Source organism: Salinisphaera orenii subsp. orenii MK-B5 (assembly GCF_003788635.1).
In the GTDB taxonomy this organism is placed as follows: domain Bacteria; phylum Pseudomonadota; class Gammaproteobacteria; order Nevskiales; family Salinisphaeraceae; genus Salinisphaera; species Salinisphaera orenii.
Window position 1 is genome coordinate 56,776 of record NZ_AYKH01000023.1, and the last position, 113,461, is coordinate 170,236.

The window sequence follows — 113,461 nt, forward strand, 5'->3', positions numbered from 1 at the left end:
GTCGGCGAGCCGGGCGGCGTCCACGCGCTCCGGCTCGTGCGCCCAGGTGCCGGCCGCGATCGCCGGGCCGTCGAGCACGGCGATGACCGAGTCGACCGTGCAGTGCTGCTTGATCTCGGGCCAGTTGAAGGCCTGGACCAGCGGCTTGGGCAGCGCCAGACCGGAGGTTTCGATGACGATGTGGTCGATCGTATCGCGCTTTTCGATGAGCTTTTTCATCACCGGCACGAACTCCTCCTCGACCGTGCAGCAGATGCAGCCGTTGGCGAGTTCGAAGATGCCGTCTTCGCCCTCACCCTCGTCGTCACAGGCCAGCGGACAGCCGCGCAGCAGCTCGGCGTCGATATCCATTTCGCCGAACTCGTTGACGATCACGGCGATGCGCTTGTCCTGCGCGTTGCGGATCAGGTTCGACAGCAGCGTGGTCTTGCCGCTGCCGAGAAAACCGGTGACGACCGTGGCGTGGATCTTGTCGAGTTGCATGATCGGACTCCGAAGCGTCGGTTGGAGAATCAGGAGACGGCGGTCGTGGCGGTCTGCGCGCCGGCGGTCGATGACCGCGCGGCGCCGCCGACCAGGGCCGCCGTGGCCGCCGGATTCGAGGCGAAGAACAGATGCAGATAGGTCGCGGTGAGGCCGCGATCGCGCACGATCGCTTCACCGGGCGCGGGATGCCGCGGCCGACGCCCGTGCGCGATCGGCACCGCGCCGTCGTCAGTGGCCGAACGATGGTGGGCGTGACCGCGGATCTCGCCCTCGGGCAGTGGCGCGGTCTGCATGCCCTGGCAGCCGCCCTTCGCGCGCATGCGCCCGGCGCCGGGAATCAGACCGACCATCCGATGCGTCGGCCCGTCCAGCTCGGTGAGGCTGTCCTGCAGATAAAGCATGCCGCCGCATTCGGCGAGCATCGGCCGGCCCGAGCGATGAAACGCCTGCAGCGCGGCGTGCATCGCGGTGTTGGCGGCCAGATCGGCCGCGTGCAGCTCGGGATAGCCCCCGGGCAGCCAGAGCGCGTCCACGTCCGGCAGCGCGGTGTCGTCAAGTGGCGAGAAATACCGCAGTTCCGCACCCATGCTTTCCAGTAGCCGCTCGTTGGCGGCATAGGCGAAGCTGAATGCGGCGTCCCGGGCGACGCCGATGCGGTGGCCCGCGAGCCACGGCCCGGGCACGGCCGCCGGCTTTCGGGTGAAAGCGACCGGAAGCGGAGCGTCCGGCAGCGATGTTCTTTCGATGCGCTCGGCCGCGGCGTCGAGGGCCGCCTCCAGAGACGCCCCCTGCTCCTGCGCCTGGACCAGGCCGAGATGCCGATGCGGCAGGGCCACCGCCTCGTCCCGGGCCAGGCAGGCCAGCAGCGGCAGGTCCGCGGGCAGCGCCTCGGCGATCAGGTCGGCATGGCGCGCGCTGCCGACACCGTTGGCCACCAGGCCGGCGACCGCCAGTTCCTCGCGGGCGTGCTGCAGTCCGGCGGCCACGGCGGCCGCGGTCTGGGCCATGCCCCGGCAGTCCAGCACCAGAGCCACGGGCAGACCGAATTCGGCGGCGAAGTCCGCGCTTGACGGCTGGCCGTCGTGAAGGCCCATGGTGCCCTCGACCAGAATAAGATCGGCCGCTCCCGCGGCCTCGAACAGGCGCTGGCCGCAGTAGTCGGCGCCGGCCATCCACAGATCGAGTGGCTCGACCGCACTCCCGGCTGCCGCGGCCAGAATCTGAGGATCGAGATAATCCGGCCCCGCCTTGAATACCGCCACGCGCCGGCCGCCACGGCGGGCGGCACGTGCCAGCGCGGCCGTCACCGTGGTCTTGCCCTGCCCCGAGGCGGCCGCGCCGATAAGCAGCGCCGGACAGGCGCGTGTCTCGGTTTCGCGGCTCATGACGATACCGCCAGTGCCCGGGGGCTGGCGATGTAACCGCCGCCGAGTCGATTCGCCAGTCGGCGGGCGCGGCCGAGCGGCACGCGGGCGCGCTCGGTGTCGACCACGGCCAGCGCGCCGGGCCAGCACAGCTCCGGGATGTCGTCGCGACAGCGGCCGTCGGTGAACAGCAGCGTGCGCGTGCGCAGCCCGGGTTCCCGGCGTACCAGCCGTCGCAGCCGCTCTTCGGCGATGCGCAGCGCGGCGCGCAGCGGCGTGCCGCCGCCGGCGGGCCAGTCGGCGAGCGCGCGCTCGCACTGTTTCGGCGCCCTTTTAGGGGCGATCAGCCAGTCGATCCGGTCGCCGCCGAAGGCCAGTATCGCCAGCCGTTCGCGGGCGCGCCAGGCGTGCCGGGCGATGCCGGCGACCGCCGACCGGGCCTCGTCCTGGGCCGCCTGCCCCAGGGTCGAGGCCGAGGTGTCGAGGAGAATGCAGTTCAGTGTGGCCGGCCGGGTGCTGGCCGGACGGTGCACGAGCCGGCGCGGACGCCGATGCGCGGTGCGCGCCGCATCGCCCAGGGTGCGGAACCAGTCGACGCGCCGCCCGGCCGGGCCTGCGAGCGACGCGCCGCCGCGCGGGTCGCGTCCGGGCCCCGCGCCTCGCCCGGCGACGGCGGTCTGCGCGGCTCGACCGACCGGGTCGGCGTTCGGCAGTGCCGCGGGATCGGTCGTGACGGCGCGCTGCGGCGCGATTCGTCGGGGCGGCAGTCCGCCCCAGGTATCGCCCTGGCCGCTATCGGCCCGCTCGCTCGACCCCTCGGCCCCGCCCTGCCCGCCGGCGGCGCCACCGGAGCCCTCGCTGTCGTCGACGTTCCGCCGATGACAGAGCACGAACTCGGCGACCGCTTCGACGTCTTCCGCGGTCACGTGCTCGCGTGCCTGCCAGGCGGCGTGGGCGACGGCGGCCTGGCGCCAGTGGATGTCCGCGCGAACGCCCTCGACACCCGCGGCCAGGCAGCGCTCGGCGATCGCGTTCTTGATCTCGTCGTTACAGTCGATCTGCGGGAGCCGGGCGCGGGCGGCCTCGAGGCGTTCGGCGAGCGCGGCCTGGGCCGGGGCGTGCTCGGCGGCGAAGTCCTCGGGGTCGCGCGTGTAGGCCAGTCGCTGATCCACGATCCGACGACGCGTTTCGGCGTCGTAATCGGTATCGAGCACCACGCACAGCCCGAACCGGTCCGCGAACTGGGGCCGCAGGTCGCCCTCGTCCGGATTCATCGTGCCCATGAGCACGAATTCCGCGGCGTGCTCGTGGCTGATGCCGTCGCGCTCGATGCGATTGACCCCGGAGGCGGCCACGTCCAGCAGTACGTCCACCAGCGCATCGGCGAGCAGATTGACTTCGTCGATGTACAGATAGCCGCCATGGGCGCGGCCGATGACGCCGGGCTGGTGGGCGACTTCGCCGGTGCCCAGCGCGCGTTCCAGATCGAGCGTGCCGACGACCTGTTCTTCGGTCGCCCCCAGCGGCAGCGTCACGAAACGACCGTCGGCCCGCCGATCGATCGCGGCCAGCGCCCGGGCCAGCGTCGATTTAGCCGAGCCGCGCGGGCCGGAGATGAGCACCCCGGCCAGGCCCGGCTCGATCGCGGCAAGCAGCAGCGCGGTCTTCAGCCGCTCTTGGCCGACGACCGCCGCGAAGGGGAAATCAGCCCGCGGCATGCGCCCCGCCGATCACGTCGCGATCGAGCACCCAGCGTTGCATCGCCCAGCCGCAGGCCACGCCCAGCACCAGCCAGAACACGGCATTGGTCAGCCCGGCGGCCCAGACGAACTGGCCGTGAATCGTCTCCAGCGCGGCCGCGGTGGCGGCGTCGTGGCCGCCATAGGGCGAAGCGGGCATCTCCGGTGCGCCGAACAGATAGGGCAACGGCAGCAGCACGAGCGCCGGCAGCTTCCGCCAGCCCGGCGCGAAGACGGCGATGGCCAGGGCCGCCGCGGTCACCGCGGCCGTGAACAGCCACCAGAGCTGGCGCTCGGTCAGGCCGGCCGAGGCCGCGCCGGGCACCTCGGGCGGCAGCCCCAGCGAGGGCGCGACGAACACCACGGCGAAGCCGGCCAGCCCCCAGGCCGCGCCGGTGGCGGCGTTCACCGGTGCGCCGCGGCCGCGGGCGGCGATATACATGGCCACCATCAGCAACAGGCTGAAGCCGATGGCCACGCCCATGTTGGTGACGATCGTGAAGCCGATGCGCTGGGCGCCGTCGGCGGGCGCCCAGGCCGTGCCGTCACCGTGATGGCCGTGGCCAGCCTCGGCGCTGTGTTCGTGTTCGTGGCCATGGGCGTGCCCGTGGCCCTCGGCCTGGTGTTCGGCCGCGGCGATCAGCGGCGCGGTGGAGAACTGCTCGCCGAGACCGAGCAGCGCGCCCACGAGGGCGCCCACCAGCACGGCGCTGAGAATCAAGCGTCGAAAGAGCATCGCGTATCCCGTTGGCATGCACCGGAACGCCGCGGGTCGGCGGCCGGCGCGAATGATTCGGATGACTGGCAGCGCGCGCGGCGGGGCCGCGACGCGGGCGGGTCATCGGATCAGTGGCAGGGGAAGGTCGCGGAGTGCCGGGTGTCGTGCGCCGCGTTGTGCACCGGCATCAGGTGCGAGAAGCCGACGCCGTAGACGACGAACGCGCCGATGAGCGCCGCGCCGGCGAGCTGAACGATCTCACTGGAAATGGCCGTCGGCCGCGTCTGCGCGCTCCGGGCCGGATTCGACTGCTGGTTCTGCATGTACACACCCGTACGTCATGAGTTGTCGGCGATCGTGTGACCGCGTCGAGCCAGGGCCGGTCTCCGGGCTTGCGAGCGGGCGGATGCCCGGGTTCGCGCCTTCCCGCGCTGTGCGCAGTGGCCGTGTGCGAACCTGAATCGCTTACCGTTGCGGGGGCAGCAGTGGCCTGGTGCCCGTGGGCACGCACCACTTTCCCGATTATCCTTGTCCTGTCGGATCAAGGCACCCTGTCCGAGCGGAGTCTAGGCAGGCGCGCGCCCCCGGTCAAACCGCTGCCCGCGGATGGATCGGTGGGCATACGGGGTTCGATAACGCCTGTTCACGGTCCAGGGAGGCTCAGTGCCGTCGAATTCGTCATACGCTTCGGCACAACGAACACCGCTGTTCGTCGGCATCGGTTGTCGACACGGCTGTGGGTCGGACGTGCTTCGACAGCTGCTCGACGAGACCGCGGCGGCGCTTGCCTTCGACATCCGTGATGTCCGGATCATCGCGAGTATCGTCGACAAGCGCGAGGCGCCGGCGCTGCGCGAGCTGGCCGCAGTCCTGGGCTGCGAACTCTGGTTCGGAACGGCGGCCCAACTCGCGCGTTTCGATGCGCGGGTGGCACGCCCGTCCGCCGCGGCCCGGGCGCGTTTCGGCGTGGCCAGTGTGGCCGAATGCGCCGCTCTTGCGGCTGCCGCTGCCTGCGGCGGCGATCGCGCGAAGACGCGGCTCCTCGGACCGCGCCGGGCCAGCGCCCGTGCCACCGTGGCTGTCGCCACCGATGCGCCAGAGGACGTACAGTAACGCTTCGCCCGAGACCACAGGTGCCCATGGCGGGTCTGAACATCCAGCTCAACGCGGACGAGCGGCCGGCCGTGATCGGCGGCGGCGATCGTGCCGCGGCACGGCCGCTGGCGGCGCTCGCCCGCGCCGGGCTGACCGTGCGTCTGTGCTGCGCCAATCCCGAACCGTGGCTGCGTGATCTGATCGAGAGCCGGGCCATCGACTGGCGCCCACGGCCGGCGACGGCCGCCGACGTGGCCGCCGCGCGACTGGTGATCGCCGCCAGCGCCGAACCGGCATGCGTTCGCGATCTGCGCCGGCTGGCCACCGACGCCGGCCGGCTGTTCCACGACGCCGTCACCGGCGGCGGCGATTTCGTCTTCGAACCGCCGGAGTCGACGCCCGCCGCGCGCGACGATCCCTGGCAGCATGTCCAGGTCTGTCTGGTCGGCGCCGGCCCCGGCGATCCGGGCCTGCTGACGCTGGACGGCGAGCGCGCCCTGCGCGGCGCCGACGTCGTTCTCTACGACCGGCTGGTCTCGCCCCGGCTGCTGTCTTGGGCGCCGGCCCACGCGGAGCGTGTGTTCGTCGGCAAGCGCCGAGGTCATCACCATTACCGTCAGCCGGAGCTGAACCGCCACATGATCGCCCTGGCCCGCGCGGGCCGTCGCGTGCTGCGTCTCAAGGGCGGCGATCCGTTCGTGTTCGGGCGCGGCGGCGAGGAGCTGGTCGAACTGGCCGCGGCCGGGGTCGCCACCCGTGCGATCCCGGGCATCACCGCCGGTTCCGGCTGTGCGACCTACGCCGACATCCCGCTGACCCATCGCGATCACGCCGCCGGCTGCGAATTCCTCACCGCCCACGGCCAGGCCGGCGAGATGCGCCACGACTGGGCCGCGCTGGTGCGCAGCCGGCACACGCTGGTGATCTACATGGGGGTAATGGCGCTGACCAATCTCTGTCCGGCGCTGGTGGCGCACGGGATGGATCCAGATACGCCGGCCGCCCTCATCGAGCGCGGTACCACGCCGGAACAGCGGGTGCTCACGGGGTCCGTGACCAGCCTGCCTGCCACGGCGCGACGCCATACCGTCACCTCGCCGGCCGTGTTGATCGTGGGTTCGGTCGTGAGTCTGCGCGAGACGGTGCGCGCCGCGCGTCGCGGTCGCCTGCCCGACCCCGCCGTCGACCATCCGCCCGTACCCCGGGCTTGACGCCGCAACGACCATGGCGATCCCCATGCGCGAAGAGACCGCAGAGAACGGCGATCGGCCGCTGCGCACCGGCTGGACCACGGGCGCCACGGCCACGGCCGCGGCGATGGCCGCCGCCTACCAAGTGCTGGCGGATCGCACGCTGGAACGCGTGCATCTGTCGCTGCCGAAAAATCGCGAAGCGGATCTGGACGTTCACGACTGCCGCCTGATCACCCCGGGCGTCTGCGCCGAAGCCGGTCTGATCAAGGACGCCGGCGACGATCCGGACGCCACCCACGGCGCTCGGGTCTGGGTCCGGCTGACCCTGACCGAGGCCCCCGGCGTCGTCTTCCGGGCCGGCGCCGGTGTGGGCACGGTGACCCGCGCGGGGCTGGCGCTGGCGATCGGCGAGCCGGCGATCAATCCCGTGCCGCGGCGCATGATCGACGAGCATCTGGCCCGCGTGGCGGCGGAACTGGGCCACACGGGCGGCTTCGACGTGACGGTCGGCGTCGACGACGGCGAAGCGATCGCCCAGCGGACCATGAACGCGCGCCTCGGCATCCTCGGCGGGCTGTCGATCCTCGGCACGACGGGCATCGTGCGGCCGTTTTCCTGTGCCGCCTACATCGCCTCCATCCACCAGTCCATCGACGTCGCCCGCGCCAACGGCCGCGCCCACGTCGCGGCCTGTACCGGCGCGACCAGCGAAAACGCGATCCAGACCCACTACGGTCTGCCGGACATGGCGCTGATCGAGATGGGCGACTTCGCCGGCGCGGTGCTCAAGTATCTGCGCCGCAACCCACTCCCGCAGCTGTCGCTGGTCGGCGGCTTCGGCAAGTTCAGCAAGCTGGCGACCGGGCGGCTCGACCTGCACAGCCGCCGCGGCGGCGTGGACTTCGATTTCCTGGCCGAGCTCTGCGCGGACGGCGGCGCGACGCTGCAGGCCGCGGTGCGCGCCAGCAACACCAGCCTCGAGGCGCTGTCGCACGCGGGCGAGGCCGGCATCGACCTCGATCGCCGCGTGGCCGAGCGCGCCTGGGAGGTGGCTGCCGGCTATCTGCCCCCCTCGAGCGCGCTGGAGGTCTGGGTGATCGACAAGCCCGGCCGCCTGCTCGCCCGCGCGGGCCGGCTGGACGTGTCGCTGGCGGATCTCGTCCGCGGCTGAGCCGTTTACCGCGCGCGTCGGTCGTCAGTCCTCGCTGGCCCAGCGGTACTGGCTGACGTGTGCGGGGTCGTAGAGGGCGCTGTCGCGGAAGACGCCGCTGTCCAGCGCCCCCAACACCCGGCCGACGAAGATGATGGCGCTGCGGCGCGCGGGCAGGCCCGCCGCGGCTTCAACGAGCGCATCCAGCCGGGCGCGGACGACGCGCTCCTCGGCCCAGGAGGCACGCTGCACGATCGCCGCCGGACAGTCGTCGCCGTAATACGGTCGCAGCCGCGCGACCACATCCTCGACGGCCTGCAGCGACAGATGCACCGCCAGCGTCGCGCGACTGGCGGCAAACGCTTCGAGCGTCTCGCCCGGCGGCATGGCCGAGGCGCGGCCCTGGGTCCGGGTCAGAACCAGCGACTGCCCCACCTCGGGCACGGTCAGCTCCTGGCCGAGCGCCGCCGCGGCGGCGGCGAACGCCGGCACGCCGGGCGTCAGCGTGTAGTCGATGCCCGCCGCGCACAGACGCCGCAGCTGTTCGGCCAGGGCGCTGTAGACGGCCAGATCCCCCGAGTGCAGCCGGGCGACGTCGTGCCCGGCGGCGGTGGCCTCGCGAATACGGTCGATGATCTCGTCGAGCGCCATGCCGGCGGTGTTGATCGCCGCCACGCCGGTCGGCAGATGCGCCAGCACGCCGTCCGGAACCAGCGACCCGGCGTACAGGCACAGGCCGCAGGACGCGATGCGATCGCGCCCGCGCAGCGTGAGCAGATCGGCCGCGCCCGGACCGGCGCCGATGAAGTGCACGGTCATGCGTTGTCGTCCGTGTCGTCGATGTTGCACCAGAGCGTGATCGGGCGCAGCGCGCGCCAGCCGGCGAAACCGCCTAGCGGTTCGGCGCGGCTGACCGCGATGCGACGCAGGCTGCCGCCGCTGTCGGCGTGCAGCGCGGCGAGCGCGGCATCGCCCTCGACGGTCACGCTGCTGGCCACGATCCGCCCGCCCGGCGCCAGCGCGTCCCGACAGCGGGCCACCAGCCCCGGTTCGGTCAAGCCGCCGCCGATGAACACGGCGTTCGGCGTACTAAGCCCCGCGAGCGCATCCGGTGCGCGCCCGGCCACGGTATCGAGCGCGGGCACGCCGAGCGCCTCGGCGTTGGCCCGGACCCGGTCGAGGCGGTCGGCCCGGGCCTCGATCGCCACCGCGTGGTTGCTGCGGTCGCTAAGCATCCACTCGATAGCGATCGCACCCGAGCCCGCGCCGATATCCCACAGAGTCTCGTTCTGGCCGGGTGCGAGCAGTGCCAGGATCGCGGCGCGGACCTCGCGCTTGCTGATCTGGCCGTCGTGGGCGAACAGCCCCTCGGGCCGGCCGGGCGTCCGGCCGAGGGCCCGCGTACCGGGGGCGGCGACACAGCGCACCGCGATGGTGTTCAGGGCCTCGGTCTCGGCGGTGGCCCAGCTCTCGGCGTGGCCGTCGACACGCCGCTCGGCGTCGCCGCCCAGATGGGCGAGCACGCTCAGCTGCGACGGGCCGAAACCCTGCGCCGTGAGCCAGGCGGCCAGCCGGGCGGCGGTATGGCCGTCCCAGGACAGCAGCAGCAGGCGGGCGCCGTCATGCAGCGCCGGGCGCACGCGCGAGAGCCGGCGGCCGTGGACCGACAGGCAGGTGACGTCCTGCAGCGCCCAGCCCATGCGTGCCGCGGCCAGCGAGAACGCCGAAGGCTGCGGCCATACCCGCATGCGGTCGGCGGGCACGTGGCGTGCGAGCGTGGCACCGACGCCGTACCAGAAGGGATCGCCGCTGGCCAGCACCGCCACTGCAGTACCGCGCCGGGCGAGGATGGCATCGATGCCCTGGCTCAGCGGCGACGGCCAGACCATGCGCCGGCCGCGCACCGAGTTCGGGAGCAGGGCCAGATGGCGCGCACCGCCGACCACGAGTTCCGCCTCCTGCAGCGCGCGTCGGGCCGGCTCGGGCACGCCGGACCAGCCGTCGAGGCCGATGCCCACCACCGACAGCCACGGCGTCTGGACTTGATCGGCGTGGACGCTGCACATTAGCCGGCCCATCCGATATGACGAGCGTTGTCTCGATGAAACTGCTGCTGCTCGGCGGTACCCGCGAGGCCCGCCTGCTGGCCGAGCGTCTGGCGGTGCGGCCCGGCGTCGAGGCCACCCTGTCGCTGGCCGGCGCGACCCGCCGGCCGGCCGCTTCGCCGCTGGCCACGCGGGTGGGCGGCTTCGGCGGCATCGACGGGCTTGCCGCCTATCTGGAACGCCACGCGATCGACCGGGTGATCGATGCCACCCACCCGTTCGCGGCGGCCATGTCGCACCACGCCGCGATCGCCTGTCGCCGCTGCGGGGTCGCCCTCTGGCGCCTGGCGCGTCCGCCCTGGCGCCCGGGTGCGGAGGACGACTGGATTCACGTCGCCGACCTGACAGCGGCGTCCGCGTGCCTCGACGACCTCGGCCGTCGCGTGTTTCTGACCGTTGGGGCGCGCAGCCTCGGCCCGTTCGCCGATGCGCCCGGCCGCTTCTGGCTGGTGCGCAGCATCGACCCGCCCGAGCCGCCGCCGGCGTTCGATGACTGGCGCCTGATCACTGCCCGCGGCCCGTTCACTGTGGCTGACGAAAGCGCGCTGCTGGCCCGCCATGCCATCGACGTGCTGGTCACCAAGAACAGCGGCGCGCCGGCGATGCGGGCCAAGCTCGATGCGGCCCGACAGCGCGGCGTGCGCGTGGTGATGGTCGAGCGCCCCGCCCTGCCCGCGGCGGACGCGGTCTTCGCCACGGTCGATGCCGCCTGCGCGGCGCTTTCCGACCAGGCCGGGCATCAGTAGTCCGCCGGGTACAGGCGCGGTGTGTAGACGCGGGGTCGGCCGTCGGCCGCGGCGATCACCCGCGTGGTGCTGGCACCGACGATGACCAGCGTGCGCATGTCCGCCGCGGCCGGGTCGAAACGGGCCAGGTCGGTGATCGTCAGGGCCTCGTCGGCCCGGCCGACGGCGGTGCCGAGCACCACCGGGGTGGCCGGGGCGCGATGCGCGGCCACGGCCTCGATCGCCGCGCCGAGCTGCCACGGCCGGGCGCGCGATATCGGGTTGTAGAAGGCCAGCGCGAAATCGGCCTCGGCGGCCAGACGTACACGCCGCTCGATCACGGCCCAGGGCTTGAGGTTGTCGGACAGCGAGATCACGCAGAAGTCGTTGCCGAGCGGCGCGCCGGCGCGGGCGGCGACCGCCTGGATCGCCGATACCGCGGGGGTGACGCGGATCTCGACCGCGGCCCAGCGTTCGTGATCGGCCCGTTCGAGGGTCTCCCAGACCGCGGCGGCCATGGCGAAGATGCCCGGGTCGCCGCCGGAGATGACGGCGACGCGCGCGCCGCTCGCCGCCAGATCGAGCGCGTGGGCCGCGCGCGCGGTCTCCTCGCGATTGTCCGAGACGTGCCGGCGCTGGCCGCTGTCGGCGACGCGCTCGACATACCGCTCGTAGCCCACCAGATCGGTCGCGGCGGCGATCACCGCACTCGTTTCGGGCGTCATCCACGCCGAATCGCCGGGGCCGGTGCCCACGACCGCGAGCCAGCCGCCCTCGCCCACCACGGCGCTCATACCCGCTGGCCCGTGCCCGGCAGCAGGACCATGGAGAAATACGGCGCCGGCCCGTCCGGGGCCTCGGACAGCGGCATGACGCGTTCGCCGCCCTGGCTGGCGCGCTCGACGTACCAGGCGCGGTCCGTGGCGCCGAGGGCATCGAGTGCGGCGCGGATCCGCGGCAGGTTGCGGCCGACCTTCATCACCACCGCGGCCTGGGCCAGCGCGAGGCTGTCGCGCAGCGCCGCGTCTGGCAGCGTGCCGGGAATCACCGTGAGGATGTCGTCGCGCATGGCGATCGGCCGCGGCAGCCGGCCGGCGCCGGCGAGCATGGCCGGTACGCCCGGCACCACCTCGCAGGGCAGGCGCTCGCGCAGGCGCAGGAAGATATGCATGAACGAGCCGTAGAAGAACGGGTCGCCTTCGGAGAGCACGGCCACCGAGCGGCCCGCGGCCACATGGGCGGCGACCTGCTCGGCCGATTCATCGAAGAAGCCCTCGATCTGCTCGCGGTAGGCGTCGCAGTGATGCGACAGCTGCGTGGTCACCGGATAGACCATGGGCAGCATGACGTGATCGTCGCGCAGATAGTCCCGCGCGGCCGTCAGCGCGTTGCCCGCCCCTGCCCGCTTGCAGAAATAGGCGACGACGGTGCTGCGCCCGAGCGCGCGCACGGCCTTGACGGTCATCAGTTCCGGATCGCCGGGGCCCGTGCCGACGCCGTAGACCGTGGCTCGGCTCATAGCGCCTCGCTGGCCAGGGCATTGACCGCGGCGGCGGCCATGGCGCTGCCGCCGCGGCGCCCGAACAGCGTCAGGTAGTCCAGGCCGAGCGCCTGCGCGGCCAGCGCCTCCTTGCTCTCGATGGCGCCGACGAAACCCACTGGCAGGCCGATGACCGCGGCCGGCCGCGGCGCGCCCGCGGCGATGAGCTCGAGCAGATGAAACAGCGCCGTCGGCGCGTTGCCGATGGCGACCACGGCGCCGTCGAGATTGTCGCCCCAGAGTTCCAGCGCCGCGGCCGTGCGCGTGTTGCCGATCGAGCGCGCGAGCGTCGGCGTGTCGGGGTCGCGCAGCGTGCATACGACGGCGTTGTCGGCGGGCAGGCGCCGGCGGGTGACGCCGTGGGCGACCATCTCGCTGTCGCAGAGAATCGGCGCACCGGCCTGCAGCGCGGTGCGCGCCGCGGCGGCGACGCCCGCGGAATGGCGCAGGTCCGCCGCCAGGTCGGTCTGGCCGCAGGCGTGGATCATGCGAATGGCCACGTTGCGCAGGTCCGGGGCCAGCCCGTCCAGATCGGCCTCGGCCTCGATGATGGCGAAGGACTTTTCGTAAATGGCCCGCCCGTCGCGGATGTAGTCGTAGTCGACGTGTTGTTCACTCACCTGCGATTTCCGCCTCGCTCAGTTCAAGTAATCGTTGCCGGCCCAGGCGCCGGAACACGGCCAGCGGCGTCTCGCCGTCCTGCCGCTGGGCGACGTGGATGCGTTCCAGCGCCGCCAGGCGCGACCCGGCTGCCGCGACCGCCAGCTCTGTCCACAGCGGCGGCTCGTCCGGCGCTCCGGCGACCACCACATCGTAGCCGCCGGCGCGTCCCACGAGGGTGACCGCTGCCGGCCGGCGATGGGCGCAGCCCTTGGCACAGCCGGATACGTGCAGCCCGACCTCACCGGCGCCGGCCACGGTCGGCGCCCGTGCCGCCAGCGCCAGCGCGTCCGCGCGGGTGGCGGTCGTGGCCTGCGCGCAGCCGCCGCGACCGATGCAGGCCGCCAGCCCCAGGCGCGGATCGCCGGGGGTATCCAGGGCGCCGGCCGCGCGCAGAGCCGCGCTGTCGTTGGCGTCCGCGGCAGGCAGCAGCACCCGGCGGTCCGGCAGCAGCCGCAGATGCTCGCCGCGACGCGCCAGGCCGTCGGCGATCGTCTCCAGCGCGTCGGCGCCGATGCGCCCGAACGCAAAGGCGATCACGTGGCCCAGCCCGTCATGGTACCCCAGAATCGGCGGGCCGCCGGCCCGAGGCGCCGACCGAGACTCATTCGCCCGCGGCGGCGGGCAGGCCTCGGCCAGCCTTTGCGCGCCGTCGCGGGCGAGCAGATCACGCATGCGCCGGGGCGCCGGCGCCCCGGCGGTCTGCGCGGCGGCGAACCGATCGATGAGCGCGGTGACCGCGGCGGTGAGCGCGTTGGCCTGCCAGCAGCCCAGGCTCGTGGCCGAGGCGCGGCTGCCGGCCACCGCCAGCCGCCAGTGCGTGCCATCCAGCGCATCCAGGCGTATATCCGCATGCACCTCGGGAACGCCGAGGCGCCCGCCGCCGTCGATGGCGACGGCGAACTTGTCCGGCAGATCCAGCGTCGCATCGCGCCCGCTGAGTGCGGCATGCAGTCGCTGATGGACCGTCATCGCGTCCGCGATCGCCGCGGTGTCGATATCGGTGGCCGGCGAGATGATTTGATCGGGCAGCGCCGCGGTGGTCTCGTCCTCCATCCAGCCGGCTGCGCGCAGGGCCGCCGTGGTGGCGTCGGGATCGCGTATGCCGCGCAGTTCGAGCTTGGCCCGCCGGGTGAGCAGAACCGCGCCGTCCGCGTGACGCCGGGCGATGGCCGAGAGCCGGCGCAGCGCCGGCCCGTCCACACGCGCTTCCGGCGGCCGCAGACGCAACAGCCATCCGTCCGCCGCGGCCATCGGCCGCAGCGCGCTGGGACACCAGCCGCGACGCCGGTCGGCCGGGTCGGCGGCGGGCGATGTCGGTGGTAGTGTTCGCGTCATGGTCTCCATCCCGCAGCGGCTGCGCCTATCGCCCGAGGCGGCCGCGAGGCGCAGAGCCTTGCAAAGGCGGCCCGGCGAATTCAAACCGATGGGCTGGTGTAGCCTGTGCGCTTCGAGCCGTGAATTGCCAAGCGTGCCGCGACAACGCCCATGACCGAGACCCGCGATTCCCATCGTTACAGTCAGCCGGAGCTGGATGCCGTCTACCGCGTGATCGCCGAGCGGCGCGATATGCGTCATTTCATCGACGCTCCGGTCGATGCCGATGTGCTCCGGCGGCTGCTTGCCGCCGCCCACTACGCGCCCAGCGTCGGTTACATGCAACCCTGGCGTTTCATCCGTGTCTGCAGCCCAGCGCTGCGGCGGGCGCTGCACGACGAGGTCGAGGCCGAGCGTCTGCGCACCGCCGAGATCATGGGGCCACGCAAGCAGGCCTTCATGCAGCTCAAGGTCGAAGGTATCCGCGACTGCGGCGAGCTGCTCGTCGTCGCCCTGACCGACGGTCGCGAGCGGCATGTGTTCGGTCGCCGGACGCTGCCCGAGATGGATCTGGCCTCGGCGGCCTGTGCGATCCAGAATCTCTGGCTGGCGGCGCGCGCCGAGGGGCTCGGCGTGGGCTGGGTGTCGATGTTCGACCCGGCCGCGCTCGTCGATCTGCTGTCGATGCCCGACGGCGCGCACCCGATCGCCATCCTCTGCCTCGGCCATGTGCGCGAGTTCTACGACCGGCCGATGCTGGAAGCCGAGGGCTGGGCGGATCGTCTTTCGCTGGACGCGCTGATCGGCATCGACGGCTGGCCAAGCACGCCCGACGCGGAGTGACCGCTCACCCGGCTCGGGCAGCTAACGCGCCACCGCCCTGCTCAAGTCGTGCCAGTAGCCTCGTGAACGTTATGTTGCCGGTGGCGCGGCCGCGATCCGAGCCCATCGCGACGGTGTGATGCCTGCATGAGGCGCCGGCGTCAGTTCTCGGCCGTGTCGCCGGAATCCCGTTCGCGCTCGCCCGTGCCGTCCTCTTCGCCGCTGCCGTCATCGGTTTCCGGCTCGGCATCGGTGTCCCCGTTGTCGTCATCGACCTCGCTGGGCGACTGGTTCTCGACGACCCGGCAGTCGGTGTGTTCGGTGCCGTCGAGTACCAGCCGCACACCGCCCTCGCGAAAGGTCAGTGCATTGTCGTGCAGGTCGGTGTAGCGGTTGTCGCCGGCCGGCTGCAGCTCCAGGCGGCGATTGCCCAAGCGCAGGATCGCCCGCGTTCCGGCGGTTGCGGCCGCGAGATGGAAACCGTCCTCGCAGCGATACTGGGTGAAATCGGGTGTCTGCGGCTGCGGTGTCGCCTCGAGCTCGATCGTCACGGAGGTATCGGTGGATATGTCGTCGATGGCGAGCGGCTCGGGTGTCGTCCAGCGCACGTTGCCGTCGCCGTCGGTGATCTCCGCACGCAGTCCGTAGCGGCCCTCGCCCTCGAGCAGGCTCGGGTCCACGGAGATATCGAACTCGATCGGCTTGCTGCCCAGTTCGTGCAGCGAGCGTTCCGCGACGATGCGCTTGTCGGCGCCGGTCTCGCTGCGCTCGACCATGCTTACCCGCGCGTTCGAGCCGGCCGGGATCTTGGCGTTGCCTGCATAGGTCAACTCGCCCATGAGCTTGACGGGCTGGGGTTGGTCGGAACCGCAACCTCCGAGCAATACAAGGAGCAGTAATAGAACGGAGGCATACCGGGGCCCGCGGCCCCAACCCTTTTTTAAGTGCATTAAATACCGCGTCTAGTCAATTGAAAAAGCGAGAATCTGGCTGATCTGGCACAGCGGACGGTCGGATTCTGCCTGCCAGCCATTGAACAGGGCCTGAATCTCGGCGTGGGCGTTGCGGGTATGCGATTTGCCGATGTAGGCCTGCCACTGCGCCATCGCCTTGACGACCCAGTCGGTCAGCATGAACGTGTCCTTGCCCGCCATGCGCAGGAAAGCGGGTCCGGAACGACCGCCGAGCTGGGTGAAGCGCTGGCGCAGCTCGTGCCACAGATCCACGATCTCGTCTTCGGGCCATTCGGCCAGCCAGAATCCGAAGCTGCCGAACTCCGCGATGATCGCCTGCATCGCCACGGCGTTGTTGCGGACGGCGAATATCTTTCTCCGATGACGGATCAGCGTCTCGTCGGTGGCGAGTCTCTTGAGGTCGTCGTCATCGAGGGCAGCGACCGCGGCGGGGTCGAAGTCATCAAAGGCGATCTCGAATGCCGGCCAGCGCGCATCCACCAGCCGATGGGTCAGCCCGGCCCGGAAGATGCGGCGACACATGACGGACAGGTAGCGATCGTCGCCGATCATGGCGAGCGATTCGGGGGGCTCGGGGCGAATCAGACGGGATTCGAGCGCGTCGCCTCCGCCGAGGCGCTCGCGAGCCGATTGTTCTATGGCACTGAAAGCGGTCATGAAAGCGCGTCGTGGCCCAAACGCGCATCAGTCTAACCCATCGGCGCACACGGCATGGACGCGCCGCTGCGTCACGAACGCGGCGCCTGCACGGCACGCGCACAATCCGGCCACGGCGACGCTCGAGCCGCCGTGGCCTTTTATTTCATAGTTTTATAGTCATCAACTCAAGTGATGCGTGGGATGAAGACCGTAAACCGTTGTCTCGAAACCCTCCATACGCGCCTTGAGCTGAAGCGCGAGATAGTGCGAGTAATATCTTGATTGGGCGAGATTACCGCCGTGAAACCATAGTCCGGGCTGCTGGGTCGGCTTCCACATATTGCGCTCTTCGCCTTCCCAGGGGCCCGGGTCCTTGGGTGTGTCGGAACCGAGCCCCCAGACCTTGCCGACCTTGTCGGCGACGTCCTGGGAGATCAGGTCCGCGGCCCAGCCGTTCATCGAGCCGTAGCCTGTGGCGTAGATGATCACGTCCGCCGGGATCTCGCGTCCGTCCTCCAGCACGACGCTGTCCTCGGTGAGACGGGCCACTTCCGAGCCGCTGGCGAGCTTGATCCGGCCGTCGATGATCATCTGGGAGGCGCCGACGTCGATGTAGTAGCCGGAGGCGCGGCGCAGATACTTCATGAACAGGCCGGAATCGTCGGGGCCGAAATCGAGCATGAATCCGGCCTGCTCCAGGTCGCGGTAGAACTCGGCGTCGGCCTCGCGGATCTGGTCGAAGGCGGGCTTCTGAAAATCGGCCATGATGCCGTACGGGATCGAGGCGAACAGCAGATCCGCTTTTTCGGTGGTGATGCCGTTGGCCACGGCCTCCTCGGAATACAACGGGCCGAGCGCGTACTTCATCAGCGAATCGGACTTGGTGATGTGCGTCGACGAGCGCTGGATCATGGTCACGTCCACCCCGGCCTCGGCGAGCGCGGCGCAGATGTCGTGGGCGGAGTTGTTCGAGCCGACGACCGCGACCCGCTTGTCCTCCATGCCGTCCGGCCCCGGGTGTTCCGAGGAATGCTGCTGGATGCCGGCGAAGATGTCCTGGCCGGGAATCGACGGTGTGTTGGGCTTGGCCGACATGCCGGTGGCCAGCACGAGCTGCTTCGGCTGCAGGGTGATCTCGCGGCCCTCGCGTTCGACCACCACCGTCCAGGTTTCACTGGCCTCGTCGTAGCTGGCGCGCTTGGCTTCGGTGGAACCCCAGAAGTTGAGTTCCATGACCTTCGCGTACATCTCCAGCCAGTCGCCGATCTTGTCCTTGGGTGCGAACACCGGCCAGTTCTTCGGAAACTTGATGTAGGGCATGTGGTCGTACCAGACCGGATCGTGCAGGCAGAGCGACTTGTAGCGCTTGCGCCAGGAGTCGCCGGGGCGCTCGTTCTTCTCCACGATCAGCGCGGGCACGCCGTGCTGGCGGAGCCGCGCGCCGAGCGCGATGCCGCCCTGGCCGCCGCCGATGATCAGCACATAGGGCTGGGTGCTCACGCCGAGATTCGCCAGCTCCGCCTCGCGTTCCTCGGCCCAGGTCGGCTCGCCCTGCTCGTCGCCGTGCTTGGCACCCAGGGGACGCGAGTGGCCGCTGGGCTCCTCGTAGCCCTTGAGCTCGTGCATGGTGGTCAGCAGCGTCCAGATCAGGCCGTCCTTGAGACGGATATAGCCGTAGCCGCGGGCGACCTCGGTCTCGAATTCGATGAAACCCTCGGTGACGCCGTCGGCGTGGGCCGGTGTTTCGTTGTCGTCGACCGTCCAGTCGCGGGGCTTGACCTCGTCGAGCCGGGTCTCGAGCATGTCGCGCACCCCGGCCTTGCCCTCCACGGTCTTGATGTTCCAGGTGAAGGCCACGAGATCGCGCCAGTAGCAGTCCTCGGTGAACAGCGCGAGCGCATCCTCGATGTTGCGCTCGGCCAGCGCCCGGTCGAGCGCGGACAGCACGTTCTGAATCTTCGTGTCTGCTGCGGTGTCGAGCATATAGTCTCCTCCGTTGTGTTTTCGTGTTCGATCGCGGGCCCGTTGCGGGCCCGCCGCACCCGCCGGACCGGCGGGTGTTGTGCAGTCGCCGAGCAATGCCCGTGCCGGCGTTTTAGACCTTTGATTTTTATAGATCTATCGCCGAACTGCGAGGTTGTTAGTACTCGTGGTGCCACAGTCGATGCAACACCTGTGGCGTTACGCCATCGCCCTAGCCCGCGCCCCGTTTCAGCCGCCGGTGGATGGTGGATCGGTCAACGCCCATGCTGCGAGCCAGCGCCGAGACGTTGCCGCCGTGGTCGGCCAGACGGCGTGCCAACGCCGTGTCACGGTCCGCACTGTCGCGGACCGTCTCGGGCAGCTCGTCGGGGCCGATGAGCCCCTCGTCGGCGAGTGCGGCGGCGACGTCGAGGCTGTTCTGCAGTTCGCGCAGGTTGCCCGGCCAGTGGTGACGCGGCAGCGCCCGGCGGGCCGAGGGCGCGAGCCTGTAGCGCGCGTCGTAGCGCTCGGCGAGGCCCTCCAGCATGCGGTCGACCAGCGCGTCGAAGTCGCGGCGGTCGCGCAGCGCCGGCAACCGCAGCGTGGCTGCGTTCAAGCGGTAGTAGAGATCCTCGCGGAAACGGCCCGCGGCCACGTGGTCGGCCAGCGCGCGGTGGGTGGCGGAGATCAGGCGCAGGCGCACCGGTTTCGGCTCCAGGCCGCCGACCGGCGTGACCTCACCTTCCGAGAGCACGCGCAGCAGGCGCGTCTGCAAGGCCAGCGGCATGTCGCCGATTTCGTCCAGAAACAGCGTGCCACCGTCGGCTGCGGCGATCAGCCCGGTCTTGCCGCGACGATCGGCGCCGGTGAAGGCGTTGGGCACATAGCCGAACAGCTCCGACTCGATCAGCTGTTCGGGCAGGGCCGCGCAGTTCACGGCGACGAAGCGCCCCTCGGCCCGGCCGGTGTCGTGGATCGCCCGGGCCAGCCACTCCTTGCCAGTGCCGGTTTCGCCCTGGATGAGAATGGGAATATCGCGCACGGCGAGGCGGGCGGCGCGCCTCTGCAATGAGGCCATGGCCTCATCGCCGTGGCTGAGTGCGGCCAGCGCCGGTGACGGCTCGGCCGGCGGCGGTGTCCGCACGCCGCGGCGACGCGGTGCGGCCGGTGAGATCGCACTGGCGAACAGGGCCGGCTCGCCGCCGGCGTTGAGGACCCGCTCGCCCGCACTCTGGCCGCGCATGTACTGCGGCAGGTCGTCGATCCCGATATCGAAGAAGCGCGATATGGGCTGGCCGATGAGCGTGTCCGCGGTGTCGAAACGCAGCCCCGTCGCCCGCGCGAGCGCGCCGAGTCCGCCGTGGGTGACACCGCTGATGCGCCCGCGGGCGTCGAGCGATACGGCGGCATCGGGGTCGATGTCGATGAAGTCCGGGGACTGCGACAGGCGCAGCACCCACTCGCGACGGGCGCGGGCCACCAGGTTGGCCAGTTCGATGCGGCGGGCGGTGTTGCGTGTCAGATGCAGGGCGAGCTGCTGGCTGGTCTTGGACTCCGGCGAGCGCAGCTGGGATATATCGAGCACGGCGACCAGTTCACCCAGGGTGTCGAAGATCGGTGCGGCGGTGCAGGTCAGGCCGATGTGCGTGGGGTCGAAGTGATCGTCCTGGTGGATCGTCACCGGCTCGCCGCTGACCAGACAGGCGCCCATCGCCGACGTGCCCGCCCGGTTCTCGCTCCATTCCGCGCCCAGATACAGTCCGGCCTGCCGAAGCTGGCTGTCCAGTCGCGGATGCCCGAGATAGTCGACCGTCACGCCGCGGGCGTCGGCGAGCATGACGACATAGTTCTGTTCCGAGACCTGTTCGAACAGTGAGGCCACGCCGGAACGGCTGATGCGGATGATGTCCTCGGCCTGGGCCTGATGCTCGCGCAGCTTGGCCTCGGGCACGATATAGGCGTCCTGGGCGTCCGCGGGGTCGAGCTTGTAGTCGTTCACACAGCGCAGCCAGGACTGCACGACCGCCGGATCGCGACCACTGTCCGCACCCGCGGTGACGCGCTCGATCTCTCTGACGTGCGAGTCGATCGTGATCATGCGCCTCTCCTCCTTTTCTTATGATCTCGACATTGGCACAGCCCCGCCGGCGCGACAATCACGAACCGTCGGCGGCGCGGCGGGCGCGGTAATCCCGATCATCCGCTTGTGAAAGTTATACTTTTCCAATTGACCCGCCAGGCATCGCCATGACCCACCCGCATTACCCGAAACTCTTCGAACCGCTCGACCTGGGGTTCACGCAGCTCAGGAACCGGGTGCTGATGGGGTCCATGCATACCGGCATGGAGGATTTCTTCTGGCATTACGACGAGCTCGCCGCCTATTTCGCCGAGCGCGCGGCCGGCGGCGTGGAGCTGATCGTCACCGGCGGGATCGCCCCCAACGTGGCCGGTTGGGTGTCACCGATGGCAGGCCAGATGTCGCACCGCCTGCACGTCTGGCCGCACCGCAAGATCACCAGGGCGGTGCATGCCGAAGGCGGCAAGATCTGCATGCAGATCCTGCACGCGGGGCGCTACGGCTATCACCCGTTCATCGTGTCCGCCTCCGATCGCAAGTCGCCGATCACGCCCTACAAGCCGAAGCGCCTGACCACCGCCGGGGTGAAGAGCACGATCCGCGACTATATCCGCTGCGCGGAGCTGGCCCGCGAGGCCGGCTACGACGGCGTCGAGGTGATGGGCTCCGAGGGCTATCTGATCAACCAGTTTCTCGTGGAGCGCGTGAACGACCGCGACGACGAATACGGCGGTAGCGTCGAAAACCGCCAGCGGATCGCAGTCGAGATCGTCGAAGGCATCCGCAAGGCGCTGGGCCCGGATTTCATCCTCATCTATCGCCTGTCCATGCTCGATCTGGTGGAGAACGGCCAGCGCTGGGACGAAATCGTGCGCCTGGCCAAGGCCGTGGAAGCCGCCGGCGCGACGATCATCAACACCGGCATCGGCTGGCACGAGGCGCGCATTCCCACCATCGTCACGCGGGTGCCGCGTGCGGCTTTTGCCTGGGTCACGAAAAAGCTCAAGAGCGAAGTCGCCCTGCCCCTGTGTACCACCAACCGCATCAACATGCCGGACGTGGCTGAGTCGCTGCTCGCCGACGGCACGGCGGATATGGTCTCGATGGCGCGCCCGTTCCTCGCCGACCCCGAGTTCGTGAACAAGGCCGCGACCGAGCGCGCGGACGAAATCAACACCTGCATCGCCTGCAACCAGGCCTGTCTCGACCACACTTTCCAGTGGAAACGTGCGAGCTGTCTGGTCAACCCGCGTGCCGGGCATGAAACGACGCTCAACTTCCCGCCCGCCAAGACCGCGCGCGACGTCGCCGTGGTCGGCGCCGGCCCGGCCGGCCTGGAGGCGGCCACGCGTCTGGCAGAACGCGGGCACCGGGTCACGCTGTTCGACAGCGCCAGCGAGATCGGCGGCCAGTTCAACATGGCCAAGAAGATCCCCGGCAAGGAAGAGTTCTACGAAACGCTGCACTACTACGCGCGCAAGCTGGAACGGCTGAAGGTCGATGTGCGCCTCGACACGCTAATCGAGGCGGATGATCTCGTCGCCATGGGCTTCGACGACATCGTGATCGCCACCGGCGTCAATCCGCGTACACCGGCTATCGACGGCATCGAGCACGCCCGCGTCGCCTCCTATATCGACGTTATCCACGGCCGCGTCGAAGCCGGCCCCCGCGTGGCCGTGATCGGCGCCGGCGGGATCGGTTTCGACGTGAGCGAATTCCTCACCCACACCCGACCCTCGCCCGCCGAGGACAAGCAGAAATTCTTCGACGAATGGGGTGTGGACCCCACGCTGACCAATGAATCCGGCCTTGTGGAGCCGGACCCCGAGCCGTCACTGCGCGAGGTCTGGCTGCTGCAGCGCACCGACGCCAAGCCCGGCAAGGGCCTGGGCAAGACCAGCGGTTGGGCGCACCGCGCCTCGCTCCGACACAAGGGCGTACACATGCTCGGCGGCGTTGCCTACGAACGCATCGACGGGGCAGGCCTGCATATCCGCGTGAACGACGAGCCGAGACTGCTGGACGTGGATACCGTCGTCATCTGCGCCGGCCAGGAAACCCGCCGCGATCTCGCCGACGCGCTGGGCGCCCGCGGGATGAAGACGCATATCATCGGCGGCGCCAATCTGGCGGCGGAACTGGATGCCAAGCGGGCGATTCGGGAGGCGGCGGAGTTGGCTGCCGGATTCGGCTAGCCAGTTATATAGACGGGAACGTTGCCAATTTACTTCGGGCCCCAGTCTGCTATCGGCTCTGGATTCAACGTATCGATGCAACACACTGCTAACAGATGAAGCAGGAGTGTCTACCCGATGCAATATAGAACGCGAATTCAGTACACGGAGAGCCAGAAAGCTGAGATGTGGGATCGTTGGCAGCGAGGCGAGTCGCTCCATCAGATCGCCCAGCTGTTCAATCGGTACCACACGTCGGTACGAGGCATTATCGCAGCCTCGGGTGGAATTCGCCCGCCTAGCCGGAGTCGCGCTGCGCGCGCACTGAGTCTGGCCGAACGCGAAGAAATTTCACGCGGCATCGCGCTGAGCCATTCGATTCGCGCGATTGCCTGCGGATTGTCGCGAGCGCCATCGACGATCAGCCGCGAGATTCGACGCAACGGTGGGACAGCCCAGTATCGGGCAACGGTAGCCGATCAGGCCGCGTGGCGTCGGGCATCTCGTCCCAAGCCCTGTAAGCTGGGTATGCACGACCGATTAGCCCGTGAAGTTGCCGCAAAACTGCAGAAACAATGGTCTCCAGAGCAGATCGCAGGCTGGCTGAAGCGCACCTATCCCGACGACCCGAGCCGACAGGTGTCGCACGAAACAATCTATCGCACGTTGTTCATCCAATCCCGTGGCGCGCTCAAGAAGGAGTTGCTCGCCCATCTACGTCGTACCCGGGCGATGCGGCGTTCTCGTCACCATACGCAGAAAACGGATAATCACGGGCGGATCACCGGTACGGTCTCGATCAGCGAGCGACCGGCGTCGGTCGACGACCGAGCCGTACCTGGGCATTGGGAAGGCGACCTATTATTCGGCAGCAAGAACAGCCAGATCGCGACGCTCGTCGAGCGACACACACGTTACGTCATGCTCGTGAAGATCGATCGTAAGGATACTGCGACGGTCGTCGACGCCTTGATCGAAAATGCGCGTCGGCTACCCCAGCAACTGTATCGCTCGTTGACTTGGGATCGAGGCAAAGAGATGGCTGCCCATCAACGCTTCACGCTGGCGACCGATATTCAGGTTTGCTTTTGCGACCCACACCATCCTTGGCAGCGGGGATCAAACGAAAATACCAACGGGTTACTGCGCCAGTATTTCCCGAAAGGTATGTGCCTCACCGCATTTTCCCAGGCTGAGCTCGACACCGTCGCGAGAAACCTCAATGAGCGACCGCGTAAAACACTAGATTACGAAACGCCGGCCGAGCGGTATCAACGTGTCGTTGCGTCGATCCATTGAATCCAAGGCCAATAGCGGACTCTATAGGCCGTTACGGTCTCTCGTCCGGATGACAGAACTTAGGTCAGTTGAAAAGCTCATGATCTCGCTTTGTTGCACACGGGAGATCGTGACGCGAATCGCCTGATTATGCTTCTGAACGTCGTATGCGGTACTAGACCGAACAAGCCACCCGCGCTTGGCCATGGCGTTCACCACATATTCCGCATCGCAGGGCAGCGGTATCCACACGTTAAGGCCGTCGATGGTCACGGGGGCTTCGATCGCATGGCGTGAAAGCGCTGCCATCAATTCGTTGCGCCCGTGGGCGTACTGGGCTTTTGCTCGTTCAAGTGTCTGTTCTATCTCGCTCGAGTTCAGACAATGACTGGCCAGGGTCTGCAGGAAATGACTCACCCATGTCATGCCGGGCGCCAGCCGCGCCTGCAACCGCCCGGCCGTTGCGGCATCACAAGCCAGCAGTGCTAATCGAATATCTGGGCCCAGAGCCTTTGCCAAGGATCGAATCACGGCCCAGCGAGTGGTCGATTCGGGAATCGGCGACCGATAGGGCGTGGCCGCCAACAGCGCGAAGTGATCGTCCACGATCGCAAGCACGTCGGGATAATCCGCTAGAACCTGCGCGATCTCACGGGCGCGATCGCTCGTCAGGCTGGCTCCAGTCGGATTTTGTGCGCGCGCCGTGATAAGAACCGCGCGTGCCCCGTTTTCCAGAGCCGAACGCAGCGCATCGGGGCGGATCCCCGCCCCATCGATACTTACGCCCCTGGGATGCATGCCGGACAGGCGCAAAGCGTTGATCGTGCCCAAATAACAGGGATCTTCCACGGCGACTTGATCGCCGGGGAGCAATTGCGCGCGCGCGAGGCGCTCGATGGCATCAACACAACCATGCGTCACCAGATAACCGAAGTCTTCCGACGGGCAATCATTACAAAACCACGCGGTCGCATATCGACGCAGCTCGGCGTCGAGGGTGTCCTCGCCATAAAGCGCATGGACAAATTCACACTGGCGCGCGATCTGGTTCATATCCGGAAGACAGGCAGGATCCGGATTGCCATCAGCCCAGTCGATCAGCGTCGTGTGCGCGCTGAGGCCTTCCTGCTCACCGGCGCTGGGCGGCGCTGCGATCCGTGTACCGCGCCGGCCTTCGCTCACCACCAGCCCCGCTTCGGTCAAGCGTCGATAGGCCGCGGCCGCCGTGTTGCGATTCACGCCGAGTTCGATGGCCAGCTGTCGCACGACCGGCAGGCGATCGCCGGGCCGAAATACGCCGGTACCGATCGACGAGCGAATACTGGCAACAATTTCTTCTGTCGTGGAACCCTGGATTTTCATTTTGTCATAGGACAATATAGGGCCTGTTCCAGGACAGTCTAGTTCAACGCAGTATCGCCGTATCGATTCAGGCCACCCCACGCATTGCAGGATATTTATGTTTACCGGTCTAAGCGCTTTTCCATTGAGCCCGCTGGGGCGTGACGGCATCGATGAATCCGCTTTCATCCGGTTGATTAAGCGGCTGGTTTCGGCAGAGGTCGATTCGATCTGTGCGCTGGGATCGACCGGCAATTATGCGTATCTGCAGGCTGACCAGCGCGCGCGCATCACGCGGTTGGCTGTCGAGCACGCGGTCAACACCCCGGTCGTTATCGGCGTGGGCGCGCTGACGACCGACGAGGTGTTGGCATACGCCGAAGACGCGCAAGAAGCCGGGGCCGATGGTTTACTGCTGCCGCCCATGTCGTATCAGCCGCTGCGGGACGATGAAGTGCTCACGCTCTACGAAACAGTCGCGCGCTCGGTCGATGTCCCGATCTGTGTCTACGACAACCCGACGACGACGCGTTTTACGTTCTCGGACACGCTACATGCCGATATCGCCCAGTTGCCGCATATCGGCTCAATCAAGATTCCGGGCGTTCCCGACGACCCGGCCGAGGCGGCGGCGCGTGTCGAACGCTTGAAAGCAGGGATCCCGAAACACGTTACCGTCGGTGTGAGCGGCGACGCGTTCGCAGCGCGCGGGCTGAACGCCGGCTGCGACGCCTGGTATTCGGTTATCGGCGGTTTGTTTCCCGAGCCGGCCTTGGCGATCACGCGTGCCGCTCAGGCCGGCGACGGCGACAAGACGGCGCAACTTTGCGATGCGCTGGCGCCATTCTGGATGCTCTACAAGCAACACGGCGGTAGCCTGCGGGTCATTGCGACGGCGGCCGAACAGCTCGGCCTGGTTGGGCCCGACTGTCTTCCCCGACCACTGCAGACGCTCGATGACGCAGGGCGGCGTTCGCTCGACGATGTTCTGAACGCGCTGAACCTCGAATAGCTCGACAACGAATCGCAGCGTTCGTGACGAACCGGTACGCGACTCGCACCTCGAAATGCAGCTATCGAGCCTTATTTTCATTCTCACGTCGGCATTCATGGTCACGGCCAGCCCCGGCCCGGCGTCGCTGTCGATCGCCGATACGTCGCTCGGGTCGGGGCGACATGCGGGTCTGGCATTAGCAGCCGGCATCGTGACCGGCTCGTTGTTCTGGTCTGCCAGCGCGGCTTTCGGGCTTGGCGCGCTGATGAAAGCGTACCCATGGGTACTGGATATCGTGAGGTACCTCGGGGCGGGCTACTTGCTCTGGCTGGCTGTCAAATCGGCCCAGGTGGCAATATGGGACCTCGGCGTGTCGGCAAACGCTCGAACGGATCGTCTTGGTGGACTACAGGCGTACCAACGCGGACTACTGATCCATCTGACCAACCCCAAGACCATTCTGTTCTTCGCGTCGATCTACGCGATTGCGCTACCAGCCGACACGAGCCTACTCAGCCTCGCAATCGTCGTGTTGGCGTTGCTCATTCAAAGCAGCCTGATCTTCTTTGGTTACGCACTGCTGTTCTCGGATGCGCGAATCTCGTCGTTCTATAAACGAAGCCGTCGATTCTTTTCAGGCGTGTTCGCGCTGGGTTTCGGTGCGGCGGCCTTCAAGGTTTTGATCTCGGCTTAGGTCTGCTATGGGTCGCTAACCGCTGAAACCGAAGCCCATCATCATGGATTTGGAGAGCTGATACGGCCGTCAAGCGCGCTACCCGATAGGGGTATTGCCGCAGCTGTCCGGCAAGGCAGTTGCTCGCTTGCCGTGCCTGTAAGGTAGAGGCGCGGAGCATGCAACGGACGAGGAGCGCCATGCGAACAAGCCGCTGGGTCTGGGCCGTCTGGGCACTGGTCGTCGTTGCCTTTGTATTGCCCTACGGGCCGCTTCGCGACGTTCATGCGTGGTACGGCAGTTTTCTGGTCTGGACGCTTATTGGGATAGCCGTGTTAGCCGTCAACGTATTGATCACGCGCGATTTTAACGACGATCGAGAACTCCATGAGTAGTGGCCTGATCTGGCTCGCCATCGGCCTCTATCTACTGATCGCGCTCGTGACCGCCTGGGCCGCGCGCTCGGGTGCGGCCAGCGATATGAGCGCATATTTTCTGGGCGGTCGTCGCATGGGCGGTATAGTCTCCGCGCTCAGCTACAGTGCAACCACCTACAGCGCATTCATGCTGGTCGGTCTGGCCGGACTGACCTACGCCGGCGGCATCGGCGCATTCGGTTTCGAGATCGTTTATTTCGCCGGTGTGTCGCTGATTTCCGTATTCGGGCCGCGTTTCTGGGCGGTCGGGCGACGCTACGGCTTCGTCACGCCCAGCGAGATGCTGGGCTACCGGTATCAAAGCCGGGCGGTGTCGGTGGTGGTCACGCTCACCAGCTGCCTGTTTCTCATCCCCTACGCCGCAGTGCAGCTTGCGGGCGTGGGCTATCTCCTATCCGGCATGACCGATGGCGCGATTTCGTTTACCACCGGTACGGTGGTCGCGACCACGCTGGCAGTGGTGTTCACCTGGATTTCGGGCATCCGTTCGGTGATGTGGACCGACGCGCTGCAGGCAGCGTTCATGATCGTGGCGGCAACGCTGGTCGCGATCGTCGTCGTCGAAGCTCTCGGCGGATTCGGCGCGCTGTTTGCCTCGCTGGCGCGCGATCATCCCGAAATGCTGGCAGTGCCCGGCAACGGCCGGTTCACGCTGTTGACTTTTATCGGTCTGACCATGCCGTGGTTCTTCTTCAGTTTGTCGAATCCGCAGGTCAGCCAGCGGCTGTTCATGCCGGCCTCGCTGACTGCCATGCGACGCCTGATTCTGGGTTTCATGGTTTTCGGTCTGATTTACACACTGGTTGCAGTGATCTGGGGCTTGGCCGCGGTTGTGGCGTTTCCGGGGCTGGCCAACGCGGATCAGGCTACCCCGACGCTGCTGGCCTCGGACTACGTGCCGCCGGTGCTGGGCGTGATCGTGATGGTCGGCATTCTTGCCGCTGCAGTGTCGACCATCGACTCGATCATGCTGACGCTGTCCGCGATGCTGGCGCGCGACGTGTACGCCAACCGCCGAATCACCGTTTCCGAGAGCGCCCAGCTCAAGGTCGGTCAGCGGGTCATCCCGGTTATCGCGCTGGCCGCTTTCCTGTTTGCCGAACTTCAGCTTGATCTGATCGTGATTCTCTCGGTTGCGGCCTCAAGCGGGCTGGTGGTGGTCGTGCCCGCCATCATCGGCGCGTTTTTCTGGCGCCGCGGCACGGCTGCCGGGGTGCTCGCGAGTATGATAATCACCGGTCTCGGTGTGCTCGTCAGCGAACTCAGCGGCGTCGATTTTTTCGGTCTGCCCTCCGGGGTCTGGGGGCTGCCCATGAGCACCCTTATCTTTGTCGGCGTCAGCCTGGCGACGCGGGCGCCGACGAGCGTCACCGAGGCGTTCATGGCCTGCGCTAACGGGGACCAATCGACGCTTCCTGATTTCGACAGAGACGGCTGCCCCAGCGCTTGGCGCCGGTCAGACAACTCGACGCAAGCGCGTTAAGTTCACCTGAACACCAGAGTGATCCATCTGTTCATCAGCCACGATAGCGAGCGCGTCATCAGCCTTGAGCAAAGCGGAGTGCGATTTAAGAAACTGAACGGCCGCTTTGGGGCCGATAGCCGACTCAGGCACAGGGCGACAGCCAATGGTCGGCGGTAAGACTAAACCTCGTTGTCGGCGATCTATTTCGTCAAAAACGACGACGTTCTTGCTGGTGCGCAAACCCCAGGCTACGCCGCTCAAAAAGCGACTACTTTGAACGACTAAAAATCAACCTGTATTCATTCCGCGGGACAATGGGCCCCGGAATGCGCCCAGGCGGCGAACAGCTCGCCGAACTTCTCCTGCGTGCCGGGCACCGGCGTGCGGTCGCCGCCCGGGTTCCAGCCCCAGCCGACCAGGCTGTCTTCGGCCATGTGATGGATCAGTTCGTCCATGTCCATGCCGCCGTTGCGGTCCTGGTCCTTGATCTGGGTGCAGATCTCGGCGAGTGACTTGCCGTACCAGGCCATCGAGCGCGGTGCGAGATGCCAGTTCGGGTTGCCGGGCACGCCGTTGCCGGCCGAGTCGACGTTCTCGGGCTGGTGGCAGGTGCTGCAGACCATGCCCGGCGCGCCGTGGTTGTCGGGCCCGCGTACGACCGGCGGTTCGTGCGGGCGCATGTCCATGCCCTGGCGCGGGGTGTCGGATACCGGGTGGCAATTCACGCAGCGCGGATGCTGGATGACCTTGCCGGCCTCCTTGAACATGGCGCGGGAGCGTTCGGTTTCGTCTTCGATGTGCTCGAACGCCTCCGGGCCCTTGAGCTGCTGATCGGCGTCGATTTCGGTGGCCTGGGCGTTGCCCAGCAGAGCGACACCGAGCACGGCGGCGAGACTGGCGGTTCGGACGATATTCACGACGGCCGGCATCCTCATGAGATTTTCACGAACGGGAGATCACGGATGGCGTCGCCGGTGAGCCGGCGCCATGCGTTGGCGAGCGCGGGGGCGATGGGCGGCACGCCGGGCTCGCCCACGCCGGTCGGGTCTTCGTCCGACGTGACGATGGTCACCTCGACGTCCGGCATCTCGTGGATACGCAGCGACCGGTAGCGGTCGAAGTTCGCCTGAGCGACGCGACCGCCCTCTTCCAGCGTGATCTCGTTGTAGAGCGCGGCCCCCAGGCCGAAGCCGATGCCGCCTTCCATCTGCGCGCGGATGACGTTGGGATTGACGGCCACGCCGCAGTCCACCGCGCACCAGACCTTGTGTACTTTCGGCGTTCGGTCCTCGTTCTGTGACACCTCGGCGATCTGCGCCACGTAGCTGCCGAACGACTTGTGCACGGCCACGCCACGAGCGCGGCCCGATTCGGACGCGTCCAGCCCGCCGGCGAGATCGGCGACGGCCTTCAGCACGCCGGCGTGGCGCGGATGCTCGCCGAGCATGGCCAGCCGGCCCTCGACCGGACCCTTGCCGGCCATCTCCAGCAGTTCGTCGACGAAGGTCTCGGTGGAGTAAGCGGTATGCGTATGGCCGACCGAGCGCCACCAGAGGATGGGCACGCCGGCCTCGCCGTCGTGCAGGGTGACGCGGAAGTTCGGGATGCCGTAGGGCAGATCCTCCGCGCCCTCCACCGACGACGGGTCGATGCCGTCCTTGATCATCGCGGCGAAGGCGCTGCCGCTGAATATGGACTGGCCGACGATGGTCTGGTCCCAGAGCGCGACGTTGCCGTCGGCGTCGACGCCGCCGGACAGCCGGTGCACGTTCAGCGGCCGGTACCAGCCGCCCTGGATATCATCCTCCCGCGTCCAGACGAGCTTGAGCGGCCGGGACTTGGCATGTGCTTTTGCGACATGGGCGGCCTCGGCGGCGAAGGGGCTGCCGGGTTGGGCGCGACGGCCGAAGCTGCCGCCGGCATACATGGTATGGATGCTGACCTGCGCGGGTTTCACCCCGAGGATTTCCGCCATCGTGCCCTGGTCGCCGGTCTGCAGCTGCGAGCCGAACCAGCTTTCGACCGCGCCGTCCTTCGCATGGATGACGCAGTCCAGCGTTTCCATCGGCGCATGGGCGAGATAGGGAAAGCTGTATTCCGCTGTCAGCGTTTTGGCCAAGCCGTCGCCGCCCTGCTCGGGCTTGCCGCGGCTCGCGGCCTTCCTGCCGGGTTGTTGCGCGCGCTGGCGATACGCGTCGGTGATTTCGCGGGTCGAGCGGGTTTCGGCCCTGGCCGTGTCCCAGCTCACCTTCAACGCGCGCCGACCCTGCAGGGCCGACCAGGTGTCCTGTGCGTAGACGGCGATGCCGGTCGGAATCGGCTGCACATCGACAACCCCCGGGGTGGATTTCGCCGCGCTCGCATCGACCGACTTCATCGTCGCACCGAACTGCGGCGGATGCGCGACCACGACCGTGAGCATGTCGTCGTGGTGCAGATCCTGCGTGAACAGCGCTTCGCCGTTGGTCTTGATGTTCGTGTCGAGCTTCGGCACGTCGGTGCCGATCAGCCGGAAGTCGCCGGCTTTCTTGAGGGCCACATCCTCCGGCGGATCGAGCTTGGCCGCGGCTTCCGCGAACTCGCCGAAGCCGGCGGACTTGTCACTGCCGGCATGGCTGATCCGGCCCTTGTCGACGCTGATCTCGCCGACCGGGACCGACCACTGCTCGGCGGCGGCCTGTACGAGCATGACCCGCGCGGTCGCGCCCGCCTTGCGCATCTGCATGTAGGAGTTGGCGATCGCGGTCGAGCCGCCCGTGCCCTGCATGCCGAAGGCGAAGTTCTTGTAGAGCTCGGCGTTGGCCGGCGCGCTGGCCGCGCGCATCTGCGACCAGTCGGCGTCGAGCTCCTCGGCGACCAGCGTGGACAGGCCGGTGAACGGGCCCTGGCCGAACTCGATGTGCTTGATGAGAACGGTCACGGTGTCGTCGGGGGCGATGCGCACGAACGCATTGGGCGCGAAGCCGGCAGCGTCCGAGGCGATCAAAGAGGAATTCGCCGCCTGCGTGTCCATGGTCGCGGCGCGCCCGCGGCCCGGCAGCGCCATGGCGATGACCAGCCCGGCGCTGCCCCACGCCGCGCTGCGCAGGAAATCGCGCCGACTCAGGGATGTCGTTGTCACGCTCATGACTTACGCCTCCAGTGTGTCGGCGGCGTCGCGCACGGCCTGGCGGATGCGCACATAGGTGGCACAGCGGCAGATGTTGCCGGCCAGAGCGTTGTCGATGTCGGTATCGCTGGGCGCGGGCTTTTCCTTGAGCAGCGCGGTCGCGGTCATCACCTGGCCGGACTGGCAGAAACCGCACTGCGGCACGTCGATCGCCCGCCAGGCCGTCTGGATCGCCTCGAACTCGGCGCCGTCCATGCCTTCGATCGTGGTGATGTCGTGTCCGGCCGCGAACTTGAGCGGTGTGACGCAGGAACGCTTGGGCTGACCGTCGACCATGACCGTGCAGGCGCCGCACTGGGCGACGCCGCAGCCGTACTTCGTGCCGGTCAGCTTGAGTCGATCGCGGATCGCCCAGAGCAGTGGCATGTCGTCCGGCGCGTCGATCTCGTGTGACGACCCGTTGACGGTGATCTTCATGTGCGGCAGCCCCCAATTGCTTGTATAGCCCAAATGTACCGTGTCGTGCGCGAAGCGCAACCCCGGGAATGCGGATCATTCTTTTTGCGAGCGGCTATCATTTGTACTCGAATCTCAACCGCTTGGCGGGTCGGCTCGATTATCCTGTCGGGTCGAAACCGGCTTCAGGGAAAACTTCTTAATTCATGTCGATCGATCGCCCCATTCCATCGCAGCCGCTGCCGGACACGCCGCGAATACGCACGCTCGCCATCGAGGACAACGGTGAGCCGCTGGTGCCCGCCAGCCTGGCGCCGGATCGGATTCTGGCGCGGCCGCGCTATCACCTCGAGGGGTTGCCGGGTGCGCTCCCGGAGTGTTTCGTGCGAACGGGCGTCTGGACGCGGCTCCTGGCTGCCGCCGAAGCGTTGCCGCGCGGGTATCGGCTCGTTCTGTTCGACACCTGGCGGCCGGCCGATCTGCAGCGCTGGCTGTTCGAGCGCTTCGTCGACGAGTGCGAACAGGCCGACGCGCCCCGGGGCCGGGCGGAGTCGTTCGTGTCGCGGCCGATGGCGGACAGCCAGGCCAGCCCGCCGTATCACCTGACCGGCGGCGCCGTGGATCTTTCGGTCGCGGACGCGCACGGCCGCCTGCTCGACATGGGCACCGACTTCGACACCATGACCGAAGCCTCGCACACCCGGGCCTTCGAAGAGGCTCGGCCGGCTGACGCCCGCCAGCGCAACGTCCGCGCCAACCGACGCCTGCTCTATCACGCCATGATCGATGCCGGCTTCGTCAATCTGCCGAGCGAGTGGTGGCACTACGACTACGGCGACCAGCTCTGGGCCTGGACGCGCGACGCGCCGCACGCGATCTACGGTGCGACCCGGCCGACGTTCCGTTGGGGCACGCTGCCCTAGCCGATCGCCGAGAGCGCCCGTGGGGCGGCCAAGGTCACCGTTCCTCGATGTATCGGCCTCTGGCTGCGCGGGCGATGAGGTCCGGCGCGCTCACCCCGTGTGTTCGGCGATCACGTCCACGAACGCGCGCCCGTAGGCATCGCGCTTCTTCTCGCCGATGCCCGGCACGTCGGCCAGCTGGCGCACGTCGGTGGGCCGCCGCGCGAGCATCTCCCGCAGCGTGGCATCGTGGAATATGACGTAGGGCGGGACGTCCTGTTCACGCGCCAGTTCCATGCGCAGGCTGCGCAGCGCCTCCCACAGCGGTTCGTCCTCGAGCTCGATCGGCGGGAGCTCCTTCTTGAGACGGGTCCGGGTTCGGGCCGCGCTGCGATCGACCCGCAGGGCGAGTTCCTCCTCGCCCTTGAGCAGCGGCCGGCAGCCCGCGCCCAGTGCCAGTCCGCCGTAGCCCTGATTCACACGCAGATAGCCCAGGGCGATGAGCTGGCGCAGGATCGAGCGCCAGGTCTTGGTCTCCAGATCGGTGCCCACGCCGAAGGTCGAGAGTCGGTCGTGGCCGAGTTCGGTCGCCCGTTCGCTGGCCGCGCCGCGCAGATGATCGACGATATAGCCGGTGCCGAAACGCTGGCCGGTGCGATAGACCGCCGACAGGGCCATCCGCGCGTAGCGGGTCGCGTCGTAGGTTTCGGGCGGGTTGAGGCAGGTGTCGCAGTTGCCGCAGGCGGTGTCGGTCTCCTCGCCGAAATAGGCCAGCAGGTGCACCCGGCGGCAGCTCGCCAGCTCACAGTAGGCGAGCATGCCGTCGAGCTTGTGTCGCTCGACGCGCTTGCGCTCTTCGGCGGCCGCGCCCTGTTCGATCATCCGGCGGCGCTGGATGACGTCGTTCAGGCCGTAGAGCATCCAGGCGTCGGCCGGTTCGCCGTCGCGGCCCGCGCGGCCGGTCTCCTGATAATAGGCTTCCATGCTCGCGGGCAGATCCATATGCGCGACGAAGCGCACGTCCGGCTTGTCGATGCCCATGCCGAAGGCGACCGTCGCGCAGATGATCACGCCCTCCTCCCGCAGAAAACGGGCCTGATGGGTCTGGCGCAACGTGGCCGGCAGACCCGCGTGATAGGCCAGTGCCGTCTTGCCGCGCGCGGTCAGCCATTCCGCGGTCTCCTCGACCTTGCGGCGGGAGAGACAGTAGACGATGCCGGCGTCGTCGGAATGCTCGCGCTCGATGAAGTCGAGCAGCTGTTGTCTTGCGCTGCCGCGCTCGGCCACGCGGTACTGGATGTTGGGCCGATCGAAGCTGTGCAGGAAGACCGGCGCGTTCTCTAGCCGCAGGCGTTCGATGATCTCGTCCCGCGTGGGCAGATCGGCGGTGGCCGTGAGTGCCACCCGCGGCACGTTCGGGAAGCGCTCGGCCAGCGCGGCCAGCTGTCGGTACTCGGGCCGGAAGTCGTGGCCCCACTGGGATACGCAGTGGGCTTCGTCGATGGCGAACAGGGCGATCCGGCACTCGCCGATCAGCTCGAGCGTGCGCGGCTGCATCAGCCGTTCCGGGGCGATGTAGACGAGGTCCAGCGCGCCGGTGCGCATGCCCTGCTCGATCTCGGCCTGCGCGCCCGGTTCCAGGGTCGAGTTGAGAAAGGCCGCGCGCACGCCGAGCTGTTCGAGCGCGGCCACCTGGTCGGACATGAGTGCGATCAGCGGCGAGACGATCACTGCCACGCCGTCGCGCACCAGGGCCGGAATCTGGTAGCACAGCGACTTGCCGCCGCCCGTGGGCATGAGCACCAGCGCGTCGTGACCGGCGCAGATGTGATCGATGATCTCGGCCTGGCGCCCGCGGAAGACGTCGAAGCCGAAGACCGACTCGAGAACGGATTGCGGCGTTGTCGCGTCCACCGGGCCTACTGCACGAGCGCGGCGGCCGAGGGCGCCAGCGGGATGACGTAGAACAGCACGGCGAAGAAGTGGCAGACGCTGCCGCCGATGACGAACAGATGCCAGATGGCGTGGTTGTACGGCAGCCGATCCCAGGCATAGAAGGCCACGCCCACCGTGTAGGACAGCCCGCCGGCCACCAGCAGCCAGAGCCCGCCCGAGGCCACGCTGTCGATGACCGGCTTGATGACGAGCACCACCGTCCAGCCCATCGCCACATAGAAGGCCGTGGACAGGTACTTGATCTCGTTGAGCCGCGTGAGCTTGATCAGCACCCCGCCGATGGCCAGCGCCCAGATCGCCACGAACAGACCCCAGCCCCAGGGGCCGCGCAGATTGACCAGCGTGAACGGCGTGTAGGTTCCGGCGATCAGAAAATAGATCGCCAGATGGTCGAACACCTTGAGTACTCGTTTGGGCCCGGGCGGCGCGATGGCGTGATAGAGCGTGGAGCTGAGATGGCTGAGGATGAGGGTGGCGCCGAATATGCTGACGCTGACCACATGCCAGACATCGCCGTGGAGCGCGGCGTAGACCACCATCAGCACCAGCCCGGTCACCGACAGCGCGGTACCGATGCCCGAGGTGATGGCGTTGGCGATCTCCTCGCCGAGGGTGTAGCCGCTGCTGTTGACGCGCGGCGGTTCTGCGACGCTGTTCATGGCGCGCATTCTGCCATGGCAGCCATCGCACTGCCGCCCGTCCGCGACGCGCCTGTGGCGCGCGTGCGCTCGGCCGATCGCGACGCCCGAACCGGCAGGCACCGACCGGCCGTTCTGGCTTGCCCACGCGGACGCTGGCGGCGCCCGGTCACGACGCTCGAGGCGGGCCGGTGGCCCGCAGATACGCCGGCGCCGCCCGAGGACGGCGCCGGCGTGCCGCCTCGGCGCTACTCGTTCGCGGCCCGGGGCATCGGCGCCTGCGTCTCCTCTCCGCCCTGTGTATCGCGGTAGTAGTCCTCGGCCGGGAACACGTCGACCTGGATGGCCTCTGCGCGGGCGGCCTCCGCGGCGCGCACTTGTTCGGCTTCGTCGGCGGTGATGATGCCGGCCTCGACCGCGGGCTCGAGTGCCTCGACGAGTCCGGCCGCCTCGATCCGGCGCTTGTGCAGGGCCTTGCGGACCTTGAACGTCGGCTCCTGGGCTTCACTGACGCACTTCCAGGCGTGCAGCAGGCGACCCATGCCGGGTTCGTCGGCCCGCGGCCGGCCGAGTCCGGCGAGTGCTACGCGCTCGTACTGCTCGCCCGGGGTCTGGATGGCGGCGGCCGCGGCGCGGTCCATGCGGTCGCTCGGGCCGGTGGACAACGGGTTGATGCGCAGCCAGAACCGGCCCGGATACCGCATCAGCCAGCCCAGCACCGGCACGTCGAAGTTGGCATAGATGCCCTCGAAGGCCTGCTGCACCTGATGCAGACTGTAGTGCAGCGCCCAGTGCACGATCGGCAGGTCCTCCTTTCTCGCGCCTTCGGCTTCGAAGCGACGCAGCGTGGTCAGGCCGAACAGCATCCACGACAGCGCGTCGGCGAAACGCCCGGAGAGCTTGCCGCGCTGCTTGAGCTTGCCGCCGATGAGGAACATGGCCAGATCGGTCAGGAAGGCGAACCGCGACGCGGCCCAGCCGAGCTTGCGAAAGTACTGTGCGGTCTCGCCGGCCACCGGGCTCTTGACCGTGCGTCCGCGGGTGAGGCCGCGCACGAGGCCGCGGAAGAAATTGGCCGTGGAATGGCCCAGCCAGCCAACGATGGCGCTGCGGAAGGCGCTGACATCGTCGGCCTCGATCGCGTTGAGCGTCTTCAGCGCATAGGGGTGGCAGCGCACCGCCCCCTGCCCGAAAATGATCAGCGTCCGGGTCAGGATGTTCGCGCCTTCCACGGTGATGCTCACCGGCGCGCCTGTGTAGGCCCCGCCGAGGATGTTGTTCGGCCCCTGCATGACGCCGGCACCGGCCATCACGTCCATGCCGTCGATGGCCAGCTGCTGTCCGATCTCGGTCGTCTGCTGCTTGAGGATGGCCGAGATCACGGGCGGATGATGACCGGCATCGACGCCCGCACACACGTACACGCGCGCCGACTCCATGGTGTAGGCCAGCGCGGAGAGACGCGCCACCCGGGCTTCGACGCCTTCCATGCGGCCGACCGGAATCCCGAACTGCTCCCGAACCATGCTGTAGGGGCCGGTCGCGGCCGCGCTCAGCTTGGCCGAAGCCACGCCGCTGGCCGGCAGCGACACCGCGCGGCCGCCCGACAACTGCTCCATGAGCATGCGCCAGCCCTGGCCCGCGTTGTCGGGCCCGCCGATGATGGCGCTGGCCGGCGCGACCACGTCCGTGCCGATGATCGGGCCGTTGTCGAAGGCCGAGATCGGCAGGTGATGATCGCCGAGCGTGAGGCCCTTCATGCCCTTTTCCAGCAGGATGACGCTGATGCCGGGATGCTCGCCCTTGCCGAGCAGGTTGTCAGGATCGTGCAGGTTGAACGCCAGGCTGACCAGATTGGCCACCGGTGCGAGCGTGATGTAGCGCTTGGCGAAGTTCAGCCGGATCTGGGGCTCGCCGTCCGCGCCGGCGAAGACCACGCCCTCGGCGCGGATCGAGGCCGCGTCCGATCCCGCAGTGGGTTCGGTGAGGCCGAAACAGGGCACGTATTCGCCCCGCGCCAGGCCCGGCAGGTAGTGATTTTTCTGCGCCTCGGTGCCGTAGGCGATCAGCAGTTCCGCCGCGCCGAGGGTATTGGGAATGACGATGAGCGTGCCCACCGGTCCCAGGCCGGAGGTCTTCATCATCACCGCGCTGCGTCCCAGTACGGAGAAGCCGGAACCACCGTACGCCTTCGGAATGATCAGCCCGAAAAAGCCCTGCTCGCGCAGGAACGACCAGATCTCCTCGGGAACCCGCCGGGTCTCGTGCAGCTGCCAGGCGTCCACGCGATGCAGCAGCTCCTCCACGGGGCCGTCGAGAAACGCCTGCTCTTCGGCGGGCAGGCTCGGGTAATCCGCGGCCATCATGGCCGAAAAATCCGGATTACCGCTGAAGAACTCGCCGTCGACCCAGACCGAACCGGCCTCGAGCGCGTGCCGCTCCGTGTCCGAAATCTTCGGCAGGAGACGGGCGTCGTTGATCTTTTTCAAAAGCGTGGCAAACATGTCGACTCCGGTTGCTGGCGGGCTGAGCTCGGCGATCGCGGCGATCAAATATCGCATCGCGCGTCCGTCGACTCAGTTGACGAGGCCTCTGACTATACGCCGCCGTATTGACGGCGACAAAGGTATTTTCGATTATCAAAAACGAGGATGGCGTCGCTGGAATATGGCACGACGCGCGCACGACTCGGATTGTGCGCAATTTGTCGGAAGGATTACCGAAACTTGGGCCGGGGACGGCAGGTTGCTAAAGTTACCGATGCATGGCGCGGTAATGGAGGTTACTGTTGATCGACCGGTACCCGAGAACGACCGAGGAACGCGAGCGCGCGCTCGCCCAGCTGGACCCGGCGACGCGCGGACGTATCGAGGCCGCGGCGCTGGAGCTGTTCTCCGAGCGCGAGTTCCACCGCGTCAAGCTCATAAACATCGCGCGCGATGCGCGTATCAGCCTGCAGACGCTGTACAAGTACTACGGCAGCAAGGAGACCGTGCTGTTCGCCAGTCTGGATACCTGGCTGGGTGATCTGGCCGGCCGGATGATCGATCACCTCAAGGGCATCGAGAATTTTCAGGACCGGCTGCGCAAGGTGTTCTGGGTGCTGCTCGACTACTTCGAGCGCAATCCGAAGGTCGCGCAGATCATACTCAGTTCGGTCTATCTCAATACCTGGCGCGACGACGACACCTTCCGGCAGCCTGCGCTCATGTCGGTATTTCTGGGCGTGATTCGCGAGGGTCGCGAGCGTGGCATCCTCACCGACGAAGTCGACGAGGTCGAGATCTCGGACTTCATCTGGGGCGTGGCCAATCGTGCGGTGGCGATGTGGTTGATGCGCGGCCGCAAGCGCCCGCTGGCCGACCGGGCGCCCGTGCTTTTCGGCATGCTCTGGCGTGCGATCGCCAGCGAATCGGTGCTCGCCGGGCAGCTCCGCGACGGTGAGCAGGGCCTGAAGCTCTCCGCGATCGGCTAGCGAACGCGCGCCGCTGGGCGCCGGCTCAGAGTGTGTGCGTCGGCCGGTCGGACTCGAGCATGCCCGCGAGCAGCGTCTCGATTCGACGCTGGTTTGCGCCGTTGTCCTGATTCGAGAACTGGATGCCGACACCCGGCGGACGCTGCATGCCGCCGCCACTCGGGGTGAGCCAGATCACCCGGCCGGCGATGGGCAGCCGTTCGTTGTGCTCCATGAGATGCAGCAAGAGGAAGACATCGCTGCCCAGATCGTAGCGGGTATTGCCCAGCGCCTGGGCCGACACGAACAACCCGCCGTTGCTGACAAAGGGCATGTAGGCGGCATACAGCGCCGCCCGGTCCGGGACGTCGAGGCGCACGATGCCGGACTGGCTGGCGACGGTGGGTTCGCTCATCATCATCGAGTGCGGCGGACGGCCTCGCTCAGGTGCAACAGCAACGACTCTATCACCAGACGCCAGTCCGCGTTTGTATGCGCCAGCCGTGCGGTCTCGGCGACCCGGGCGCACCAGCGCTGCAGCGCCGCGGGCTCGAGCCGCGCCCCGGCGCGGGCCAGCGGCGCCGGCAGCTCGGCATCCGCGCCCTGGCCCAGCGACGCGGTGAGCAATGCGCCGGAACGGCGATAGAGCCAGTCGAGCCAGAGATCGGCGGGATCGGCCGCGGCGCGCTCGGCGACCTCGACGGCGTCGGCGCGCGCGGCGAGCAGTTCGGCCAGGTCCGCATCCCAGGCCGCCTCGAGGCGGTCGTAATCCCGCGATTGACGGGTGTGCACGGCCAGCGGCGTACGCAGACTGTCACTGTCCAGACCCTCCGCGGCGATGCCCTGGGCGCTCAGCCAGGCCCGGGCCTCGGCCGGCGCCGGTGGCGGCACGCGCCAGAGCTGGCAGCGGCTGCGGATGGTGGGCATGACCGCCGACACGCGATCGGTGATCAGCACGATGTGGCAGCCGGCGGGCGGCTCCTCCAGCGTCTTGAGCAGGCTGTTGGCGGCGCTGGCCGACAGGGCTTCGGCGGGCTCGATCCAGCCCAGGCGGCCGGTATCGTACTGCGAGGTCAACTGCAGCCGCTCGGCGAAGGCGCGCACCGCCTCGACCTTGATCAGGCGGCCCGTCTCCTCGGGCACGAGTTGCGACAGATCGGGATGGGTGCCGGCCTTGTATTGGTGACAGGCGCCGCAGCGGTCGCAGGCATCGCCGTCGGCGGTGCGGTCGCGACACAGCAGCGCACGCACGGTGCGTTCGGCGAACGCCCGCTTGCCCACGCCCGGCGGGCCGCAGAAAAGCAATCCGTGGCCGACATGGCCGTCGGCGATGGCGCGGCTCATATGCGCCCAAAGGCCCGCCTGCCAGGGCAGCGCATCCCGGGCCGCCGTCATGCCGGCCAGGCCGCGATGGCGGCCTCGATCCGGGCACGGACGGTCGCCGGCGGCTGCGCGGCGTCGATCACGTGATAGCGTGCCGGATCGGCGGCGGCCCGCGTGCGGTAGGCGGCCCGGACACGTTCGTGGAAGGCCACCGTCTCGCGGTCGAAGCGATTGCCCTCGCCGCGTCGCCCGGCGCGGGCCAGCCCGTCGGTGACGGGCAGATCGAACAGCAGCACGTGGTCGGGGCGGCGGTCGTTCTGGACGAGCTGCTCGAGGGTGGCCACGGCGTCGTCGCCGAGCTGCCGCGCCGCGCCCTGATAGGCGTAGCTGGCGTCGGTGAAGCGATCGCAGACGACCCAGGTGCCGCGTGCCAGGGCCGGCTCGATGACCTGTTCGAGGTGGGCCGCGCGGGCCGCGAACATCAGCAGCAGTTCGCTCATCGCCGGCATCGGCACGTCATATTCGTTCATCAACACGCCACGCACGGCCTCGCCGAGTGCCGTGCCGCCGGGCTCGCGAGTGACCACCACCTCGTGGCCGCGCGCGCGCAGCGTCTCGGCCACGTGCGGGATCTGGCTGCTCTTGCCGGCGCCCTCGCCGCCCTCGAGCGTGACGAAACGCCCCGGCGATCGCGTTTCATCGCTCATGAGCCGCGCTGATACTTCTGTACCGCTCGATTATGCTCGGCGAGCGTATCCGAGAACACGTGGCTGCCGTCGCCGCGCGAGACGAAGTACAGCGATGTCCCTTCGGCCGGATTCAGCGCCGCCCGGACCGCCGCGCGCGACGGCGTGGCGATGGGCGTCGGCGGCAGGCCGCTGCGGGTGTAAGTGTTGTACGGGGTGTCGCGTCGAAGGTCCGAGCGGCGGATGTTGCCGTCGTAGTCCTCGATGCCGTAGATCACCGTCGGATCGGTCTGCAGACGCATACCCTTCTCGAGGCGACGCGAGAATACGCCCGCGATGCGACGACGCTCCGCCGGAACGGCGGTCTCCTTTTCGATGATCGAGGCCAGGATCAGCGCTTCATAGGGCGTGTCGACCATGGCATCGTCGGCACGCTCGGCCCAGGCCTGTTCGAGAAAGGTGGCCATCGCCGCGTAGGCGCGCTCCAGAAACGCGAGGTCGGTCATCCCGCGCGGGAACAGATAGGTATCGGGCATGAAACGGCCTTCGGGCGCCTCGTCCGGATGGCCGAGCGCGGCCATGACCTCGGCATCGGACTTGCCGGCGAGCGTGTGCTTCAGCGCGTCGTTATCGGCCAGGCGCCGGCGGATATCCGAAAAGCGGCGCCCCTCCACCAGCGTCAGGCGGTACTGACGCGTGTTGCCGGAGACCAGCAGTGCCACGACATGGGCCGGCGTCTGCCCGGCCGGCACCACGTATTCGCCGCTCTTGATGCGGTGGGCCTGGTCGGTGGCGCGGGCATAGAGCGACAGATAGCGCACGTCGCGCGGTTTGGCGATCACGCCCTCGTCGGCGAGCCGACCAGCGATCGCGCGAAAGCTCATGCCCGGATCCACCGCGATGAGTTTGCCCTGCTCGTTCGGCAGCGGGTTGAAGAAGAAGCGCGCGGCATCGACTGCGAGCGCGATCGCGCCCACCAGCAGAAGCAGCATCGCCAGCCCGACCATTCGCTTGAACACCGTCATTCGCCCGTACTGTCGCCGGTCAGGGGCACCGGCTTTTCGTCCGTCTCGATGAGCCTACGACAATCCGCCGCCGCGGAGGTGCTGTCACGCGGCTGCAGGTCGCCCATCCGTGTGACCGCCACCACCCCGCCGACGCTGTTGCAGGCGATGACCGCGTGCACGCCTGCCATGTCATCCATGCCGATCTCGGTCTCGATCACCGGCGTGCCCGCGATTTGCAGGGCATGCATCAGTCGCGCGCGGGTCGCCCCGGCCACGCCCGCACGGCTCAGCCGCGGGGTGAGCCAGCGGCCGGTCTCGTCGCGAAAGAGCAGATTGCGCATGGTGGTCGCCACGATCGAACCGTCGGCCGTGCACAGGTAGGCGTCGGCCAGCCCGCGTCGCGCGCATTCGGCCCGGGCGAGCACCTGTTCGAGCCGGTTGAGATGCTTGACGCCGCCCAGTCGCGGCTGCTCGCCCAGCACCAGGTCCGCGCGTTCGAGCTCGAGCGGCGCCGGTGTGTCGCCGGCATGGGGCGGCAACGCGTGTCGCGAGACGATGCGCCGGCTGCCGCGGTCGGGCGGCGCATAGCCGCGCCCGCCGCTGCCGCGCGTGATCATAATCTTAAGCACGCCGCTGCCGCCGTCAACGAACAGCCGCGCGGCGTCGGCCCTCAGCGTGCGTGGGTCCGGGCGATCCAGCTCGAGCGCATCGCAGTCGTGCGCCAGCCGGCTCATGTGCGCCTGCCAGGCGACGACGGCGCCGGACTCGACGCGGAGGGTGCGGAAGATACCGTCGCCGTACGCCAGGCCGCGATCGTCGGTCGGCAGCGTTGTGTTCGGCGTCCCGTCGACGAGGCAGGCGTCACCCATACGGCACCCCGTCGGCGTCGCGAAAGCTGCGCAGCACGCCACGGGCCTTGATCCGCGTTTCCTCAAGCTCCTGCTCGGGAACCGAGTCGGCCACGATGCCGGCCCCCGTGCGCAGGGTCAGCTCGCGTTCGCGCATCGACAGCGAGCGGATCACGATGTTCGTGTCGAGCCGGCCGCAGCGGCTGAGGTAGCCGAAGGCGCCGGTGTAGGCGCCCCGCCCCTCTCCTTCCAGTTCGGCGATGATCTCCATGCAGCGCACCTTCGGGCAGCCGGTGATCGTGCCGCCGGGGAACACGGCCCGCAGCACCGCGCCCGGGCCAACGCCGGCACGCATGCGCCCGCGGATGTTCGACACGATATGGTGCACGTGGGCGTAGGATTCGGCGACCATGAGTTCGTCGACCCGGATCGAACCCGGCTCGCAGACGCGGCCGAGATCGTTGCGCTCCAGATCGATGAGCATGACGTGCTCCGCCCGCTCCTTGGGATGATCCAGCAGCTCGCGGGTCATGAGGTCGTCGCTGCCGGGCGTCCGCGGCCTCGTGCCCGCGATCGGCCGCGTCTGGGCGACGCCGTCGTCGACCAGCAGCAGGCGCTCGGGCGAGGAGCACGCCAGCGCTTCGCCCCGCCACTGGATCAGTCCCGAGAACGGCGCCGGGTTCGCCGCCCGCAGCGCCGCCTGGACGGTCGCCGGCGCGCTCGGCTGTCTCAGCCGGCCGTGCCAGGCCCGCGACAGATTGGCCTGAAAGATATCGCCGGCATGGATGTAGTCGCGCGCCGCAGCGACCTGGGCGATATAGGCCGCGGGATCGGCTTCCTGCCAGTCGGCCGCGAGGGTGTCGGCCGCTGGTGCCGGTCGGTCCGCGGCCGCGTCCAGATCGGCCTGCATGGCCGCAATGCAGTCGCCGTGGCCGGGCTCGGCCAGCAGATGCAGGCGGTCATCGCGGCGATCGCGCAGGATCGCCGCCGGGCAGCGCACCGCGAAGGCGTCCGGCAGCGCCGACACCGGGCTGGGCGGCAGCGACAACCGCGGTTCCACCGTGGCCGCGGTCTCATAGCCGAGATACACGAACCAGCCCCCGATGAATGGCAGGCCCGGCACGCCGTCGCTGTGCTCCGCCGCCAGGGCGACGTCGAGGGCCGCGAAGAAATCGCCGTCGCTGTCGTCGGCCGTAATCGTCTCGCCGGGAAAGGCGAGCAGCAGGTCGAAGCGGCTCTGAGCGGCCGCGCCGGCACTGCTCTCCAGCAGAAAGGGATAGCGTGACGGTCGGGCCGCGGCCAGCGCGAGCAGATCGCAGGCCGCATCCGCGGAGCGAATCCGATGGTGGAGCGTGGCCGTGGTCGTCGTATCCACGGGGCGGTCGCCGGCGCTGCCGTGCGACGCCCCGCTCAATCGACGCGCTTGAAGATCAGCGAACCGTTGGTGCCACCGAAGCCGAACGAATTGGACAGGACCGCGGAGATCGGCATCGAACGCGCCTCGTGGGGCACGTAGTCGAGCGAGCAGCCCTCATCCGGCGTGTCGAGATTGATCGTCGGCGGCGCCACCTGGTCGCGGATCGCCAGAAGAGTGAAGATGGCCTCCGCGGAACCCGCGGCGCCGAGCATGTGACCGGTCATCGACTTGGTCGAGCTCACGGCCGCCTTCTTCGCCGCCGGCCCGAGGACCGCCTCGATGGCCTGGCTCTCGGAGACGTCGCCGGCCTGTGTCGAGGTGCCGTGGGCGTTGACGTACTGGATCTCGTCCGGGTTCATCTCGGCGTCGGCCAGCGCATTGCTCATGCACTGGCGGGCGCCATGACCGCTGGGCATGGTGATGTGATGGGCGTCGCCCGACATGCCGAAACCGGCGAGCTCGCCGTAGATCGTCGCGCCCCGCGCCCGCGCCGACTCGTATTCCTCGAGGAACACGACGCCCGCGCCGTCGGAGAGAACGAAGCCGTCCCGATCGACGTCCCAGGGGCGGCTCGCTGCCGCCGGATCGTCGTTGCGCGTCGACAGTGCCCGGGCCGAACAGAAACCGGCGAGGCCCACCGGATTGACGGCCATCTCGCAGCCGCCCGCGACCATCGCGTCGGCGTCGCCCGCCGCGATCATGCGGCCGGCCAGGCCGATGTTGTGCACACCGGTCGTGCACGCCGACACGGCCGCGATGTTCGGGCCGTTGAGGCGGAGCTGGATCGAGATCTGCCCCGCCGCCATGTTGGCGATGCTGCTCGGAATGAAGAAGGGCGAGACCTTCTTCGGGTTGTAGTCGGCCTCGTGGAAGCCGACACAGGTCTTCAGGATCGTCCCGATGCCGCCGATACCGGAGCCGACGGCCACGCCGACCCGGTCGTTGACCTCGTCATCGAGCTCGTAACCGCTGTCGAGCGTGGCCTGGACCGCCGCCGCCACGCCGTAGTGCACGAAGGGATCGAAGCGCTTGGCTTCCTTGGCCGACATGTACCGGGTGACGTCGAAATTCCGGATCGGCCCGCCGAAGCGGGTCGGATAACCCGACACGTCGAAGGTGTCGATGTCGGTGATACCGCTGCGTCCGGCGAGAATGCCCTCCCAGGTCGATGCGACATCGAGCCCCAGTGGAGAGATCATTCCCAGTCCGGTCACCACTACGCGACGCTGTCTCAACGGCGCCCCCTATTGCTGCAGTCGCCGCTGTTCGCGGCGGGATCTGCTGGCCGACCTCGACGGTGGCCGACAGCGTGGAAAGACTCAGCCCTCGGCGTGCGACTTGATGTAGTCGACCGCGTCCTTGACGTTGACGATCTTCTCGGCTTCCTCGTCCGGGATGTCGATCTCGAATTCCTCTTCGAGGGCCATCACGAGCTCGACGGTGTCCAGCGAATCCGCGCCCAGATCATCGACGAACGACGCCTCCGAGGTCACCTGATCTTCGCTGACGGACAGCTGTTCGGCAATGATCTTCTGTACTCGTTCTTCGACGCTACTCATCGGGTTCTCTCCTGTTGAATATGGTTTACGCGAATCGAGCGCGCATTCGCCTAGCGAGGCGCGCGCCATTCTAGGGAAAAAGGGTGGATGTCGCCAGAAACTCAGGCCCCCATGTACAGCCCGCCGTTCACCGACAGCGTTTCGCCGGTAATATACGCTGCGGCGGGCGATACGAGAAAGGCCACGCTCTCGGCGATGTCGTCGACGCCGCCCAGCCGCTGCAGCGGGATTTGCTCCAGCATCGCGCTGCGGGTGTTGTCGTCGAGCTCGCGGGTCATGTCGGTCTCGATGAAACCGGGGGCGATGGCGTTGACCGTGATCTGGCGCGACCCGACCTCGCGTGCCAGCGAGCGGGTGAAGCCCAGCAGCCCGGCCTTCGCGGCGCTGTAATTGGTCTGTCCGGCGTTGCCCATCAGACCCACGACCGAGGCCACGTTGACGATACGCCCGCCCTTGGCCTTCATCATGCCGCGCAGGACCGCCTTGGACACCCGGAACACGCCGGTCAGGTTCGCGTCGATCACGTCCTGCCAGTCGGCCTCGCCCATGCGCATGAGCAGCGTGTCGCGCGTGATCGCGGCGTTGTTGACCACGATCGTCGGCGCGCCGAACTCGCTGCCGATCGCCTTGATCACGGCCGTGACCTCGTCACCGTCGGTGACGTCGAGTCGGCGCCCCGCCCCGCCGGCGGCGTTCTGTTTCAGGCGCTCGTCGATGCGCGCCGCGCCGTCGTCGCTGGTGGCCGTGCCGATGACGATGGCGCCGGCCGCGGCGAGCCGGTCGGCGATGGCCGCGCCGATGCCGCGCGAGGCGCCCGTGACCAGGGCCACCTGGCCGGAGAGGCTGTGCATGGTCATGTCAGTTCGTTCTCGCGGTGCTGCTGGATCTTGTTCGTTATTCGTCGTCTTCGCCGGCGGTGGCGTCGAGCGCCTGCCGGAAGCTGTCGATATCCGACAATGGCAGCGTCTGGGCCGTCTTGTCGATGCGCTTGTTCAGGCCGGTGAGCACGCGGCCCGGGCCGCATTCGAGAAACAGCGCGCAGCGGGCGTTGCGCATCGCACGGATCGTGTCGGTCCAGAGCACGGACTGGGCCAGCTGCGCGACCAGCGCCTTGCGGATGCCGTCGACGTCCTCGCGCGGTTGCGCATCGACGTTGTGCAGCACGGTCAGCTTCGGCTCGCGCAGCGGCGTCTCCAGCAGATGCGATTGCAGCCGTTCGGCCGCCGGCTTCATCAGCGCGCAGTGCGACGGCACGCTCACGGTCAATGGCTTGACCATCTTCGCGCCCTTGTCCTTGGCGATGCGGCCGGCGGTGGCGATTGCCTCGGCGTCGCCGGCGATGACCACCTGCAGCGGGGCGTTGAAGTTGGCCGCCGCGGCGGTAAGGCCGTCCGCGGCGTGTTCGGCCTCGGCCTCGGCGCAGGCCTGTCGCACCGCGTCGTCCTCGAGGCCGATGATCGCGGCCATGGCGCCCTCGTCGGGGCCGACGGCGCTCTGCATCGCCTGGCCGCGCAGGCGGGTCAGGCGCAGCGCGTCGCTGAAGTCCAGCGCCTGGGCGGCCACCAGCGCGGCGTACTCGCCGAGGCTGTGTCCGGCGAGAAACTCCGGGGTCGCGCCGCCGCTCTCGCGCCAGGCGCGCCAGGTCGCCACGCCCGCGGCGACCAGCGCCGGCTGGGTGTACTCGGTCTGGTCCAGCCTGTCCGCCGGACCCTCGTTGATGAGGGCGGCCATGTCGTAGCCCAGCACGTCGCTGGCTTCGGTGAAGGTGTCGCCCACGACCGGATGATGCTCGGCCAGCTGGGCGAGCATGCCGACCGATTGGGCGCCCTGGCCCGGAAACAGCATCGCAAAACGCGACATACAAACCGTCATCAGCAAACGAAGCCGGCATCATACCCACCCGCTGTCGCCTTGGCCACGTGAAAAGGCGCTTTGCTAGACTTCACCGCGATTGTCTCGCCTTGTGGAGGCCGATGTGGTCCACGCCGAACTCACCGTGGCGGCGGTCGTCGTGCGCGACGAACGTTATCTCGTGGTCGAGGAGTACGCCCGCGGCGCACGCGTGATCAACCAGCCGGCCGGCCACGTCGAGCCGGGCGAGACCATCGTCGACGCCGTCATCCGCGAAACCCGCGAGGAAACGGCCTGGGGCTTCACCCCGACCGGTCTCGTCGGCATGTATTACTGGCCCCACGAAGACGGCCGCACAACGCTTCGTTTCGCCTTCTGCGGCACGGTCGGCGATCATGCGCCGGAGCAGCCGCTGGATGAGGGCATCGTCGCCGCTCATTGGCTGTCAGCGAGCGATCTCGCCGCCCGCGAGAACCTCCGCAGCCCCCTCGTGCTGCGGGCGATCGAGGACTTCGGCAGCCAGCCGCCGCTGCCGCTCGAACGCGTGCGCCATATTCGGGCCGACGCATGACCGCCTGCGTCGAGGGCGATGTGGCCGACACGCGGGTCGTGGTCGGTCTGTCCGGCGGTGTGGATTCGGCGGTGACCGCGCTGCGCCTGGTCGAGGCCGGCTATCAGGTCGAAGGCCTGTTCATGTTCAACTGGAGCGAGGACGAGGCCGGCCGCTGTCAGGCGGCGGACGACTTCGACGACGCGGCAGCCGTCTGCGATGTGCTGGATATTCCGTTGCACCGCGCGGATTTCTCACACGAGTACAAGACGCGGGTGTTCCGGTATTTCCTGGACAGCTACGCCGCCGGGCGCACCCCCAATCCGGACGTCCTCTGCAACCGCGAGATCAAGTTCGACGCATTTCTGCACCACGCCCGGCGGCTGGGAGCCGACTGGATCGCCACAGGCCACTACGCGCGGCTGGTGCACGACGAGCGCGGCACGCGACTGCTGCGCGGCGCCGACCCGGCCAAGGATCAGTCCTATTTCCTGGCGGCGGTGCCCATGGCCGCGCTGGAACGCACGCTGTTCCCGCTCGGCGATCTGCCCAAGACCGATGTGCGGGCCATGGCCCGGCGCGCCGGGCTGCCCGTGCACGACAAGCCCGACAGCACCGGCGTGTGTTTCATCGGCGAACGCGATTTCGAGGGCTTTCTGCGCCAGTATCTGTCCGGGCGCGCCGGTCCGGTGCGCGTCGCGGGCGGCCCGCTGGCCGGTCGTGTCATCGGCGAGCACGCCGGGCTGATCTACTACACCATCGGTCAGCGTCGCGGCCTCGGACTCGGCGGGGTCCCCGGCGCAGCCCAGGCGCCCTGGTACGTCGCCGACAAGGATCTCGGCAGCGACACGCTCTGGGTCACCCAGGATGCGGCGCATCCCGCCCTGATGGAGACCCGGCTGACAACCGCCGCTCCGCACTGGCTCGGTCCCGCGCCGGCACTGCCGCTGCGCTGCGCCGCCCAGGTGCGCTATCGCCAGCGGGCGATCGCCTGCCGCGTGACTGCACAAGATAGCGGACTGGCCGTACAATTCGACCATCCGCCCCGTGCCATAGCGCCCGGCCAGTACGCTGTTTTCTACGACGGCGATCACTGTCTGGGCAGTGCGGAGATCGTCACCGCCGGCGCGCCGGCGCCGCTGCAGAGCGCGACCGCATGAATGCATCCGCCGACCATCCGCTGCGCGACCAGGCCCTGGCCCTGGCCGGTGTGGCTCAGTTCGCCCGCTATGCGCACGAGCTCGGCGCCGAGGGTCGTGACGCGCCGGAGCGCCTCGAGCGGGCCAAGCGCGCGATCTTCTGCACCGATCCGGACACGACGATGGACGTGTTCGGCGACCTGTCGAACCTTGGCGACGGCATTGCCTATCTGCGCACCCAGCTCTCCGGCGGCAAGCCGGATCAGCAGGCCGCGACGATCGCGCGCTACATCGGCCAGCTGCTGCGTCTGTCCGGCAATCTGATGAAGGACGAGGCGGCGATGTCGCGCATCCGGGGTGCCATCGACCGCGCGCGTCTCGCCGAGCCCGCCGACGTCCCCGCGATTCTGGATGACGCCTACCGCGACAGCGTCAGCCCGATCAAACCGCGCATCATGCTGCACGGTCATCCGACCTATCTGGGCAACGATGCCATCCAGGCGCGGGCCCGCACGCAGCTGCTGGCCGCGGTGCGCTGTGCGATTTTGTGGCGACAGTGCGGTGGCGGCTTTCTCAGCCTGTTCTTCCGTCGCAAGGCTCTGCTGGCCGCGCTCGAGCGGATCGGGCCGCAGGACGTTGCCCGCTGACACGATTGTGCACGCCTGCCTCACCCTGCAGGCGATGCGGCAAAAAGCTATACTACGCGGCGTTTTCAGCATGTGGCGGTCGCCGCCACGCCGGCTTTCACCGAGTGTCTTTCAGGAGAACAAAACGTATGACGGACAGTTTCAGTACACGCTCGCAGTTCACCGCAGGCGACCGCAGTTTTGACTACTTCAGCCTGAAAAAGCTCGAGGAACAGTACCCGAGCGTCGCGAAGCTGCCCTACGCGCAGAAGATCCTGCTGGAGAATCTGCTGCGCCACGAGGACGGGTCCAACGTCACCGCCGACGACATCAAGGCGATGGCCAACTGGGACGCCAAGGCCGAGCCGGACACCGAGATCGCCTTCACCCCGGCCCGGGTCGTGCTGCAGGACTTCACCGGCGTACCGGCGATCGTCGATCTGGCCGCCATGCGTGATGCGATGGCCAACCTCGGCGGCAGCGCGGACAAGATCAACCCGCTCTCGCCCGCGGAACTGGTCATCGACCACTCCGTGATGGTCGACGAGTACGGCAGCGACAAGGCCTTCGATCTGAACGCCAAGCTCGAATTCAACCGCAACAAGGAGCGCTATGCGTTCCTGCGCTGGGGTCAGGGCGCGTTCGACAACTTCAAGGTCGTGCCGCCGGATACCGGCATCGTCCATCAGGTCAACCTGGAATATCTGGCCCGCGTGGTCTTCGGCAATGAAGACACCAATCTGGCCTATCCGGACACGCTGGTCGGCACCGACAGCCACACCACCATGATCAACGGTGTGGGCGTGCTCGGCTGGGGCGTGGGCGGCATCGAGGCTGAAGCGGCGATGCTCGGCCAGCCGATCACCATGCTCATTCCGCAGGTCGTGGGCTTCAAGCTCACCGGCAAGCTGGCCGAGGGCTGCACCGCCACCGATCTGGTGCTCACCGTGACCGAAATGCTGCGCGCCAAGGGCGTGGTCGGCAAGTTCGTGGAGTTCTTCGGCGACGGCCTGGCCGACCTCCCGCTGGCCGATCGCGCGACCATCGCCAACATGGCGCCGGAATACGGCGCGACCTGCGGCATCTTCCCGGTCGACGGCGAAACCATCCGCTACATGGAACTCACCGGCCGCCCGGCCGAGCAGCTCGAGCTGGTCGAGGCCTATGCCAAGGCTCAGGGCCTGTGGCGCGAGGAAGGCGAGCCCGAGGCGGACTACACCGACGTGCTGGAACTGGACCTGTCCACCGTGCAGCCGTCGCTTGCCGGGCCGAAGCGCCCGCAGGACCGTGTCCTGCTCACCGACATGCAGAAGACCTATCGCCGCGAAGTCGAGCCCTTCATGAAGGCGCGCGCGGAGAAGGCCGACCCGCAAGACAAGAGCATGGCCGAGGCCAAGCAGCAGAGCGAAGCGGGCCTGGCCTCCGACTCCATCGGCGGGGCGACGCACGCGCCGGTGTCCTACAAGGAGGCCGAGTTCGACCTGCACGACGGCTCGGTCGTGATCGCCGCGATCACCTCCTGCACCAACACCTCGAATCCGGCGGTCATGATCGGCGCCGGCCTGCTCGCGCGTAACGCGATCGAGAAGGGCCTGCAGGTCAAGCCCTGGGTCAAGACCTCGCTGGCGCCGGGCTCCAAGGTCGTCACCGAGTATCTCGAGAAGGCCGGTCTCGACGACGACCTGGACAATCTCGGGTTCCAGCTCGTCGGTTATGGCTGCACCACCTGCATCGGCAACTCCGGCCCGCTGCCGGAGCCGATCGGCCAGGCCGTGCGCGAGCACGACCTCAACGTCGCCTCGGTATTGTCGGGCAATCGCAACTTCGAAGGCCGCGTGCACGGCGACGTGCGCATGAACTTCCTGGCCAGCCCACCGCTGGTCGTGGCCTATGCGCTCGCCGGCACGATCGATATCGATCTGACCAGTGATCCGATCGGCCAAGACGCCAACGGCAACGATGTCTATCTCAAGGATCTCTGGCCGTCGCAGAAGGAGATCTACGACACTATCGGCACTTCTCTGAACTCGGAGATGTTCAAGGACAGCTACGGCGACGTGTTCGCAGGCGACTCCCGCTGGAAGGGCCTGGACGTACCCGAGGGCGAGATCTTCGACTGGGACGACACCAGCACCTACGTGCAGAATCCGCCCTACTTCGAAGGCATGTCGGTCGACGTGGACGAGATCCCGACCATCCAAGGCGCGCGCTGTCTCGCCCTGCTGGGTGACTCGATCACGACCGATCATATCTCGCCGGCCGGCGCGATCACCCAGGACTCGCCCGCCGGGCAGTATCTGCAGGAGAAAGGCGTCAAGCCGTCGGACTTCAACAGCTACGGCTCGCGCCGCGGCAACCACGAAGTGATGATGCGCGGCACCTTCGCCAACGTGCGGCTGCGCAACCTGCTGGCGCCCGGCACCGAGGGCGGCTGGACCCGGCACCAGCCCTCCGGCGACGAGATGTTCATCTACGACGCCGCGATGCAGTACAAGGACGAAGGCACCCCGCTGGTCGTGCTTGCCGGCAAGGAATACGGCACCGGCTCCTCGCGCGACTGGGCGGCCAAGGGCACGCTGCTGCTGGGCGTGAAGACCGTGATCGCGCAGTCCTTCGAGCGTATCCACCGCTCGAATCTGGTCGGCATGGGCGTGTTGCCGCTCCAGTTCGCCGAAGGCGAAAGCGCCGATGTCCTGGGCCTGGATGGCACCGAGACCTTCGATATCGAAGGTCTGTCGGCGGGCGCCAAGAGCGTAACGGTCAAGGCGACGAAGGAGAGTGGCGAGACCACCGAATTTGAAGCCCGTGTCCGTATCGACACGCCCAAGGAATGGGACTACTACCAGAACGGCGGCATTCTGCACTACGTGCTGCGTCAGCTGGCCACCGCGGCCTGATAACGAACGTCAACGGTTGGTGATAAAGCCCCGCCTCGGCGGGGCTTTTTTATATCGAGCGCGCAGGCACGCGGTGCGGCTCGGCTCCCGTTCGCATCGACTTATCGTGCGCCGAGGGCACTGGATGGCTTCGCCGGGACGCCCGACGCCGTGCGGATGGCGACGCGGTCATTAGCTGTATTACGCAACGACATTGACAGTCGGACCGGCGGCGGCTAGATTGTGCAATGCGTCATCCGAAGCGGCGCCCCATTCTTCCGCTCGCCGATGCGCCGTGAATCCGGCGTTGACGGGCCAACCGTAAAAGGTAGACGCTCGCATCGGCCCAGCTTGAGTGTCACTAATGGCCCGGTCGGTCCGCTAAAAATTCTCTTGATCATGTACCAAGTTTAGCCAGATCGTGATATGACCCACCCGCTGCGGAAAATCGAGCCGTGACACGCGTGGAGATTCATCATGGCAATCGATCAGGTCCAGATGCGACCTAGCCAATCGCTGGTGGAGTTCATGCAGGAACATGGTAGCCAAGCGCAATGCACACAGGCCGTGGCGGCCGCGCGCTGGCCGGGCGGTTGTGTCTGCGCCGTCTGCCATTGCTGCTTGCACCCCACGTTCGAGCAGGCCGGTCGGAATTGCTTGCAGTGCCAACGCTGTCGGTATCAGACCACGATGACCGCAGGCACGATCTTCGAGGCGAGTCAGCTGCCCCTGACGGCCTGGTTTCTGGCCATGCACTTCCGGACCCAGGCCAAGAACAACGTCTCGGCTCTGGACGTTCGACGCCAACTCGGCGTGAGATGGCGCACCGCCCGGCGGATTAAGCACAAGCTCATGACAGTCATAGCCGAGGGTGAGTCGCGTCGGCAATCGTCGGGCCGGGTCGAGATCGACGATGCCTGTCTCGGCGGCGAACGCGCAGGCAAGCCCGGCCAACGTGGCCGAGGATCGCCCAACAAGATCCCGTTGGTCATGGCGGTGTCCACGCTCGACGATCACAAGCCGCATCAAGTGGTGCTGCGCTGTATGCCCTTTACGTCAGACGCCGTGGCCGACTGGGCCAACGAGTCGCTGTCGGCGGACACCGATGCGGTGTCGGACGGCCTGCCGGCGTTTCGCGCGCTGCGTGCGGAGGTCGCGAGTCATCTTGCGATCGTCACCGGATCCAGCCGGGCGTCGGCCGGGCATCCCGAGTTCCGCTGGGTCAACATCATGCTGGGCAATCTCAAGACCTCAATCAACGGCACCTACCACGCGTTCAAATTTGCCAAGTACGCCGCTCGCTATCTCGCCGACTTCCAGTACCGCTTCAACCGGCGTTATAACCTCCGATCTATCCTGACTCGGCTGGCGGGCGCCGTGGCCACAACCGTTCCATGGCCGGAGTATCGCTTCAAACAGACTGAACTTTGTATATAGTCAAAATGACCGTTGTCTCGCTAATAACCTGCAAAAATCATGGTGGAATCGATGCATCAGGCATTTTAGCGAGAGCGATGGCTCGATATGCAGGGCCTAGTCACCCTTTGGAATGCATGTGATGTCTATCCAAACGTCTGGAAATACAATCCGCCGCCTCCGCCTGCCGCTGATCGTGCTGCTGACGCTCATGCTCGCCGGTTGCAGTGCGCAGTGGTTCGTCGATACGTTCTATCTCAACGAGCTGGTGACGTTCTTCACGGCCGGGCCCGTGGCGGCCTATCAGCGCAACGTGATGCTGTTCACCTTTACGGTGATGCTGTTCGTGCTGGTGCCGGTGGTCGGCTTCACGCTCTGGTTCGCGTGGCACTATCGCGCATCGAACCGCCACAACACCTATACCGCCAACTGGTATCACTCGGGTCTGCTGGAAGCCTTTCTCTGGGGTGGCCCGACCGTGATCATCGTGATCCTGGCCGTGCTCACCTGGGTGAGCACCTTCGATCTCGATCCTTACAAGCCGTTGGAGTCTGAGAACCCGACCATTGAAGTTCAGGCTATCGCCATGGACTGGAAATGGTTGTTCATCTACCCGGACTACAACATCGCGGTGGTCAATGAAATCGCCCTGCCTGTCGATACGCCGCTGCAGATCGACCTGACCTCGGCGTCCGTGATGAACGCTTTCATGATCCCTCGGCTGGGCAGCCAGATCATGGCGATGTCGGGCATGCGCACCCGCTTGCACCTGATGGCCACCGAGAAAGGCGAGTACTTCGGCAAGAACTATCAATACAGCGGCGACGGCTTCGCTGGCATGAATTTCCAGGTGCATGCGGTGAAACCGGACGCCTTCGATCAGTGGATCGAGCAGGCCCGGGCGGCGTCTAAACCGCTGGATATCGCCGCTTATCGCGAGTTGGTCAAGCCCAGCAAGAATGTCGATCCGATCTACTACTCATCGGTGCGCGACGGCCTGTTCGACTATGTCATCAAGCGCTTTCAGGAAGGCGACGGTTCGGTTCCGCCGCCCGATCGCCTGACGGATCGCTAGCTTCAGCGCATCGAGGACACGATGTTCGGAAAACTCACTCTAGACGCCTTCACTCATTCGAGCCTGATCATCGTTTTCGCGAACGTGATCATGGTCGGCACCGGTTTGCTGGTCATCGGCCTGCTTACGTATTTCCGCAAGTGGGGCTATCTATATCGCGAGTGGTTCACGACTGTGGATCACAAGAAGATCGGGGTGATGTATATCTTCATCGCGCTGATCTTCTTGCTGCGCGGTTTTATCGATGCCGCGATGGTGCGCGCCCAGCAGGCGACCGCCGGGCCGGGCATGGAAGGGTATCTGGAGGCGCATCACTTCGCCGAGTTGTTCACCGGCCACGGCACGATGATGATCTTCTTCATGGCCATGCCGTTCATCGTCGGTCTGATGAATATCGCCATTCCGCTGCAGATCGGCGCGCGCGACGTGTCCTATCCGCTTCTCAATGCGATCAGCCTGTGGCTGACGGCCGCGGCTGGCGCGCTGGTGATGATCTCGCTGCTGATCGGCCAGTTTTCGGAAGCGGGCTGGTCGGGTTATACGCCGTTCTCGGGGCTCGATCATAGCCCCAGCGTGGGCGTCGACTACTGGATCTGGGCGTTACAGATATCCGGCATCAGTACCACGCTGACCGGCGTCAATTTCCTGGTGACGATTCTCAAGAAACGCGCGCCCGGCATGAGCTTCATGCGCATGCCGATGTTCACCTGGACGTCGCTGTGCACCACGATCCTGATCGTGCTGTCTTTCCCGGCGTTGACCGTGGCGCTCGCGCTGCTGGCGCTGGACCGTTCGGCCGGAACCCATTTCTTCACGGGAACGATGGGCGGCGACCAGATGATGTACATCAACATGTTCTGGGTCTGGGGCCATCCGGAAGTCTATATTCTGGTGCTGCCGGTATTCGGCGTTTTCTCCGAAGTCGTCACGACCTACTGCAACAAGCGCCTGTTCGGCTACAAGTCGATGGTGTGGGCGACCATGGCCATCGCCTTCCTGTCGTTCACGGTCTGGGTCCATCACTTCTTCACGATGGGCCAGGATCCGCTGCGCAATGCCGCCTTCGGTATCGCCACCATGGTCATCGCCATTCCCACCGGCGTGAAGATCTACGACTGGATCTGGACGATGTTCCGGGGGCGTATCGAGTTCAAGCTGCCGATGCTGTGGACGCTGGGCTTCATCATCACCTTCACGATGGGTGGCATGAGCGGCGTGCTGCTCGCGATTCCCGGCGCCGACTACAAGATGCACAATAGCCTGTTCCTCGTCGCGCATTTTCATAACGTGCTGATTCCCGGAACGATGTTCGGCCTGTTGGCCGGCTTCTATTACTGGTTCCCGAAGGCCTTCGGTTTCAAGCTCGACGAGAAGTGGGGCCGGCATTCATTCTTCGGCTGGCTCGTGGGTTTCTATGTGGCCTTCGTGCCGCTGTACATGCTCGGCATGATGGGCATGCCGCGGCGCATGGCCAGCTATGAGAACCCGGTCTGGCATTTCTGGCTGGTGATCGCGGCCATCGGCGCGCTCATCGTGGCGTACGGCATCTTCGCGATGTTCATGCAGATTTACGTGAGCTATCGCGATCGCGAGAAGAACCGCGATCTCTCCGGCGATCCCTGGGGCGGACGTACGCTGGAGTGGTCGATCGCCTCGCCGCCGCCGGAGTACAACTTCGCGATCATTCCCGAAGTCCACGATCGCGACGCGTTCATGTACATGAAGGTGCACAACACCGCCTATCAGCGGCCCGAGCGCTATGAAGACATTCATATGCCCAAATCCACGCCGATCGCGATCGTCATCGCTGGCCTGGCGTTCGTGTTCGGCTTTGCCTATGTCTGGCATATCTGGTGGCTGGCCGGGCTATGCCTGCTCGGCGTGATTGGCGCGGTGATCGCGCGCAGCTTCAACCCGGAGCCGGAGTATGTGATCCCGGCAGAGGAAGTCGAACGTACCGAGAATGCGTTCCACGACAAGGTCGCCCAGGACGGTGCACTCGAGCGCATGAAGCATATCGAGTCGTTCGGCGACGAGCGTTCCGCATATGCCGCCACGCCGGAACCGTCCACGACCGGGACCCAATCGGAAAAGCCGCTATGAAAATGAAATGCATGCACAGCCGGGGCCGTGTCCATGTCGTCTAACGCCCACGATCTGAACAGCATTCGCGCCGCCGCCAGAGCCGATACGGAAGTCAACTTCGGTTTCTGGATCTATCTGATGAGCGACGTGATCATCTTCTCGATGCTCTTTCTGGTGTATGTCGATCTGTCCCAGCGCTATGCGGGCGGGCCGACCGCGGCCGATGTGTTCGAGCTGCGCGGCGTCTTTCTCGAGACCATGGCGCTGCTGCTATCGAGCCTGACTTTCGGCATGGCGATGGTGAACCTGCATCAGGGCCAGAAGGAGCGGGTCGTGATCTGGCTCGGGGTGACGTTCGTGCTCGGCGCGTTCTTCCTCGGCCACGAGCTCAGCGAGTTCGCCCACCTCATCCATGAAGGCGCCTCGTTCACCCGGAGCGGCTTTCTATCCGCGTTCTTCGGGCTGGTCGGCACCCACGGTGCGCATGTGTTCTTCGGCCTGGTCTGGATCGTGGTGATGGTCGTACAGATCAAGCTGCGCGGGCTGACGCCGCCGGTCGCCTCCCGGCTCGCGCGTTTGAGCCTGTTCTGGCATTTTCTCGATCTCGTGTGGATATGCGTGTTCTCGACCGTGTATCTGCCCGGCGTCCTGCAAGGAGTTGCGGCATGAGCCATTCCACCGATGTCACGCCCGGCCATGCGCCCACCGCACGGGGCTATATCACCGGTTTCGTGCTGGCACTCGTGCTTACCCTGATTCCATTTGGCTTCGTGGCCTTCGGGTCGCTGTCGCAGGGGGCGACGCTCATCGTGATTGCCGTGACCGCGGTTCTGCAGCTCGGCGTGCACCTGCGCTGGTTCCTGCATCTGGACATGTCGACCGAGCAGCGCTGGAACACGATCTCCATCCTGTTCTCTTTGCTGATTATGGTGGTGATGGTTGGCGGTACGATGTGGCTGTTCTATAGCCTCTATGTGCGTCACATGATGGTTGGCCACTAAACTGTCGAAAAGCGCTGGAATAATGGGCAAGAGATGCTGGTCATTCATTCAGCGTCGGTCGAGCATTTAGGTTTCGGCTTTCAGACGCAGTTTATCTACGTAACGGGAGACCGTTACGACCACAGATCAACCTAATCTCGGCTGCATGACGTCCAGACGTGACGGCGTGCATTGATCGACGATGCATATGTCCAGCAGCCACTTCTAAGTGATTGCCCTCTGGCTAGTATTCACCTCATCTGGCGCTATCGACAGGACAAAAATCATTGAATGGATAGCCAGTCATGCGCTCGGTGTCAGAAAACAATGGTCGCCGTGCTCTAGATGTTATTTGAACGAAGATGGCGCCGTTGTACACGATGTATGTGTCATCGCCACACCCATTCGATTTTGTTCCCGGAACCGGTTGCCAGCGTAATGCACTGAAGCGTTTGGGCCTCTACTCGTGTAGTTCAGCCCATAGCCACACGGTCACGGCCGGAGGCCTTGGCCTGGTAGAGCGCGCGGTCGGCCCGGGACACCAGCGCGTCGATCTTCTCCGCGCCGTCGAAGGCGACGATTCCGATACTGACCGTGAGTGCCAGCTCGGCGTCCACCGTGGGCAGCGGGGTCGAACGGATACGATCGGCGACGCGCTCGGCCAGACGCCGGGCCCCGTCGGCATCGGTGTTCGGCAGGACCACGAGAAATTCCTCACCGCCCCAGCGCCCCACGGTATCGGTCGTGCGAAGCGCCTCGGTGGCGACCCGCGCGAACAGCTGCAGCGCCTCGTCACCGACGCCGTGGCCGTGGCGATCGTTGATTGCCTTGAAGTGATCGAAATCGATCAGCAGCACGGAGAACGGTGCGCCGTAGCGTCGCGTGCGGCCGCGTTCCTCGTCGAGAAGCTGGCCGAGCCGGCGCCGGTTCGCAAGACCCGTGAGGTCGTCGGTGGTCGCGGCCACTCGAAGCCGGTCGCGCGTCTCGCAGAGCGCGAGGTAGTCGGCCCGGCGGGCCAGCTCATGACCGAGCCATTGGGCGATCAGGCCGGCGAACTGAAGATGCTGGGCCGGAAACGGCCGTCGCGGCACGGTGCTGGAAAAACACAGGGTGCCGTAGAGTTCGGCATCCACCCAAACGGGGCTGCCGATGTAGGACTCCAGGCCGAAGGTCGCGTAGCAGGACTGGTGCCGGATTTCGTGGCGGCTGACATCGTGGTAGGCGATCGGTCCGCCCGCCGCGAGGGTGCTCGCACAATAGGGAGTGCACCATTCGTTCTGTAAATTGGCTTTAGCCGGAAAGGCAGCAGGCCACCCGTTATCCTTTCGTTGGAATTCATTGGCGTGAATGACGAACGGAGAAACAAATGGCCTGCCACGGACAGGATAACGAAGCCACGGGCGCAGCGGAACTGATTGCCGAGCGGGGACTGGAAGGACTGGGTGACGCAGTGTCGATGCTGATCAACGAAGCGATGCGGCTCGAGCGTGAGCGTCATCTGGGGGTATCGCCGTTCGAACGCAGCCCCGAGCGGCGAGGCTATGCCAACGGCTACAAGCCGAAGACGGTCAAGTCGCGCATCGGTGCGCTCGAGCTGGCGGTGCCGCAGGTCCGCGAAGGCGGCTTCTATCCGGCCTCGCTGGAGCGCGGACTGCGCTCGGAACGCGCCCTGAAGCTCGCCCTGGCCGAGATGTATGTCAGCGGCGTCTCGACGCGCAAGGTCGCCCGCGTGACCGAACAGCTGTGCGGCTTCGAGGTCTCATCGAGCCAGGTCTCGCGCTGTGCCGAGGCCCTGGATGATGAGCTGACGGCTTGGCGCGAGCGCCCGCTCAGCGCCTATCCCTATGTGGTGCTCGATGCGCGCTACGAGAAGATGCGCCACGGCGGCACCGTGGTCGACTGTGCCGTGCTGCTGGCCATGGGCGTCGACGCCGAGGGTAAACGCGAACTGCTGGGCGTGTCGGTCGCGTTATCCGAAGCGGAGGTGCACTGGCGCGCATTCCTCAAAGATCTCGCGGCTCGCGGGCTGCACGGCGTGCGCCTGTTCGTGAGTGACGATCATGCCGGGCTCAAGGCCGCTCGCGCGGCCGTGTTCCCGGCGGTGGCCTGGCAACGCTGCCAGTTCCACCTGCAGCAGAATGCCGGGCATTACGTGCCCACTCGCGCTCTGAAGAAGCCGGTCGCGGCCGATATCCGGGCGATCTTCGATGCGCCGGATGAAGCCGAGGCAACGCGCCTGATCGAGCGCTTCATCCGCACCTACGACGCCAAGGCGTCCCAACTGACGCGGTGGGCGGAAACGGCCTTGCCCGAAGGCCTGGCGGTGCTGACGCTACCGCGCCACCATCGCCGGCGACTGCGTACGAGCAATGCCATCGAAGTCGTGAACCGTGAGATCAAGCGCCGCACCCGGGTGGCGACCTTGTTCCCGAATGAGGCCAGCTGCCTGCGACTGGTCACGGCCGTCGCCATGGAGATCTCGCAGGACTGGCAGACCGGGCGGCGTTATCTGAATATGAACGAGGACGACAGCGAATAGAACGATTACGCCAACGACAGGATCGCGAATTTACAGAACGGGTGTTGCTTACTCGCACAATAGGTGTCGCGGAGGTCGAACAGGCTCCCCGCGGCCAGCCCATCGTCGGGATGGATGACGTCGACGATCTCGTAGGTCCCGCCTTCGATGCGGCTGAGCACACCGATCGGCAGCTCGAACAGATCACAGCCGATGCGCAGCATTTCGTGCACCCGCTCGTCGAAGCCCATGTGCTGGCTCGATGCCACGTCGTGCAGGCGCGCGGTGGCGCGATCGATGGCGATACGTTCGGATACGTCGCGCACGATCATCAGGGTCAGCGGCCGAGCCGCCGTGTCGTCTCCGAGCACGCCGCGCCGCGTCTCGCCGTCGAACAGGCGACCGCGGGCACTCCGGTAGGCGCGGATGTGGGGTTGATGGAGCGGCGTCACGCGATTCGCGGCGTCGACGCGATCGTGCTCGGGCCGATCGCGCGCGGCGCTATCGGCGTCGAGCATGGCAAGCGGTTTGTCGATCAGCGTGTCGGCGTCGTATTCGAACAGTGCCAGCGCCGCCGGATTCGCGCCGACGATCCGTTGTCGTGCGTCGGCAAGCAGCACGGCGTCGAGCATGTCCCGGAAGACGCCTTCCAGCAGCAGGAGGCTGTCCAGCAGCCGGCCGTCGATCCGGTCCGCGGCGAACGCAACCGAGTCCGAACCGTCGCGGCGTTCGTCGCTCACGCCCGGACGGCTCCCGTCGGGCTACGCCTCGTACGCGGACGCGGCCCCTGCCCCAGCCTTTCCGGTGCCGGTGCCGGTGCCGGTGCCGGTGCCGGTGCCGGTGCCAGTGCCGGTGTCGGTCTGCCCTCGCGCCTCAAGACCGTCTCCCGTCGCATCGTCACGATCATTGACAACCGTACAACGTGGGTCTTGATATTCGATACCCGGTGCGACCGTGCGACTCGTGGCCGCTCGAGAAGAGCCGCCGTCTGCGCGCGCACGGCGTCCCGCGTCAGCGCCCGCGCGAGAGACGCATCAGTCCTGTCAGCGTTTGTGGTCCGCGCCCTGGCCGAGCTCTGCGCTGGCCTGCTCACGCAGACTCCCCAGCTCCTTGAGCGTGGCGACCACGGCTTCGATGCGCGCCTGCGGCCACTCGCTCACATAGTCGGGGATCGAACCGTCCCCCGCCTTCATGTCGGCGTCCACGGCCAGGGCGTCGGGCAGATGCTGTTCGAATCGGGCGATGTCCGGCAGCACTTCGGCCAGGGTCGCCCTGGGCAGCGCGACGCCGCCGATGTCGATATGGGTGTTGCCCGTGTCCTTGTTTGCGGAATCGTTCATGCGTGTCTCACTGGCGATTGGCCGCTCCCATTGGCTCGGCGCCGACCGGCAACGCCACTGTAGTGGGCATCGCCCGCCGACGACACGGCATCCTAACGATCGCGAGGCGCCACGTCATGCCCCGACGCGCGCCGTGGCGCGTCGGGGCGGCGCGAATGCACGGGGCTCTTTCGGGCCCCGTAAACGGCCGGGCGACCCTGCCGGTCGCCGATCGCCCGGCCGCCGGATCGAAGCGGCGGCACCGTGATGACCGCTCAAGTGTTGCCGCGTGATGCGTCCTCGGTATCGGGTGCGTCCAGATCGGACTCCGCACGGGCCAGCAGGTCGAACTCCTCGGCCGCCGTCTTGGCCACGAGATGGTGCCGACTGTAGGCGAAGAAGTAGACGGCGCCGACCGCGAACAGTACCAAGGTGTAGCCGAAGGCCCCGGGATCGAAGGCATACACGCCGGTCAGCGCGATCAGCGAGAGCACGAGCGCGATGCCGGACGTCACGATGCCGCCGGGCGTGTGGTACGGCCGATTCAGGTTCGGCTGATTGACGCGCAGCAGGATGTGGCTGCCCGCCATCAACGCGTAGGACAGCGTGGCCCCGACCACGGCCATGCCCAGAATCAGATCACCGGCGCCGCTCAGCGAGGCGATGAAACCGAGTACGCCGGGCACGATCAGCGCCCAGGTCGGTGCCTTGCGGGCGCTGGTCAGCGACAGGAACTTCGGCAGATAGCCGGCGCGCGACAGCGCGAACACGAGCCGGCTGTAGCCGTAGATGATAGAGAAGAACGACGCGATCAGGCCGGCCATGCCGAGCACGTTGACGACCGTGGCCAGCGTCGTGCTGCCGGTATCCTGGAGCGCGGTGACCAGCGGCACGCCGCTCTCGCCGATCGCCTCGGCGCCGGCCGCACCGGCGAGCAGAAACACCACCAGCACCGCGGTCACCAGCAGGAACAGCATCGCGCCGATGATGCCCTTGGGCACGTCGCGGGCCGGATCCTTGGCCTCTTCCGCGCCGAGCGGCACACCCTCGACCGCCAGGAACAGCCACATGCCGAAGGGCAGCGCGGCCCAGATGCCGTACCAGCCCATCGGCATGAAGCTCGATGCGCCGAAGGCGTCCGTGGGCGCGATGTCGAACAGGTTGCTGACCTGGAAATCGCCGATCAGCGCCACGGCGGTGGCCAGAATCGCGAACACCGCGAGGCCGCTGATCGCCATCATGACCTTGAGCGCTTCGCCCACGCCGGCTAGGTGTATGCCGATGAACACCAGGTAGAACGCGGCATAGACGATCGGGCCGTTCAGGCCGATCAACTCCCCCACCGCGGCGCCGATGAAGACCACGATCGCCGCCGGCGCCAGCGCGTATTCGATGAGCACCGCCAGGCCGGTGAGATAGCCGCCGGTCGGGCCCATGGCCTGGCGGGCGAAACTGTAACCGCCGCCCGCCGCCGGGATCGCCGCGGACATTTCGGCCAGCGACAGCACGAGCGTGAAATACATGATGCCCATGAGTACCGCGGCGATCGCGAAGCCGCCCCAGCCGGCCTCGCCGATGCCGAAGTTCCAGCCGGCGAAATCGCCGGAGATGACGTACGACACGCCCAGACCGGCGAGCAGCACCCAGCCGGCCGTGCCGCGCTGTAGCTGTCGCTTGGCCAGATAGTCGTCGTCGATATCGGATGCGCTCATCGGTGGATATCCTTTGATTCTCAGTCGGTCAGGAAATTGCCGGGCTCGCCGGCGTGTTCGATCACGTCGTCCTCGCTGCGGTCCTTGAGCGCCACCCCGGAGAGTTCGCGTTCGCGCGCCTCGCGCAGCAGATAACGCAGTCGCCGGGCCGCCTCGGTCAGTGCCAGGCCGGCCGGTCGTACATTGGAGATACAGTTGCGGTCGGCGTCGGTCACGCCGACCCGCGGCGCCCAGGTGAGATACAGGCCGAGGCTGTCCGGCGAGCTCAGCCCGGGCCGCTCGCCGACCAGCACGACCACCGCTCGGGCGTTGAGCCGTTCGCCGATCTCGTCGCCGATGGCCACACGGCCCTGCTCGACCACGGTCAGCGGCGCGATGCGCCATGTCGCATCGTCTTCGGCCAGCGCCTCGGCCAGCGCCGAGATGAAGGGCGCGGCGTGTTCCTGGACCGCCCGCGCTGAAAGCCCGTCGACGACCACCAGCGCCAGGTCGAAGGCCGCGCCGTGGTCATCGCCGGTCTGCGACAGGCGCTCGACGGAGGCCTCGTCCAGCCGCCGGCCGAGGTCCGGCCGCTGCAGATACATGGTGCGGTGCTCGGCGCGGGTATGCAGTGCGATCGGCTCCCCGGCCGGCACCGGTTCCCCGCAGTTAGCGAGTTGTTCGCACAGCGCGGGCACGTCGAGAGGCCAATGCACGGCGTCCCGCGCCTGGGCATGGGCGAGCTGGAATTCGAGCAGCCGGCTGGTGGGCAGACTGATGCCCGCCCGCCCCAGACCGATGCGGGCATCGGTGAAGCTGCGCAGCCGCCGCCAGGGGTTGCGCACGACTGCGGTCTCGGTCGTCTCCGCGGGGTCGGTCTCGTCAGCCATCACGTGCCTCCGTGGAGATCCGGTCCAGCGAGGGCGCGAAGGCCGCGGGGACTTCGCGGCTCGGGCGCATTGCGGTGACGTCTTCGAACACGCCCATGTGGTCGAGCCAGCGCTCGAACTCCGGCGCCGGCCGCAGACCGAGTGCGCGGCGCGCATAGAGCGCGTCGTGGAACGAGGTCGTCTGGTAATTGAGCATGATGTCGTCGGAGCCGGGAATGCCCATCACGAAGTTGCAGCCGGCCACGCCCAGCAGCGTGAGCAGGTTGTCCATGTCGTTCTGGTCCGCCTCGGCGTGGTTCGTGTAGCAGACGTCGCAGCCCATCGGCACGCCGAGCAGCTTGCCGCAGCAGTGGTCCTCGAGGCCGGCGCGGATGATCTCCTTGCCGTCGAACAGATACTCCGGGCCGATGAAGCCGACGACGGTGTTCACCAGCAACGGCTCGAACTTGCGTGCGACCGCATAGGCGCGGGCCTCGCAGGTCTGCTGGTCGAGCCCGTGGTGCGCGTCGGCGGACAGCGAACTGCCCTGCCCGGTCTCGAAGTACATGACGTTGTCGCCGACCGTGCCGCGCTTGAGGCCCAGGGCGGCGTCGCGGGCCTCGGCCAGATCCGAGAGGCCGAAGCCGAAGCTGCGATTGGTGGCCTCGGTGCCGCCGATCGACTGGAACACCAGATCGACCGGCGCGCCGGATTCGATCGCCTCGAGCGTGTTCGTAACATGGGTCAGCACGCAGGACTGGGTCGGAATCTCGTACTTGCGGATCACCTCGTCGAGCATCCGCATCAGCTTGACCGACTGGCTGACGTTGTCGGTCGCCGGATTGATGCCGATCACCGCGTCGCCGTTGCCGTAGAGCAGCCCGTCGAGGATGCTGGCCGCGATGCCGGTGGCGTCGTCGGTCGGGTGATTGGGCTGCAGCCGCGTGGACAGATGCCCCGGCTGGCCGATGGTGTTGCGGAACGCGGTCACCACGTGGCACTTCTTCGCGACCAGGATCAGATCCTGATTGCGCATGATCTTGCTGACCGCCGCGACCATTTCCGGCGTCAGCCCCGGCCGCAGGCGGGCCAGCGCGTCGGACGTGGCCTCGTCGCCGAGCAGCCAGTTGCGGAAATCCCCGACCGTGAGATGCGACACCGGCTCGAACGCGGCGGGGTCGTGCTCGTCGAGGATCAGACGGGTGATTTCGTCGTCCTCGTAGGGCACCAGCGCCTCCTCTAGAAAGACCTTGAGAGGCAGTTCGGCCAGCACCATCTGTGCGACCACGCGTTCCTCGGCGGATTCGGCGATGACCCCGGCCAGCCGATCCCCCGAGCGCGCCGGACTGGCCTTGGCCATGACCTCCGCGAGGCTGTCGAAATGGTAGGTGGTGGTACCGAGCGTGTGGCGATAACGGCTCGTCATCCGGACCTCCGGTTGGCAACGAGGGCTGCAGCGGCTGACCGCAGCCCGGGAGTTCTTCGAAACTACGCCGCCCCGGCGCATTCGGCGATCATCCCTTGGTCGCGTGCTGTCTGTCGACGGGGGCGAAGCTCGCGACTGGACGCAAGTTGTCTGCCAGCCCCGGAGGCGACGATCCGCTCGCCCGATCAAAGGCCGTGACGCGCCCGATACCGTAGACCGTAGCCGTTACATTCCGACCGGCGTCATGAGCGGCCGGCGCGCCGCGGTGTTGCATCATCGTGACGCAGAACGTGCACGTGTATCGTGCAGTGCACGCCTTGGACGAGCCGGCCGAGCCCCCCGATGCGCCGGACGGGTGCATTGCGCCAGACTGATTGGTGTGATTCCGGACCGCATTCATCGGCGGCGAACGCTGCGGGCGTTGTGACCCGAGTCGGCGCCCGGCGCTCGACGGCAGGACCCGGCCCTCCGGCCCTCCGACCGTCCGTGCGGGCGAACGGTGATCGGCGATAGACGATGGGCGCCACGCCGGATCGCTCCAGAGGCGCGCGAATGAGAGATCGTCCGCGTGGCGCGTGATCAGCCGCGTGCCGTCCGCGCCGACGGCGGCCCGAATCCGTCGGCCACGGTCGGCCGGCCCGCGCGGGCACACGCCCGCCGGCGCCCCGGCCGTCCGAGAGGCATGCCGTCAACGCGGCCGCACCGCCATGCTCGGCAGGCACGGAACGCGGCCAATCGTGCCTCCGCGGGCCGTTCGCGCCGAGTCATGCAGCGTCGTTCGGCTGGGACCGAACCCTATCCTGCGTACGTCCGGCGTCGCCTTACTGCGTCAGACCGGTGACGCCTCGCGCCGGCCGGGCCGGTGCGTTGCGGTCGGTCCAGTGCGCCCCGGCGGCGGCGCAGCGGCCGCGGCGGCTCCGGCGTGGGTCATGGCCGACCGGGAGCCATCGCGCTCGCGCCGATCGACGGCTCGATCTCGCCCGCACGATGGTCGCGCCATCGCACTCGTCGCCCGAACTCAGGCCGACGGCGTCGCGGCGCTCGACTCGACGATGCCCGCGATGGTGTCCGCCGTGGCCGCCGACAGCGTCCAGCCGAGATGACCGTGGCCGGTGTTGTAGAACACGTTCGACGATCGCCGGCCGCGACCGACACGCGGCAGCATGTTCGGCATCATCGGGCGCAGGCCGGCCCAGGGCACGACGTCACGGGTGTTCACATCCGGGAAATAGGTCTCGACCCAGCGCGTCAGCGGCTCGATCCGGTCGGCGCGGATGTCGTGGTTGAAGCCGTTGAACTCGGCACTGCCGGCCACCCGCAGGCGATCGGTGCCCAACCGGCTGCTGACGAGCTTGACCGCGTCGTCGAGCAGGCTGACCTCCGGGGCGGCGGCCCGCGATGCGTCATCGCCCAGGTTGACGGTGATCGAGTAGCCCTTGACCGGATAGACGTTGACGCGGTCGCCCAGCTGGGCGGCGAAGTCGCGGCTGGCGTTGCCCGCGCAGACCACCACGGCATCGTGAACCGCCCGGGTTTCCCGGCCCTCGTGCTCCGCGGTGATCGTCACGCGAAGGCCGTCGCTGTGCACGCGGCGCACGGCGTGCCGATAGCGCAGCACCGCGCCGCGCCGTTCGGCGGCGCGCGCCAGACCGTGGGTGTACATGTGGATGTCACCGGTGGCGTCGCTTTCGGTATAGAAGCCGCCGTAGTAGTCGGCGACCAGTGTCGGCTCGAGCGCGCGCATCTCCTCCGGCGTGACCGCGCGTCGCTCCAGGCCGCCGGCTTCCAGCAGCGGATTAACCGCCGCGGCGTGGTCGAAATCCGCCTTGTTCCGATAGACGTGCATCAGGCCCGTGTGTTTGGCGTCGAAGTCGATGCCCTCGGTCTCGGCCCAGCCGAACAGGTGTTCGCGGGCGGCGATCGCCAACCGTACGCTTTCGGTCGTGTTCGGCCCGTACTGCGGAATCGCGGCCATGAATTCGGCGAACCAGGAGATCTTGTGCCAGGACGGCTTGGGGTTGACGAGCAACGGCGCGTCGCCGCGGAACATCCACTTCAGCCCCTTGAGGATGGTGGGCCAGTGGTTCCATGCTTCGGCGTTGCAGGCCGACAGCTGCGCGCCGTTGGCGAACGAAGTCTCCATGGCCGGATAGCGGTTGCGCTCGTAGAGCGTGACGTCGAACCCGCGCCGTACCAGCGCATAGGCCGTGGTGACACCGGTGATGCCGCCGCCGAGAACAGCGATTGTCTTCATGCGGACCTCGTCATGGCGTGATGCGACGTATGGCACACGCCGCGTGTGACCGAAGATGGCCTGTTCAGCGACCGAATCAAGGCTTCTGCACGGTTCGTGCCGCCCATGCCACCGCGCGCGAGCGCCTCGACGCGATGCCGCTCGCATTTGGTCGTTACCACTCGAACCGGAAACGGGCCGCCTCGGTGCCGCCATCTGCCCCGAAGGCGGTATCTGCTAGCCTCCGGGCATCACATTGTTTCCGGAGTCCCCGATGATCCGTATTCTCCCATTCGATGACGATCGCGTCGTCGCCCTGCACGTCGACGGCAAGACCACCGCCGAGGATCTGACCCCGGTGCTGTCCACGATCGAGAAGAAGCTCGCGGCCCACGATCGTCTGCGCATCTATCTCGAACTGCACGATTTCGGCGGCCTGTCGGCCGATGCACTGCTCGGGGACCTGAAGGCGGCGGTCAAGCACTGGAACCGGTTCGAGCGCGAGGCGATCGTCACCGACACGGCCTGGGCCCAGAAGGTCGCCTCGGCCGCGGGCCGGCTGGTGCCCGGCCTCGATATCCGGTCCTTCGCCTTCAACGAGCGTGACGCTGCCCGGTCGTGGATTCGCGATGCCTGAGGATGACCCGGACCGCGGCCCGTCCGCCGTGCGCTCCGGCATACGGCGCGCCGATGCGGTGACGGAATTCGAGACCGAGGAACGCTGCTCTATCCTGGAGGTGGCCAACGACGCCGAAGACGGCGCGGTGTCGATCGCGCGGGCCCGGGTCCGGCCGGGCGTGACGACCGCATGGCATCACCTGATCGACACCCACGAGCGCTATCTCATCGTCAGCGGACTCGGGCGAGCCGAGATCGGTGAGCGCCCCCCGGCCGACGTCGCCGCCGGCGACGTGGTGCGCATTCCGGCCGGCGTCGCCCAGCGCATCGAGAACATCGGCGACACCGATCTGGTGTTCTACGCAATCTGCTCGCCTCGATTCACGCCGGCGTGCTACGTCGCGCTCGAATAGCGCCGAACAAGGCCCATGCCGGCGGCGACAGCTGCGCCGCAGCATCCATGCACGGCCGGCAGGGGCTTATCTCCCGACTGTCCCTGCCAGACGGACTGCCGCTCGCGCCTTGTTTCGGACCACGATACGTCGGCTCTGCGGCTCGGCCGCCGTCGTGGCACGAGTCGGCAACGGCGACAACGACGGACGACGAGCGGGTTCGCGGCCGATACGCTGTGTCGCGTCAGCGGGTCGGCACGTCGGTCACAGGATTCGGAGGCGCACGACTCGAGCGCCGTATCGCCCGCTCGCCTCGGCCGTCGCCCGGATCGCGCGGAGCCGGTTTGTGATCGCGCGAATTATTGCGCATCCTTTGCTTTACAGCCCATCACACAGGATGAATGCCGGATGATATCCGCCGACGAAGCCCTCGAACGGCTCAAGCGAGGCAACCGCGATTTCGTCACTCGACTCCGCAGCGCGGATACATTGGCCGGCTCCCAGGCCGAGCTGGTGCAGCAGCAGGAGCCGTTCGCCATCGTGCTGGGCTGCTCGGATGCCCGCGTGCCGGCGGAGCTGGTTTTCAACCAGGGGCTGGGCGATCTGTTCGTAATCCGGGTCGCCGGCAATATCGTGGCACCGTCGCAGATCGGCAGCATCGAGTTCGCGGCCGCCATGTTCGGCACCCGCCTGGTGGTCGTGCTCGGCCACAGCCAGTGCGGTGCGATCCAGGCCACGCTCAACGAACTACAGCAGCCGACCGAGAATCAGTCCCCGAATCTGGCTTCGATCGTCAAACGCGTGCGGCCGTCGGTCGCGCGTCTGCTCAAGACCGATCTTCGCCACGATCACGCCGCGCTGGTGGCCGCCGCGGTACGCGCCAACGTCGACAAGTCGGTGCGCCAGCTGCGGCGGGGTTCGGCCATCCTGGAGGATCTGATCGAGAACGACGGCCTGAAGGTGGTCGGTGCCGAATACGCCGTGGAGACCGGCGAAGTCGCGTTCTTCGACGGCGCCGCATGACGGCCATCGCCGCCCGCGTGGCATGAGCGCGCGGTACGGTCGACCGGCAGGCCGGTGTGCCATCGCGGCGACGCCCGGCTGGCGCATTCGCGCCAATCGATTGCAGCCGGCTCGGCCGGTCGGAATCATCACGGCCCGGCGGCACGCCACCGAGGCCGGCCATACCGCCGTTCGCACGTCGACCGCGCTTGCCGTGGCGCAGGGCCTGAAGCGTCGCCCGCAACGCTGCCGCGCCCTACGATCGGCCCGCGCACGCGGGCCGTCGTCCGTGTGCTCCCGTCGCGCGTCGGCAACAACGCGGTCCTCGGCCGACCCCGGGCCGCGCGGCGAAAGGATGATTGAGCGATGACCGCGTCAATGCCCCGCACCGATGCCTCGACCCCGCGGATTCTGGCCTGCGACGTCTTCGGTACGGTCGTCGACTGGCACGGCTCGGTCATGCGCGAGATCGCGGCACGCGCGCCGGCAATCGATGCCGCGGCGTTCGCGCGCGCCTGGCGGGCCGGGTACCAGCCGGCCATGGCGCGGGTTCGCGCCGGCGAACTCGGCTGGACGCGTATCGACGTGCTCAACCGCATGATCCTCGACACGCTGCTGCCCGAGTTCGGCCTGGCGGCCATGGACGAGGCGAGCCGCGCCGAACTCAACCGCGTCTGGCAGCGTCTGGCGCCCTGGCCGGACGCGGTGGCCGGACTGGCACGGCTACGGTCGCGCTTCATGCTCTGCACGTTGTCCAACGGCAACATCGGCCTGCTGGCCGAGATGGCCAAACACGCCGGCCTGCCCTGGGACTGCATCCTCTCGGCCGAGACCTTCGGCCGCTACAAGCCCGATCCCCGCACCTATCGGGGCGTGGCCGAGATCTTCGACGTCGAGCCCGGGCAGGTGATGCTGGTAGCCGCGCACCAGGACGATCTGGACGCCGCGCGCGACTGTGGCCTGCAGACGGCCTACATCGAGCGCCCGGCGGAGTTCGGCGCCGACGCGCCGAAGCCGGTCGTGGGCGATGCGGCCAACACCCTGCATGCGAGGGATTTGACGGATCTCGCCGACCGGCTCGGCTGTCCGTAGCGTGCCGACGATTCGCGGGACGCAGTCGCATCGCCCGGAGTGCGCGATTGCGCGATGAAACGGGCCAGCGCGGCCGCGCTCGCCGGCCCGGGTCGCCACGGGTGCGGCCGGTCGTCGGCCGGCCGTGATCGAGATCAACCGCTGGCCCGCGCCGTCCGTGAATGCAGCGAGAATGCCGAAGCGGCTCGATCCCGGACCAGCCCGTCGTCGCGGGCGCGCCACTTCGATGATCGTCGCCCCGGGCGTGCGCGATCGGCGGACGGCATCCGTCGTCCCGATGCCCTGGCCCGATGTCCTGGCCCGATCGAATCGTTCCGGCCTATAGTGGCCCCGGCGCGCCGCGCCGCGAGAACGGCCGTCCGGAAGCCGTTCCAGCTTTCAACGAGGAGAACGACGAGCCATGACTGCGAACCCCACACTCCGCGCCGTCTCCGGACTGCCGGACACGCCCGCCGCCCTGTCCGATGCGGTGCTCATTCTCATCGATTGCCAGAACACCTACCGCGAGGGGGTGATGCAGCTGGAGGGCGTCGAGCCCGCACTTGTCGAGGCGCGTCGGCTTCTCGAGCGCGCCCGCGCGGCCGGTACGCCGATCGTGCATGTGCGCCACGACGCCGGCGCGGGATCGCCCTACGATCTGGATACCCACGTGGGCCGGATTGCCGAGGAGGTGGCGCCGGCCGAGGGCGAGACGCTCATCACCAAGACCCATCCGAACGCGTTCGTGCACACCGATCTGCAAGACGTGCTCCAGCGTTACGGCCGGAGCGATCTGGTCATCGCCGGATTCATGACCCATATGTGCGTCAACTCCACCGCCCGCGGTGCCTTCAACCTCGGTTATGCGCCGACCGTAGTCGCTGCTGCGACCGCCACGCGGGCGCTGCCACTGGGCGACCATACGGTGCCGGCGCAGGCGCTGCACGAGGCCAGTCTCGCCGGCATCGCCGACCTGTTCGGTGTCGTCGCGGCCGATGGCGACGCCATTCCGGATTGAACGCCGTACGGCGGGTGATACGAAACGCCTGCCGGGCTCGTCGACCGAATGGGGTGCGCCATGGCGCTCCCCATGGGCGCTGCCGCGTGTCGCGTCGTTTCGGAATCGACCGCGGCGGTTTCGGCTCCTCGGGCGCGCTACGGGCGGAGCGCGTTTTGGACGCGACACGCGATCCACCTCGTCCGCGTTCGCGCGATCACGGATGCGGTGGCCGGAATCAAAACGGCCCGCCGTCGTCTTCAGCGAGGGCGGGCCGTACATCGGCGTAATGCGGCGCGGCCGTCAGCCGACGGGCGCGGCGATCTGCTCGACCACGGCTTCCAGACGGGCCACGGTGCGATCGACATCGGCGAGCTTGTCCAGCCCGAACAGGCCGATGCGGAACGTGCTGAAGCCGTCGCCTTCATCGCACATCAGCGGTACGCCGGCGGCGACCTGCATGCCGACGTCCTTGAACCGCTTGCCCGAGCGAATGTCCGGGTCGTCGGTATAGCTGACCACGACGCCGGATGCCTGGTAGCCCTCGGCCGCCACGCTGGGAAAGCCGCTGCTCTCGAGCAGTGCGCGAACCCGGCGCCCCAGTTCCTTCTGGCGTGCCTCGGCCTCGGCGAGGCCGAAATCGCGCGTCTCGTGCATCATCTCGCGCAGACGCGTCAGGCCGTCGGTGGGCATCGTGGCGTGATAGGCGTGCCCGCCCTTCTCGTAGGTTTCCATGATCTCGAGCCACTTGCGCAGATCGCAGGCGTAGCTCGTGCTGGTCGTGTGCTCGATGCGTTCGCGCGCACGTTCGCCGAGCATCACCAGGCCGGCGCAGGGCGATGAACTCCAGCCCTTCTGCGGCGCGCTCACGAGCACGTCCACACCGGTGTCGGCCATGTCGACCCAGTGCACGCCCGAGGCGATGCAGTCGAGCACGAACAGCCCGCCGACCTCGTGGACGGCGTCTGCGACCGCCCTGAGATAGTCGTCCGGCAGAACCATACCCGCCGAGGTCTCCACGTGCGGCGCGAACACGACGTCCGGCGCGTCGGCCCGAATGCGCTCGACCACCTCGCCGATCGGTGCGGGCGCGAACGGCGCCTGCAGATCGTCGTGGGTGCGCCGCGCCTGAATCGCATCGTGGGACGCGGGGATGCCGCCCATCTCGAGGATCTGCGTCCAGCGATAGCTGAACCAGCCGTTGCGGATGACCAGGCATCGCCGATCGCCGGCGAACTGACGCGCGACCGCCTCCATGCCGAAAGTGCCGCTGCCCGGGACGACCACGGCCGAGTGGGCTGCGTAGGCTTCCTTGAGCAGCGTCGAGACGTCGGTCAGCACATCCTGGAAGCGCGCCGACATGTGATTGAGGGCGCGGTCGGTGTAGACCACGGAGTATTCGAGCAGTCCGTCCGGATCCACCTGAGACCAGTTTTCTGACATATTCTTCTATCTCCCGGTGTTCGTGCCAGCTCGGTACTGTCGCACAAAAATCACCGGGGGTCGCGGCGCGACGCCCACGTACCGGCCCCGATGACGGCACCCGAATGAACGAATCCCGAGCGAATGCGCCCCGAACCCGGCCCTGTGGCCCGACCCGCCGGCGTCGTCCGTGAATCTGCTCGTGCACCTGTATCTGGCCGAACGCACGGGCACGTCCGCCGCCGGCCAGATTCTCGGCGACATGGTCAAGGGACGGCTCGACGGGCGTCACGGCGCGGCCGTCGAGCGCGGCATCCGTCTGCACCGCGGCATCGACCGGGTGAGCGACGATCACGAGGCGCACCGCGCGATGCGTCGCCGTTTCCCGCCGCCGCTGCGCCGCTATGCCGGCATACTCGTGGACATCGGCTTCGACTACAGCCTGGCGCGGGCCTGGCCGGCCGCCATGCACGGCAGTCTCGCGGCCTTTGCACAGCGCGCGCAGCGCCGGGTGATCGCCGAGTGGCCGCAGACTGCACCCCTGCCCGCCTCACGAATGCGGGGGCTGGCCGCCACGCTGGCCGGCTATGCCGATCCGAGCGGCATTCAACGGGCGCTGGACTCCGTCGCCGCACGACTGGCGCGGGCCAGCCCGGTGGCCGACGCCCTGCCCGCGATGCTGGCCGAGCGGCCGGCTTTCGACGCGCGGCTGCCCGATATTCTGGCCGACCTGGATGCCTTCGCGGCGGCCGGCGCGAACGAGAGCGTCGGGAGGCCGGCGCGCCCGGCCGAGCGCTGAGGGCGGTTCCAGTCGCCGAGCGTTACCGGTACGCGGGCCCCGCGCGCGGTCGGCATGCGATTTCGGGCCGGCTGGGCCTCGCGGTTGCGATACGCCGGCGGCATGCGCCGTGAAAAGCGCGAGACAGGAAACGAACCGAAGGCCTCGTCCGTCGTCAGCCGGCCCAGCTGCGCTCCAGACGATCGGCGACGTCGATGTCGCGCAGGGCGCGGATGCGCGGCGCGTCGATCTGCTCGGCGATATAGTGCGCGACGTGGCGACGGAGTTCGCCCTCGACGTCCGCCAGCCGGTTGAGCACGTTGGCGCCGAAACCGCGGGCCGCGACCTCCACGCGCACGTCCGCTTCCGCGGGCGTGGCCACGTCGATGAATATCCGCAGCGGCGCGAGCGCCCGCGCGGTCAGGCGCAGATCGGCGTGCAGGTCGGCGTCGAAGCGATGCGACTGGCCGGCCAGCCGCACTTCGAGGGCGAGATGCACCGGCAGGGTCACGTCGAAGGCGATGACCTCGCCCTCGCGCGGCGTCACCTTGGGCGCCACCACGTGGCCGCTCGCGGTGATGCTCGCCACGCCGCCGGGGCCGATGCTGCGCGGGCCGACGTCGATGCGGTCGCCGGCGATGCTCGCCAGCGCCGACTCGACGCGTTCCGTGGTGACCGCATACTCGAAGAACCGTCGACCGAAGGTCTCGTAGGAGAACTCGCGTTCGTCGCCCTCCGGCGCAGCAGCCTCATCCGCACTCATCGTCGGCCGCAGCCGCGGCCGTCCACGCGTATCAAGCCCATGGCGTTAGCGACGGATACGGTTGTCGGCGTCGGTGAATCCCTGCAGCGAGACGTTCAGATCGATCTGCTCGCCGCGCGGGCCGATGAGGCTGACCTTCGCGTTACTGCCGCTGCGCATGCGGTTGCGCAGCGCATCATCCACGGGGAAATCCGCACGACAGCCCTGCTGCAGGCATATCTGAAAGGGAAACGTCTCCGGCTCGCTACCGTCGACCGAGAACTGCACACCCGGCGACAGGCGGGTACCCAGCGGCAGGATGAGGATCATCGCCGCACTGTCGATCTCGGGCGGATAGCCCATCACGATACGCAGAATGGGCTCGCCGGACTCGGGGCTGTTGACGAGCTGGGTCATCTCGCAGCGCTGCTCGCCGTTCTCCGGGCAACGGACCTGCCAGTCCTCGAACTCCTCGACATCCACGTTCTCGGCGTTGGACGGCTGCTGCTGCTGGGCGAAGGCGCCCGGCGCGAACGCTGCCGAGAAAGCGAGCATCGCGACGGCGAACCCCTGGACAAGACGCTGCGACATGTTTCGAATCCCCTGTAGTTGACGCCACTACTTTACTAGACAACGCCGTGATCGTGACACGGCGCTCGCCCGGCGCCGGTTCACCGGGCGGGATCGATCGGTTCGACCAGCGCCGGGTCGTCGTGCGCGCCGGCCCGGTTGAGACGCGTGCCCACCGCCCACGTGGTGAGGTCCCTGTGCGCCTGCGCCGTGGCGACGTCCGCCGCCGGGATGTCGACATCCAGCCAGTCCCGAGCGCCGGCCGCGTCCAGTACCAAAGGCATGCGGTGGTGTATCTCGGCCGCCGCGCCCACCGCCGGACGCGTGACGATCGCCGCACATCGTTGCCCGGCGGCCCGGTGATCGGCGGCCAGCGCGGCCGGTCGCGACCAGACGGCGGCCAGAAAGAACGGCTGGCCGTCGGCCGGGCGCAGCGCGAACGGCTGCCGGTGCGTGTCGAGACGCTGCCACTCGTACCACCAGTCCGCGGGGATCACGCCGCGACGCCGGCCGAACGCTCGCCGCCAGAACGACGTCGCGCGCTTGTCCAGGCGCGCGTTGATCCGCGCACGGCCGCGGCTGTCCCAGCTCGGAATGAAGCCCCAGAACAGGCGGTCGTAACAGGGTCTCTCCTGCGGTCGCGGCCGATGGATGGCGGCGATCGACGCGCCCGGCGCGATGTTGTAGCCGGTGACGTCGTCCGGCGGCCGAGCCTCGATACCGAGCAGCCGCGCGAAGACGGCCGGGTCGGTGGTCAGACCGAAACGCCCGCACATGGGCTCAGGCGTCTCCCGGTCGCTGCGGTGTGACGACCGGAGATCCACGGCCGGCGGCGATCGTCGCCGTGGTGTTCGCCCTACCCGCAACCACGTCTAGCCGGCGCAAGTGCGGACGCCTCAGCATTCGGCCTGAACCGCCGCGAGGCGCTTGCGCGAGACCTTCATCGCCGTGCCGAGCGGCTGGGCGAAGACCTGGACGCGATATTCCTCGACCATCCAGCGCAGCGTGGTGAGGGCGTCGGGCCAGCGGCCGCGGGCGAGCGCACGCTCGGCGCGCTGTTTGTAGTCCTGCCAGAACGGCGCGACCTCGTGCATGCGTGCGCGATCGGCGTCGGCGCCCTCGCGCGCGAGCTTGTCCAGGCGCTGCTCGATAGCCGCGAGATAACGCTCAAGGTCTCGGCCCATCCGGGCGGGCTGCGCGCAGTCGCTGATGAAACCGGCATAGAGCAGATGGGCCATCTGGTCGCGGATGTCGTCGACCGCCGGCATCCAGTCCAGGCCGATGTTCTTGGACAGCCGCTTGCGCAGTGCGGCGGCGCGCGACAGCGCGGGCTTGAGCCGTGCCCAGAGATCGACCGCGTCCGCCATGAGATGCGTGCGCACGGCCTCGACGCCAGCCTCGAAGCCGGCGCGGTCGCGCGGGGCCTCGCCCAGGCGGGCCGCGATCAGCGCGTTGAGCAGATCGGCGAGCAGCGCCGGCTCGGGGTCGGTCGCCAGCGCCGAATGGACCACCGGATCCACCGCCAGCGTCTCGGGCGCGGTGGGCAGCGGCATCACCGCGGCCTGCTTGAAGCCGTCGAGATCGCGCTTGACCAGCCGGCACTGCTTCGCACACGCCAGCCGCAGCAGGCGGATCACGCCCTGGCGGTGGAGTGCATCGGCGCGTGGCATGTCGTCGATGAGTTCCAGATCGACGTGCGTGCCGCGGTCGATGAGCGCCGGCCGCGCCTGCAGTCTGACGCCGGCGTGCGACAGATCCACGTGTGCCGGCAGGTCGCGGGCCGGCCACTCGGTCAGCCCCTGCTCGCTGATGTCGTCGTCGGAGGCGCGGCTGACCGCCTCCCGGGCGCGGCCGCCGAGTTCACCGCGCAGGGCCGCGAGATCGCGCCCGGCGGCGATCTCGGCGCCGGCGTCGTCGATCACGGCGAAGCGCATGCGCAGATGGGTGCTGGGCTCGAAGTCGTCCCAGACCTCGGCGGGGATCTCGGTGCCGGTCATCGCGTGCACGGCCTCGCGCAGTGCGGCGATCGGATCGCCCTCGCCGAAGGTCACGCGCTCGGCGGCGGCGCGGGCGAAATCCGGGACCGGCACCACCGCGCGCCGCAGACTCTTGGGCAGCGCCTTGAGGTATTCACGATATTTCTCCTCGAGCAGCCCCGGCACCAGCCAGGCCGCGCGCTCGGCCGACATCTGGTTGAGGGCGGCCAGCGGCAGCCGCGCGGTCACGCCGTCCGCCAGCGTGCCCGGCTCGAAGGCGTATTCGAGCGCGATCGGCGTATCCCCCAGACGCAGCGTCTCCGGATAGGCGTCCTCGGGCAGTTCGATGCCGGCATGACGCAGCAGCGTCTCCTCGTCGAAGCGCAGCGTCGTGTCGTCGTGATCGCCGAGCCACTGCTGCAGCGTCTTGCGGTCGCGCACACTCTCGGGCAGGCGCTCGTCGTAGAAGTGCGCCTGGGTCGACTCGTCCACGAGCAGATCGCGCCGACGAAAACGGGCCTCGCGGGCGGCGATGTCGGCCACGATGGCCTGATTGTGTTCGAGAAACGCCGGCAGCCGGCCGCGCTTGTCGGCCACGGCGAAGGCCACCAGCCCGTCGCGGATGAAGATCTCGCGGGCGATCGCCGCGTCGATGCGGGCGAAGTCGACCTTGCGCCCGTCCGACAGCGTCAGCCCGAAGAGCTTGACGCGCTCGCGTGTGGCCACCTGGCCGCGGCGCTTCTCCCAGTGCGGGTCGTAGTGCTCGCGCGCGACCAGATGGGCGCCGGCGTCCTCGATCCACTTCGGATCGACGCCGGCGACCGTGTGTCCGAACAGGCGGCTGGTCTCGATCAGCTCGCCGGCCACGATCCATTTCGGCGCCTTCTTCGAGAGCACCGAGCCGGGAAAGATATGGAACCGGCGCCCGCGCGCGCCCTGGTAGACGCCCTTGTCCTCCAGCATGCCGATGTGATCGAGCAGCCCCGAGAGCAGCGCCCGGTGCAGGGCCACGAAGTCGGCCTCGGCGAGACGCCCGCGGGCGGGACCGCTGTCCAGGCCCAGATCGCCGCCGATGCGCCGCAGCTGGCGCGCCAGATCCTCCCACTCCCGCATCCGCATGAAGTTGATGAAGCGATCGCGGCACCACCGCCGCAGCTGATTGCCCGAGTGCTCGCGCCGGGCGGCAGCGAAGGCGTCCCAGAGCTTGAGCAGCCCCACGAAGTCGGAGCGCACGTCCGCGAACGCCGCCTGGGCGCTGTCGGCGGCCTCACGCTGTTCCGGCGGGCGCTCGCGCGGATCCTGGATGGTCAGACCGGCGGCCAGCACACGCAGGGCCGCGGGCACGCCGTGCTGACTGCCGGCGATGAGCATGCGTCCGATGCGCGGGTCCAGCGGCAGACGCGCGAGCTTGCGTCCGAGCGGCGTGATGCGCGCGTCGGCGAGTGCTTCGAGCTGGACCAGCAGATTGCGGCCGTCGTTGATGTAGCGCCGTTCGGGCGGATCGATGAAGGGAAAGGACTCGATGTCGCCGAGTTTGAGGTCGGCCATCGTCAGCAGCACGTTGGCCAGGTTCGTGCGGCGGATCTCCGGATCGGTGAACTCGGGTCGGTCGTGGTAATCGGCCTCGTCGAACAGCCGCACGCAGATGCCCGGCGCCACGCGGCCACAGCGGCCGGCGCGCTGATTGCAGCTGGCCTGGGAGACGCGCTCGATGGGCAGCCGCTGGACCTTGGCCGCGGTGGAATAGCGGCTGATGCGCGCGAGCCCGGTGTCGATCACATAGCGGATGCCCGGGACGGTCAGCGAGGTCTCGGCGACGTTGGTCGAGAGCACGATGCGCCGGCCGTTGGAGGCGCTGAAGATCCGGTTCTGGGCCGAGCGCGTCAGCCGGGCGTAGAGCGGCACGATCTCGGGACGGTACTTCTCCCCGGCGAGCGCGCGCGTCAGATGGCGTTCGGCGTCGCGGATGTCGCGCTCGCCCGGCAGGAAGACGAGAATGTCGCCGGGGCCTTCGCGCCAGAGTTCGCGTGCTGCGGCCTCGACCGCCTCCGGCATATCCTGGCCGTCGGCCGGCGGGCGATAGCGCACCGTGACCGGATAGCCGCGGCCGGCCACGTTGATGATCGGGGCGTCGTCGAAGAAGGCGGCGAAGCGCTCGGGGTCGATGGTCGCCGAGGTGACGATGAGCTTGAGATCCGGTCGTCGTGCGAGCAGCCGCTTGAGATAGCCGAGCAGGAAATCGACGTTGAGCGTGCGCTCGTGCGCCTCGTCGATGATGATCGCCTCATAGGCGTTCAAGAAGCGGTCGCGCGCGGTCTCGGCGAGCAGGATGCCGTCGGTCATCAGCTTGAGCTGGGTGGCATCCGACAGGCGGTTCTCGAAGCGCGTCTGGAAGCCGACGAGCCCGCCGAACTCGCTGCCGACCTCCTCGGCCACGCGCTGGCCCACGCTGCGCGCGGCCAGGCGCCGCGGCTGGGTGTGGCCGATCAGCCCGCGGGCGCCGATGCCGGCCTGCATCAGGATCTTGGGCAGCTGCGTGGTCTTGCCGGAGCCGGTCTCGCCGCAGACCACGACCACCTGATGCGAGGCCACGGCGTCGGCGATCTCCTCGGCCCGGCCGCTGACGGGCAGATCGTCGGCCAGCGTGATCGCGCCCAGGGCGTCGAGCCGTGTGCGGACGACTTCGGCGCTGGCCTCAATCTCCGCGTCCACGGCGGCACGGGCCTCGGCGCTCCGGGCGCGCGCCAGCCGGCGCCCGAGACGGTGGCGGTCGCGCGTGCGCACGCCGGCGAGCCGGGTCTCCGGGTTCGCGCCGGTCGCGGCGTCGTCGTCGGTCGGGTGTGAGCGGCGGGATTCGGGGATCGGTTCACCTTGGGGCATGGCGTGTGGCGTGCCGGACTGCGGCCGCCAGTTTAAAGCCTACGGCCCGGCTGCTGCCGGGCGTCCCGCGCGCCGGCGCGGCGTGTCGCGATCTGACAGAATGCGGGCGTTCGCCCGGGGACCGCTGACCGCCGATGATGATTCAACGCCACCTTTGCCGGTGGGCCGTGCTGGCCACCGCACTCGTGCTCGCCGCCTGCGCGGCGCCGGAGACGCTGCACGAACGCCCCGGCTACTGGGCCGATCAGAGCACCGCCGCCCGGGCTTACAACGAGCGCGTGCGGTTTCTCGTGCTGCACTATACCGGCGGCGACGAAGCCCGCGCGGTGCAGGTGCTGACCGGGCCCGCGGTCAGCTCGCACTATCTGGTGGCCCCCGCGCCGCCGGAGCGCGGCGGCGCCCCCATCGTGCGGCAGCTGGTGCCGGAGCGGGCGCGGGCTTGGCACGCCGGCACCAGCAGCTGGGCGGACCGGTCGCATATCAACGACAGCTCCATCGGCATCGAAATCGTCAACCGGGGACGCCACGAGAGCCCGCGCGGGCAGGTCTGGGCCGGCTACAGCGCAGCCCAGATCGATGCACTGATCGTGCTGTTGCGCGATCTCGTCTCGCGTTACGACATCCAGCCGCAGAACGTGGTCGGTCACGCCGATGTCTCGCCGGGGCGCAAGATCGATCCCGGACCGGCCTTTCCCTGGAAACGCCTGCACGAGGCCGGCATCGGCGCCTGGCCGGATCCGGGGCGTGTCGCGACCTACCGCGCCCGCTTTCGGCGGCGCATGCCGGACATGCGCACCATCCAGCGCGCCCTGGCCCGTTACGGCTACGATCTGCCGGTAACCGGCGAACATGACCAGCGTACCCACGCCGTGCTCACGTCCTTCCAGATGCATTTCCGACCGGCCCGCTATGACGGCCGGCCGGATCCGGAGACCCTGGCACGACTCTGGGCCCTGAACGCCGAGTATCGTTAGCGGCCTGCGACTGACGCGGTCGCGCGCCCCGACCGGCGCACGTAGCGGTGATCAGAAACCAGGACAGTGCATGTCGTCACCGCCCGCTTGGCCGATGTGGCCGCTCGGCCGCTCGGCCGCTTTTGATCCGGGTGTGCGATCGAGGTTGTGCGATCGCTGCGATCGTCGGTCGATCGGCTTCGTAAAAACCTGCGATGCGTGACGCATTCGAGCCGCCGGATGGCGCGGTTATCGCGGCCGGCGGCTCGAGACGCCGGAGCGGGGTGCGGGCAAGGCGCGAGTCGCCGCTGACGACGCGATATGTTCGAACAGCCGCGAGCTCGGCCCTGTCGCGCCACGGTGCCGGCCAGGCGACCGTGCCCGCAGACCGATCAATCGCCGGTGTCGGCTGCGAGCGCCTCGCGAGCGGCGATCGCGCGCCGAGCGGCATCCTCTCCGTCGTCGCCGAAAGCCACGAGATGGCCCATCTTGCGCCCGGGCCGGGGTTCGGCCTTGCCGTAGAGGTGCAGCTTGATCGCGGGATCGGAGAGCGCATGCACCCATTTAGGCGTACCGGCAGCCCACAGATCGCCGAGCAGATTGACCATGGCCGAGGGCCGCAGCCGGCGCGTATCCCCCAGCGGCAACGCACAGACCGCACGCAGCTGCTGTTCGAACTGGCTGGTCACGCAGGCATCGAAACTGAAATGGCCGGAATTGTGCGGGCGCGGGGCGAGCTCATTGACCCGCAGCGTGCCGTCCCGGCCGAGGAAGAATTCCACGCAGAGCACGCCGACCACGTCCAGCGCCTCGAGCACGCCGCGGGCGATGGCGACGGCCTCTTCGGCGATCGCCGGGTCGATGTTCGGATCCGGGGTCGAGACGTCCAGGATATGATCACAGTGGCGATTCTCGGTGACGCCGTAGTGGGCGAAGGCGCCGTCGCAGCCGCGCGCGGCGACCACGGAGATCTCGCGCTCGAAGTCCACGAAACCCTCGAGCACGGCTTCGCCGGCGCCGATGGCCGCCCAGGCCGCGTCGGCCTCTGACGGCGTGTCGATCACCGCCTGGCCCTTGCCGTCATAGCCGAAGCCCGCGGTCTTGAGCACGCAGGGCGTGCCCAGCCGCGCGATCGCGCCGTCGAGGGTGGCGCGGTCGGGAACGTGCTCGAACGGCGCGGTCGGAAAGCCGGCGCCGGCGAGAAAATCCTTCTCGCGCTGCCGGTGCTGGGCGATGTGCAGCACGCGTCCCGCGGGCCGCACCGGGACGTGCTCGGCGGCCGTGGCCGCGGCTTCGTGCGGCACGTTCTCGAATTCGAAGGTGACCGCGTCGACGCGGCTGGCGAACTCGGCGACCGCCGCCAGGTCGGTGTAGTCGCCCACCGCCTCGCGGTCGGCGACCTGCCCCATCGGCGTGTCGTCGCCGGGCGAGAAGGTGTGCACGCGATAGCCCATGCGGCGGGCGGCGAGCGCGAACATCCGCCCCAGTTGGCCGCTGCCCAGCACGCCGACGGTCGCGCCCGGGAGGATGGGCCGGCTCATGGCAGTCGGTCCGAGCCGACCTGGTCGGCCTGGCGTTGCCGGAAGTCCGCCAGCGATTCGCGCAGCTCGCTGCGGTGGGCGGCCAGCATGGCCACCGCGAACAGCGCCGCATTGCGGGCGCCGGAGTCGCCGATGGCAAAGGTCGCCGTGGGCACGCCGCCCGGCATCTGCACGATCGACAGTAGCGAATCGAGGCCGTTGAGGGCGCGGCTTTTGACGGGTACGCCGAGCACCGGCAGCAGCGTCTGCGCGGCGACCATGCCCGGCAGATGGGCCGCGCCGCCGGCGCCGGCGATGATGATCTCCAGGCCGCGATCGGCCGCTGTGTTCGCATAGTCGCGCATGGCGTCCGGCGTGCGGTGCGCCGACACCACCCGGCATTCGTGCGCCACGCCGAACGTGTCGAGCATCTCATGGGCATGGCACATGGTGTCCCAGTCGGACTTGCTGCCCATGATCACGCCCACCAACGGGTTGTCGTCCGCCATATCGCCCCCTGCACCCGGGTACAGAAAAGCCGTGCAGTGTACCAAGTTCGCGCGTTCGATGGCGGCGGGCGGTCGCGACCCTCATGACAGGCGACGTGCAAGGTGCGCCCAGGCGCCGCGATCGCAGCGATTCGGCGCCATCGAGGCAGGCCCCGCTCCGGCCTCGCCCCGCCGACCCGATCCGGCCTAATCGAGGATGATCAGACGATTCGGCAGCTCGTTGCGTTCGTGGGTCGCCGGTACCGCCGCCTGCAGATGCGTGCCGCAGGCCTCGATGCAGTGGAGAAAGCCGGCCAGCGTCTCGCCGCGCTTCACATGGGCGGTGAAGTCGTCGACGATCGCCGACCAGGTGGCGTCATCCAGGCGCTCGGATATGCCGCGGTCGACGATGATCTCCACGTAGCGCTCGGCTTCGGAGACGAAGATCAGCATGCCCGTGGCGTCGTCGGTGTGATGCAGGTTCTGTTCGAGAAACTGCCGGCGCGCGAGGTTGGCCGCACGGCCATGGCGGATGCTGCGCGGGATCAGACGCGTGGCGACCTGCGGTACGCGGAAGATGGCGCCCAGGATCACGAAACAGCCCCACTGGATGAGCAGCAGCGTCTGCGCGTGCAGGTCGCCGGTGAAGAACAGCGCCGCCCCGGGTACGAGCAGCGCCACGAGGCCGGCCCAGAGCAGCGGGATGAAATGGTAGTCGTCCGCACGTTCGGCGAGCACCGTGACCAGTTCCGCGTCGGTATGACGCTCGACTTCGGTGATCGCGTCGGCGACCTGTTTGCGTTCGGTCTCGTTGAGCAGACTCATGTCCTCGTCCTACCAGCCGCCGGAGGCGCCGCCGCCACCGAAACCACCGCCACCGCCGGAGAAGCCGCCGCCACCGGAAAAACCACCGCCGCCGAAACCGCCGCCGATGGGCAGCGGGAGAATGCCGAAGCCGCGTCGCCGCCGCCGGCCGCGCCCACCGCCGGCACCGCCGCCGAACAGGCCGATGATCATCACCATGAGCACGAAGAACATGATGCCGCGGCCCAGCGACGGCCCCTCCCCGCCGCGCGATTCGCTTCGCTGCGCTTCGGCCAGCGGATCGCCGCCGAGCACCTGCACCATCGCCGCGGCACCGCGCTCGATGCCGCCGGCGAAGTCGCCCTCGCCAAACGCGGGCGTAATGATGCGGTTGATGATGACCGACGACTGCGCATCGGTGAGGCGCCCCTCCAGACCGTAGCCGACCTCGATGCGCACCCGGCGTTCGTCCTTCGCCACGAGCAGCAGCGCGCCGTTGTCCGAGTCGGCCTGGCCGATGCCCCATTCGCGGCCGAGCTGATAGCCGTATTCCTCGATCGTCTCGCCGCCCAGATCGGGCAGCGTGGCCACGACCACCTGCTCGCCGCTGGACTGCTCGTGTGCGGCCAGCATGTCGGTGATCTCGCGCTCGATCGCTGCGTCGAGCATGTCGGCGTTGTCGACCACGCGCCCGGTGAGTTCCGGGAAGGTCGGCGCCGCCGCGGCGGCCGCGCTCAGACACAGCAGCACGAGCATCGCCGCCCACAGAGGCCGGGACGCGATGCGCCCGCCGGATCGGGTTGTCGCCGTCATGCGCATCAGAAGTCGACGCTGGGCGCCTGGTCCGCGTTCTCGCTGGTGGCCTCGAAGGTGGCGTGCGGCTCCATGTCGCTATAGAGCAGCGTGTGCCAGAGGCGGCCCGGGAAGGTGCGCAGTTCGGTGTTGTATTTCTGCACCGCCTGGATGAAATCGCGGCGCGCCACCGAAATGCGGTTCTCGGTACCCTCGAGCTGCGACTGCAGCGCCAGGAAGTTCTGGTTGGACTTGAGGTCGGGGTAGCGCTCCGAGACGGCCATCAGCCGGCTGAGTGCGCTGGAGAGTTCGCCCTGCGCCTGCTCGAAGCGCTGCAGCTGCTCGGGATTGTCGAGCACGTCCTCGCCGACCTGAATGGACGTGGCCTTGGAGCGCGCCTCGGTGACCGCCGTCAACGTCTCCCGCTCCTGCTCGGCGAAGCCCTTCACCGTCTCCACCAGATTGGGCACCAGGTCCGCCCGGCGCTGATACTGATTCTCCACCTGCGCCCACGCGGCCTTGACCTGCTCGTCGTAAGTGGGAATGTTATTGACGCCGCACCCGGAAACCGACAGCACCAGCAGCGCCAGGGACAGCCAGGCGAGCATGGGCCGGGCACGCACGGCATGAAGCGACGACATGAAGCGTTTTTCCTGCACTTGACGAACCTCGCCGGAACAAGCTGAGCGTTTGAATACCGCGTACCATACGCGATGTCGCCGACGTGTTGGCGACGGCATGACGGTACCGCCGTGGCGGGCGTCTGAACGCCCCGCGGCACAAGCAATAATAACGAGGACCCATGATGACCCATCGTTTTCTTACAACACTCGCCGCCGCCCTGCTGCTCGCCGGCGGCCCCGCGGTCGCCGCGGATGATACCGCCAGCGACGGGGCGTCGGGCGACATCGACGTCAAGGAAAGCATCACCGTCGACGCGCCGCCGGCCAAGGTATGGAAGGCCATCGGCGACTTCGATGCCATCGACCGCTGGCACCCGGCCGTCGAGTCGGCGGAGATCGTCGAGGGCGAGAACAACGAGCCGGGCGCCCGCCGGCATCTGACGCTGGCCGGCGACGGCGGCACGATCGATGAAGAACTGGTCGCCCGCGACGACGACCGAATGAGCTACAGCTATCGGCTCATCGAGGGCGTGCTGCCCGTGCGCAACTACCGCTCCGAGATCGTCGTGAAGGCGGCCCACGGCAACGCCACGCGGATCGTCTGGACGGGCAACTTCGATGCCGCCGAAGGCGTCGAGGACGCCAAGGCGCAGGAAGTGATCACCGGCGTCTACACCGGTGGTCTGGAGAACGTGAAGAAGATGATGCAGGCGGACTAGCCGTGATTGCGGCCGGCTCGGTGGTCGACCGAGCCGGCCTTTCACCGGTGGATGCCGACATGAGCCGCGCGCCCGTTCACATCAAGCGCGCCTACGACTGGCCCGCCGAGGGCGACGGTCACCGAGTGCTCGTGGACGGGATGTGGCCACGCGGTGTGCGCAAGGCGGACGCCGCGATCCACGCGTGGCCGCGCGAACTCGCGCCGAGCAAGTCGCTTCGCCAATGGTTCGGCCACGATCCGGATCGTTTCGATACCTTTCGCGCCTGTTTTCGCGAGGAGCTCGCGAGCAGTGACGCGGCCCGGGCCGAACTCGAGCGCCTGAACGAGCAGCGGCTGGAAACGCCGGTGACGCTCGTGTACGCGGCACGCAATCGCGACTGCAACAACGCGGTGGTGCTCCAGGAACTGCTGACCGAGCAGCGCTAGTCGCCCGCCCCGCGCGTCGGCTGGTTCACGAACCGCCCAGCATTCGCATGCCGACGATCACGCCGGCGATCAGCAGGAGCAGGCTCGTGCCCAGCAGCAGGGCGTGGCGTCGCCACAGTGCGAGCGCGCGCTCGCCCGCCAGATACACCAGCAGCGCCAGGCCGAAATAGCGCAGGCCGCGGGCCAGGCCGACGGCGACGAGAAACAGCGGCAGCGCATAGCCGGCGATCCCCGCGGCCAGCAGTGCGACCTGAAACGGAATCGGCGTTACACCGATCGCGACGATGGCCAGAAAACCGTTGTTCGAGAAACGCTGGCTGAAGCGCTCGTAGGCGGCGTCGGCGCCGAGCGTGTCCAGCAGCCACTGGCCGATGGAATCGAACACGAAGAAACCGATGCCGTACCCGATGAGCGAGCCGGCGACGCAGCCGCCGAAGGTGACCGCCGCGATCAGCCACAGCCGTGTCGGACGCGCGAGCATATACGGCACCATGACCAGTTCGATCGGAACCGGCAGGATCAGCGTCTCCATCGCCGACAGTACGCCGAGCCATGCGAGGCCGTGGTTGGAATCGAGCAGACGCTGTGTCCAGCGCGAGGCGCGCGTCACCATGGCCGGCGCATGCGACGTATCAAGCGTATCTCCTCAGAGGTCCATCTGTGGCGAGGCGTCATCGCAGATGACGGGTGTCGCCTGTGCCATGGCCATCCAGTGCCGGGTGGCCAGGCGACACGGCGTTCGCGGTGCGGCCCGAGCCAGAGTATAGCCCTGCTCCGCCCGCCAGACGACCACGCCGTAATCGGTCGGAATCTCCTCCGGTTCCGCGATGCCCTCGGCCAGCACGAGATAGCACTCATCGGCGAGCTCCCGATAGCGGGCCGTCTTGTCGGCGCGCAGCTCGCTCAACAAGTCGGCGCGGCGCACCTTGATCTCGTGGACCCGGGGCGCGAGATGATCGGCCCGCAGGCCGCGCGTCACCGAGAACACGTCCGGTCGGCACACGCGCCAGCGCCCCTCGCGAGCGGTGCGCATCGCCAGTTCGGTGAACACCACGCGACCGGTCGTGGCCAGATGCCGGGCAACGCCGGCGACGACTTCCGCGTGGCGGGCGCGCGCCCCACGGTGGCGCGTCATGTTCTCGGCGAGCGCGGCGCGGCCCGCTTCGGTGAGCAGAAAACGGCTCGCCGCCCGCGGATCGGCGATTTCCCGGATGAGGCCCCGGGCCAGCAGATCGATATCGATGCTGTCATGGTGCGCCCAGCCCAGGCTGCGCCAGTAGTGGCGCAGTCGAATCGCGTGGCGGCGCGGCAGGCCCGCGCGGCCGCAACTGTCGTTCCGGTGATCTTGAATCGAATCGTGCATCGGCAGCGAGACTAAATGCACGGTGGGTCAGCACGCGATACGCACAAAAAAATGTCCGGCCGAAGCCGGACATTCAGATCGGAGCGGCAGTAGACGAGCGCCGGGGTTACTGCTTCTGTCCGGAATCCGACTTGCCGTCGTCGCTGGACATGTTGTCTCTCTCCTCCAGATGTTCCTGCTGCGACTGGGTCGTCGGCATGCCGCCGGTGGTCTCGCCGGTTTCCTGCGTGTCCCGGCTGTCGGCGTCGTCCGGCACGTTTTCCAGGCTCTCACTCTGGTGTTCGGTCGCCGGCATGATGGTGTCGTCGCCCTGTTTGGCCTGATCGGCGGCGATGGCAGGCACAGCCATCGCGAGCGCGAGCAGCCCGCTTGCCAGGGCGCCGTTGAGCAGTCCGCGCTTCAGTATCCGGATATCGCTCATTATTCTCTCCTCTTTCTCGTTGATATCGAACGATGCCTCAAGAGCACGACCTCTCCCGCCGCGCTCGAACCCTATGACTATCACGTTTCGGCCGGCAGCCGTGCAATCCGCATAATTGCGGACAAAAAAAGACCCGGCCTGAGCCGGGTCTTGACGACGGCCGATGGCCGAACGCGGGATCTATTTCTGCGCCACGGCGCGCAGGAGATTGCCGCGATCCTGACCATGGTCCAGAACCTGCATCTGGCTGCGCGTCGCCGGCACGTCGGCGTGGCCGGGCTCGGCGTTATCGGACGTCGAGCCGTCGGAGACGTCGCGCAGCATGCTGGCCTGCGAGCTGGAGGCCGGAACCATCGTCTCGGCGGCGGCATTGCCCTGTCCCGCGAGCGCCGGTGCGGCGACGGCGGAAAGTGCGATGGCGGCGACGGCCAGATGAGTGCGGTCGAAGAATTTGGTCATTTCGAACTCCCTTTCAGACGAAAAATGTCAATACCACTAAAGTCGAGTGATGAATATGACACTGGTCTGTGTCATTGCAAGCGCTGCACTGCAGCACGATGCTTGCAAAACGTCCCAGAAAGCCGAAGGTGCTTGTCTAAGTTGATTTTTTGGGTGTCCATGGAATTTCAGGATGAGGTCATAGGCCGCACCTATGACTGGGCGCGGATCCGGCTCGAATCGTCCGAGTGTGTGGCCGGCACGACCTGAAGACTGCGATAGAACACGACACAGGCCAGCGCGCCGGCGAGCAGATTGCCGATCGCCGCGCCGATGCCGACGGTCACCATCGAATCCGCCCAGACCCCGAGTGCGATGCACGGCAGATAGCAGACGAACAGGCGCGCAAACGAGATCATCAGCGCGCGCAGCGGCCATCCCAGCGCGTTGCCTGCAGACACCACCAGCATGCACAGGCCGAGCAGCGCGTAGCTCGGCAGCATGAAGCGGATCAGCCACGCCAGACCCTGCCGAACCTCCGGATTGCCGGTCAGCGCCTGGGCGATCCAGGGGGCGAGCAGGCACATCGTGACCCCGAGCAAGAGCTGCCAGACGACGACCGCTTGGGTCGCCACCCGCATGAGCGCGCGGATTCGCGGCCAGTGGCCGGCGCCGTAGCAATGCCCGAGCCACGGCGGCAGAGACATCGTCAGTGCCAGCACCACCATGAGCGACACGGTTTCGAGGCGGCTCGCCAGGCCCCAGGCCGCCACCGCCGAATCCCCGAGTCGGGCGATCAGCCCGGTCGCGACCATGGCCGACAACGGCGGCATCAGCTGACTGAGCATGGCCGGGCCGGCGATGCTCAAAAAGCTCGGCGTGGAGATCTTCGCCTCGCCGATCAGGCCGTGGCCGCTCAGCCAGTCTTGGCGCGACACGCGCCAGACGAGGAGGACCACGGCCACGGCGAAGGCGAGTATCGTCGCGATTGCCGCACCCGGCAGGCCGAAACCGTCCCAGCCGCCGACACCGAATATGAGCACCGGGTCGAGCACCAGATTGCACAGGCTCGTCAGCACCATCAGCGTGCCCGGCAGGCGGGTGTTGTTATGGGCACGAAACAGCGTGTAGCCGAAATAGACCACGCCGCCGAGCCAGTTCGCAGCCAGCTGCGGGGCCCAGTACGCGCGGATGCGCCCCAGCATCTCGCCGTCGGCGCCCAGCATCCGGAACAGCGGCGCCTGGAACAGCCAGAGGCCGACCGCGAGTGCGGCCATGATGGCGCTGCCGCCAATCAGCACGAGACTGGCCAGGCGCTTTGCGCGATCGTCGTCGCCGGCGCCCATCGCGCGCGAGATCGTCGCCGCCATGGCGATGCCCAGCCCCACCTGCACGCCGATCATGAGAAACGTCAGCGGAAAGGTGAACGACTGCGCCGCCAGCGGTTCCGTACCGAGCCGCGCGACGAACGCCGAATCCACGAGCTGGAAACCCAGCAGTGACAGTACGCCGATCGCCATCGGCCAGGTCTGGGCGAAGAGCTGCCGGCGCAGCGCACCGGAACTGGCTGTCGGCGGAGTATCGACCATGCAGCGGCCACGTGGCAGAAGAGTGGATGCGGCGGTACGAACACGGCGCCGCGGACGCGGCGACGCGCGGGTCGCCGGTACGTTCGTAACGGGCTAGATTGCGCTGGCCGCGCGTTTTACAAGTCGCGGCGCAACGAAAACCGGCCGCCCCGTTGCCGCCCGGCGGCCGGTTCCGGTGCAACATCGAAGGACGCCGCACGCGCCATCGGTGCTGCACGTCTGAAGCGCGGTGTCGCGTCGGCCGATCACGAGCCGGCGGTCCCGCGGCCGAGCGGGCCCGGACGGTCATGAGCGAAGGTAATTTCAAGGCCCGTCCGCTCTCGCGACGACACGATCTGACGTCGGGTCTCGGCGCCCTGTCAGCGTGTGGATGCCCCGCGCCTTCAAGGCACGTAGACGTCGGAGACCTTGGCCTTGTCCTCGGGCTCTACGTGGATCGTCACCGTGCTGTTGGCCACGGTCTCGTGCAGCGCCGCCTCGAGTCGATCACAGATCGCGTGGGCGTCGCGGACCGGCATCTGTCCGGCCACGACCAGATGAAACTCGATGAACGTGCGCCGGCCGGCATGTCGGGTCCGCAGATCGTGCGCCTGATAGGCGCCCTGAGCGTGCTCGAATATCACCGCGCGTATTCGGTCGAGCTCCTCCTGAGGCACCGATTCGTCCATCAGGCCGCCGACGGACTCGCGCACGAGCTTCCAGCCCGACCAGAGGATATTGAGCGCGACCAGCGCCGCCAGCAGCGGATCGAGGATCAGCCAGCCGGTCAGACCGACCAGCACGACCCCCGCGAACACGCCCAGCGAAGTCACGACATCGGTCAGCAGGTGCTTGCCGTCGGCGACCAGGGCCAGCGAGCGCAGCCTGCGCCCCTCCCGGATCAGCACCCAGGACCAGATGCCGTTGATCAGCGTCGCCAGCGCATTGAGAGCCAGGCCCTCGGCCGGCGCCTGGAGCGGCTGCGGCGCCCCCAGCGTGTGGTAGGCCTCGCGCAGGATCGCCAGGGCCGCGATCACGATCAGCACCCCTTCGATGACCGACGAGAAATACTCGGCCTTGGAGTGTCCGAAGGGGTGGTTGTCGTCGGCCGGCATCGCGCTCACGCGCAGCGCCACCACCGCGGCGCCTGCGGCCACGATGTTGATCACGCTTTCCAGCGCATCGGAGTACAGCGCCACGCTGCCGGTGATCCAGTACGCCAGATACTTCAGCGCAAGTACCACCACCCCGACGCCCACGCTGCCCAGAGCCAGCATCACCGTCCGGTGCATGCGCGGCGTTGGGCTCACGACGCGACCTCGCCGCATCCGATCGGACGCGTCGCGGGACCCCTGCGCACGGCCGCCGCGTCAGGCCCCGGGCCCGGCGTCGCTATAGGCGCAATCTGTCGACCGAACATTGCCGCGGGAGCCCTCTCACCAGCTGTCTTCATGCGCGGGGAGCGAATCATAAACCATCATCGAACGATGATCCGCTTGGGCCGCTCGGCCGGCAGCGCGCGGTGTCACGGTGGTAACGGATGCGCGCGCTCGCGGCCCCAGCATGTGCGTGACGGCAAGCACAGCCGCTTGGACCTGACGGCGCGGTTGCGCGGTGCCATTGCGATGGTCGTCGTGTTCCGATCGGAGCGCTTGCGCTACGGTGGACGACCGAAAACTCGGCCGTCACGAGCGCGGGCCGGGCGGCGTGTCGTGCGGCCATCTCGAAACCGTGATGCGACGTCAATGCGGCCGTCCGGAGTCATCGCTGCGTGGCCTCATGCAGGCTCTTGGTTATGAACGATCGTCGGCCGGGCCCTACTATCCTCTTTGCATTCAAGTCCCGTTTACGCAGCGACGCCGACGCGTCGGGGCGACGGGTGTCCGCCGCGGCGCGCCGGCGTGAACCGGCATCGCCGGCGCCGTGTCGGGTGCCCTTCTTTCGGTTACCTTTCTGGGGCGCGCGAGAAAGGTGACTCGCGCATCAGCGCGAAACCCGGGCCGAGTTGCGGCGTCCGTAAGCGCCAACGCGCTGAAAGTTCGTGCATATCGGCTCCGGCTGAGCTTTATGCATAATCAAGTACAGGCTTGCGCGGCCGGCGACTCTTGGCCGCCCGATCGGACCGCCCGCAAACCGACGGGATCGGGCGGAAAATGCGGCCGCAGCGCGTTGATATCAGCCGCGAACGCCCCATATCCCTCCGTATAATTACCGGGTCGACGCATCGTGGCGTTCCGGTGCCCCCTCTTTTCAAAGCATATTCGGTTTCTTCAGGAGACAGCCATGCTGTTCAACGTTCGGCAGTTCGGTTTCTCGTCCTGGGTGATCACACTGGTCGCCCTTGCGCTCGGTCTGGGTGGTCTCGCGACCGCGTTCACGGCCGAGGGCTTGCAAACGGCGGCGGTGGCCGCGGCGGCCTTCATCCTCGGCTGCCAGTATCTGGCACTGCGCCGGGCGCGGCTGCAGCACGCGCGCGCCTGGGGCGCTGCGGCTGCCTCTCGCCGGTAGGACTCGTTCACGACCGGCAGTCCGTCCGACGCGGCGCCTCAGTGACCCCGCGCCCGCGCGTGCTTGATCGACAGCACCACCGCGCCCGGCAGATGCACCGCACCGAAGCCGGCGAAGAACGCGGCGAGTCCGTCAGAGCCGGCCGGGTCGATGCGTGCATAGAACGCACACACGCCGCCGAAAAACAGGCCCGGCCCGATGAGCAGTGCGTGCGTGGTCATCGGGTACCGGGTGTGCCGGCGAACCAGATAGTGCGCCCAGATGAACGGCAGGAGTGCCATCAGGACGATCAGCGTTTCGAGCATGGTGACCAAGCCTCGCGGGCTCCAGGTGTTCGGAACTAGGATCTGTTGCCTGTTCCCTGGAAAGACAAGGCCGGGACCGCGGCCGGTGACGCGAGTGCGCGCCGTAGCGGCCGACTCTACGCCGATGCATCGTCATGACGTTTCTCCCGCCGGGTGAGCGAACCAGCGATAGACGCTCGGCAGCACCAGCAGCGTAAGCAGCGTCGAGGTCACCAGCCCGCCGATGACCACTGCGGCCAGCGGACGCTGCACGTTCGAGCCGATGCCGTCGGCCAGCAACAGCGGGATGAGCCCGAGTATGGCGGTGAGCGCGGTCATCAAGACCGGACGCAGACGATGTTCGGCGCCGGTGCGCACGGCCGCGTCCATGGCCATGCCCTGCTCTCGCAGCTGGTTGATATAGGCCACCAGCACCACGCCGTTCTGAACCGCCACGCCGAACACGGCGATGAAGCCCACCGCGGCGGGCACGGACAGATACAGCCCCGACAGCCAGAGCGTGAAGATGCCGCCGATCACCGCGAACGGCACGTTCAGGAATATCAGCGCGGCATAGCGCAGGCTCGCGAACGCGCTATAGAGCAGGATGAAGATCAGCCCAAGGGTGACCGGTACGACCAGATACAGCCGCTGCATCGCGCGTTGCTGATTCTCGAACTGACCGCCGAAGTCCACGAAATAGCCGGCCGGCATGTCGACCTGCGTATCGATAGCGGCCCGCAGGTCCTCGACCACGCCGCCCATGTCGCGCCCGCGCACGTTCATCTGTACGTAGAGCCGCCGACTGGCGTTCGAGCGCGATATCTTCTTTGGCCCGGTATAGACCTCGATATCGGCCACCCGCGATAGCGGCACGAGCGCCCCGTCGGGCGTGCGCAACGACAGGTCGCGCAGATCCGCCACGCGTTCACGCTGATCGGCCTGCAGGCGCATGAAGATATCGAAGCGACGCACACCGTCGAACACCTGGCCCACTGCCTCGCCGCCGATCCCGAGCGACACGGTCTGCAGCACCGCGTCGATGCTCAGCCCGTAGCGCGCCAGCGCCGCGCGATCCGGACGGATCACGACCTGCTGCTTGCCGCCCTGCTGCTGTACACGCACATCGACGGCACCTTCAGTGTTGCGTGCGAGCCCGGCGACCTTGCCGCCGAGCTCCGAGAGTCGGTCGAGATCGTCGCCGAAGATGCTGACCACGAGCTGGGCTTGTACGCCGGAGAGCAGTTCGTCGGTACGCAGCTGGATCGGCTGCGAGAAGTTGTTGGCCAGCCCCGGCACCGTCTCTGCGAGGCGCTGGCTCATCGCATTCTGCAGCCCTTCGTAGGAATAGCCGGACGTCCAGTTGGCGAGCGGTTTGAGGTTGACGGTGGTCGCGACGACGTTCACCGGCTCCGGGTCGCCGCCCACCTCGGCCCGGCCCACGCGCGAATAGGCGCCGGTCACGTCTTCGAACTCGGTGACGGTGTTCTGGATGCGCTTGCCGTAGCCGATCGCCGAGTCGAGACTCGCCCCCGGCGGCAGGGTCGAGCGGACCATGAACGTGCCCTCGCGCAGCGTGGGCAGAAACTCCGTGCCGAGCTGTGGAAACGCGGCGAGGCTCGCCGCAAACAATGCGAGCGTCACGCCGAACACCACCGCCGGTGCGCGCAGCACGGCATCGCGCAACGGCCGATAGCCCGCCTTGAGCCAGGCCACCAGTCGCGGCTCGCGCACGATCTCGGCCCGCTTGAACGACAACAGCGCAAGTACGGGCACGAGTGTGAGCGAAAGCGCCAGTGCGCCGGCCAGCGCAAAGCTTATGGTATAGGCCATGGGCGAGAACAGCTTGCCCTCGGCGCCCTCGAGCGAGAACAACGGGATGAACACGATGATCACGATCGCCACCGCGAACACGATCGGCCGCCCCACTTCCTGTGCGGCCGCGCCGATACGCGCGGCCATCGGCCGGTCGTCCACGCTATCGCTTTCAAAATGCCGAAAGATGTTCTCGATCATCACCACCGAGCCGTCGACCATCATGCCGATGCCGATCGCCAGACCGCCCAGGCTCATGAGATTGGCCGATAGCCCGGCCGCGCGCATGGCCACGAACGCGATCAATAGCGACAACGGCACGCTGGAAATTACGATCAGTGTGGAGCGCAGATTGCCGAGAAACAGATACAGCAGCACCAGTACCAGCACGGCGCCTATCGACAGCGCCTCGATCACCGTGCCGGTGGCCTTGTCGACGAGTTCGGCCTGCGAGTAATAGACCGAGGTCGTCATGCCATCGGGGAGAGAGTCGTTGATCTCGGCGAGCTTGGCGTTCACATCCTCGAGCACGCGCTGGGTGTCGGCGCCGATGAGCTTGAGCACATAGCCGCCGACCGACTCCTCGCCGTTGGCCAGCTCCGCGCCGCGCCGGATCGCACGCCCGTAGTCGACGCTCGCCACATCGCCGATGGTGACCGGGGTGCCGTCGGCAGTGGTTGCGACCCGCGTCTGACGCAGGTCTTCGAGCCCTGCGTCGCCGGGCGACACCCAGCCATAACCGCGGATGATCGCCTCTTCCCCGCCGCGTTCAATATAGGACGCGCCCACATTACGATTGTTGCGCTTGAGCGCGTCGCGCACGTCCGCGGGGGTGAGGCCGCGGGCGGTCAGCGCGGCCATGTCGAGCGCGACCTGGTACTGCTTTTCGAAGCCGCCGATCGAGAGCACGCCGGTCACGCCGTCGACCGTGCGCAGCTGCGGTTTGACGATCCAGTCCTGGGCGGTGCGCAGTTCGGTGAGCGAATGATCGCCGCCCGGCTCGTTTTCCACCGAATACATCAGAATACGCCCGAGCCCGGTGGTCAGCGGGCCGAGCTGGGGTTCACCCAGGCCCTCGGGCATTTCGCGCCGGGCATCGGCCAAGCGCTCGTTGACCAGCCGGCGCGCGAAGTAGATATCGGTACCGTCCTCGAAATAGATATCCACCCGCGACAGGCCGAAGATCGAAGTCGACTGCACGCGTTCGAGCTGCGGCAGGCCGTACATGCTGATCTCGATCGGATAGGAGATCAGCGTCTCCACATCCACCGGCGACAGGCCGGGGCTGGCGGTATAGACCTGTACCAGCGGCGGTGTGGCGTCGGGAAACGCGTCCAGGGGCAAGGCTCGCCAGGACAGCACTCCGGCAACGGCGAGCGCGGCCACGACCACGAGCACCATCAGCCGGTTCGCCATCGCCAGGCGAATCAGTCCATTGATCATGGGAAACTCCGGGGTCAGTGGCTGTGAGCGGCGCTGCGACCACCCGCGGTCAGTGCGGCCTTGAGATCGAAGGCGCCGGCCGTGACCAGCGCGTCGCCGGGCGACAGCCCCTGCGTGATCTCGACGGCACCGCCGCTCTCCGCGCCTGTGGTCACCGGGGTGAACACGAACGCGCCCGCGTGCTCGCCGGGTACGAAGACGCCCGCCCGCTTGCCGATCTGCTGCAGCGCATCGATCGGCACCAGCGCGTTGGCCGACGCGCTGTCGTTTGCCTGGCCGGTTTCGATCCGCGCGGTCGCGAACATGCCGGCCTTGAGACGGTCGTTCGGATTGTCGACCACGGCCCGTATGCGCACGCTGCGCGACTCGCGGTCGAGCTCGGGCGCGATCCAGTCAATACGGCCGGTGAACGTCTCGCCGGGCAACGGCCGCACGCCGAAACGCACAGTCTGGCCCACCGCGACTCTGGGCAGCGCCTGTTCCGCGGCTTCGATCATCAGCCACATGCGGCTGTTGTCGACGACATGGATCGGCGTTTCGTCCGGGCCGACCGTTTCGCCGGCGACCAGATCGCGACGTGCGATCCGCCCGGCCCGCGGTGCCGTGAGGGCCAGACGCGACAACGGCGCGTCGCTGTCGTCGACGATCGCATCGATCGCCGCGTCGTCCATTCCATACAATTTGAGCTCGGCACGCGCGGCCCGCCGTTCGGCTCTCGCCTGCCGATAATCGGCCCGCGATTCGGCCAGCGCCGACTCGCTCACGATCTGATCCTGAGCCAGGCGGCGATCGCGCTCGTAGGCGGCCGCGCGGGTGCGATAGCGGGCCGCTGCGGTGAGATACGCCGCCTTGGCCTGACCCAGCTCGACGCTGTCGAGCACCGCCAGCACATCGCCCGCGGCCACCGTATCGCCGAGATCGGCCTCGACCGTGCGTACCTTGGCCCGCAGCCGCGGGCCGACGCGCGCCACCCGGTCGGCGTCGAAGCGCAACGTTGCGGGCGCGGTGACCACGGCCTCGGCGCTGCCCGCACGAGCCGTGCCGATCTGCAGATCGAGCGCGGCGCGTTGGTCGGCGTCAAGCTCGACGCGATCGGGCGTTTCGCCGTGGCCTTCGTGCGCGCCGTGAGCGCTCCCGTCCTTGCCCCGGACGTGGCCAGGCGACGCGCTGTCCTGGCTCGGCTCATCGTGTGTGGGCGACGGCGCCTCGGGCGCGGCATCGCTGCCGCAGCCGGTCAGCCCGATCGCCACGCTGCAGGCGACCAGCAGCACGCGCCATGGCGTCGCTCGTGGATAACGCCTATTCATCGTCGTTCTCCCCGGTCGCCATGACCACAAGCCCGCCGGTGGCACGCTCCAGATCGGTGCCGGCGGCGATCAGCGCGTTGAGCGCGTCGAGATAGTCGCGGCGCACGTCGATGAGGTTGTTCTGTGCCGAGGTGATGGCCGGCGCGCCGACCTTGCCCGCGGCGAACGAGCGCCGGGTCAGTTCGAGCGTCTGTTCCGCAGCCTCGAGCACCGCGCTGCCGAGGGCGTCGGCGCTTTCGCGGGCGCCCCGATACGCGCTGATGCCCGACAGCACCTGCAGGCGCACCTCGCGCTGCAGCGTGTCCTGATCGAGCCGGGCGGCAGCGAGCTCGGCCGAGGCGATCTCGCGATCGCCGGCGTGGCGATCCAGCAGCGGCAACTCGAAGCCGACGCCGCCGCCGGTGATGTCGGCGCCGCCGTCACCGCGGCCGCCGGCCTCCTCGCGATAGAAGCCGAACACGGTCAGATTGGGCACGAGTCGACGACGCGCGAGCGACAGCTGCTCGCCGGCGGCCGCGACCCGCGCGGCTGCGGCATCCAGATCGCCGCGACGCCTGATAGCACGGGCCAGCAGCGTGTCGCGATCGGGCAGCGTGAGGTCCTCGAAGCCGATATCCCCGGCGATCGCCAAACGTCTTGACGGATCGATCGCCAGTCGGTCCTTGAGCTGCAGCCGGGCCCGAGTCGCCTGATCGCGGGCTTCGGCGAGCAGGGCCCGGGCGCGCTGGTGGCCGATGTCGGCGGCATTGGTCTCGATCCGGGTGCCGGCGCCGGCCTCGAGCCGTTTGCGGGCATAGGCGCTCAGCCGTCGGTTGACGTCGACCACACGCTCGGCGGTGGCGACCGCTTCTTCAGCGACCAGTACCGAGAGAAACGCGGCCCGCGTGCGCGCCCGGACGCTGGCGACCAGAAAATCGTAGTCGCCGCGGGCCGCCTCGAGCGTGTCGCGCGCGGCACGCTCGCGCAGCCCGCCCTGGCCCGCGATCCAGAATTCCTGGCTGATGCGGATGCCGATGTCGGTGCTCGATCGCTGCGGCTGCCGCCGACGACCGGCCTCGAGCTCCAGGCGCGGATTGGACGGTACGGGTACATCGGCGTCCGTGACTTCGCCGCTGCGGCGTTCGATACGGATGCGGGCGGCCCGCACCGCGGGATTGTACTGCTGCGCCCACTCGAGCGCGTCGTCCAGCCGGAGCGGCTGGGGTATCTGAGTGGCCGCGGGCGATGGACCGGCGGCCAAGAGCAGGCACACGGCGGCCAGCGCCGCCGCCTGCTGGCGTGCATGAATACGCATGCTGAATCCTCAACGCTTGATGACAGGCCGCCCGACGGGCGGCAGCGGAGATGGATTCAGGCGATGGGCGGATCGATCAGCGGGGCGTGGATGACGCTCTCGTAGCGCGTGCCGCGGGCATCGTCGTGCGCTGCGGCCGCGTCCGTGGCGAGCACGGCGTGGCAGGCGTGCAGGCCGACGAGATGGGCACTGGCGTGGCCGCAGTGGTCGCCGTGCTCGATCTCATCCGCGTCGGCAGAAGAGGCGGCGGCGGACGCCCCGTCGAGCGCGGTGGTCTCCACGTGGGCGCCGCCATCGGCCGCCGGCCAGTCCACGTGGCTGGCCCAGGCCTGGGCGCTGAAGGCCACGACTGCGATTAGCAGCGCGCTGATGAGCTTCAGCAGTGGCGGTCGGCCGGTGATCATTGAGTCAATTTAGCACACGCCGCGCGTACCCGCCCAACGAAAACGCGCTTATGGGCGGCTTCGAACGCGCGTCGTACGGTCGCGAAATCAGTATCGGGGCAACGGCCAATCAATAATTTTATATTATTCTTATCCCAATAAAGATTTATTTTTACTTATCAAAATGCTCGTCCATATTGAAGTCAAATCGCGGCCGACAGAGCCGCAGCCGCGCGTCATGTTCCGTGACCAGGCGCGAAGGCAGCGAGGAGATCGATATGGAAGCGACCGAAGCCCAGGCCGGGCGTGCCGGCACCGATACGGCATCGTATCCGAGCCGCCGGAGTCTGGCGAACGCCATCCGCATTCTGGCCATGGACGCCGTCGAGGCTGCCAACTCCGGGCATCCGGGCATGCCGATGGGCATGGCCGATATCGCGGAGGTGCTGGTCAACGATTATCTTCGATTCAATCCCGCGAATCCGCACTGGGTCGACCGCGACCGGCTGATCGTGTCGAACGGGCACGGCTGCATGCTGCAGTACGCGCTGCTGCACCTGACCGGCTACGATCTGCCGCTGGACGAGATCCGCAACTTCCGGCAGCTGCATTCGGCGACTCCGGGGCATCCGGAGTACGGCCTGACCCCCGGCGTGGAAACCACCACCGGCCCGCTCGGCCAGGGGCTGGCGAACGCGGTCGGCTTCGCCCTGGCCGAGGCCGCGCTCGCCGCGGAGTTCAACCGTGACGACGGCGCCATCGTCGATCACTGGACCTGGTGCTTCGCCGGCGACGGCTGCCTCATGGAGGGCATTTCGCACGAGGCCTGCTCGCTGGCCGGCCATCTCGGCCTGGGCAAGCTGGTCGTGTTCTATGACGACAACGGCATCTCGATCGACGGCGAGGTCGCCGGCTGGTTCTCGGACGATACGCCGGCACGGTTCGAGGCCTACGGCTGGCAGGTGGTGCGCGATGTCGACGGCCACGACGCCGACGCGATCGTCGCCGCGATCGAGACCGCACGGGGCGACACCACGCGCCCCACCCTGATCTGCTGCCGCACGGTCATCGGCTGGGGGGCGCCCAACAAGCAGGGGACGGAGGGGGTCCACGGCGCCGCCCTCGGCGCGGCCGAGGTCGCCGCGGCGCGCGCCCGGCTCGAATGGTCCGACGACACGCCGTTCGCCATCCCGACGGCGATCTACGACGCCTGGGACCATCGCGCCCGCGGCACCGCGGTCGAGACGACCTGGCGCGAGCGGTACGAACGCTACGCCCACGCGCATCCGGAACTGGCGAGCGAGTTCACCCGGCGCCAGGAGGGTGCTCTGCCGGAGGATTGGCACAAGCATCTGATGCGGCACCTGCACCACGTGCAGGCCGAGGCCGGTAGCGACACCGCGAGCCGCAAGTCGTCCAAGGCGATGATCGAGTTCTTCGCCCCGCGTCTGCCGGAACTGTTCGGCGGCTCGGCCGACCTGTCCGGTTCGAACGGGACCGACTGGGGCGGGCACGTCGTCATTGGTGCGCCGGCGTACCGCGGCAACTACCTGCACTACGGCGTGCGCGAATTCGCCATGACCGCCATGGCCAACGGCCTGGCCCTGCACGGCGGCTATATCCCCTTCACGGCGACCTTCCTGACGTTTTCCGACTATGCCCGCAACGCGGTACGCATGGCCGCGCTCATGGGCGTGCGCCAGATTCTGATCTACACCCACGACTCGATCGGTCTCGGCGAGGATGGCCCCACGCATCAATCGGTCGAGCATGTGTCCAGCCTGCGGCTGATCCCGAACCTCAACGTGTGGCGACCGGCCGACGACGTCGAGACGATCGCGGCCTGGACCGCCGCCATCGAGCGCGCCGACGGGCCAAGCGCGCTGGCCCTCTCGCGCCAGGACCTGCCGCATCTGGATCGCGACGTACCCACGGCGGAGAACATCTTCCGCGGCGGTTACGTCATCCACGAGCCGGCCGGCGAACCGGAGGCCCTGATCATTGCCACCGGCTCGGAGGTCGCGCCCGCCATCGCGGCGGCGGGCGACCTGGCCGCACGCGGTCGCGCCGTGCGCGTGGTTTCCATGCCCTGTCTCGACGTCTTCGAAACACAGGATGCCGCCTATCGCGCCTTGGTGCTGCCCGACCGCATCCGGGTACGGGTCGCGGTCGAGGCCGGCGTCAGCGCGCTCTGGCGACACTACGTCGGTCCGTACGGTCGCGTGCTCGGCATCGACCGGTTCGGCGAATCGGCCCCGGGCCCGGAGCTCTACCGGCACTTCGGCCTGACCCGCGCCGACATCCGCAGCGCGGTCGAAGCGCTGCTCGAATCCGAAACCGCATAACAGAACACCAACGCATTCGCTCATCGCGAACAGGAGGAGCCGCATGGACACCCAAGCACTCGAACAGACCGCCCGGGCGATGATCGCCGACGGCAAGGGGCTGCTCGCCATCGACGAGAGCACGCCGACCTGTGGCAAGCGCTTCGCCGACTACGGCATCGACAACACCGAGGATAACCGCCGCGACTATCGGGCGCTGCTGCTGAGCACGCCGGGCCTCGGCGAGAACGTCAGCGGCGCGATCCTGTACGACGAGACGCTGCGGATGACCACCGCCGACGGCACTCCCTTCGCCCGCATGATGGCCGATCACGGCATCATTCCCGGCATCAAGGTCGACACGGGCGCCAAAGATCTGGCTGGTCACCCGGGCGAAAAGGTCACCGAAGGCCTGGACGGCCTGCGCGAGCGGCTGGCCGAATACCACGACATGGGCGCCCGATTCGCCAAGTGGCGGGCGGTCATCACGATCGGCGACGGCCTGCCCAGCCGCGGCTGCTATGCCGCGAACGCCCACGCACTCGCCCGCTACGCCGCCCTGTGCCAGGAAGCAGGCATCGTGCCGATCGTCGAACCCGAGGTGCTGCTCGACGGCGACCACGACATCGATCGCTGCTACGCGGTGACGGAGGAGACACTCACGCGTCTGTTCGCGGAACTGCGCGATCAGAACGTGCATCTGCCGGGGCTCATCCTGAAGGCGAGCATGGTGCTGCCGGGCAAGAACGCCGCCCAGCAGGCCGACATGCGCGAAGTCGCGGCGGCGACGCTGCGCTGTCTCTACGCCACGGTGCCGGCCTCGGTGCCCGGTGTGGCGTTCCTTTCCGGGGGCCAGAGCAATGAGGACGCCACCGCGCATCTGGACGCGATGAACCGGCTCGACGGCGGCCGCGCGCCCTGGAAGCTGACGTTCTCCTACGCCCGCGCGCTGCAGCAGCCGGCACTGGATATCTGGCGCGGCGAGGCCGCGAACGTCGACAAGGCCCAGGCCGCCCTGGCCCATCGTGCCCGCTGCAATCGAGCCGCCGCGCAGGGGCGCTACGATCCGGCGCAGGAGAAGCAGGTCGCCTGATCGAGGCCCTACGGGACGTCAACGCGCGATCGCGCGACTGCAGCAATCGGGAGACACACGATGTCGATCAAGCATCCGGTGTTCGCGGTGACCGGTTCGTCCGGCGCCGGCACATCGACCGTTCGCGAGGCGATGGAGCACATCTTCCGCCGCGACGGGTTCAAGGCCGCCACGGTGGAGGGCGACTGCTTCCACAAGTACGAACGCATGGAGATGAAGCGCCAGGTCAAGCTGGCCGAGGAGGAGGGCCGCCACTTCAGCCATTTCGGCCCGGAAGCCAACCACTTCGACAAGCTGGAGGCGCTGTTCCGCGAGCACGGCGAGAGCGGCGGCGGCAAGCGCCGCCACTACCTGCACAACGCGGAGGAGGCAAAGGCCTGGGACCAGGAGCCCGGCACCTTCACCCCCTGGGAGGAGGTGCCCCAGGACTGCGATCTGCTGTTCTACGAAGGCCTGCATGGCGGCGTGACCACCGACGAGGTGGATGTCGCCCGCCATGTGGATCTGCTCGTGGGCGTGGTGCCGATCATCAACCTCGAGTGGATCCAGAAGCTGCACCGCGACAAGCTCGCTCGCGGCTACAGCACCGAGGCGGTCATGGACGTGATCCTGCGGCGCATGCACGACTACGTGCATTACATCACGCCGCAGTTCTCGCGCACGCACATCAACTTTCAGCGCGTGCCGACGGTGGATACCTCCAATCCGTTCATCAGCCGCTGGATTCCGAGCCTCGACGAAAGCCTCATCGTGATCCGCTTCCGCGATCCCAAGAAGATCAACGTCGACTTCCAGTATCTGCAGTCGATGATCCATGACTCGTTCATGTCCCGCCGCAACACGCTCGTGGTGCCCGGCGGCAAGATGAGCTTCGCGATGGAGATCATCATGCAGCCGCTGATCGAGTCGATGGTCACGACCGGGGTCGTGCGCTATCGCTGAGACACGGCCCTACGGATGACCGGTCACGAGGCCGGCGGCCTTTGCGGCCGTCGGCCAGACCGTGTCCGCGTGGTCGGCCAGAAAGGCCCGGAATGCCTCGGCTGCCGGCGACAGGCGCTTGCCGTCCCGATGCACCATGTACCAGTGGCGCACGATCGGGAAATGCGCCACATCCAGTATCTGGAGCCGGTTTGCGTAGAGATCCAGCTCCAGCGTATGCGCCGAAACCAGCCCCAGGCCCAGTCCGGCACTGACGGCCTGCTTGATCGCCTCGTTGCTGGTCATGACCATGGCGGGCTGGAATTCGACCTGGTGACGGCGGGCGAAGCGTGTCATCGCCGCCCGGGTGCCGGAGCCCTCCTCGCGCACCACGAACCGCTCGGCCGCCAGCGCCTTGAGCGGGATCCGCTTCCGGTCCTCCAGCGGATGACCGATGGGCGCGATCACCACCAGCGGGTTCTCCATGAAGGCCTCGCCCACCAGCCCCTGGTCGGCCGGCGGTTCGCCCATCACGACCAGATCGATGCGATTGTCCTGGAGCAGCTTGAGCAGCGCCTGCCGGTTGGTCACCGACAGGTTGATCGCGACCTCCGGATACTCGCGGTGGAAGGCCGCGATCAGATGGGTGATGAAATAGTTGGCCGTGGTGGCCACGGCGACGTAGAGGCTGCCCTTCGACACCCCCTTGAGTCGCGCCACGACGTCGCCGATCTCGTCGATCTGGGCGGCGATCGTGCGCGCGTAGCGCAGGATCTCCTCGCCCGCCGTGGTCAGGTAGATCTGCTTGCCGAACTGCTCGAACAGCGCCAGACCCACCGCTTCCTCGAGACTCTTGACCTGGATCGAGACCGCCGGCTGCGTCAGATGCATCTCCTCCGCCGCCCGCGTGTAGCTCGCGTGCCGGGCCACGGCCTCGAAAACCTTGAGTTGGCGGAGGGTTATGTTCATTCAACGCACCGAATCGGGGGACTTGCGAGGCGGCGTTACCGGGTCAACGCATCGCCTCATATTTTCTTATCCAAACAATAATAACTATTTACTTTTATTTATCAATGACCGGTTCTAGTCTGACCCTGTCGCGAGCAATGCATGCGCCCAACGTCAACCCGGAGAATGGAGATGGCACAGACAATACAGAACGACAAGCGCTACGAAGCCGGCGTGATCCCCTACAAGAAGATGGGCTACTGGGAACCGGACTATCAGCCGATCGATACCGACATCATCGCGCTGTTCCGCATCACGCCGCAGCCCGGCGTCGACCCGGAAGAGGCGGCCGCGGCGGTCGCCGGCGAGTCGTCGACGGCGACCTGGACCGTGGTCTGGACCGATCGCCTGACCGCCTGCGAGAAGTACCGCGCCAAGGCGTATCGCGTGGATCAGGTGCCGGGCAACGAAGAGCAGTACTTCGCCTACATCGCCTATGACATCCAGCTGTTCGAGCCCGGCTCGATCGCCAACCTGACCGCGTCGATCATCGGCAACGTCTTCGGTTTCAAGGCCGTGAAGGCGCTGCGTCTCGAGGACATGCGCATCCCGACCGCCTACATGACCACCTACAAGGGGCCGCCCACCGGTATCGTCGTGGAGCGCGAACGCCTCGACAAGTTCGGCCGCCCGCTGCTGGGCGCGACCACCAAGCCAAAGCTCGGCCTGTCCGGCCGCAACTACGGTCGCGTGGTCTACGAAGCGCTCAAGGGCGGCCTCGACTTCGTCAAGGACGACGAGAACATCAACTCGCAGCCGTTCATGCACTGGCGCGATCGCTTCCTCTACGTCATGGAAGCCGTGAACAAGGCCACCGCCGCGACCGGCGAGGTCAAGGGTCATTATCTGAATGTCACTGCCGCAACCATGGAGGAGATGTACGAGCGGGCCGAATTCGCCAAGGAGCTCGGCTCCTGCATCATCATGATCGATCTGGTGATCGGCTACACCGCGATCCAGTCGATGTCGAACTGGGCGCGCAAGAACGACATGATCCTGCATCTGCATCGCGCCGGTCATTCGACCTATACCCGCCAGAAGAATCACGGCGTGTCCTTTCGTGTCATCTCCAAGTGGATGCGCATGGCCGGCGTGGACCATATCCACGCGGGTACGGTGGTCGGCAAGCTCGAGGGCGACCCGAACCAGATCGCCGGTTTCTACGACGTGCTCCGCGAACCGCACAACGAGCAGAACCTAGAGCACGGCGTGTTCTTCGATCAGGACTGGGCGGGCCTGAACAAGTGCATGCCGGTGGCCTCGGGCGGCATTCATGCCGGTCAGATGCACCAGCTGCTGCACTACCTCGGCGAGGACACTATTCTGCAGTTCGGCGGCGGCACGATCGGCCACCCGGACGGCATCCAGGCCGGCGCGACCGCCAACCGCGTGGCGCTGGAGGCCATGATCATGGCCCGCAACGAAGGCCGCGACTACATGGCCGAGGGCCCGGATATCCTCCAGAAGGCCGCGAAGGACTGCAAGCCGCTGCAGCACGCGCTGGATACGTGGAAGGACATCACCTTCGACTACACCTCCACCGACACGCCGGACTTCGTGCCGAGCACCACGACGAGCGTCTGAGACGCGATCGAATCAGGAGACACGCCATGCGTATTACCCAGGGCACCTTTTCCTTCCTGCCGGATCTCACCGACGAGCAGATCAAGAGGCAGGTCAAATACTGTCTCGACAACGGCTGGGCCGTGAGCCTCGAGTACACCGACGACCCGCATCCCCGCAACACCTACTGGGAGATGTACGGACAGCCAATGTTCGACCTGCGAGACCCCGCCGGGCTGATGATGGATCTGGAGGAGTGCCGCAAGACCTATCCGAAGCACTACATCCGGGTCACCGCGTTCGACAGCACGCACCAGTGGGAGACCCCGCGGCTGTCGTTCATCGTCAACCGTCCGCCCGAGGAGCCGGGCTTCCGTCTGAAGCGTCAGGAGCAGGAGGGCCGCAAGGTCCGCTACACCATCGACAGCTACGCCAGCGATCAGCCGGAGGGTCAGCGGTACTGAGTCGCCGCTGACGGGGTGGACCACGGATACAACAGGAGACGGTGATGAGTGTTGCCGACAAGCCGGACGAGACCCGGGCGGACGAGAAGACGCTGGATGCCGATGCGAAGGTGGATCTGGATGCGGTCTTCGAGGAGTCCCGCATTCAGGAGGTCTTCGATCAGCTCGACCACGATCTCGTCGGGCTCAAGCCGGTCAAGACCCGCATTCGCGAGATCGCCGCCCTGCTGCTGGTCGACCATGTCCGACGCCAGTTCGATCTGGCGTCGGACAGCCCCACCCTGCACATGTGCTTCACCGGCAACCCGGGGACCGGCAAGACCACCGTCGCCGAGCGCATGGCCGACATCCTGCACAAGCTGGACTACATCCGCGAGGGGCATCTGGTCTCGGTCACCCGCGACGATCTCGTGGGCCGGTACATCGGCCACACCGCGCCCAAGACCAAGGAGGTGATCAAGCGCGCGATGGGCGGCGTACTGTTCATCGACGAGGCCTACTATCTCTATCGGCCCGAGAACGAGCGCGATTACGGCCAGGAGTCCATCGAGATCCTGCTGCAGGTCATGGAGAACAACCGCGACGACCTCGTGGTGATCCTGGCCGGCTACAAGGACCGCATGGATCGCTTCTTCGAATCCAATCCGGGATTCCGCTCGCGCATCGCCCACCACATCGACTTCCCCGACTATCGGGCCGACGAGCTCGAGTCGATCGGCGAGCTGATGATGAACGAGGAGAACTACCACTTCAGCGACGACGCCCGGCAGGCGTTCTCCGAGTACATCGAGCGCCGCATGCGCCAGCCCCACTTCGCCAACGCCCGATCGATCCGCAACGCGCTGGATCGCATGCGCCTGCGTCAGGCCAAGCGCCTGTTCGAGGCCCGCGGCTCGATCACCAAGTCCGACCTGATCACCATCCAGGCCGACGACGTGCGCGCCAGCCGGGTGTTCGACGAACCGCTCGACGACGAGGCCGGGGCATGAGCGCCCGCGATCTCATCATCGCGCCGTCGATCCTCTCGGCGGACTTCGCCCACCTGGGCGACGAGGTCGACGCGGTGCTCGCCGCCGGCGCCGACTGGATCCACGTGGACGTCATGGACGGGCATTTCGTGCCCAACATCACGATCGGGCCGCTGATCGTCGAGGCGCTGCGCCGGCACGGCGACGCCACGCTGGACACGCATCTGATGATCGCACCGGCCGACCCATATCTGGAGGCCTTCGCCAAGGCCGGTGCGGACATCCTCTCGGTGCAGGCCGAAGCCGGACCGCATCTGCACCGTTCGCTGCAGAACGTGCGCAACCTCGGCGTTCGCGCGGGCGTCGTGCTCAACCCAGCGACGCCGGTCGAGGCGGTGGCCCACGTGATCGACGACGTCGACCTGATTCTCGTGATGTCCGTCAATCCGGGTTTCGGCGGCCAGACATTCATTGGCTCGGTACTGCCGAAGATCGAACGCCTGCGGGCCATGATCGGCGAGCGTGACATCCGGCTCGAGGTCGACGGCGGTGTGACCGCGGACAACGCCGGCGACATCGTGGCCGCCGGCGCCGACACGCTCGTCGCCGGCTCCGCGGTGTTCCGCGGCGGTCCCGCGGCCTACGCCGACAACATCCGCGCCATCCGGGCGGCCGGCGAGGCCGCCCTGGCCTGACCCGGCGTTCGACGCGGCTGTCGCGGGCGCGCGGCACTCGCCCGACCGCCGCCACGTGCCGAGCGAACCGGCGCGTCGACGCACGCTGCCAGAACGATCGGACGATCCTGCGTTTTCGGATCGTTGCCGCCGTCATCCCGACGTCGCGACCGCCGCTGCCGATGCCGACGTCTTGGCAGCATGCGATCGCGCGGGTAACGTCTCGCCCATCATGATTGAAACCGCCGCCCACACGATCGCCGCCACGGCGGATCGCGACGACGACCCGGCCGCTGCCGCCGCGGACTGGCCCGCATGGCCGACCTACGGCCTGGTCGAGGATCTCCTGCCGGTGCTAATGCGCTGGCGCAACGCCGGACGGCGCGCGGCGCTGGCCACGCTCGTGACGATCGAGGGCTCGTCGCCGCGGCCGCTGGGCAGCGAGATGGCCGTCAGCGATCACGGCGAGGTCGCCGGCTATGTCTCCGGCGGCTGTGTCGAAGGCGCCGTCGCCGCCCATGCGGCCGGCGTGCTCGCCGGCGGTCCGCCGGTGATGCTCGACTACGGCGCCGGCAGCCCGGTGCTCGACGTGCAGCTGACCTGCGGCGGCCGCATCGGCATATTCGTGCGCGCGCTGTCCGATCTCGACACGTATGTGGACACGCTGCATGCCGCGCGTCGGGCGCGTCGTGCGATCGAGGTCACCGTCGATCTGGACGACGGCCGCCATCTGTTCGACACCGCGCTGCCGCCGGGGCGGCACGGATTCCGCAGACAGCATCTGCCGCCGCCCCGGCTGGTCGTCGCCGGCGGCGACCCGGTCACGCTGGCGTTGTGCCAGCTTGCGCCCACCTTCGGCTTCGAGACGATCCTGCTGCGGCCCTACGGCCCGAGCTGCGCCCCGCCCGGCACGACGCTGACGCACTATGACACCCGACCGCTGGCGCGGGCACTGTCCGAGTTGCATCTGGATGCGCATACCGCCGTCTACACGCTGACCCACGATCTCGATGACGACGACCGCGTGCTCGCGCATGCTCTGGCCTCGCCGGCGTTCGCCATCGGTGCGCTCGGCAGCCGGCGCAAGACCCGTGAACGGGCCGCTCGTCTGCGCGATGCCGGGTTCGACGCCGCGGCCATCGATCGGCTCAACAGCCCGGCCGGACTGGACATCGACGCCCGGCAGCCCCGGGAGATCGCACTCTCGGTGCTCGCCGAACTCACCACGCACCGGCCGCACGCAGACGCCGGCACCTGTTGACCGCGGCGATCGTGCTGGCGGCCGGCCGCTCGCAGCGCTACGGCCGCGCCAACAAACTGCTGGAAGCGACGCCCGACGGGCCGTTGATCGGCCATGTCCTCGACGTCCTGGCCGCCGCCCCGGTACGTCCCATCGTGGTGGTGGTCGGCGCCGATGGTCGGCGTGTGGCCCGAATCGCGCGCCGGCACGTCGCGCATTCGGGGCGGCTGCGCGTCGTGTCGAACGCGGCCTACCGCGAGGGCATGGCGTCGTCGCTGCGGGCGGGTCTATCGGCACTGCCGCCGCACTGCGGTGGCGCCCTGGTCTGTCTCGCGGACACGCCCGGCCTGGATCGGCGGCTGATCCGGCGTCTGCTGGCCCACCGCCGCCCCGGCGTGGATGTCGCGCGCCCCCAGCATGGCGGCGTGCCGGGCCATCCGGTCTATCTGTCGCAGCGTCTGATTACCGATTTAACGGATCTCGCGGGCGATCGGGGGGCGCAGCCGATCATTCGACGGGTCCCCGCGCATCGCCGGCGGACATTCGAAGCCGGCATCGAGGCCGTACGGGATATCGACACGCCCGGGGCGCTGCGCCGATTCGTTTCGGCGTCACGGCGCGGTCACAAATCGTCACGATAGTCAAAGCCAAAACAAAGCGCGCCGGCGATCGTATAGGCTATTCATACAGCGCGGCGACAACGCGCGTTCCACCGAGTGACGCATCGGTCGCAGGCCGATCAACGGAGAAAACGATGGCAGACGATAACGACAGTCGCGGCCGGGGGGCCGATCGCCCCGAACGCGACGAGTTGACGCACTCCCCCTCCCGTCGGCGCTTCATGAAGAGCGTCGGAATGTCGAGTCTGGCCGCGGCGACCACCGGCGCCGGCCTGGGGAACGCCTGGGCCGACGAGGGCGCGTCCGAGACCGAGGCCGCCGACGCCCCGGCTGAAGGCACCACCCGCGTGTCGTTCAAGATCAACGGCCAGGCCAAGCAGATCGACGTCGCACCGAACGTGATCCTGCTGGACGCGATCCGGGACGAGCTGCAGCTGACCGGTACCAAGAAGGGCTGCGACCACGGCCAGTGCGGTGCCTGCAACGTGCAGGTCAACGGCACCGTCATCAATTCCTGCCTGAGCCTGGCGGTCATGCATGAGGGCGACGACATCACCACGGTCGAGGGCCTGTCCCGTAACGACGGCGAGTTGGGGCCGCTCCAGCAGGCCTTTCTCGAGCACGACGCCTATCAGTGCGGCTACTGCACCTCCGGTCAGATGATGACCGCCGACTATGTGCTCAAGAGCAAGCACATCGGCAGCGACGATGCCGCGGTGCGCGAAGCCATGAGCGGCAACATCTGCCGCTGCGGCGCCTATAAGAACATCCTGTCGGCGGTGCAGTCGGCCCGCGGCAAGGTCTAGGAGCAGGACATGCGAAATTTTGCCTACCAACGCGCGGGCAGTGTGGACGCGGCGGTGGCCGCCCATAGCGGTCAATCGTCGTCCTTCGTGGCCGGCGGTACCACCCTGCTCGATCTCGTCAAGCTCGACGTCATGCAGCCGGAACGGATCGTCGACGTGCGATCGTTACCGCTCTACGACGTCGAAAGACTCGACGACGGCCGGCTCAAGGTCGGCGCGATGGTGACCAACACCGATCTCGCCCATCACCCGATCGTGACCGAAAACTATCGCGTGCTCTCCGAAGCCCTGCTGGCGGGCGCATCCACGTCGCTGCGCAACAAGGCGACCACCGGCGGCAACGTCATGCAGCGGGTGCGCTGCCCGTACTTCCGCGACGGCGTCTCGGCCTGCAACAAGCGCGAACCGGGCTCGGGCTGTGCCGCGATCGGCGGCCTCAACCGCAGCGTGCACGCCGTGCTCGGCACCAGCGACCAGTGCATTGCCAGTCATCCCTCGGACATGTGCGTGGCCATGGCCGCGATCGGCGCGACCGTGCTCGTATCGGGTCCGAACGGCGAGCGCGAGATCGATTTCCTCGATTTCCATCTGCTGCCGGGCGATTCGCCGGACAAGGAGCATGCGCTCGAAGCCGACGAGCTGATCACGCACGTCGTACTGGACGCGCCGATGGAGGGCAATCGCTCGCACTATCTCAAGCTGCGCGACCGGGCGTCGTATCAGTTCGCCCTGGCCTCGAGCGGTGTGGTCATCGCAACAGAAGGCGGCACGATCCGCGACGCGCGCATTGCGCTCGGCGGCGTGGGCACCAAGCCCTGGCGCGCGACCGAGGCCGAGCAATCGCTGATCGGCAAACCTGCCAACGAAGCCAGCTTTCAACACGCCGCCGAGCTCGCCTTCAAAGAGGCGACCGCCTATGAACACAACGCGTTCAAGATCCCGCTCGGTCAGCAGGCGATCGTACGCAGCCTGACCACGGTCACGGCCTGAGCGAAGGAGTCAGTACATGAGTGACGACAAGCACGGCAAGATCATCGGCGCGTCGAGATCGCGTATCGACGGTCCGAAGAAGCTCCGCGGCGATGCGCCCTATGCGGCCGACCATCACCTGCCGAACATGGCCTATGCCTACGGCGTGTTCAGCACCGTGGCCAACGGCCGGATCACCGGTATCGATGTGTCCGAGGCGCGGACCCTGCCCGGTGTCATCGACATATTTCATCACGACCATTTTCCGA

At 67.7% G+C, this 113,461-nt stretch carries 106 protein-coding genes and 1 riboswitch (2 of these 107 running past the window's edge); of the genes, 45 read left to right on the forward strand and 61 right to left on the reverse strand.

What is annotated here, in order from left to right:
* The 5 genes from cobW to SAOR_RS10855 all read right to left on the reverse strand — a co-directional run.
* Positions 1-483 carry the 5' end (the start) of a cobalamin biosynthesis protein CobW gene (gene cobW, locus SAOR_RS10835; protein ID WP_123631441.1) on the reverse strand. 600 nt of this gene lie to the left of the window's left edge, so the window shows 483 of its 1,083 coding nt (coding positions 1-483); it begins with the start codon at positions 481-483; its stop codon lies beyond the left edge, outside the window.
* A 29-nt stretch (positions 484-512) separates the two neighbouring features.
* Positions 513-1,871, reverse strand: coding sequence for a cobyrinic acid a,c-diamide synthase CobB (locus SAOR_RS10840; protein WP_123631442.1), 1,359 nt, complete (start codon positions 1,869-1,871; stop codon positions 513-515).
* On the reverse strand, positions 1,868-3,568 hold the full coding sequence (locus SAOR_RS10845) for an ATP-binding protein (protein ID WP_123631443.1): 1,701 nt from the start codon (positions 3,566-3,568) through the stop codon (positions 1,868-1,870). The genes SAOR_RS10840 and SAOR_RS10845 overlap by 4 nt, the downstream gene beginning before the upstream one ends.
* On the reverse strand, positions 3,555-4,325 hold the full coding sequence (locus SAOR_RS10850; protein WP_123592403.1) for a CbtA family protein: 771 nt from the start codon (positions 4,323-4,325) through the stop codon (positions 3,555-3,557). The genes SAOR_RS10845 and SAOR_RS10850 overlap by 14 nt, the downstream gene beginning before the upstream one ends.
* A 110-nt stretch (positions 4,326-4,435) precedes the next feature.
* The gene (locus tag SAOR_RS10855) at positions 4,436-4,630 is read right to left on the reverse strand and encodes a CbtB domain-containing protein (protein WP_123631444.1); all 195 of its coding nucleotides are present in this window, start codon (positions 4,628-4,630) and stop codon (positions 4,436-4,438) included.
* 37 nt (positions 4,631-4,667) lie between these two features.
* Positions 4,668-4,876: riboswitch (cobalamin riboswitch) on the reverse strand.
* Positions 4,877-4,970: 94 nt separating this feature from the next.
* Between SAOR_RS10855 and SAOR_RS10860 the strand changes: the two genes are divergently transcribed.
* Genes SAOR_RS10860 through SAOR_RS10870 form a run of 3 tightly spaced genes read left to right on the forward strand, consistent with a single transcriptional unit; the run spans position 4,971 to position 7,766 of the window.
* A complete protein-coding gene (locus SAOR_RS10860; protein WP_185015650.1) occupies positions 4,971-5,420 on the forward strand; it encodes a cobalamin biosynthesis protein in 450 nt (149 codons plus the stop codon).
* 26 nt (positions 5,421-5,446) lie between these two features.
* Entirely contained in the window at positions 5,447-6,613 is a 1,167-nt protein-coding gene (gene cobA / locus SAOR_RS10865) for a uroporphyrinogen-III C-methyltransferase (protein WP_123631446.1), read from the forward strand.
* A 25-nt stretch (positions 6,614-6,638) separates the two neighbouring features.
* Entirely contained in the window at positions 6,639-7,766 is a 1,128-nt protein-coding gene (locus tag SAOR_RS10870; RefSeq protein ID WP_123631560.1) for a cobalt-precorrin-5B (C(1))-methyltransferase, read from the forward strand.
* A 24-nt stretch (positions 7,767-7,790) separates the two neighbouring features.
* Here the strand turns inward: SAOR_RS10870 and cobM are convergent, their stop codons facing one another.
* Both cobM and cbiE read right to left on the reverse strand, forming a co-directional pair.
* Positions 7,791-8,564, reverse strand: coding sequence for a precorrin-4 C(11)-methyltransferase (cobM, locus tag SAOR_RS10875; protein ID WP_123631447.1), 774 nt, complete (start codon positions 8,562-8,564; stop codon positions 7,791-7,793).
* On the reverse strand, positions 8,561-9,811 hold the full coding sequence (gene cbiE / locus SAOR_RS10880; protein WP_123631448.1) for a precorrin-6y C5,15-methyltransferase (decarboxylating) subunit CbiE: 1,251 nt from the start codon (positions 9,809-9,811) through the stop codon (positions 8,561-8,563). Before cbiE ends, cobM begins: the two co-directional genes overlap by 4 nt.
* A 35-nt stretch (positions 9,812-9,846) precedes the next feature.
* Here cbiE and SAOR_RS10885 point away from each other — a divergent pair, with 35 nt between their 5' ends.
* Positions 9,847-10,596, forward strand: coding sequence for a cobalt-precorrin-6A reductase (locus tag SAOR_RS10885; RefSeq protein WP_221178003.1), 750 nt, complete (start codon positions 9,847-9,849; stop codon positions 10,594-10,596).
* Here the strand turns inward: SAOR_RS10885 and cobJ are convergent.
* Genes cobJ through SAOR_RS10905 form a run of 4 tightly spaced genes read right to left on the reverse strand, consistent with a single transcriptional unit; the run spans position 10,590 to position 14,113 of the window.
* The gene (gene cobJ / locus SAOR_RS10890; RefSeq protein WP_416235862.1) at positions 10,590-11,360 is read right to left on the reverse strand and encodes a precorrin-3B C(17)-methyltransferase; all 771 of its coding nucleotides are present in this window, start codon (positions 11,358-11,360) and stop codon (positions 10,590-10,592) included. The two genes, SAOR_RS10885 and cobJ, sit on opposite strands and share 7 nt — an antisense overlap.
* 5 nt (positions 11,361-11,365) lie before the next feature.
* Positions 11,366-12,094: a precorrin-2 C(20)-methyltransferase gene (locus SAOR_RS10895; RefSeq protein ID WP_123631449.1), complete on the reverse strand. Its 729-nt coding sequence runs from the start codon at positions 12,092-12,094 to the stop codon at positions 11,366-11,368.
* Complete coding sequence (locus SAOR_RS10900) at positions 12,091-12,735, reverse strand: precorrin-8X methylmutase (protein WP_123592396.1); 645 nt, start codon at positions 12,733-12,735, stop codon at positions 12,091-12,093. Before SAOR_RS10900 ends, SAOR_RS10895 begins: the two co-directional genes overlap by 4 nt.
* A complete protein-coding gene (locus tag SAOR_RS10905; protein ID WP_185015651.1) occupies positions 12,728-14,113 on the reverse strand; it encodes a hypothetical protein in 1,386 nt (461 codons plus the stop codon). The genes SAOR_RS10900 and SAOR_RS10905 overlap by 8 nt, the downstream gene beginning before the upstream one ends.
* Before the next feature lie 150 nt (positions 14,114-14,263).
* Here SAOR_RS10905 and bluB point away from each other — a divergent pair, with 150 nt between their 5' ends.
* Complete coding sequence (bluB, locus tag SAOR_RS10910; RefSeq protein ID WP_123592394.1) at positions 14,264-14,935, forward strand: 5,6-dimethylbenzimidazole synthase; 672 nt, start codon at positions 14,264-14,266, stop codon at positions 14,933-14,935.
* Positions 14,936-15,075: 140 nt separating this feature from the next.
* Here the strand turns inward: bluB and SAOR_RS10915 are convergent, their stop codons facing one another.
* The 4 genes from SAOR_RS10915 to SAOR_RS10930 all read right to left on the reverse strand — a co-directional run bounded on the left by SAOR_RS10915 (position 15,076) and on the right by SAOR_RS10930 (position 20,587).
* Complete coding sequence (locus tag SAOR_RS10915) at positions 15,076-15,753, reverse strand: YbaY family lipoprotein (RefSeq protein WP_185015652.1); 678 nt, start codon at positions 15,751-15,753, stop codon at positions 15,076-15,078.
* A gap of 123 nt (positions 15,754-15,876) precedes the next feature.
* Positions 15,877-16,545 (reverse strand): DNA-3-methyladenine glycosylase I, encoded by a 669-nt coding sequence (locus SAOR_RS10920; protein ID WP_123631452.1) that lies wholly within the window; start codon positions 16,543-16,545, stop codon positions 15,877-15,879.
* A gap of 162 nt (positions 16,546-16,707) precedes the next feature.
* Positions 16,708-18,510, reverse strand: a complete 1,803-nt coding sequence (locus SAOR_RS10925; RefSeq protein WP_123631453.1) for an NAD(P)/FAD-dependent oxidoreductase — start codon at positions 18,508-18,510, stop codon at positions 16,708-16,710.
* Positions 18,511-18,721: 211 nt separating this feature from the next.
* A complete protein-coding gene (locus SAOR_RS10930; RefSeq protein ID WP_123631454.1) occupies positions 18,722-20,587 on the reverse strand; it encodes a sigma-54-dependent Fis family transcriptional regulator in 1,866 nt (621 codons plus the stop codon).
* Between the two features lie 149 nt (positions 20,588-20,736).
* On the opposite strand from SAOR_RS10930, the gene SAOR_RS10935 reads away from it, so the two are divergent.
* A complete protein-coding gene (locus tag SAOR_RS10935; RefSeq protein ID WP_123631455.1) occupies positions 20,737-22,767 on the forward strand; it encodes an NADPH-dependent 2,4-dienoyl-CoA reductase in 2,031 nt (676 codons plus the stop codon).
* A 117-nt stretch (positions 22,768-22,884) separates the two neighbouring features.
* Positions 22,885-24,045 carry an IS30 family transposase gene (locus tag SAOR_RS10940; protein ID WP_123589972.1) on the forward strand — a complete coding sequence of 387 codons (1,161 nt, stop codon included), beginning with the start codon at positions 22,885-22,887 and terminating at the stop codon, positions 24,043-24,045.
* Positions 24,046-24,066: 21 nt separating this feature from the next.
* Here SAOR_RS10940 and SAOR_RS10945 read toward each other — a convergent pair whose 3' ends face one another.
* Positions 24,067-25,401 (reverse strand): aminotransferase class I/II-fold pyridoxal phosphate-dependent enzyme, encoded by a 1,335-nt coding sequence (locus tag SAOR_RS10945; RefSeq protein ID WP_221179961.1) that lies wholly within the window; start codon positions 25,399-25,401, stop codon positions 24,067-24,069.
* A gap of 82 nt (positions 25,402-25,483) precedes the next feature.
* Between SAOR_RS10945 and SAOR_RS10950 the strand changes: the two genes are divergently transcribed.
* The 4 genes from SAOR_RS10950 to SAOR_RS10965 all read left to right on the forward strand — a co-directional run bounded on the left by SAOR_RS10950 (position 25,484) and on the right by SAOR_RS10965 (position 28,952).
* Positions 25,484-26,377, forward strand: a complete 894-nt coding sequence (locus SAOR_RS10950) for a dihydrodipicolinate synthase family protein (RefSeq protein ID WP_123631457.1) — start codon at positions 25,484-25,486, stop codon at positions 26,375-26,377.
* Positions 26,378-26,432: 55 nt separating this feature from the next.
* Positions 26,433-27,053 (forward strand): LysE family translocator, encoded by a 621-nt coding sequence (locus tag SAOR_RS10955; protein WP_123631458.1) that lies wholly within the window; start codon positions 26,433-26,435, stop codon positions 27,051-27,053.
* Between the two features lie 179 nt (positions 27,054-27,232).
* Positions 27,233-27,427, forward strand: coding sequence for a hypothetical protein (locus SAOR_RS10960; RefSeq protein WP_123589989.1), 195 nt, complete (start codon positions 27,233-27,235; stop codon positions 27,425-27,427).
* Entirely contained in the window at positions 27,420-28,952 is a 1,533-nt protein-coding gene (locus tag SAOR_RS10965; RefSeq protein WP_123589968.1) for a sodium:solute symporter family protein, read from the forward strand. Before SAOR_RS10960 ends, SAOR_RS10965 begins: the two co-directional genes overlap by 8 nt.
* Positions 28,953-29,233: 281 nt before the next feature.
* Here SAOR_RS10965 and SAOR_RS10970 read toward each other — a convergent pair whose 3' ends face one another.
* Genes SAOR_RS10970 through SAOR_RS10980 form a run of 3 tightly spaced genes read right to left on the reverse strand, consistent with a single transcriptional unit; the run spans position 29,234 to position 32,520 of the window.
* Positions 29,234-29,851 carry an Isoquinoline 1-oxidoreductase subunit gene (locus SAOR_RS10970; protein WP_123589988.1) on the reverse strand — a complete coding sequence of 206 codons (618 nt, stop codon included), beginning with the start codon at positions 29,849-29,851 and terminating at the stop codon, positions 29,234-29,236.
* 14 nt (positions 29,852-29,865) lie between these two features.
* Positions 29,866-32,061 (reverse strand): xanthine dehydrogenase family protein molybdopterin-binding subunit, encoded by a 2,196-nt coding sequence (locus SAOR_RS10975; protein WP_123631459.1) that lies wholly within the window; start codon positions 32,059-32,061, stop codon positions 29,866-29,868.
* A 3-nt stretch (positions 32,062-32,064) separates the two neighbouring features.
* The gene (locus SAOR_RS10980; protein ID WP_123589966.1) at positions 32,065-32,520 is read right to left on the reverse strand and encodes a (2Fe-2S)-binding protein; all 456 of its coding nucleotides are present in this window, start codon (positions 32,518-32,520) and stop codon (positions 32,065-32,067) included.
* Between the two features lie 185 nt (positions 32,521-32,705).
* Here SAOR_RS10980 and SAOR_RS10985 point away from each other — a divergent pair, with 185 nt between their 5' ends.
* Positions 32,706-33,422 (forward strand): M15 family metallopeptidase, encoded by a 717-nt coding sequence (locus SAOR_RS10985; RefSeq protein ID WP_123589965.1) that lies wholly within the window; start codon positions 32,706-32,708, stop codon positions 33,420-33,422.
* Between the two features lie 90 nt (positions 33,423-33,512).
* Here the strand turns inward: SAOR_RS10985 and recQ are convergent, their stop codons facing one another.
* From recQ to SAOR_RS11000, 3 genes are all read right to left on the reverse strand, one after another.
* Positions 33,513-35,315, reverse strand: coding sequence for a DNA helicase RecQ (recQ, locus tag SAOR_RS10990; protein ID WP_123631460.1), 1,803 nt, complete (start codon positions 35,313-35,315; stop codon positions 33,513-33,515).
* Positions 35,316-35,320: 5 nt separating this feature from the next.
* Entirely contained in the window at positions 35,321-36,016 is a 696-nt protein-coding gene (gene trhA / locus SAOR_RS10995; protein ID WP_245965448.1) for a PAQR family membrane homeostasis protein TrhA, read from the reverse strand.
* Between the two features lie 227 nt (positions 36,017-36,243).
* Positions 36,244-38,499, reverse strand: a complete 2,256-nt coding sequence (locus SAOR_RS11000; protein ID WP_123631461.1) for an acyl-CoA dehydrogenase — start codon at positions 38,497-38,499, stop codon at positions 36,244-36,246.
* 284 nt (positions 38,500-38,783) lie between these two features.
* On the opposite strand from SAOR_RS11000, the gene SAOR_RS11005 reads away from it, so the two are divergent.
* On the forward strand, positions 38,784-39,470 hold the full coding sequence (locus SAOR_RS11005; protein ID WP_123589962.1) for a TetR/AcrR family transcriptional regulator: 687 nt from the start codon (positions 38,784-38,786) through the stop codon (positions 39,468-39,470).
* Positions 39,471-39,495: 25 nt separating this feature from the next.
* On the opposite strand, the gene SAOR_RS11010 is transcribed toward SAOR_RS11005, so the two are convergent.
* The 10 genes from SAOR_RS11010 to fabD all read right to left on the reverse strand — a co-directional run bounded on the left by SAOR_RS11010 (position 39,496) and on the right by fabD (position 48,149).
* Positions 39,496-39,864 (reverse strand): PilZ domain-containing protein, encoded by a 369-nt coding sequence (locus SAOR_RS11010; protein ID WP_123631462.1) that lies wholly within the window; start codon positions 39,862-39,864, stop codon positions 39,496-39,498.
* A gap of 2 nt (positions 39,865-39,866) precedes the next feature.
* Positions 39,867-40,844 (reverse strand): DNA polymerase III subunit delta', encoded by a 978-nt coding sequence (gene holB / locus SAOR_RS11015; protein ID WP_123631463.1) that lies wholly within the window; start codon positions 40,842-40,844, stop codon positions 39,867-39,869.
* Positions 40,841-41,479, reverse strand: coding sequence for a dTMP kinase (gene tmk / locus SAOR_RS11020; RefSeq protein ID WP_123631464.1), 639 nt, complete (start codon positions 41,477-41,479; stop codon positions 40,841-40,843). The genes holB and tmk overlap by 4 nt, the downstream gene beginning before the upstream one ends.
* Positions 41,476-42,483, reverse strand: coding sequence for an endolytic transglycosylase MltG (mltG, locus tag SAOR_RS11025; RefSeq protein WP_245965449.1), 1,008 nt, complete (start codon positions 42,481-42,483; stop codon positions 41,476-41,478). Before mltG ends, tmk begins: the two co-directional genes overlap by 4 nt.
* Positions 42,480-43,334, reverse strand: coding sequence for an aminodeoxychorismate lyase (gene pabC / locus SAOR_RS11030; protein WP_123631465.1), 855 nt, complete (start codon positions 43,332-43,334; stop codon positions 42,480-42,482). Before pabC ends, mltG begins: the two co-directional genes overlap by 4 nt.
* Complete coding sequence (locus tag SAOR_RS11035; RefSeq protein WP_221179962.1) at positions 43,327-44,688, reverse strand: aminodeoxychorismate synthase component I; 1,362 nt, start codon at positions 44,686-44,688, stop codon at positions 43,327-43,329. The genes pabC and SAOR_RS11035 overlap by 8 nt, the downstream gene beginning before the upstream one ends.
* 35 nt (positions 44,689-44,723) lie before the next feature.
* Positions 44,724-45,965 carry a beta-ketoacyl-ACP synthase II gene (gene fabF / locus SAOR_RS11040; protein ID WP_123631466.1) on the reverse strand — a complete coding sequence of 414 codons (1,242 nt, stop codon included), beginning with the start codon at positions 45,963-45,965 and terminating at the stop codon, positions 44,724-44,726.
* An 84-nt stretch (positions 45,966-46,049) separates the two neighbouring features.
* Entirely contained in the window at positions 46,050-46,289 is a 240-nt protein-coding gene (acpP, locus tag SAOR_RS11045) for an acyl carrier protein (protein ID WP_006912784.1), read from the reverse strand.
* A 101-nt stretch (positions 46,290-46,390) separates the two neighbouring features.
* Positions 46,391-47,146 (reverse strand): 3-oxoacyl-ACP reductase FabG, encoded by a 756-nt coding sequence (gene fabG / locus SAOR_RS11050; protein WP_123631467.1) that lies wholly within the window; start codon positions 47,144-47,146, stop codon positions 46,391-46,393.
* Between the two features lie 37 nt (positions 47,147-47,183).
* Positions 47,184-48,149: an ACP S-malonyltransferase gene (gene fabD / locus SAOR_RS11055; RefSeq protein ID WP_123631468.1), complete on the reverse strand. Its 966-nt coding sequence runs from the start codon at positions 48,147-48,149 to the stop codon at positions 47,184-47,186.
* Positions 48,150-48,264: 115 nt separating this feature from the next.
* Between fabD and SAOR_RS11060 the strand changes: the two genes are divergently transcribed.
* From SAOR_RS11060 to cyoD, 9 genes are all read left to right on the forward strand, one after another.
* The gene (locus SAOR_RS11060) at positions 48,265-48,711 is read left to right on the forward strand and encodes an NUDIX hydrolase (RefSeq protein ID WP_184947261.1); all 447 of its coding nucleotides are present in this window, start codon (positions 48,265-48,267) and stop codon (positions 48,709-48,711) included.
* Positions 48,708-49,850: a tRNA 2-thiouridine(34) synthase MnmA gene (mnmA, locus tag SAOR_RS11065; protein ID WP_123631469.1), complete on the forward strand. Its 1,143-nt coding sequence runs from the start codon at positions 48,708-48,710 to the stop codon at positions 49,848-49,850. The genes SAOR_RS11060 and mnmA overlap by 4 nt, the downstream gene beginning before the upstream one ends.
* Entirely contained in the window at positions 49,847-50,476 is a 630-nt protein-coding gene (locus SAOR_RS11070; RefSeq protein WP_123631470.1) for a lysogenization protein HflD, read from the forward strand. Before mnmA ends, SAOR_RS11070 begins: the two co-directional genes overlap by 4 nt.
* Before the next feature lie 128 nt (positions 50,477-50,604).
* Positions 50,605-53,352: an aconitate hydratase AcnA gene (gene acnA / locus SAOR_RS11075; RefSeq protein WP_123631471.1), complete on the forward strand. Its 2,748-nt coding sequence runs from the start codon at positions 50,605-50,607 to the stop codon at positions 53,350-53,352.
* 456 nt (positions 53,353-53,808) lie between these two features.
* Positions 53,809-54,768, forward strand: coding sequence for an IS1595 family transposase (locus tag SAOR_RS11080; RefSeq protein WP_123631472.1), 960 nt, complete (start codon positions 53,809-53,811; stop codon positions 54,766-54,768).
* A 175-nt stretch (positions 54,769-54,943) separates the two neighbouring features.
* Complete coding sequence (gene cyoA / locus SAOR_RS11085; RefSeq protein WP_245965450.1) at positions 54,944-55,822, forward strand: ubiquinol oxidase subunit II; 879 nt, start codon at positions 54,944-54,946, stop codon at positions 55,820-55,822.
* A gap of 21 nt (positions 55,823-55,843) precedes the next feature.
* Positions 55,844-57,925, forward strand: a complete 2,082-nt coding sequence (locus tag SAOR_RS11090) for a cbb3-type cytochrome c oxidase subunit I (protein WP_123631473.1) — start codon at positions 55,844-55,846, stop codon at positions 57,923-57,925.
* Positions 57,926-57,958: 33 nt separating this feature from the next.
* On the forward strand, positions 57,959-58,576 hold the full coding sequence (gene cyoC, locus SAOR_RS11095) for a cytochrome o ubiquinol oxidase subunit III (RefSeq protein ID WP_123589949.1): 618 nt from the start codon (positions 57,959-57,961) through the stop codon (positions 58,574-58,576).
* A complete protein-coding gene (gene cyoD / locus SAOR_RS11100) occupies positions 58,573-58,908 on the forward strand; it encodes a cytochrome o ubiquinol oxidase subunit IV (RefSeq protein ID WP_123631474.1) in 336 nt (111 codons plus the stop codon). Before cyoC ends, cyoD begins: the two co-directional genes overlap by 4 nt.
* Before the next feature lie 452 nt (positions 58,909-59,360).
* Here the strand turns inward: cyoD and SAOR_RS11105 are convergent, their stop codons facing one another.
* Positions 59,361-60,338, reverse strand: a complete 978-nt coding sequence (locus SAOR_RS11105; protein WP_342782583.1) for a sensor domain-containing diguanylate cyclase — start codon at positions 60,336-60,338, stop codon at positions 59,361-59,363.
* On the opposite strand from SAOR_RS11105, the gene SAOR_RS11110 reads away from it, so the two are divergent.
* A complete protein-coding gene (locus tag SAOR_RS11110; RefSeq protein ID WP_123631476.1) occupies positions 60,254-61,426 on the forward strand; it encodes an IS256 family transposase in 1,173 nt (390 codons plus the stop codon). The two genes, SAOR_RS11105 and SAOR_RS11110, sit on opposite strands and share 85 nt — an antisense overlap.
* A gap of 5 nt (positions 61,427-61,431) precedes the next feature.
* Here SAOR_RS11110 and SAOR_RS11115 read toward each other — a convergent pair whose 3' ends face one another.
* The 6 genes from SAOR_RS11115 to SAOR_RS11140 form a co-directional block, all read right to left on the reverse strand.
* Positions 61,432-62,145, reverse strand: coding sequence for a PAS domain S-box protein (locus SAOR_RS11115; protein ID WP_123631477.1), 714 nt, complete (start codon positions 62,143-62,145; stop codon positions 61,432-61,434).
* 303 nt (positions 62,146-62,448) lie between these two features.
* Positions 62,449-62,745, reverse strand: a complete 297-nt coding sequence (locus SAOR_RS11120) for a hypothetical protein (protein WP_123631478.1) — start codon at positions 62,743-62,745, stop codon at positions 62,449-62,451.
* Between the two features lie 254 nt (positions 62,746-62,999).
* Positions 63,000-64,436 (reverse strand): ethanolamine permease, encoded by a 1,437-nt coding sequence (eat, locus tag SAOR_RS11125; RefSeq protein ID WP_123589945.1) that lies wholly within the window; start codon positions 64,434-64,436, stop codon positions 63,000-63,002.
* 20 nt (positions 64,437-64,456) lie between these two features.
* Complete coding sequence (eutC, locus tag SAOR_RS11130; RefSeq protein WP_123631479.1) at positions 64,457-65,305, reverse strand: ethanolamine ammonia-lyase subunit EutC; 849 nt, start codon at positions 65,303-65,305, stop codon at positions 64,457-64,459.
* A complete protein-coding gene (locus tag SAOR_RS11135) occupies positions 65,298-66,710 on the reverse strand; it encodes an ethanolamine ammonia-lyase subunit EutB (RefSeq protein WP_123631480.1) in 1,413 nt (470 codons plus the stop codon). Before SAOR_RS11135 ends, eutC begins: the two co-directional genes overlap by 8 nt.
* Positions 66,711-67,728: 1,018 nt before the next feature.
* Positions 67,729-68,964 (reverse strand): D-amino acid dehydrogenase, encoded by a 1,236-nt coding sequence (locus tag SAOR_RS11140; protein WP_123631481.1) that lies wholly within the window; start codon positions 68,962-68,964, stop codon positions 67,729-67,731.
* Between the two features lie 253 nt (positions 68,965-69,217).
* Here SAOR_RS11140 and SAOR_RS11145 point away from each other — a divergent pair, with 253 nt between their 5' ends.
* The 5 genes from SAOR_RS11145 (at position 69,218) to SAOR_RS11165 (ending at position 73,044) form a co-directional block, all read left to right on the forward strand.
* Complete coding sequence (locus SAOR_RS11145) at positions 69,218-69,580, forward strand: SpoIIAA family protein (protein ID WP_123631482.1); 363 nt, start codon at positions 69,218-69,220, stop codon at positions 69,578-69,580.
* Positions 69,573-69,974 (forward strand): cupin domain-containing protein, encoded by a 402-nt coding sequence (locus SAOR_RS11150; RefSeq protein ID WP_123631483.1) that lies wholly within the window; start codon positions 69,573-69,575, stop codon positions 69,972-69,974. Before SAOR_RS11145 ends, SAOR_RS11150 begins: the two co-directional genes overlap by 8 nt.
* A 387-nt stretch (positions 69,975-70,361) precedes the next feature.
* Positions 70,362-70,976, forward strand: a complete 615-nt coding sequence (locus SAOR_RS11155) for a carbonic anhydrase (RefSeq protein WP_123631484.1) — start codon at positions 70,362-70,364, stop codon at positions 70,974-70,976.
* 357 nt (positions 70,977-71,333) lie between these two features.
* Positions 71,334-72,047, forward strand: a complete 714-nt coding sequence (locus SAOR_RS11160; RefSeq protein ID WP_221179964.1) for a haloacid dehalogenase type II — start codon at positions 71,334-71,336, stop codon at positions 72,045-72,047.
* Positions 72,048-72,447: 400 nt separating this feature from the next.
* Positions 72,448-73,044 carry a cysteine hydrolase family protein gene (locus tag SAOR_RS11165; protein WP_123631486.1) on the forward strand — a complete coding sequence of 199 codons (597 nt, stop codon included), beginning with the start codon at positions 72,448-72,450 and terminating at the stop codon, positions 73,042-73,044.
* 282 nt (positions 73,045-73,326) lie between these two features.
* On the opposite strand, the gene SAOR_RS11170 is transcribed toward SAOR_RS11165, so the two are convergent.
* Complete coding sequence (locus SAOR_RS11170) at positions 73,327-74,466, reverse strand: aminotransferase class V-fold PLP-dependent enzyme (RefSeq protein ID WP_123631487.1); 1,140 nt, start codon at positions 74,464-74,466, stop codon at positions 73,327-73,329.
* Between the two features lie 169 nt (positions 74,467-74,635).
* Here SAOR_RS11170 and SAOR_RS11175 point away from each other — a divergent pair, with 169 nt between their 5' ends.
* Positions 74,636-75,244: an ACP phosphodiesterase gene (locus SAOR_RS11175; protein ID WP_123631488.1), complete on the forward strand. Its 609-nt coding sequence runs from the start codon at positions 74,636-74,638 to the stop codon at positions 75,242-75,244.
* A 154-nt stretch (positions 75,245-75,398) separates the two neighbouring features.
* Here the strand turns inward: SAOR_RS11175 and SAOR_RS11180 are convergent, their stop codons facing one another.
* The 4 genes from SAOR_RS11180 to hrpA form a co-directional block, all read right to left on the reverse strand.
* Positions 75,399-75,986, reverse strand: a complete 588-nt coding sequence (locus tag SAOR_RS11180) for a hypothetical protein (protein WP_123589935.1) — start codon at positions 75,984-75,986, stop codon at positions 75,399-75,401.
* Between the two features lie 45 nt (positions 75,987-76,031).
* The gene (locus tag SAOR_RS11185; RefSeq protein WP_245965451.1) at positions 76,032-76,556 is read right to left on the reverse strand and encodes an invasion associated locus B family protein; all 525 of its coding nucleotides are present in this window, start codon (positions 76,554-76,556) and stop codon (positions 76,032-76,034) included.
* Positions 76,557-76,636: 80 nt separating this feature from the next.
* The gene (locus tag SAOR_RS11190) at positions 76,637-77,311 is read right to left on the reverse strand and encodes an SOS response-associated peptidase (protein WP_123631489.1); all 675 of its coding nucleotides are present in this window, start codon (positions 77,309-77,311) and stop codon (positions 76,637-76,639) included.
* A 120-nt stretch (positions 77,312-77,431) separates the two neighbouring features.
* A complete protein-coding gene (gene hrpA / locus SAOR_RS11195; protein WP_123631490.1) occupies positions 77,432-81,391 on the reverse strand; it encodes an ATP-dependent RNA helicase HrpA in 3,960 nt (1,319 codons plus the stop codon).
* Between the two features lie 134 nt (positions 81,392-81,525).
* Here hrpA and SAOR_RS11200 point away from each other — a divergent pair, with 134 nt between their 5' ends.
* Complete coding sequence (locus SAOR_RS11200) at positions 81,526-82,365, forward strand: N-acetylmuramoyl-L-alanine amidase (RefSeq protein WP_123631491.1); 840 nt, start codon at positions 81,526-81,528, stop codon at positions 82,363-82,365.
* 371 nt (positions 82,366-82,736) lie between these two features.
* Here the strand turns inward: SAOR_RS11200 and SAOR_RS11205 are convergent, their stop codons facing one another.
* The 5 genes from SAOR_RS11205 to SAOR_RS11225 form a co-directional block, all read right to left on the reverse strand.
* Positions 82,737-83,885 (reverse strand): 5-(carboxyamino)imidazole ribonucleotide synthase, encoded by a 1,149-nt coding sequence (locus SAOR_RS11205; protein WP_123631492.1) that lies wholly within the window; start codon positions 83,883-83,885, stop codon positions 82,737-82,739.
* Entirely contained in the window at positions 83,882-84,373 is a 492-nt protein-coding gene (gene purE, locus SAOR_RS11210; RefSeq protein WP_123631493.1) for a 5-(carboxyamino)imidazole ribonucleotide mutase, read from the reverse strand. The genes SAOR_RS11205 and purE overlap by 4 nt, the downstream gene beginning before the upstream one ends.
* A gap of 186 nt (positions 84,374-84,559) precedes the next feature.
* Positions 84,560-85,177, reverse strand: a complete 618-nt coding sequence (locus SAOR_RS11215) for a TPM domain-containing protein (RefSeq protein ID WP_123589930.1) — start codon at positions 85,175-85,177, stop codon at positions 84,560-84,562.
* A gap of 9 nt (positions 85,178-85,186) precedes the next feature.
* Positions 85,187-85,969 carry a TPM domain-containing protein gene (locus tag SAOR_RS11220; protein ID WP_123631494.1) on the reverse strand — a complete coding sequence of 261 codons (783 nt, stop codon included), beginning with the start codon at positions 85,967-85,969 and terminating at the stop codon, positions 85,187-85,189.
* A gap of 5 nt (positions 85,970-85,974) precedes the next feature.
* The gene (locus SAOR_RS11225; protein ID WP_123631564.1) at positions 85,975-86,556 is read right to left on the reverse strand and encodes a LemA family protein; all 582 of its coding nucleotides are present in this window, start codon (positions 86,554-86,556) and stop codon (positions 85,975-85,977) included.
* Positions 86,557-86,750: 194 nt separating this feature from the next.
* On the opposite strand from SAOR_RS11225, the gene SAOR_RS11230 reads away from it, so the two are divergent.
* Positions 86,751-87,290 (forward strand): SRPBCC family protein, encoded by a 540-nt coding sequence (locus SAOR_RS11230; RefSeq protein ID WP_221179965.1) that lies wholly within the window; start codon positions 86,751-86,753, stop codon positions 87,288-87,290.
* Between the two features lie 59 nt (positions 87,291-87,349).
* Positions 87,350-87,718, forward strand: a complete 369-nt coding sequence (locus SAOR_RS11235; RefSeq protein WP_123631496.1) for a DUF488 domain-containing protein — start codon at positions 87,350-87,352, stop codon at positions 87,716-87,718.
* 25 nt (positions 87,719-87,743) lie between these two features.
* On the opposite strand, the gene SAOR_RS11240 is transcribed toward SAOR_RS11235, so the two are convergent.
* The 6 genes from SAOR_RS11240 to SAOR_RS11265 form a co-directional block, all read right to left on the reverse strand.
* On the reverse strand, positions 87,744-88,331 hold the full coding sequence (locus SAOR_RS11240) for a YqaA family protein (protein WP_245965452.1): 588 nt from the start codon (positions 88,329-88,331) through the stop codon (positions 87,744-87,746).
* 33 nt (positions 88,332-88,364) lie between these two features.
* Positions 88,365-89,081 carry a hypothetical protein gene (locus SAOR_RS11245; protein WP_123631497.1) on the reverse strand — a complete coding sequence of 239 codons (717 nt, stop codon included), beginning with the start codon at positions 89,079-89,081 and terminating at the stop codon, positions 88,365-88,367.
* Between the two features lie 106 nt (positions 89,082-89,187).
* Entirely contained in the window at positions 89,188-89,502 is a 315-nt protein-coding gene (locus SAOR_RS11250; RefSeq protein WP_123631498.1) for a hypothetical protein, read from the reverse strand.
* Between the two features lie 180 nt (positions 89,503-89,682).
* Positions 89,683-89,961: a hypothetical protein gene (locus SAOR_RS11255; RefSeq protein WP_123631499.1), complete on the reverse strand. Its 279-nt coding sequence runs from the start codon at positions 89,959-89,961 to the stop codon at positions 89,683-89,685.
* Positions 89,962-90,152: 191 nt separating this feature from the next.
* Complete coding sequence (locus tag SAOR_RS11260) at positions 90,153-91,529, reverse strand: MATE family efflux transporter (RefSeq protein WP_123631500.1); 1,377 nt, start codon at positions 91,527-91,529, stop codon at positions 90,153-90,155.
* Between the two features lie 383 nt (positions 91,530-91,912).
* On the reverse strand, positions 91,913-92,800 hold the full coding sequence (locus tag SAOR_RS11265; RefSeq protein ID WP_123631566.1) for a cation diffusion facilitator family transporter: 888 nt from the start codon (positions 92,798-92,800) through the stop codon (positions 91,913-91,915).
* Between the two features lie 991 nt (positions 92,801-93,791).
* Here SAOR_RS11265 and SAOR_RS11270 point away from each other — a divergent pair.
* Positions 93,792-94,016, forward strand: coding sequence for a hypothetical protein (locus tag SAOR_RS11270; protein ID WP_123631501.1), 225 nt, complete (start codon positions 93,792-93,794; stop codon positions 94,014-94,016).
* A gap of 38 nt (positions 94,017-94,054) precedes the next feature.
* Here the strand turns inward: SAOR_RS11270 and SAOR_RS11275 are convergent, their stop codons facing one another.
* The 5 genes from SAOR_RS11275 to SAOR_RS11295 form a co-directional block, all read right to left on the reverse strand.
* The gene (locus SAOR_RS11275) at positions 94,055-94,321 is read right to left on the reverse strand and encodes a hypothetical protein (RefSeq protein WP_123631502.1); all 267 of its coding nucleotides are present in this window, start codon (positions 94,319-94,321) and stop codon (positions 94,055-94,057) included.
* Positions 94,322-94,453: 132 nt separating this feature from the next.
* Positions 94,454-97,558 (reverse strand): efflux RND transporter permease subunit, encoded by a 3,105-nt coding sequence (locus tag SAOR_RS11280; protein WP_123631503.1) that lies wholly within the window; start codon positions 97,556-97,558, stop codon positions 94,454-94,456.
* 14 nt (positions 97,559-97,572) lie between these two features.
* The gene (locus SAOR_RS11285) at positions 97,573-98,865 is read right to left on the reverse strand and encodes an efflux RND transporter periplasmic adaptor subunit (RefSeq protein WP_123631504.1); all 1,293 of its coding nucleotides are present in this window, start codon (positions 98,863-98,865) and stop codon (positions 97,573-97,575) included.
* Entirely contained in the window at positions 98,858-100,159 is a 1,302-nt protein-coding gene (locus SAOR_RS11290) for a TolC family protein (protein ID WP_123631505.1), read from the reverse strand. Before SAOR_RS11290 ends, SAOR_RS11285 begins: the two co-directional genes overlap by 8 nt.
* A gap of 56 nt (positions 100,160-100,215) precedes the next feature.
* Complete coding sequence (locus SAOR_RS11295; protein WP_148077382.1) at positions 100,216-100,563, reverse strand: hypothetical protein; 348 nt, start codon at positions 100,561-100,563, stop codon at positions 100,216-100,218.
* A 257-nt stretch (positions 100,564-100,820) separates the two neighbouring features.
* Between SAOR_RS11295 and tkt the strand changes: the two genes are divergently transcribed.
* The 3 genes from tkt to SAOR_RS11310 are packed head-to-tail and all read left to right on the forward strand — an operon-like array spanning position 100,821 to position 104,901.
* Positions 100,821-102,887 (forward strand): transketolase, encoded by a 2,067-nt coding sequence (gene tkt, locus SAOR_RS11300; RefSeq protein ID WP_123631507.1) that lies wholly within the window; start codon positions 100,821-100,823, stop codon positions 102,885-102,887.
* Between the two features lie 43 nt (positions 102,888-102,930).
* The gene (locus tag SAOR_RS11305) at positions 102,931-103,959 is read left to right on the forward strand and encodes a class I fructose-bisphosphate aldolase (protein WP_123631508.1); all 1,029 of its coding nucleotides are present in this window, start codon (positions 102,931-102,933) and stop codon (positions 103,957-103,959) included.
* 60 nt (positions 103,960-104,019) lie between these two features.
* Entirely contained in the window at positions 104,020-104,901 is an 882-nt protein-coding gene (locus tag SAOR_RS11310) for a phosphoribulokinase (RefSeq protein WP_123631509.1), read from the forward strand.
* Positions 104,902-104,910: 9 nt separating this feature from the next.
* Here the strand turns inward: SAOR_RS11310 and SAOR_RS11315 are convergent, their stop codons facing one another.
* Complete coding sequence (locus SAOR_RS11315) at positions 104,911-105,849, reverse strand: LysR family transcriptional regulator (protein WP_123631510.1); 939 nt, start codon at positions 105,847-105,849, stop codon at positions 104,911-104,913.
* Between the two features lie 171 nt (positions 105,850-106,020).
* Between SAOR_RS11315 and SAOR_RS11320 the strand changes: the two genes are divergently transcribed.
* The 9 genes from SAOR_RS11320 to SAOR_RS11360 form a co-directional block, all read left to right on the forward strand.
* Positions 106,021-107,472 (forward strand): ribulose-bisphosphate carboxylase large subunit, encoded by a 1,452-nt coding sequence (locus tag SAOR_RS11320; RefSeq protein ID WP_221179966.1) that lies wholly within the window; start codon positions 106,021-106,023, stop codon positions 107,470-107,472.
* A gap of 26 nt (positions 107,473-107,498) precedes the next feature.
* On the forward strand, positions 107,499-107,915 hold the full coding sequence (locus tag SAOR_RS11325; RefSeq protein ID WP_123631512.1) for a ribulose bisphosphate carboxylase small subunit: 417 nt from the start codon (positions 107,499-107,501) through the stop codon (positions 107,913-107,915).
* Positions 107,916-107,959: 44 nt separating this feature from the next.
* Positions 107,960-108,904 carry a CbbX protein gene (cbbX, locus tag SAOR_RS11330; RefSeq protein WP_123631513.1) on the forward strand — a complete coding sequence of 315 codons (945 nt, stop codon included), beginning with the start codon at positions 107,960-107,962 and terminating at the stop codon, positions 108,902-108,904.
* Positions 108,901-109,578, forward strand: coding sequence for a ribulose-phosphate 3-epimerase (rpe, locus tag SAOR_RS11335; protein ID WP_123631514.1), 678 nt, complete (start codon positions 108,901-108,903; stop codon positions 109,576-109,578). The genes cbbX and rpe overlap by 4 nt, the downstream gene beginning before the upstream one ends.
* A 211-nt stretch (positions 109,579-109,789) precedes the next feature.
* On the forward strand, positions 109,790-110,818 hold the full coding sequence (locus SAOR_RS11340; protein WP_123631515.1) for an XdhC family protein: 1,029 nt from the start codon (positions 109,790-109,792) through the stop codon (positions 110,816-110,818).
* Entirely contained in the window at positions 110,815-111,438 is a 624-nt protein-coding gene (locus SAOR_RS11345; protein WP_185015654.1) for a nucleotidyltransferase family protein, read from the forward strand. The genes SAOR_RS11340 and SAOR_RS11345 overlap by 4 nt, the downstream gene beginning before the upstream one ends.
* A gap of 113 nt (positions 111,439-111,551) precedes the next feature.
* Complete coding sequence (locus SAOR_RS11350) at positions 111,552-112,223, forward strand: (2Fe-2S)-binding protein (protein WP_123631517.1); 672 nt, start codon at positions 111,552-111,554, stop codon at positions 112,221-112,223.
* A 9-nt stretch (positions 112,224-112,232) separates the two neighbouring features.
* On the forward strand, positions 112,233-113,213 hold the full coding sequence (locus tag SAOR_RS11355) for an FAD binding domain-containing protein (protein WP_123631518.1): 981 nt from the start codon (positions 112,233-112,235) through the stop codon (positions 113,211-113,213).
* Positions 113,214-113,229: 16 nt separating this feature from the next.
* Positions 113,230-113,461 carry the 5' portion of a xanthine dehydrogenase family protein molybdopterin-binding subunit gene (locus tag SAOR_RS11360; RefSeq protein WP_123631519.1) on the forward strand. 1,985 nt of this gene lie beyond the right edge of the window, so only the first 232 of its 2,217 coding nucleotides appear in the window; it begins with the start codon at positions 113,230-113,232; its stop codon lies off the right edge, out of view.

Coding starts and splice junctions, on each gene's coding strand:
- SAOR_RS11305 (WP_123631508.1), top strand. CDS start 102,931: ATGGACACCCAAGCACTCGAACAGACCGCCCGGGCGATGATCGCCGAC.
- rpe (WP_123631514.1), top strand. CDS start 108,901: ATGAGCGCCCGCGATCTCATCATCGCGCCGTCGATCCTCTCGGCGGAC.
- SAOR_RS11150 (WP_123631483.1), top strand. CDS start 69,573: ATGCCTGAGGATGACCCGGACCGCGGCCCGTCCGCCGTGCGCTCCGGC.
- SAOR_RS11170 (WP_123631487.1), bottom strand. CDS start 74,466: ATGTCAGAAAACTGGTCTCAGGTGGATCCGGACGGACTGCTCGAATAC.
- SAOR_RS11180 (WP_123589935.1), bottom strand. CDS start 75,986: ATGAGTGCGGATGAGGCTGCTGCGCCGGAGGGCGACGAACGCGAGTTC.
- SAOR_RS11090 (WP_123631473.1), top strand. CDS start 55,844: ATGTTCGGAAAACTCACTCTAGACGCCTTCACTCATTCGAGCCTGATC.
- SAOR_RS10845 (WP_123631443.1), bottom strand. CDS start 3,568: ATGCCGCGGGCTGATTTCCCCTTCGCGGCGGTCGTCGGCCAAGAGCGG.
- cobA (WP_123631446.1), top strand. CDS start 5,447: ATGGCGGGTCTGAACATCCAGCTCAACGCGGACGAGCGGCCGGCCGTG.
- SAOR_RS11000 (WP_123631461.1), bottom strand. CDS start 38,499: ATGTTTGCCACGCTTTTGAAAAAGATCAACGACGCCCGTCTCCTGCCG.
- pabC (WP_123631465.1), bottom strand. CDS start 43,334: ATGGGTGACGCCTGCCTCGTCGACGGGACGCCGAACACAACGCTGCCG.
- hrpA (WP_123631490.1), bottom strand. CDS start 81,391: ATGCCCCAAGGTGAACCGATCCCCGAATCCCGCCGCTCACACCCGACC.
- SAOR_RS10985 (WP_123589965.1), top strand. CDS start 32,706: ATGTCGATCGATCGCCCCATTCCATCGCAGCCGCTGCCGGACACGCCG.
- SAOR_RS10870 (WP_123631560.1), top strand. CDS start 6,639: ATGCGCGAAGAGACCGCAGAGAACGGCGATCGGCCGCTGCGCACCGGC.
- SAOR_RS10920 (WP_123631452.1), bottom strand. CDS start 16,545: ATGACCGCTTTCAGTGCCATAGAACAATCGGCTCGCGAGCGCCTCGGC.
- cyoC (WP_123589949.1), top strand. CDS start 57,959: ATGTCGTCTAACGCCCACGATCTGAACAGCATTCGCGCCGCCGCCAGA.
- SAOR_RS11160 (WP_221179964.1), top strand. CDS start 71,334: ATGCCCCGCACCGATGCCTCGACCCCGCGGATTCTGGCCTGCGACGTC.
- SAOR_RS11235 (WP_123631496.1), top strand. CDS start 87,350: ATGAGCCGCGCGCCCGTTCACATCAAGCGCGCCTACGACTGGCCCGCC.
- acpP (WP_006912784.1), bottom strand. CDS start 46,289: ATGAGTAGCGTCGAAGAACGAGTACAGAAGATCATTGCCGAACAGCTG.
- cbbX (WP_123631513.1), top strand. CDS start 107,960: ATGAGTGTTGCCGACAAGCCGGACGAGACCCGGGCGGACGAGAAGACG.
- cyoD (WP_123631474.1), top strand. CDS start 58,573: ATGAGCCATTCCACCGATGTCACGCCCGGCCATGCGCCCACCGCACGG.
- SAOR_RS11245 (WP_123631497.1), bottom strand. CDS start 89,081: ATGCACGATTCGATTCAAGATCACCGGAACGACAGTTGCGGCCGCGCG.
- SAOR_RS11200 (WP_123631491.1), top strand. CDS start 81,526: ATGATGATTCAACGCCACCTTTGCCGGTGGGCCGTGCTGGCCACCGCA.
- SAOR_RS11205 (WP_123631492.1), bottom strand. CDS start 83,885: ATGAGCCGGCCCATCCTCCCGGGCGCGACCGTCGGCGTGCTGGGCAGC.
- tkt (WP_123631507.1), top strand. CDS start 100,821: ATGGAAGCGACCGAAGCCCAGGCCGGGCGTGCCGGCACCGATACGGCA.
- SAOR_RS11145 (WP_123631482.1), top strand. CDS start 69,218: ATGATCCGTATTCTCCCATTCGATGACGATCGCGTCGTCGCCCTGCAC.
- SAOR_RS11275 (WP_123631502.1), bottom strand. CDS start 94,321: ATGCTCGAAACGCTGATCGTCCTGATGGCACTCCTGCCGTTCATCTGG.
- SAOR_RS11255 (WP_123631499.1), bottom strand. CDS start 89,961: ATGACCAAATTCTTCGACCGCACTCATCTGGCCGTCGCCGCCATCGCA.
- mnmA (WP_123631469.1), top strand. CDS start 48,708: ATGACCGCCTGCGTCGAGGGCGATGTGGCCGACACGCGGGTCGTGGTC.
- SAOR_RS11320 (WP_221179966.1), top strand. CDS start 106,021: ATGGCACAGACAATACAGAACGACAAGCGCTACGAAGCCGGCGTGATC.
- SAOR_RS10975 (WP_123631459.1), bottom strand. CDS start 32,061: ATGAGCGTGACAACGACATCCCTGAGTCGGCGCGATTTCCTGCGCAGC.
- SAOR_RS10885 (WP_221178003.1), top strand. CDS start 9,847: ATGAAACTGCTGCTGCTCGGCGGTACCCGCGAGGCCCGCCTGCTGGCC.
- SAOR_RS11340 (WP_123631515.1), top strand. CDS start 109,790: ATGATTGAAACCGCCGCCCACACGATCGCCGCCACGGCGGATCGCGAC.
- SAOR_RS10925 (WP_123631453.1), bottom strand. CDS start 18,510: ATGCTCGACACCGCAGCAGACACGAAGATTCAGAACGTGCTGTCCGCG.
- SAOR_RS10950 (WP_123631457.1), top strand. CDS start 25,484: ATGTTTACCGGTCTAAGCGCTTTTCCATTGAGCCCGCTGGGGCGTGAC.
- SAOR_RS11265 (WP_123631566.1), bottom strand. CDS start 92,800: ATGCACCGGACGGTGATGCTGGCTCTGGGCAGCGTGGGCGTCGGGGTG.
- SAOR_RS10965 (WP_123589968.1), top strand. CDS start 27,420: ATGAGTAGTGGCCTGATCTGGCTCGCCATCGGCCTCTATCTACTGATC.
- SAOR_RS11270 (WP_123631501.1), top strand. CDS start 93,792: ATGCTGTTCAACGTTCGGCAGTTCGGTTTCTCGTCCTGGGTGATCACA.
- tmk (WP_123631464.1), bottom strand. CDS start 41,479: ATGAGCGATGAAACGCGATCGCCGGGGCGTTTCGTCACGCTCGAGGGC.
- cobM (WP_123631447.1), bottom strand. CDS start 8,564: ATGACCGTGCACTTCATCGGCGCCGGTCCGGGCGCGGCCGATCTGCTC.
- SAOR_RS11135 (WP_123631480.1), bottom strand. CDS start 66,710: ATGACGAGCCGTTATCGCCACACGCTCGGTACCACCACCTACCATTTC.
- SAOR_RS10915 (WP_185015652.1), bottom strand. CDS start 15,753: ATGGGCGAGTTGACCTATGCAGGCAACGCCAAGATCCCGGCCGGCTCG.
- cbiE (WP_123631448.1), bottom strand. CDS start 9,811: ATGTGCAGCGTCCACGCCGATCAAGTCCAGACGCCGTGGCTGTCGGTG.
- SAOR_RS11250 (WP_123631498.1), bottom strand. CDS start 89,502: ATGAGCGATATCCGGATACTGAAGCGCGGACTGCTCAACGGCGCCCTG.
- SAOR_RS11230 (WP_221179965.1), top strand. CDS start 86,751: ATGATGACCCATCGTTTTCTTACAACACTCGCCGCCGCCCTGCTGCTC.
- SAOR_RS11165 (WP_123631486.1), top strand. CDS start 72,448: ATGACTGCGAACCCCACACTCCGCGCCGTCTCCGGACTGCCGGACACG.
- SAOR_RS10895 (WP_123631449.1), bottom strand. CDS start 12,094: ATGAGCCGAGCCACGGTCTACGGCGTCGGCACGGGCCCCGGCGATCCG.
- SAOR_RS10935 (WP_123631455.1), top strand. CDS start 20,737: ATGACCCACCCGCATTACCCGAAACTCTTCGAACCGCTCGACCTGGGG.
- eutC (WP_123631479.1), bottom strand. CDS start 65,305: ATGGCTGACGAGACCGACCCCGCGGAGACGACCGAGACCGCAGTCGTG.
- SAOR_RS10930 (WP_123631454.1), bottom strand. CDS start 20,587: ATGATCACGATCGACTCGCACGTCAGAGAGATCGAGCGCGTCACCGCG.
- SAOR_RS11140 (WP_123631481.1), bottom strand. CDS start 68,964: ATGAAGACAATCGCTGTTCTCGGCGGCGGCATCACCGGTGTCACCACG.
- SAOR_RS11220 (WP_123631494.1), bottom strand. CDS start 85,969: ATGACGGCGACAACCCGATCCGGCGGGCGCATCGCGTCCCGGCCTCTG.
- SAOR_RS11350 (WP_123631517.1), top strand. CDS start 111,552: ATGGCAGACGATAACGACAGTCGCGGCCGGGGGGCCGATCGCCCCGAA.
- SAOR_RS11315 (WP_123631510.1), bottom strand. CDS start 105,849: ATGAACATAACCCTCCGCCAACTCAAGGTTTTCGAGGCCGTGGCCCGG.
- SAOR_RS11190 (WP_123631489.1), bottom strand. CDS start 77,311: ATGTGCGGGCGTTTCGGTCTGACCACCGACCCGGCCGTCTTCGCGCGG.
- SAOR_RS11355 (WP_123631518.1), top strand. CDS start 112,233: ATGCGAAATTTTGCCTACCAACGCGCGGGCAGTGTGGACGCGGCGGTG.
- mltG (WP_245965449.1), bottom strand. CDS start 42,483: ATGACGGTGTTCAAGCGAATGGTCGGGCTGGCGATGCTGCTTCTGCTG.
- SAOR_RS11310 (WP_123631509.1), top strand. CDS start 104,020: ATGTCGATCAAGCATCCGGTGTTCGCGGTGACCGGTTCGTCCGGCGCC.
- SAOR_RS11070 (WP_123631470.1), top strand. CDS start 49,847: ATGAATGCATCCGCCGACCATCCGCTGCGCGACCAGGCCCTGGCCCTG.
- SAOR_RS11185 (WP_245965451.1), bottom strand. CDS start 76,556: ATGTCGCAGCGTCTTGTCCAGGGGTTCGCCGTCGCGATGCTCGCTTTC.
- SAOR_RS11290 (WP_123631505.1), bottom strand. CDS start 100,159: ATGCGTATTCATGCACGCCAGCAGGCGGCGGCGCTGGCCGCCGTGTGC.
- eat (WP_123589945.1), bottom strand. CDS start 64,436: ATGAGCGCATCCGATATCGACGACGACTATCTGGCCAAGCGACAGCTA.
- SAOR_RS11285 (WP_123631504.1), bottom strand. CDS start 98,865: ATGAATAGGCGTTATCCACGAGCGACGCCATGGCGCGTGCTGCTGGTC.
- SAOR_RS11110 (WP_123631476.1), top strand. CDS start 60,254: ATGGCCTGCCACGGACAGGATAACGAAGCCACGGGCGCAGCGGAACTG.
- SAOR_RS10940 (WP_123589972.1), top strand. CDS start 22,885: ATGCAATATAGAACGCGAATTCAGTACACGGAGAGCCAGAAAGCTGAG.
- SAOR_RS10840 (WP_123631442.1), bottom strand. CDS start 1,871: ATGAGCCGCGAAACCGAGACACGCGCCTGTCCGGCGCTGCTTATCGGC.
- SAOR_RS11240 (WP_245965452.1), bottom strand. CDS start 88,331: ATGGTGACGCGCGCCTCGCGCTGGACACAGCGTCTGCTCGATTCCAAC.
- SAOR_RS11120 (WP_123631478.1), bottom strand. CDS start 62,745: ATGAACGATTCCGCAAACAAGGACACGGGCAACACCCATATCGACATC.
- SAOR_RS10850 (WP_123592403.1), bottom strand. CDS start 4,325: ATGCTCTTTCGACGCTTGATTCTCAGCGCCGTGCTGGTGGGCGCCCTC.
- trhA (WP_245965448.1), bottom strand. CDS start 36,016: ATGAACAGCGTCGCAGAACCGCCGCGCGTCAACAGCAGCGGCTACACC.
- SAOR_RS11325 (WP_123631512.1), top strand. CDS start 107,499: ATGCGTATTACCCAGGGCACCTTTTCCTTCCTGCCGGATCTCACCGAC.
- SAOR_RS10955 (WP_123631458.1), top strand. CDS start 26,433: ATGCAGCTATCGAGCCTTATTTTCATTCTCACGTCGGCATTCATGGTC.
- SAOR_RS10905 (WP_185015651.1), bottom strand. CDS start 14,113: ATGACGCGAACACTACCACCGACATCGCCCGCCGCCGACCCGGCCGAC.
- SAOR_RS10855 (WP_123631444.1), bottom strand. CDS start 4,630: ATGCAGAACCAGCAGTCGAATCCGGCCCGGAGCGCGCAGACGCGGCCG.
- SAOR_RS10960 (WP_123589989.1), top strand. CDS start 27,233: ATGCGAACAAGCCGCTGGGTCTGGGCCGTCTGGGCACTGGTCGTCGTT.
- fabG (WP_123631467.1), bottom strand. CDS start 47,146: ATGACCATGCACAGCCTCTCCGGCCAGGTGGCCCTGGTCACGGGCGCC.
- SAOR_RS11080 (WP_123631472.1), top strand. CDS start 53,809: ATGGCAATCGATCAGGTCCAGATGCGACCTAGCCAATCGCTGGTGGAG.
- holB (WP_123631463.1), bottom strand. CDS start 40,844: ATGACGGCGGCCCGGGATGCGCTGCCCTGGCAGGCGGGCCTTTGGGCG.
- SAOR_RS11155 (WP_123631484.1), top strand. CDS start 70,362: ATGATATCCGCCGACGAAGCCCTCGAACGGCTCAAGCGAGGCAACCGC.
- SAOR_RS11215 (WP_123589930.1), bottom strand. CDS start 85,177: ATGAGTCTGCTCAACGAGACCGAACGCAAACAGGTCGCCGACGCGATC.
- bluB (WP_123592394.1), top strand. CDS start 14,264: ATGACCGAGACCCGCGATTCCCATCGTTACAGTCAGCCGGAGCTGGAT.
- purE (WP_123631493.1), bottom strand. CDS start 84,373: ATGGCGGACGACAACCCGTTGGTGGGCGTGATCATGGGCAGCAAGTCC.
- SAOR_RS11260 (WP_123631500.1), bottom strand. CDS start 91,529: ATGGTCGATACTCCGCCGACAGCCAGTTCCGGTGCGCTGCGCCGGCAG.
- SAOR_RS11225 (WP_123631564.1), bottom strand. CDS start 86,556: ATGCTCGCCTGGCTGTCCCTGGCGCTGCTGGTGCTGTCGGTTTCCGGG.
- SAOR_RS11280 (WP_123631503.1), bottom strand. CDS start 97,558: ATGATCAATGGACTGATTCGCCTGGCGATGGCGAACCGGCTGATGGTG.
- fabD (WP_123631468.1), bottom strand. CDS start 48,149: ATGTCGCGTTTTGCGATGCTGTTTCCGGGCCAGGGCGCCCAATCGGTC.
- SAOR_RS11295 (WP_148077382.1), bottom strand. CDS start 100,563: ATGATCACCGGCCGACCGCCACTGCTGAAGCTCATCAGCGCGCTGCTA.
- SAOR_RS10980 (WP_123589966.1), bottom strand. CDS start 32,520: ATGAAGATCACCGTCAACGGGTCGTCACACGAGATCGACGCGCCGGAC.
- acnA (WP_123631471.1), top strand. CDS start 50,605: ATGACGGACAGTTTCAGTACACGCTCGCAGTTCACCGCAGGCGACCGC.
- SAOR_RS11010 (WP_123631462.1), bottom strand. CDS start 39,864: ATGAGCGAACCCACCGTCGCCAGCCAGTCCGGCATCGTGCGCCTCGAC.